At 57.6% G+C, this 85,737-nt stretch carries 74 protein-coding genes, 3 tRNA genes, 1 other RNA gene and 5 pseudogenes (1 of these 83 running past the window's edge); 45 read left to right on the plus strand and 38 right to left on the minus strand.

Going from position 1 to position 85,737, the window contains the following annotated elements:
* On the plus strand, positions 1-648 hold the end of the coding sequence (locus tag AK829_RS00860; RefSeq protein WP_083439693.1) for a glycosyltransferase family protein. The gene continues 1,251 nt to the left of window position 1, outside the view; 648 of the gene's 1,899 nt are visible here — the last part of the coding sequence; the start codon falls outside the window, past its left edge; the stop codon is at positions 646-648.
* Between the two features lie 5 nt (positions 649-653).
* On the opposite strand, the gene AK829_RS12065 is transcribed toward AK829_RS00860, so the two are convergent.
* Both AK829_RS12065 and AK829_RS00865 read right to left on the minus strand, forming a co-directional pair.
* Positions 654-1,460, minus strand: a complete 807-nt coding sequence (locus AK829_RS12065; RefSeq protein WP_083439694.1) for an ABC transporter ATP-binding protein — start codon at positions 1,458-1,460, stop codon at positions 654-656.
* A complete protein-coding gene (locus AK829_RS00865) occupies positions 1,450-2,313 on the minus strand; it encodes an ABC transporter permease (protein WP_198147775.1) in 864 nt (287 codons plus the stop codon). Before AK829_RS00865 ends, AK829_RS12065 begins: the two co-directional genes overlap by 11 nt.
* A gap of 150 nt (positions 2,314-2,463) precedes the next feature.
* On the opposite strand from AK829_RS00865, the gene AK829_RS00870 reads away from it, so the two are divergent.
* Entirely contained in the window at positions 2,464-3,204 is a 741-nt protein-coding gene (locus AK829_RS00870) for a DUF6270 domain-containing protein (RefSeq protein WP_269745054.1), read from the plus strand.
* Between the two features lie 320 nt (positions 3,205-3,524).
* Positions 3,525-4,772 (plus strand): hypothetical protein, encoded by a 1,248-nt coding sequence (locus AK829_RS12355; protein WP_157045264.1) that lies wholly within the window; start codon positions 3,525-3,527, stop codon positions 4,770-4,772.
* Positions 4,773-4,941: 169 nt separating this feature from the next.
* On the opposite strand, the pseudogene AK829_RS12735 reads toward AK829_RS12355, so the two are convergent.
* From AK829_RS12735 to AK829_RS00880, 3 pseudogenes are all read right to left on the minus strand, one after another.
* Positions 4,942-5,100: pseudogene (locus AK829_RS12735) on the minus strand (ATP-binding protein); the annotation flags it as partial.
* Between the two features lie 8 nt (positions 5,101-5,108).
* Positions 5,109-5,228 (minus strand): annotated as a pseudogene (locus tag AK829_RS12070) (IS30 family transposase); the annotation flags it as partial.
* 59 nt (positions 5,229-5,287) lie between these two features.
* Positions 5,288-5,751: pseudogene (locus tag AK829_RS00880) on the minus strand (ATP-binding protein); the annotation flags it as partial.
* A gap of 51 nt (positions 5,752-5,802) precedes the next feature.
* Here AK829_RS00880 and AK829_RS12365 point away from each other — a divergent pair.
* The 7 genes from AK829_RS12365 (at position 5,803) to AK829_RS00920 (ending at position 15,832) form a co-directional block, all read left to right on the plus strand.
* Positions 5,803-7,034 (plus strand): IS3 family transposase gene (locus tag AK829_RS12365; RefSeq protein ID WP_408606267.1). Its coding sequence is split into 2 segments (ribosomal slippage): positions 5,803-6,088 and positions 6,088-7,034, totalling 1,233 coding nucleotides; the frame shifts between segments, so codons are not numbered across the junction.
* A 363-nt stretch (positions 7,035-7,397) separates the two neighbouring features.
* The gene (locus tag AK829_RS00895) at positions 7,398-9,674 is read left to right on the plus strand and encodes a glycosyltransferase family 2 protein (protein WP_232305758.1); all 2,277 of its coding nucleotides are present in this window, start codon (positions 7,398-7,400) and stop codon (positions 9,672-9,674) included.
* 74 nt (positions 9,675-9,748) lie between these two features.
* Positions 9,749-10,576: a hypothetical protein gene (locus AK829_RS00900; protein WP_052203448.1), complete on the plus strand. Its 828-nt coding sequence runs from the start codon at positions 9,749-9,751 to the stop codon at positions 10,574-10,576.
* Complete coding sequence (locus tag AK829_RS00905; RefSeq protein WP_052203449.1) at positions 10,573-12,111, plus strand: CgeB family protein; 1,539 nt, start codon at positions 10,573-10,575, stop codon at positions 12,109-12,111. Before AK829_RS00900 ends, AK829_RS00905 begins: the two co-directional genes overlap by 4 nt.
* 11 nt (positions 12,112-12,122) lie before the next feature.
* Complete coding sequence (locus AK829_RS00910) at positions 12,123-14,552, plus strand: CgeB family protein (protein ID WP_052203450.1); 2,430 nt, start codon at positions 12,123-12,125, stop codon at positions 14,550-14,552.
* Positions 14,553-14,683: 131 nt separating this feature from the next.
* Positions 14,684-15,091 (plus strand): hypothetical protein, encoded by a 408-nt coding sequence (locus AK829_RS12370; protein ID WP_157045266.1) that lies wholly within the window; start codon positions 14,684-14,686, stop codon positions 15,089-15,091.
* 291 nt (positions 15,092-15,382) lie between these two features.
* Positions 15,383-15,832 (plus strand): DDE-type integrase/transposase/recombinase, encoded by a 450-nt coding sequence (locus AK829_RS00920; RefSeq protein ID WP_083439695.1) that lies wholly within the window; start codon positions 15,383-15,385, stop codon positions 15,830-15,832.
* 191 nt (positions 15,833-16,023) lie between these two features.
* On the opposite strand, the gene AK829_RS00925 is transcribed toward AK829_RS00920, so the two are convergent.
* The 3 genes from AK829_RS00925 to AK829_RS00935 form a co-directional block, all read right to left on the minus strand.
* A complete protein-coding gene (locus tag AK829_RS00925; protein WP_052203452.1) occupies positions 16,024-20,787 on the minus strand; it encodes a DEAD/DEAH box helicase in 4,764 nt (1,587 codons plus the stop codon).
* On the minus strand, positions 20,784-24,404 hold the full coding sequence (locus AK829_RS00930) for a hypothetical protein (RefSeq protein ID WP_052203453.1): 3,621 nt from the start codon (positions 24,402-24,404) through the stop codon (positions 20,784-20,786). The genes AK829_RS00925 and AK829_RS00930 overlap by 4 nt, the downstream gene beginning before the upstream one ends.
* A gap of 172 nt (positions 24,405-24,576) precedes the next feature.
* Positions 24,577-26,982 (minus strand): DUF262 domain-containing protein, encoded by a 2,406-nt coding sequence (locus AK829_RS00935; protein WP_052203454.1) that lies wholly within the window; start codon positions 26,980-26,982, stop codon positions 24,577-24,579.
* Positions 26,983-27,511: 529 nt separating this feature from the next.
* Between AK829_RS00935 and AK829_RS00940 the strand changes: the two genes are divergently transcribed.
* Together AK829_RS00940 and AK829_RS00945 are read left to right on the plus strand one after the other, a co-directional pair.
* The gene (locus tag AK829_RS00940) at positions 27,512-28,069 is read left to right on the plus strand and encodes a DUF501 domain-containing protein (RefSeq protein ID WP_052203455.1); all 558 of its coding nucleotides are present in this window, start codon (positions 27,512-27,514) and stop codon (positions 28,067-28,069) included.
* Positions 28,066-29,001: a Ppx/GppA phosphatase family protein gene (locus AK829_RS00945; RefSeq protein WP_052203457.1), complete on the plus strand. Its 936-nt coding sequence runs from the start codon at positions 28,066-28,068 to the stop codon at positions 28,999-29,001. The genes AK829_RS00940 and AK829_RS00945 overlap by 4 nt, the downstream gene beginning before the upstream one ends.
* Before the next feature lie 19 nt (positions 29,002-29,020).
* Here the strand turns inward: AK829_RS00945 and AK829_RS00950 are convergent, their stop codons facing one another.
* Positions 29,021-29,260 (minus strand): hypothetical protein, encoded by a 240-nt coding sequence (locus tag AK829_RS00950; RefSeq protein WP_052203459.1) that lies wholly within the window; start codon positions 29,258-29,260, stop codon positions 29,021-29,023.
* Between the two features lie 96 nt (positions 29,261-29,356).
* Between AK829_RS00950 and AK829_RS00955 the strand changes: the two genes are divergently transcribed.
* Positions 29,357-29,430 (plus strand) — tRNA-Ile (locus tag AK829_RS00955).
* Between the two features lie 110 nt (positions 29,431-29,540).
* On the opposite strand, the pseudogene AK829_RS12375 reads toward AK829_RS00955, so the two are convergent.
* Positions 29,541-29,672: pseudogene (locus AK829_RS12375) on the minus strand (IS256-like element ISCau1 family transposase); the annotation flags it as partial.
* 276 nt (positions 29,673-29,948) lie between these two features.
* Positions 29,949-32,264: a DEAD/DEAH box helicase gene (locus AK829_RS00960; RefSeq protein ID WP_052203463.1), complete on the minus strand. Its 2,316-nt coding sequence runs from the start codon at positions 32,262-32,264 to the stop codon at positions 29,949-29,951.
* Positions 32,265-32,399: 135 nt separating this feature from the next.
* Here AK829_RS00960 and AK829_RS00965 point away from each other — a divergent pair, with 135 nt between their 5' ends.
* The 3 genes from AK829_RS00965 (at position 32,400) to AK829_RS12740 (ending at position 34,543) form a co-directional block, all read left to right on the plus strand.
* Positions 32,400-32,885, plus strand: coding sequence for a hypothetical protein (locus AK829_RS00965; RefSeq protein ID WP_052203464.1), 486 nt, complete (start codon positions 32,400-32,402; stop codon positions 32,883-32,885).
* 223 nt (positions 32,886-33,108) lie between these two features.
* A complete protein-coding gene (locus AK829_RS00970; protein ID WP_052203466.1) occupies positions 33,109-33,540 on the plus strand; it encodes a hypothetical protein in 432 nt (143 codons plus the stop codon).
* 142 nt (positions 33,541-33,682) lie between these two features.
* Positions 33,683-34,543 carry an excalibur calcium-binding domain-containing protein gene (locus AK829_RS12740; protein WP_052203469.1) on the plus strand — a complete coding sequence of 287 codons (861 nt, stop codon included), beginning with the start codon at positions 33,683-33,685 and terminating at the stop codon, positions 34,541-34,543.
* Between the two features lie 86 nt (positions 34,544-34,629).
* Here AK829_RS12740 and AK829_RS12625 read toward each other — a convergent pair whose 3' ends face one another.
* Positions 34,630-35,130 carry an excalibur calcium-binding domain-containing protein gene (locus AK829_RS12625; protein ID WP_052203470.1) on the minus strand — a complete coding sequence of 167 codons (501 nt, stop codon included), beginning with the start codon at positions 35,128-35,130 and terminating at the stop codon, positions 34,630-34,632.
* A gap of 325 nt (positions 35,131-35,455) precedes the next feature.
* On the opposite strand from AK829_RS12625, the pseudogene AK829_RS00985 reads away from it, so the two are divergent.
* Positions 35,456-35,821 (plus strand): annotated as a pseudogene (locus AK829_RS00985) (ATP-binding protein); the annotation flags it as partial.
* A 133-nt stretch (positions 35,822-35,954) separates the two neighbouring features.
* On the opposite strand, the gene AK829_RS00990 reads toward AK829_RS00985, so the two are convergent.
* From AK829_RS00990 to AK829_RS01015, 6 genes are all read right to left on the minus strand, one after another.
* Positions 35,955-36,722 (minus strand): ATP-binding protein, encoded by a 768-nt coding sequence (locus AK829_RS00990; protein WP_052203473.1) that lies wholly within the window; start codon positions 36,720-36,722, stop codon positions 35,955-35,957.
* A 4-nt stretch (positions 36,723-36,726) separates the two neighbouring features.
* Positions 36,727-38,361, minus strand: a complete 1,635-nt coding sequence (gene istA, locus AK829_RS00995) for an IS21 family transposase (protein ID WP_052203475.1) — start codon at positions 38,359-38,361, stop codon at positions 36,727-36,729.
* Positions 38,362-38,678: 317 nt separating this feature from the next.
* Complete coding sequence (locus AK829_RS01000; protein WP_052203477.1) at positions 38,679-39,194, minus strand: hypothetical protein; 516 nt, start codon at positions 39,192-39,194, stop codon at positions 38,679-38,681.
* Positions 39,173-39,580, minus strand: a complete 408-nt coding sequence (locus AK829_RS01005) for a helix-turn-helix domain-containing protein (protein ID WP_052203478.1) — start codon at positions 39,578-39,580, stop codon at positions 39,173-39,175. The genes AK829_RS01000 and AK829_RS01005 overlap by 22 nt, the downstream gene beginning before the upstream one ends.
* Entirely contained in the window at positions 39,565-40,149 is a 585-nt protein-coding gene (locus AK829_RS01010; protein ID WP_052203479.1) for a hypothetical protein, read from the minus strand. The genes AK829_RS01005 and AK829_RS01010 overlap by 16 nt, the downstream gene beginning before the upstream one ends.
* A 261-nt stretch (positions 40,150-40,410) precedes the next feature.
* Entirely contained in the window at positions 40,411-41,025 is a 615-nt protein-coding gene (locus AK829_RS01015; protein WP_157045267.1) for a hypothetical protein, read from the minus strand.
* Positions 41,026-41,131: 106 nt separating this feature from the next.
* Between AK829_RS01015 and AK829_RS01020 the strand changes: the two genes are divergently transcribed.
* From AK829_RS01020 to AK829_RS01055, 8 genes are all read left to right on the plus strand, one after another.
* Positions 41,132-41,204 (plus strand) — tRNA-Asn (locus AK829_RS01020).
* Positions 41,205-41,376: 172 nt separating this feature from the next.
* A complete protein-coding gene (locus AK829_RS01025) occupies positions 41,377-42,771 on the plus strand; it encodes an AAA family ATPase (protein ID WP_083439697.1) in 1,395 nt (464 codons plus the stop codon).
* The gene (locus tag AK829_RS12090) at positions 42,761-43,456 is read left to right on the plus strand and encodes an RloB family protein (protein ID WP_083439698.1); all 696 of its coding nucleotides are present in this window, start codon (positions 42,761-42,763) and stop codon (positions 43,454-43,456) included. The genes AK829_RS01025 and AK829_RS12090 overlap by 11 nt, the downstream gene beginning before the upstream one ends.
* A 44-nt stretch (positions 43,457-43,500) precedes the next feature.
* A complete protein-coding gene (locus tag AK829_RS01035) occupies positions 43,501-43,710 on the plus strand; it encodes a hypothetical protein (RefSeq protein WP_371327067.1) in 210 nt (69 codons plus the stop codon).
* The gene (locus tag AK829_RS01040; RefSeq protein ID WP_052203484.1) at positions 43,700-44,500 is read left to right on the plus strand and encodes a serine hydrolase domain-containing protein; all 801 of its coding nucleotides are present in this window, start codon (positions 43,700-43,702) and stop codon (positions 44,498-44,500) included. Before AK829_RS01035 ends, AK829_RS01040 begins: the two co-directional genes overlap by 11 nt.
* A gap of 46 nt (positions 44,501-44,546) precedes the next feature.
* Complete coding sequence (locus AK829_RS12385; protein WP_157045268.1) at positions 44,547-45,413, plus strand: hypothetical protein; 867 nt, start codon at positions 44,547-44,549, stop codon at positions 45,411-45,413.
* Positions 45,410-45,595: a hypothetical protein gene (locus tag AK829_RS01050; protein WP_052203486.1), complete on the plus strand. Its 186-nt coding sequence runs from the start codon at positions 45,410-45,412 to the stop codon at positions 45,593-45,595. Before AK829_RS12385 ends, AK829_RS01050 begins: the two co-directional genes overlap by 4 nt.
* Positions 45,596-45,601: 6 nt before the next feature.
* On the plus strand, positions 45,602-46,537 hold the full coding sequence (locus tag AK829_RS01055) for a DMT family transporter (RefSeq protein WP_052203487.1): 936 nt from the start codon (positions 45,602-45,604) through the stop codon (positions 46,535-46,537).
* A 19-nt stretch (positions 46,538-46,556) separates the two neighbouring features.
* On the opposite strand, the gene AK829_RS01060 is transcribed toward AK829_RS01055, so the two are convergent.
* Positions 46,557-48,146 carry a hypothetical protein gene (locus tag AK829_RS01060; protein ID WP_232305759.1) on the minus strand — a complete coding sequence of 530 codons (1,590 nt, stop codon included), beginning with the start codon at positions 48,144-48,146 and terminating at the stop codon, positions 46,557-46,559.
* Between the two features lie 288 nt (positions 48,147-48,434).
* On the opposite strand from AK829_RS01060, the gene AK829_RS01065 reads away from it, so the two are divergent.
* Together AK829_RS01065 and AK829_RS01070 are read left to right on the plus strand one after the other, a co-directional pair.
* Positions 48,435-48,785, plus strand: coding sequence for a hypothetical protein (locus AK829_RS01065; RefSeq protein ID WP_052203490.1), 351 nt, complete (start codon positions 48,435-48,437; stop codon positions 48,783-48,785).
* The gene (locus tag AK829_RS01070) at positions 48,778-50,163 is read left to right on the plus strand and encodes an NAD-dependent succinate-semialdehyde dehydrogenase (protein ID WP_052203491.1); all 1,386 of its coding nucleotides are present in this window, start codon (positions 48,778-48,780) and stop codon (positions 50,161-50,163) included. The genes AK829_RS01065 and AK829_RS01070 overlap by 8 nt, the downstream gene beginning before the upstream one ends.
* Before the next feature lie 290 nt (positions 50,164-50,453).
* Here the strand turns inward: AK829_RS01070 and AK829_RS01075 are convergent, their stop codons facing one another.
* Positions 50,454-51,521 (minus strand): DUF3800 domain-containing protein, encoded by a 1,068-nt coding sequence (locus AK829_RS01075; protein ID WP_052203493.1) that lies wholly within the window; start codon positions 51,519-51,521, stop codon positions 50,454-50,456.
* Between the two features lie 107 nt (positions 51,522-51,628).
* Here AK829_RS01075 and AK829_RS01080 point away from each other — a divergent pair, with 107 nt between their 5' ends.
* Positions 51,629-52,468: an alpha/beta fold hydrolase gene (locus tag AK829_RS01080; protein ID WP_052203494.1), complete on the plus strand. Its 840-nt coding sequence runs from the start codon at positions 51,629-51,631 to the stop codon at positions 52,466-52,468.
* Here AK829_RS01080 and AK829_RS01085 read toward each other — a convergent pair.
* Positions 52,455-52,676, minus strand: coding sequence for an acyl carrier protein (locus AK829_RS01085; protein ID WP_052203495.1), 222 nt, complete (start codon positions 52,674-52,676; stop codon positions 52,455-52,457). The genes AK829_RS01080 and AK829_RS01085 overlap by 14 nt on opposite strands.
* A gap of 24 nt (positions 52,677-52,700) precedes the next feature.
* Between AK829_RS01085 and AK829_RS01090 the strand changes: the two genes are divergently transcribed.
* Positions 52,701-53,609 (plus strand): alpha/beta fold hydrolase, encoded by a 909-nt coding sequence (locus AK829_RS01090; RefSeq protein WP_083439882.1) that lies wholly within the window; start codon positions 52,701-52,703, stop codon positions 53,607-53,609.
* On the opposite strand, the gene aceE is transcribed toward AK829_RS01090, so the two are convergent.
* Positions 53,557-56,346: a pyruvate dehydrogenase (acetyl-transferring), homodimeric type gene (gene aceE / locus AK829_RS01095; protein ID WP_052206298.1), complete on the minus strand. Its 2,790-nt coding sequence runs from the start codon at positions 56,344-56,346 to the stop codon at positions 53,557-53,559. The two genes, AK829_RS01090 and aceE, sit on opposite strands and share 53 nt — an antisense overlap.
* Before the next feature lie 288 nt (positions 56,347-56,634).
* Between aceE and AK829_RS01100 the strand changes: the two genes are divergently transcribed.
* Together AK829_RS01100 and AK829_RS01105 are read left to right on the plus strand one after the other, a co-directional pair.
* A complete protein-coding gene (locus AK829_RS01100) occupies positions 56,635-57,045 on the plus strand; it encodes a DUF3052 domain-containing protein (RefSeq protein WP_083278874.1) in 411 nt (136 codons plus the stop codon).
* A gap of 323 nt (positions 57,046-57,368) precedes the next feature.
* On the plus strand, positions 57,369-58,595 hold the full coding sequence (locus AK829_RS01105) for an IS1249 family transposase (protein WP_083439700.1): 1,227 nt from the start codon (positions 57,369-57,371) through the stop codon (positions 58,593-58,595).
* A gap of 136 nt (positions 58,596-58,731) precedes the next feature.
* Here AK829_RS01105 and AK829_RS01110 read toward each other — a convergent pair.
* From AK829_RS01110 to AK829_RS01140, 7 genes are all read right to left on the minus strand, one after another.
* Positions 58,732-58,807, minus strand: a tRNA-Val gene (locus AK829_RS01110).
* A gap of 68 nt (positions 58,808-58,875) precedes the next feature.
* Positions 58,876-59,583 (minus strand): hypothetical protein, encoded by a 708-nt coding sequence (locus AK829_RS01115; RefSeq protein WP_219619653.1) that lies wholly within the window; start codon positions 59,581-59,583, stop codon positions 58,876-58,878.
* Positions 59,584-59,612: 29 nt separating this feature from the next.
* Entirely contained in the window at positions 59,613-60,350 is a 738-nt protein-coding gene (locus tag AK829_RS01120) for a hypothetical protein (protein WP_052203497.1), read from the minus strand.
* Positions 60,351-60,403: 53 nt separating this feature from the next.
* Positions 60,404-60,955 (minus strand): hypothetical protein, encoded by a 552-nt coding sequence (locus tag AK829_RS01125; protein WP_052203499.1) that lies wholly within the window; start codon positions 60,953-60,955, stop codon positions 60,404-60,406.
* Positions 60,956-60,974: 19 nt separating this feature from the next.
* Complete coding sequence (locus AK829_RS01130; RefSeq protein ID WP_052203500.1) at positions 60,975-61,883, minus strand: SURF1 family cytochrome oxidase biogenesis protein; 909 nt, start codon at positions 61,881-61,883, stop codon at positions 60,975-60,977.
* A gap of 5 nt (positions 61,884-61,888) precedes the next feature.
* Entirely contained in the window at positions 61,889-62,362 is a 474-nt protein-coding gene (locus AK829_RS01135; protein WP_052203501.1) for a low molecular weight protein-tyrosine-phosphatase, read from the minus strand.
* A complete protein-coding gene (locus AK829_RS01140) occupies positions 62,349-62,987 on the minus strand; it encodes an HAD hydrolase-like protein (RefSeq protein WP_052203506.1) in 639 nt (212 codons plus the stop codon). The genes AK829_RS01135 and AK829_RS01140 overlap by 14 nt, the downstream gene beginning before the upstream one ends.
* Positions 62,988-63,023: 36 nt before the next feature.
* On the opposite strand from AK829_RS01140, the gene AK829_RS01145 reads away from it, so the two are divergent.
* From AK829_RS01145 to AK829_RS01160, 5 genes are all read left to right on the plus strand, one after another.
* Positions 63,024-64,175: a Nif3-like dinuclear metal center hexameric protein gene (locus AK829_RS01145; RefSeq protein WP_052203508.1), complete on the plus strand. Its 1,152-nt coding sequence runs from the start codon at positions 63,024-63,026 to the stop codon at positions 64,173-64,175.
* A gap of 5 nt (positions 64,176-64,180) precedes the next feature.
* Positions 64,181-64,858, plus strand: coding sequence for a zinc ribbon domain-containing protein (locus AK829_RS01150; protein ID WP_052203510.1), 678 nt, complete (start codon positions 64,181-64,183; stop codon positions 64,856-64,858).
* A gap of 2 nt (positions 64,859-64,860) precedes the next feature.
* Positions 64,861-66,030 carry a bifunctional RNase H/acid phosphatase gene (locus AK829_RS01155; protein WP_052203512.1) on the plus strand — a complete coding sequence of 390 codons (1,170 nt, stop codon included), beginning with the start codon at positions 64,861-64,863 and terminating at the stop codon, positions 66,028-66,030.
* A gap of 135 nt (positions 66,031-66,165) precedes the next feature.
* Positions 66,166-66,568: RNase P RNA component class A (gene rnpB / locus AK829_RS12055), an RNA gene on the plus strand.
* A gap of 26 nt (positions 66,569-66,594) precedes the next feature.
* Positions 66,595-67,980 (plus strand): RNB domain-containing ribonuclease, encoded by a 1,386-nt coding sequence (locus tag AK829_RS01160; RefSeq protein WP_052203514.1) that lies wholly within the window; start codon positions 66,595-66,597, stop codon positions 67,978-67,980.
* Here the strand turns inward: AK829_RS01160 and AK829_RS01165 are convergent.
* Positions 67,977-69,197 carry a galactokinase family protein gene (locus AK829_RS01165; protein WP_052203516.1) on the minus strand — a complete coding sequence of 407 codons (1,221 nt, stop codon included), beginning with the start codon at positions 69,195-69,197 and terminating at the stop codon, positions 67,977-67,979. The genes AK829_RS01160 and AK829_RS01165 overlap by 4 nt on opposite strands.
* Positions 69,198-69,237: 40 nt before the next feature.
* On the opposite strand from AK829_RS01165, the gene AK829_RS01170 reads away from it, so the two are divergent.
* Entirely contained in the window at positions 69,238-69,444 is a 207-nt protein-coding gene (locus AK829_RS01170; protein WP_052203518.1) for a hypothetical protein, read from the plus strand.
* Positions 69,445-69,465: 21 nt separating this feature from the next.
* Here the strand turns inward: AK829_RS01170 and AK829_RS01175 are convergent, their stop codons facing one another.
* Together AK829_RS01175 and AK829_RS01180 are read right to left on the minus strand one after the other, a co-directional pair.
* Entirely contained in the window at positions 69,466-71,070 is a 1,605-nt protein-coding gene (locus tag AK829_RS01175) for a CYTH and CHAD domain-containing protein (protein ID WP_052203519.1), read from the minus strand.
* Between the two features lie 103 nt (positions 71,071-71,173).
* Positions 71,174-72,136 (minus strand): hypothetical protein, encoded by a 963-nt coding sequence (locus AK829_RS01180; RefSeq protein WP_052203520.1) that lies wholly within the window; start codon positions 72,134-72,136, stop codon positions 71,174-71,176.
* Between the two features lie 539 nt (positions 72,137-72,675).
* On the opposite strand from AK829_RS01180, the gene AK829_RS01185 reads away from it, so the two are divergent.
* From AK829_RS01185 to AK829_RS01205, 6 genes are all read left to right on the plus strand, one after another.
* Positions 72,676-74,004: a glutamine synthetase family protein gene (locus AK829_RS01185; RefSeq protein ID WP_052203522.1), complete on the plus strand. Its 1,329-nt coding sequence runs from the start codon at positions 72,676-72,678 to the stop codon at positions 74,002-74,004.
* Positions 74,001-76,934, plus strand: a complete 2,934-nt coding sequence (locus AK829_RS01190; protein ID WP_052203523.1) for a bifunctional [glutamine synthetase] adenylyltransferase/[glutamine synthetase]-adenylyl-L-tyrosine phosphorylase — start codon at positions 74,001-74,003, stop codon at positions 76,932-76,934. The genes AK829_RS01185 and AK829_RS01190 overlap by 4 nt, the downstream gene beginning before the upstream one ends.
* Positions 76,935-76,943: 9 nt before the next feature.
* Positions 76,944-77,219, plus strand: coding sequence for a hypothetical protein (locus AK829_RS01195; RefSeq protein WP_052203524.1), 276 nt, complete (start codon positions 76,944-76,946; stop codon positions 77,217-77,219).
* A gap of 21 nt (positions 77,220-77,240) precedes the next feature.
* The gene (thrC, locus tag AK829_RS01200) at positions 77,241-78,719 is read left to right on the plus strand and encodes a threonine synthase (RefSeq protein ID WP_052203525.1); all 1,479 of its coding nucleotides are present in this window, start codon (positions 77,241-77,243) and stop codon (positions 78,717-78,719) included.
* A gap of 2 nt (positions 78,720-78,721) precedes the next feature.
* Positions 78,722-78,886, plus strand: coding sequence for a hypothetical protein (locus AK829_RS12630; protein WP_168156384.1), 165 nt, complete (start codon positions 78,722-78,724; stop codon positions 78,884-78,886).
* A 200-nt stretch (positions 78,887-79,086) separates the two neighbouring features.
* Entirely contained in the window at positions 79,087-79,926 is an 840-nt protein-coding gene (locus tag AK829_RS01205) for a trypsin-like serine protease (protein ID WP_232305760.1), read from the plus strand.
* Here AK829_RS01205 and AK829_RS01210 read toward each other — a convergent pair.
* Positions 79,910-80,659 (minus strand): hypothetical protein, encoded by a 750-nt coding sequence (locus AK829_RS01210; protein WP_052203529.1) that lies wholly within the window; start codon positions 80,657-80,659, stop codon positions 79,910-79,912. The genes AK829_RS01205 and AK829_RS01210 overlap by 17 nt on opposite strands.
* 28 nt (positions 80,660-80,687) lie before the next feature.
* Here AK829_RS01210 and AK829_RS01215 point away from each other — a divergent pair, with 28 nt between their 5' ends.
* Positions 80,688-81,212 carry an NUDIX hydrolase gene (locus tag AK829_RS01215; protein ID WP_052206304.1) on the plus strand — a complete coding sequence of 175 codons (525 nt, stop codon included), beginning with the start codon at positions 80,688-80,690 and terminating at the stop codon, positions 81,210-81,212.
* A gap of 13 nt (positions 81,213-81,225) precedes the next feature.
* Here AK829_RS01215 and AK829_RS01220 read toward each other — a convergent pair whose 3' ends face one another.
* The 4 genes from AK829_RS01220 to AK829_RS01240 form a co-directional block, all read right to left on the minus strand.
* Positions 81,226-81,540, minus strand: a complete 315-nt coding sequence (locus tag AK829_RS01220; protein ID WP_157045271.1) for a hypothetical protein — start codon at positions 81,538-81,540, stop codon at positions 81,226-81,228.
* A gap of 26 nt (positions 81,541-81,566) precedes the next feature.
* Positions 81,567-82,319, minus strand: coding sequence for a hypothetical protein (locus AK829_RS01225; RefSeq protein WP_083439701.1), 753 nt, complete (start codon positions 82,317-82,319; stop codon positions 81,567-81,569).
* A gap of 66 nt (positions 82,320-82,385) precedes the next feature.
* Positions 82,386-82,970 (minus strand): VIT1/CCC1 transporter family protein, encoded by a 585-nt coding sequence (locus AK829_RS01235; RefSeq protein ID WP_070495952.1) that lies wholly within the window; start codon positions 82,968-82,970, stop codon positions 82,386-82,388.
* 136 nt (positions 82,971-83,106) lie between these two features.
* Entirely contained in the window at positions 83,107-83,532 is a 426-nt protein-coding gene (locus AK829_RS01240; protein WP_052203539.1) for a cytidine deaminase, read from the minus strand.
* Positions 83,533-83,598: 66 nt separating this feature from the next.
* Between AK829_RS01240 and AK829_RS01245 the strand changes: the two genes are divergently transcribed.
* The gene (locus tag AK829_RS01245) at positions 83,599-84,891 is read left to right on the plus strand and encodes a thymidine phosphorylase (RefSeq protein ID WP_052203541.1); all 1,293 of its coding nucleotides are present in this window, start codon (positions 83,599-83,601) and stop codon (positions 84,889-84,891) included.
* 22 nt (positions 84,892-84,913) lie between these two features.
* Here AK829_RS01245 and AK829_RS01250 read toward each other — a convergent pair.
* The coding region (locus AK829_RS01250; protein WP_083439702.1) for an Abi family protein at positions 84,914-85,737 on the minus strand (824 nt) is incomplete at its 5' end.

Genomic DNA, 85,737 nt, shown 5'->3' on the forward strand with positions numbered 1-85,737 from the left:
CCACAGCAGTTGAGTCACCTCTTTTCGCAGATTGCGAGACAACGAAGCATAGATGTTGAACTCTTGTTGATGCTTCATGGAATCGACGAACAGCCGGAAACAGTCAGGGCGCAGTATCCTCAAGGGATTTCAGGGCGAGTATTCAAGGCGCCGAAGTCGTGGTCCCTTGGAAAATGTATGAACCACCTAGCGTCCAATGCTACTGGCGAGTATATGGCCAAGTTTGATGACGACGACCTTTATTTTGAGAACTACTTACGGGATCAGATAAACGCACTCGAGTACTCCGGAGCAGACATCGTAGGTAAGCAGGCGTCATACATGTACCACGAGCAGTCCGACAGCTTCTTGCTCAGGAATCCGGAACACGAATTGTGTTTCACGGATTTCGTTGCAGGGCCAACACTAGTTTGGCACCGGCGGGTTACCGAGGGGTTGAGTTTCCCAGATCGCACCAAGGGCGAGGATACGGGGTTTCTCAACAGTGCGGTTAAGCGTGGATACACTATCTACTCTGCGGATCGCTTCAACTTCGTCCAAATGCGATCTTCGTCTGTTATCCACACTTGGGAAGTCGATGACGAGGTCATCTTCGCAAATTCCCGTGTGATTGCTATCGGGTCGGGTGTACTTAACGTCGAGTGCTAACGGGGCTATGTTTCGCTTGCTAGTCGGATAGTGGGGGGAGTGTACGACGCTGCCGTTTCTCGAATGATCTCAGCTGCCTCGTTGTCTCTTCCGGTCGCTGCTCGGTTGCTCCACACTCTGTAACGCTTTGTCAGTGACTCGGCGGGTCCGTCTGCGATGATTACACCTTCGTGAAGCCACAGCGCACGTGTGCAATTGTCCTGGATCGTCTTTGCACCATGTGATACTAGGAAAACGGTGCCCGATTCTTCCAAGAATGAATCCATTCGCTTCTTAGCTTTCGAAGTGAAGGTCGAATCTCCTGTGGACAGGGCTTCGTCCACTAGTAGGATTTCTGCGCGGACTGATGTTGCGATGGAAAACTTTAGACGAGCCGACATACCTGAAGAGTAAGTTCGGAGTGGGCGGTCGATCGAATCGGTCAAGTCCGCCCATTCGATTACGGAGTCTTCTAGTTGCGCAACTTCCTCAGGACGTAGCCCCATGGCAAGTAAGCCTAGCCGTACGTTTTCCCTTCCAGTTAAAGCACCTTGAAGTGCGGCTGACACTCCCAGGAGGCGTGGTTCAGCAGATACTCGAACGAGCCCAGAGGTAGGAGACTCGTTTCCGGCGATGATGCGAAGCAAGGTTGATTTGCCGGAGCCGTTCTTTCCTAAAATGCCAACGGATTCGCCTCGGTAGGAGACGAACGAAACGGACTTCAAGGCTTCGACAGAAGTGGTCTTCCTGCCGAGTCCACGGATCGATCCAGAGGACGTCAAACGGTAAGTTTTAGAGAGTTCTCTCACGACAACGGTTGGTTTACCGGACATGCGAATACCTTTCTTCGGCTTCCCAGAAGAAAATCAAGCCGATGATGAGCAAGCCCAGTGTCCAAACCACCAGATAAAGCCATCGGCCAAGGGGGGGAACGGTTTGGTAGATGGTTGCTTCTCGTACTGCTGTAAGGAACTGGTACGCAGGGTTTGCAAGCATGATCGATTGGATAGTCTCGTTCGAGTCGAAGCGGTGAATATCGAAGAACACGCCTGATACGAAAAATAAACCCTGCGTAAAGGTGGACACAAGTGCCTTTAGATCGGGAATGAAAGCGGTAACCCTTGCTACGATCAGCATCGCCCCCAAAGTGAACAAATGAATCATCAGGAAGATAATGGGCACTGCGAGGACGGCGAAGCTAGGAACTAATCCGTGATATAGGAAGGCAATGAGTAACCCGACGATCGCTGGTGCAACATTATCCAGTAGTTGCTTGACAGTGAGAGAGAGGGGGAGCGCTGCTTTCGGGAACGAGAATGAAGAGATCATTCCCTTTGAGCTTTGGATCAGTCCTGCACCAGAGTTGATACCTCTAGTGATAAAACCGAAGAAGATTACGCCGATAACCAGGTAACCAATAAAATAATCAATACTCTTCGAAATTTTGAGGACAACGCCGAACACAAGGATATATACAGCAGAGTCGAGAATCGGTTGGAGTACAACCCAGGCTCGGCCGAGGTACATATCTCTTCCTCGTGAGAACGCTTTATTCCTCGCTTCAGCCCAAATAAAGTGACGGCGCTGCCAGATTTGTGCGAGGTACTTTCTGAGGCCTGGTCGGGCGCTGAGTCTCCTCAAATTAGTGTCATCGACCTCAATGATGGTGGGTTGGAGTGTGCTCACGATTTCATCCTCAGCTAACAGTTTGCGTGGGTCTTGCATTCCTTGACCATAATCTAGAATTTCTTTTGCTAATCTCCTAAAAGAGGGAATCGGGGTGGTTGCCTAGTAGGATTATTAAAACCTTTTGAATCATTCAGATCGCACTAGGGCGTGAGAACACAATTGACATCATCTGAATTCAGTTTGCTCATTGTTGGCGGGTGCGTGAGCCGCGATACCGTGGATCCTCTGTTGGGGGAGAATTTCGAACTGAAAAGGTACGTGGCACGTCAGTCGCTCATTTCTGCTGGCACGGATGCAACTCAACTGGTTCCAAATGTCAACCTGAGTAGTCCATTTCAGCGACGGATGCTCGAAGCGGACATAGAAGGTTCACTGTTCCGCGATGTCGACGAGAATGCAGCTGTCGACCTGGTGTTGTGGGATTTAAATATTGAGAGATTGGGTGCTTGGCAGCTCGATGCTGATGCGTTTGTGACAGATAGCGGTGAGTTTCGTAGTACAGAGAACTACAACAACATCACCGCAGGTGTTCCGCACATCGACTTTGGTGAAGAAGACCACTTTCGCATTTGGAAGGAAAGATTCTTCCAGTTCAAGCAGGTACTCCAGGAGAATGGTCTAGTTGATAAAACGATACTTCTAGCGCCTGACTGGGCGTTGGTTGATGAAACCGGCGAAACGGTTGGCTTATTTGAGGCCGTAAAGGCTGGTGTGTATAACGCGATGTACCGTAGGTATTGGGACTTCGCGGAGACGCACGGCTTTGAGGTTGTTCGAATGCAGGATACGGTTGCTGACTCCCGACATAAGTGGGGGCCAGCGCCGTTTCACTACACTGAGAGTGTTTATGAAAAACTTCGCAAACCCATATTGGAGAAGTTAACATAATGCCTTTACGCAACCTGCTGAAACAGGTCATAATTCACTGGCCATTTGACCAGTTGTACCGCCGTATTAAGCCGATCCAAACCAAATCGATGGGACATTGGCTTGATGGTAAATCCTCTCGAGGTCCTGCTTTGATGGCATCGCGTGTAAGGCGCTCCCAGGATGTATCTCCGTTTGGGAGAGGATATCTCTTTGCTAAAGGGTGCAAACCCCATTTTGTGCCGAGTGGGTGGAGGCACGTTTCCTCCGCTGGTCTTGATCTTTGGCATGACGCACGTCTGCCAGTGGAAGTCTGCGTTGGAGACGATTCCGATAGAACCGTGATCCTCATCGGCACGGCAATTGATTCAGATCTGCAATCGAGCAATCAGGCAGAGATTGGCCGTTGTCTTATTGGTGCGGCGGACGGAGACTTAACTTTTCGGGCATTGGATGAGTATGTCTCGTGGCTCGGAGGCCGGTATGTGATTGTTGTCATCGATGGTGAGGCGCTACGAATCTATGTTGACGCAACAGCAAGTCGGTCATGTTTTTGGAGCGTAGGTGATCGAGGTTTTGTAGCTTCTTCGCATTCGACTTTGACCGCACGTGCCGTAAATGCTGTAGCTACTGACCGCTCGCGCTCGTTCTTAAACCATCCTGATTACAAAAGTCCTGCCGGGAAGTGGCTTCCGGGAGCGATGGCGCCGCACGACGCAGTTTCGATGGTCGTTGCGAATTGTGTCTTGACAGTGCATCGTAATGAGGTTAAGCACTCTCGATTCTTTCCTCCGAAGGGCTATGTGCCCAAAAGGCGTAGTGTCGTTGAAGCTGCTCGGATGGTTGAGGAAGAACTCAACCATCAGCTTGCCCTCGGAATGGACAAGGAAAGGCCTTTCTACTTCGGTTTAACTGCTGGTTGGGATTCGCGTGTGTTTCTTCAATCGACACTGGAGCGCTTGAAGGCGCTAAACGCGATTGCATTCACTTATCACTCCTTCGATAAAAATCCTTCCCATTCTAGGAATGATTTGATTGCGGCCAGTCGATTGGCAGTGAACTCTGACTTGCGGTTCTTGGTAATGGACTTGAAGCCGGCCGGTAAGTCTAGTCAATTCAGTAAAGCCTATGCGAAAACATTTACTGGATGGGCACGGTTCCCTGCATTGGCCGAAAGTTTCTACAAGGAGCTTGCTCCTGACGGTCAGGTAGCGATTCTGCTCGGTCCGGAAATCGGCACGGTTTTCTACCGCGAGAGAGATCCTTCACTCCTGAATGCGCGTGGTCTTGCTACGAAATTTACGCAGTCGTCGTTTTCGGAAAACACTGATCTGATTCGATATCTGGACTTATATATCGACTACACTCAGTTGGATATGGGCGAACAGGCAATCTTTCACCCATTTGACCTTTTCTATTGGGAAAGCCGCTTGAGTTCTTGGGCCGCAGGGGGATATGCAGAGTATGAAATGGCTGCAGATGTAATACTGCCTTTTAATACAAGGAGGATTCTCGTACCGATGCTGGAGCAATCGTTTGAGGCTCGTTTGAATAAGAGCGTCTACCGGACAATTCTTCACTTGCATTAGGTAGGAACGGAGCCAAGTTCCGGGTTGCTGAGTCCTCATTCTGTTTACAGCTCGGTATTGAGTGAATGATTAGACATTGATAAGTCTTAGGTTTCGTTTCTGCAGATCACCCGTCGAAACGTTGCGATTTCAACTTCAACAATATCGTCCCACCTAGGCGTGGTCGTGATTATTTGTTGGTTGTCAGTCTCATGTTTGGCCCTTCGAGTGTGATGATCTCAGCGCCGGCAACGAGTCGGTTGAGGATTGATTCGGCAATGACGGCGTCGGGAATGGATTTGTACCAGTCTTCTGGAGTGAATTGCGACTTCACGATCGTGGAGCCTCTGGGCGGGATCAAGCGGTTAATGCGCCACGTTTGAATAGTTGCTCGAGTGTCTCACGTGGTGTTGCGCCGCCGAGGACTTGTCGTGGTGTGTCGTTGAGCTCGTTTTGCACCCAGGCGACGTGCTCGGTGTCAGATGCGGGTTTTTGGTACCGGGACCGGGCCGACGGAGTCGGCCCGGCTGTTTGCTTTATTCGTCCGGTTCTATTGGCGCGGTGGCCTTGCGCATGTCGAAGTTGTGTCTGATCTGATGTAGGTGGTCCAGTTCGGCTTGGGAAGTAGTCCGTTTCGGCGGCCGTTGTTGAGGCGGCTAACAAGTGAATCGGCTCCGACTCTGTCGGGGAGCTCTTCGACCCAGTAGGCGGCGGCCGATCGGGAGGAGATTAGTGTTGGGAGCCGACCGTCGCGGTCGAATATGATCTTGCTTAGGTCTTCTTGCCCGCGCTGGTTGATGCTCATGGTCATAAAATCGTCGATGATAAAGACATCGACATTGATCAGTTTCCGCATCGTATCGAGGTAGTTTTGGTCAGCATCAGTCGGTGAGAAGACCGCCAACATGTCTACGAGTTGGTCTAGCCGGTAGTAGGCCACGGAGTATCCGGCTTGACATGCGGCGACGCCGATGGCGCAGACTATGTATGTTTTCCCTGTTTGAACTGTCCCAGGTTTTGTTCCGTTTGAGTAGATGGGAAAATCTGGGTTATGCCGAGGAAATTTGATCAGGCTGCTAAGGATCGAGTGGTGCGTCTTGTTGAAGACCGGATTCTGGCAGAAGGATTGTCCACGCAGGCTGCCTGCCAGGTGGTCGCTCCGAAGTTGGGGGTGTCGTGGCGCACTGCCAGGCAGTGGGTGCAGCAAGCACGCAAGCGGGGATTGCCGCAGCGTGCTGAGGAAGATGTCATTGCCGAAAATGCCAGGTTAAGGCGTGAAAATCAGGAGCTTCGTGATACCAATGAACTGCTGAAAGCAGCGTCGGCTTTTTTCGCGTCGGAACTCGACCCAAAACGTCAGAAGTGATCCAGTTCATCGACAATTACCGTGAGCATTTCTCAGTCGAGTTCATCTGCAAGACGTTAAACACCCACCGCAGCGGTGGGTTCCTGTCCTCACGTGGTTACCGAATGGCGAAAGCACGTGGGGTAAGTGCACGTGCACTGCGTGATGCTGTGCTTATCGAGCGGGTGAAGCAGATTCACCAGGATAATTACGGTGTTTACGGCATCCGCAAAATGTGGCATGCACTGCGACGTGACGGCATCGACATCGGACGTGAGCAAACCGCCAGGCTGATGCGCCTTGCTGGGGTGTCAGGCAAGGTGAAAGGGAAAACTTTGATCACTACCCGCAAAGCACAGCAGGTGGATACTCGTGATGACCTGGTGCAACGCAACTTCCGTGCTGATCGGCCGAATCGTTTGTGGGTGGCAGATATTACCTATGTTCATACTGTGGCCGGGTTCGTCTACGCCGCGTTTGTCATCGATGTGTTCTCCCGCAGAATTGTTGGGTGGGCGCTGTCAAACAGCATGCGTACCGAAGCGTTGCCGCTGCAGGCTTTAAATCAGGCGATTGCCCAGGCGAAAGACACTGCAGGCTGTGTCCATCATGCAGACCATGGCGGACAGTACGTCAGCATTGTGTACAACAACCGGCTTGCTGATGCAGGGATTGTGGCTTCGACTGGAACCGTGGGTGATTCCTACGACAATGCGCTGGCGGAAAACGTCAATGGCTCCTATAAAAACGAACTCATCCACACTCGCCGATGGAGCGATGTCGTTGACGTTGAAATTGCAACGTTTCAATGGGTGAACTGGTGGAACGAAACCCGGCTCCACGCCGCACTTGGGTATGCCACCCCAGCCGAAATCGAAACAGCGTTTTGGGCTGAACACCACACATCAGCAACAATAGAGAACAAGGCAAACGCCTAGGAACAAAACCCGGGGCAGTTCAGCAACACCCCATGAGGGGCACTAAAACTCAACCAGGGCAGTGCGGATCTCAGTAAGAGGAAATTTGTAGCCGGTCCTCGTCTTGCGGTGCTAAAACTTGTGGGCTGCCGTCTGTTGGGCGGACGTTGTTTGTCACAAGCTAAGATGGAAACCTGCTAGGTACTGTGACCGTCGTCTGGAGCGTGTTAGGGGTTTAATGTGAGTAGGCAGAGCACGGGAGAATCGTCTCTTGTTTCTGATTTGGGGTCCCCAAAGCAGCCGTCTTGGACGGCGCGAACAAGTCGGCGTATTGCTGTTATTGGATCTGAGGATTTTGCAGACGGCCTGTCAATGGTTGCGGACGTGATCTCCATAAATCCCGCAAATCTCGACTCGATACCCAATGGCATCGATGCTATCCTGGTGATACCTTCTGAGGTGCTTATGTGGGGCATAGAGCTCTCGGTGGGTGGAGGTCTGCTTGAATCGATGCGCGAGATCGCAGCGGCGCGGGGTGCACGGTTAGATCTCTATGACTTCAACGGTCTGATGCGTGGTGCTGACCTCGAGAAGGCAACTGTTCACTTTGATGCGGTAATTACAAATAATCCGGCTGAGTGTGGAAAGACGAAAGCTCCGATGGAGACCGCGTCACGGCTTCATCTGTTCCCGTACCCGATTTTGCCCCAGCATTTCAACCCGATAGAAATGGAGGCGAAACGGTGCCGGGAACTTATTTACTACAAGAATCCCAATCAGGCGATTCCAGTCTCTGCCAGGCGAGCACTGTCCGGTGCTTCGGTAGCGAAAATAGCAACCCATATCTATTCTGTGAACCGCGATCCAACTGGTGGGAGTTCAACCGAGTCGGGCGTTGATCTCGGTAATGACGTGATTCACCGAGTGGAGACACTCTCAGACCGGGAAAGCTACGGTTCGGCTAGCCGCTTCTCCGAGTTCGCAGTATGCGATGGGATAACGCCTGCCGACGATCCTGGAGGCGTAGGAATTCTTGGACATATCGCGCGAGGAACTATTGTTTTTGCGGATTACTCGCGTTTTGTTAATGGGGCGATACCCAGCGTGGCAATGGTTGAGTCTGGAGCCGATCTTCAGAGTTTTATCGACAATCTTCCGGCTGAATACGCAGCATTAGCGCGCTTGGATGGAATTCGTTACGTTTTTACAACCTCTACCTTTTGGGATTGGGTCGCATATTATGAAGATGTTACTTTCGGAGGGGAAATCAGCGAGCCGATAGTTGCGGTCATTGCGGAAAGCTATGAGGATTTCAAACACTTTACCTCCGTGCAAACGGTTAGTGGACGATTCGTTTACGCTTCCGATGATGAAGATGCGGAGGCTGTGATCGGTGATGGTACTGGACTAAAAATTTATTTAGATAGAATTCCCTTCAGGTCACCAAACCTCTACGCAGATTTCAAGAGTGCGTTACGGTACTCCAGTGTTACTCATTTCGAAGTATGTGCTGCAGATGACCCTAGGACTGCATACATTGAGCTCGATGGTGCCGCGGTAAGTGAAGTACATGCTGTCTGGGTAGATGCGGGGACGGAGTCAGCCTCTTCGATGTTAATCCGCACTGATGTACTTGAAAATGCGGGCAATTTAAATAAACCGAGTTTTGGAGTGTTAGAAGATAGAGATCTGACAATCGTCATCCCAGTGTTTAATAATGGGAGGCACCTGCTTTTTAAAGGGCTCCAATCGCTCTGGAGGGAGTCAATTCAAGATGCTGCAGTAGTGCAGATCGTCGATGATGGTTCTACCGATGCGGAAACCCTTCATATACTGGAACTCCTCGAATCGTCTAGCCGTTTCCCATCGATTCTGAGACTTGCTGAGGGTGGGTCTGGTAGCGCTGCCAAGCCGAGAAATGTTGCCCTTGATCAAGTTCGCACGCGGTATGTGACTTTTTTGGACCCTGATGATGAACAGATGGGGCGTGGATACCACCAATTGCTTAAAGAGGTCGTTGAAAGTCAAAGTGACATCACAATTGGTAATACAGTTGTGCGACGAGGGGGAAGGGTTTGGGTTGGAAACGTGCCCAACGTTGAAAAAGGCCTGAAACAACTAGGTTTGAACCCTGATTCAAGGGGGCGCTACTACCTGGGGAATGACAACAGGGAGCTATTGAAGGCAATAGACTTCCAACCATTCAGCATTCAAGCAACGATTGCAAAGACTGATTTCTTGAATCAGTTCGGACTTCGTCAAGCCGAGGGTGCCTTCGGTGAGGATTCATTGTTCTCGCTCAAGATGCTTTATGCGGCACAATCTGTCAGTTTCGTGAGAAGCTCGATTTTCGTCTACAACGCTGAAGTGCCAGGTTCTGCCGTTAACTCCATCAGCATTCGCTTTTTCGAGAAGTCATTGTTGGCGGAGAAAGAGCAGGTGGAATGGCTCGACTCTTTGGGGCTAAGGAGCGAGTATGCTAGTCGGCGTTTTATGAAAATGCTCAAAGTGTGGTACTTGCAAAAGGTTAACGAGCTTGCCGTCGAGCAGAGAAGGAAAGGATTGGAAATTATTCACTCCATAGCCGAGCTTTACGGTCGGGATGTCACTCAGAATGACGAGTATCGCGAGGCAATGAGGTCTGCTGGTTTAGACCTATAGAATCGATCTTCAAACGGCAAATGTTCCGAAGATTCGCTTATTGAGACCTCTATTCGGTTTAAGGTTGGAAAGTTATGAATAGCCTGAGGCATAAGCTGTTATCTCCTAATGCGAGAACTGTCGTCTTTATCATTGGCTGGGTTATCCTTGCGCTTTTTATGGTGCTATGCCTATGTGGAGCACAGCTCAAGTTTTTGGCTGGTACAGGGGTCATTGGACTAGCGTTTCTTGTGACGGCAAACTCACTAGCGGTTCGTGCTAGCCTTTGGAGAAGCCAAGCAAATTTGACCGCAACAAAAACTTCCCTGAGTGCGGCGAGCGACGAGGTCGTTGACCTCTTGGTACGCAATACCGAAAGCGTAGACAAGCTGATTGCAGGTCAAGGTAGGTCGCAACGCGATGTGGCATCGAGCCGTGATGTAGGCAGTTCGAATTTTGGAGCTTTTTCGACTTTTACTCCAGACGTAACGGATGCTCGAACGGTTTTTCCTGATGAACCCTACCTGGCAAACTATTTGAATGCGCTCAGCGGAGTATCGAAAGGGCCGATCTTGGTTGTTGGTGCCTTTGAGGCACAGAATAATGATTTGAAAAGGAAAAGGTTGCAATCCGTAGCTGCCGATCTGGGGATTGGGGTCGAAATCGTTTCATCCGTAGAAGAAAACTCTCCTGTCTGGGACGTTAGGAGCTATAAGCATATAGCGATACTTCCCCATGAAGACGAGCCCGCATCGTTGATCCCATTTAGCTGGGTTGAGTCCCGTGCTCAGATCCACGTTCTCGCGTGTCATGTGCGCGATGGGTACCTTAGGACGCTCAACTACGGAACGGAAGTGGAATTCGCGTATCTTCCAGGAAGTAAATTTGGTATTGAGGTTAAAGTTAGGAGAAATCTAGCATGAGTTTCCTGAATTCGGTTATCAAAAAGGTCAGTGACTCACATGTCACGCGTCGAAGGTCTGTGCTCGAGCCGCAGGTCGTCGCCGTGTTGGATGATTTTTCCACACTCTGCTTCGCAGACGATGCGAACATTTGGCAAATCGATCCCCAGCAGTTTAGCCTCGATCTTCAGAAGATCCGCCCTGATTTTCTCTTGGTTGAGTCAGCTTGGCATGGTAATGCCGGCCGTTGGCGCTATATGGTGAATTCCGGCAGCGGCCCGCAGTGGCCGTTAATTAAATTGGTCGAGCTATGCCGACAGCTGGGGATCCCAACCGTATTTTGGAACAAAGAAGATCCCCCTCACTTTGACGAGTATTTGCCGACAGCAAAACTGTTTGACTTTGTCTTTACTTCTGACGGCGATATGGTTCCAAAATATAAGAGCAAGACATCAGCCCGTGGGGTGGACCTCTTGCGGTTCGCTGCAAATCCGAAGATTCATAACCCCTCTAGGGTGGCGGATTATCGAAAAGGGGATATCGCTTTCGCAGGTCAGTATTTTGCCGACAAGTTTCCTGAACGACGACAGCAGATGGAAGCGCTTTTTTCTCCGGCACGAAAGTACGACTTCTCAATCTACTCCCGCGGATTGGGGGGGAAAGACATTTACCAGTTCCCATCTCCGTGGGATGACTACGTAGTAGGTAGTCTTCCATATGACGAAATGGTTAAGGCTTATCGGCGGCACAAAGTCTTCCTAAATGTGAACTCGGTCGTCTCTTCTTCAACCATGTGCGCACGTAGAGTGTTTGAGCTCTCTGCAGCTAAGACAGCCGTGGTGGGTATGCATAGTGACGCAGTTAGGTCTGTGTACAGCGAAGACCAGGTGCTGCTAGCCGATTCTCCAGGGGAAGTCGCGGACATTTACGATTTTCTTCTCGGGACGGAGACTGACTGGAGGACGACCGTTCAACGCGCCTGGCGCCATACATTAAGCCACCACACGTACCGCCATCGCCTTCTGCAAATTACTGAGGCAATTGGTTACCCGCGACCCGAAGACAATATAGAAGTCATTGTGTGTGTTGATGACTCGTCTGGATCACTCGCTACAGACTTAGAGAAGCAACAGTTCACATTATCAAGCAGTGTAAAAGTTGAGGTTCTTCATGTCCGGGAACTGGGTGTACATGGGCTTCGAAGTCGCCTTGAATCGGGGGGCGGGCGTCGCTACCTCGCGTATATGTCTAACCGGTGGCGGTATGGGCGCTTCTACTTGAATGACCTCATCTTATCAGCCGAGCAGCAGTCGGCAGCCTTCGTCACCAAGTGTTTGCCGGGTGACGACCCAATCTTGGACGAGACGTGGGGAAGTAAGCGGCTTCCTGCGCATGGTTGGCTAGCGCAGTTGAACAAGTGTGATGTCGGAGAACTACTTCGTACGGTCGAGACGGCAGGATTCATAACATCCGTCGAGGACGATGTTTACGTCAGCGACCCCTTGGGCATCGATACGGTTGGTAAACGGACTGCAAACGCGTTATTAAACGTCTAAGGAGTTATCTTATGCGAGTCTGCATTTTCGACGGAATTCTCGAAACCCATGTCGGTGCATCTTTGGAGAGATCGTTCAAGAAATTTGGTTACGAAACTTTTAATACAGGGAAGATCGGGTCGGGTTTTAAGTTTCCCAAGAGCTATGAAGATATCTCCCATTTGGAAGCTAGCGTGCAGATGGCGATTCGCTTCAATCCGGACGTCGTCTTCGTCATGCGACCTGCGTCGCTCCCGCACCACTTATTGAGGAAAATTAAGCGTTCAGGGGCATCAATTATCGCTTGGTTCTCTGATGACCCAGTTCTGTTCGATCTTAGCTATGGCCCTGTGCTTTCTGATTATGATCTGATTTTGCATTGCGGTAACGAAGCGGTTTTGCGTTTCTATGAAGACTATTTCGGATATCCAACCGGAGTCAATTTTCCTTTTTGGACAGATCATATGGCCTTCCCCGCTGTGTGGGGGGATCGTGAACCGGATACTGACCTCGTGTTCCTTGGCAACGTACATGACCCGGTACGCAGGGAAAGATACTTCGCCTTTGGCGAAACCGGGTTAAATATGCGAGTGCACGGCAATATTGGCGCTGACTACTATGGGCTCAGCGGTGGCTACCTTGTAACGGATGAAGAAGTAGTCAACTCTGCTTCGACAGCGAAGCTTGCACTTAACATTCCTCAGTTTTTCAAGGATCACCGCGGGCTGGAAACCTGGTTCCCCGGCCTAGATAAGCTTGGCTACTTCGAATACCCTAGTCGGGTCGTCCAGTATATGGCTATGGGAATTCCGACTATTTCCATCGTGCCTGGAGGGGGACAATTTCAGACTTATCCTGAAATGGGAATTGCGCAGAGTATGCAGGAAGCATACGAACTTGCTGAAAATTGGCTGTCGGATGGAAATCTTGCAAGTCGTAGTTCAGCTGTGCTTGATCGGTTTGACCGGCACTTTTCTTCTGACGCTAGAGTTATGGCTATTGAGAATCTGCTGGAAGATGATTCATGGCGCCGTCTAGATACGAGAGAACGATCGTCCTGGTTTGAACAGTTTGATGCCACAGAGCATCTGAATCATGAGCAGTCTCAAGTTGAGCCGGCTGGTGTCCCAGTCGTTGCTGGGGGAAAGACACTAAAGAAGGTGACTCTTCTAACGTTTGGTGCTCAAGAGGAGTATAGCGTCGCGCGGGCTGTTGCTGAAGTTTTTGAGGAGAACGATGACTTCGAGTCGGAGGTCGTCCAGCTCGAGATTAACCCGCGCTTAATCACCGACGACCCGCAGGGGATTGTTGATCATGCGTTGGTCGTCGGAAGTGACTTGTTGAATCGTATTGGGGAACCGGATTGGTTGCTGGTGGTTGGTGCAGGGATAGCCATTACTCAGGCTGGTGCTGATCGCCTTAGCGCCAGGGGGATCCGCACCGCGATCTACTGTGATCAATCGATCTCAAAATGGCGGAAGTTTAACAGGTTGTTAGAGGGGTATGACGGTGTCTTGACACCTAACTTCACGCTATTTGAGAGAGGTAAACGCCAAGGATTTAAAAATATAGGGTTTGTGCCATACTTCGTGCGCCCAGCATTTCTAAGAGCCCTGGAAGATGTCGAACGGCGCCCAGAAGTTATACGGATTCGGCAGAGTGCGAAGCACGAAGAAGTAATGTCGCCATCAATCTATAATGATGCGCAGTTCCTAGATCAGACTATCGTCGAGTATGCAGACCTAGAATCAATGGCACTCGAAGAGCTAGCAAAGTTGTTAAAAGTGGAACTCACTTTTATGACGTTTGCGGGTTCAAGATACGAACCAACGATACCTGCATTAAGCCCTTATGTTGCCGTCGCATCAAGCATGATGTTTAGCGGTAGACCGGCTGTGGCTAACGCTACTTACCCGTATGACGAACTGTGCTATTCAGCGCACGATCCTGGGGAACTGAAGGCGAAACTGAATCGTATCGTCCATTCTTCGTTGCCTTCTGTTCCTGGAAATTCAGCTGTTCTGAACAATATTAGGGATGGGAGACATTTTATTTCAGAGGCTGAGAGGCTGCTTGGTTCTGGTAACCAGGGTAGGGGTTCTGTTCGCAATCTAGCTTCTGGAACAGATATAGATGTTCCATTAACGCTAACGAGCAATGGCGAAGCAAAGTCCTTCGAAATTCGACTTTGGTTAGAAGGCTATGTTGGAGCTCTTGAGGATTGGCGAGTTAAACTTCGGATTAAGGATAAGATCGAGTATGAAAAAACGCCTACTGGGTTCGATGAGCTATTTGTGGATGAAGTCTCTGACATCCGAAAACTAAAACTTACATTAACCTATTTGGGGCGAGCTTTGGATATCCCGAAGACCTTGGCACTTAAAGCTAGAGCCGTCGCTATACCGCAAACAGACATAGTTGGAAGTCCATCTACAAGTCGCGTCTACGAAGTACGCGGTTAAGACAATAGTTTCCCAAGCGTCAGATGGTAATTGCCGTACCTCCTAAGGATGTTATGGACGTAGAGCGTTAGGACATAGATTTCGATGACTTGTTGGGCACTGGGGTGGCATGATTTAATCCTTCCAGATCGGTGGGTTTCACCGTCCACCAGAATCATGACACCCCAAACGCACCTGTAGTGGTCGGCGATGGCACCCAAGTTCAGTTTGCATCCCACGTCAATGGCAATGTCGAGCAACATCAAGTTAGAGAAGTTGCTTCGGGCTTTGAAAATGTGGCGAAACTCCTCGACAACCTGCTCCAAGCCCTTCCCGCTATCGGACTGCCGGACGAAGAGAATAGAAAAGTCGTTGAGGAAGCTGAGTCGGTTCTCGCAGAGGTGACGATGGCACAACCGAACAGGACCCTTCTTGCCAAAGGTATCGATCGACTCAAGGGGTTGCTATCGTCTGTAGCTCTCGGCTTGCATGATGCAGTACAAGAAGAGTCAAAAGCGGTGGCCATTGACTTCATTGAGCAACTCGGTGGCTTAACCTAACAGATATCCCTCATACCTGGCTAACACGGGACAGAGAACTAAGCCACGGACGCATACTCGCAGCGGCCGATTTGTTTAGACGGCTGAACTAATTTCCCTGTAATGGGTGTTGAGTAACGCCTGGGTGTTATAGCAAATACGTGGCCAGTGTCGAAATTTGGGACCGTCGAAAGCGATGGGACTTAGTCTTGGTGACGAGTCGGTTAAAGATTGTTTGGCGCAATGCGTTTATTGTAGGAATGCGCAGAGTCGGATCAAGTTTCGCTGAGCCCGCGACCGAGACAGCGTTCGATGCGTAGTGATCTGAGCACTCGGATGGTTGTCGGGTGGCAGATCGCAGACCGGATGAGTGCGCAACTTGTCGTCGACGCGCTGACCATGGCGCACGCGGCCGGTTTCGTCGCGGGCAACGCGGTGTTTCACTCCGACCGCGGCTCGCAGTACACCTCGAAGCAGTTCGCGCAAACAGCCAAGAAACTCGATGTGCGTTTAAGCACCGGCGCGGTCGGTGTGTGCTGGGACAACGCGGTTGCGGAGTCGATGTTTTCCACGTTGAAGCTGCATCTGCTGTACGAAAAGAAGCAGTTCGCGTCGAAGTTCGACGCCCGCTACGAAGTCGGACACTGGATCGAGGCGTACTACAACCGCCGCCGCATCCACTCCACCACCGGGCTGATCCCCGCCGAAGCAATGCGCCAATTCAAAACCCGCTGCGCCGACACACACGCCGCCGCAGCCTAACCCCCACAACCAAACACAACGGGTTTACCCGTCCACAAAATTTGACACAGCCCACTCACGTTGCCGTCGAGAGCAGCGGAGAGAATCGCGACCGTGATATTGAGGAGGCATTGTCCACTCAGGGGGACAGGACTGCTGACCGACGTCGGCTCCGTCCACGCCTTGATCCCTGATACAACTGCTGGTCGTAATCACGCTGCCTCTCCCTCAGTTGCACGGACCAGTTCACTGAGGAGCTTGATTGCGTCTTTGCGGCGTAGCTCTTCGTGGTATCGCTGGTTGGAGTAGGAGCGGAGGCACTGGTAGCAAGACGTGTCAATGCCGCAACTGCATTGCTGCACTCTCTTCAGTGCTGTTGCGGCTACTTCTGGCATGTGCTCGAAGATCTTCTGGCTGATTCCTGCACCACCGGGGACGGTGTCGTAGAGGACCATGGTTGGTCGGTCTTGCCATATCGCGATGGTGCCGTTGAGGTCGTCTCTGTTGATCTCGAGGAGCTCGGAGGATGCTTCGATGAGGGCGTAGAGTGCACTTCGCCATGGTTCGAAGTCGTGGTCGCGGCATGAGGGGATAGATATTGTTGCGATATCCGTCTGGAAGAAATGTCCGAGCGTTTTCACTTCTAGCCGTCCGGTGCAGTGGCGCCCGTTCCGCGGGTTGGTGTGTTGCTTGGGGTACTTGGCTTCGTTGGTGGCGTAGCCGCAGCGTTCGCAGATTTTGAAGCCGCGCTTTTGGGGTCCCTGCTCCATGATGCCCATCTCGGTGCGCTTCCATGATGCGGTTTCCGCATGGGCACCATGCGCTGCGGAGGGGTAGGTCCTGGTGGCGTTTACATCTCCGAAGTCTCGGACGAACTCGACGCGGTTCCACCGACTGGATGGTGGGACCATCCTGGCCCGGCGCGTTGCCCGTTGCGCGATGAACCCAAAAATGGGGTGCGTCATTTGGCGGTCGCTTCGAATCGGCAGTGGGGCGTCGCAACGTGAGCATACGGTGCCATCTGCGAGTGGGGTGGTTGAAGTTTCGATGTGTTCACAGTGCGGGCACTGCGCCCAGTGATAGCTGGGTACGGCTCGTTCCGGGATGGTTCGTAATCCTCCGGAGGTCCATTCGTAACCGCCGGCGATCACGCTTGAGCCAGGGGCGTAGTCGCTGATAGCCAGTTGCAGGTCGCGAGATAAATTGAGCTGTTGGCCACTGTTGCTGAATGTGGTTTGGAGCTCAACGGTGTCTACCGGGAACCCGTACTTTGGCAGGAGGTTGACGCGGGGAAGGTACGTGAGCAAGTTCTGCCTGATCAGTGTGTTGATGCTGTAGCGGACGGCTTCGGCACCTTTGAAGTTGTGCTCGGCGCTCATCGCATCGCGGGCTTGCACCAGGGTGCTGTGGTCGTGTTTGAAGCCGTCGTACTCTTTCTTCCACAAGTCGAGGTAGGGCTGGATCCAGCCTTTCGATTCGATGCGGAGGGCATCGTGTACGGCAGCCGGGAAGATTCTTCGATTAGCAGCGGTGATCTCGCTGGGGAGGTCTGCGAGGTAGTCCTCGAGGTGCGTGAGCCCTTCGGGCACTAGGTCGGTGCCGAGGAAGAAGTCGCCGATGGTGTTCCATTCGCGTCCGCGCTCAGCCTGGTCTCTGAGGAACGCCGCGAAGGCTACTGAGTACATGTGGCGCTCATCGATGCGAATGTTCTCGGTGGTGATGAACGGTGCTGGCATTTCTCCGTCGATCATGGTGAGTGGATCGGTGAAGATGGAGAAGTCGTGCGAGGCGCGCCGGGCGTATGTGAGCACGAACGCGGCGGAGCCAGCCCGGCGCCCTGCGCGTCCGGCGCGTTGGACGTAGTTAGCGGTGCGCGGTGGGACGTTTCGAAGGATCACGGCCTGCAGATCGCCGACGTCGACGCCGAGCTCGAAGGTGGTGGAACAGCTCAACACGTTGAGGGCGCCCTTGATGAAGTCTTGTTGGATTGCGGCGGCAACCTCCGAGGTCCACTGCGCAGTGTGTTCTTTTGCGCGAAGCGGGATGAGCGCCATGTTTTCCGCGAGGTCGCGGTAGTGGTGGCTCAGGAAGACGTCGCTACTGGTGTTGAGGGGGCGGAGCGTTCCGTCGCAGGAACCGTTGGTGCACAGGTTGAGTACGTTAAACGGGGTGACGGTACGGCAGGTATCGCATTCGTACCAGTCTGAGTCCTGGGCGTGCAGAATTTCTAGCTGTTGGGGAACAACGGCGTACCCGGCTGCCTTTACGCTCGGGCGGTCAATGATGCTGGCTGCCTGCAGGCCCTCGAATGCGAAGCGCAACAGGGTTTCGGCGCGCTCTCCGGTGCTATCTGACTCGCCGATTTTGGCAAGGAACTTCCGGACGTACTGCTCACGGCGGTTCGTCCGTCCGATTGCGGGGAGCCAGGAGTAGACACGGTTGGTTGGGTCGCCTCCACCTTCGAGGCGGAATGAGTACTGGCCGTGAGTTGGCGAGAGCCGGTCGTCATCAAGGTCGACTTTGTCGGAAGCGATAAGGGCGCCACGGTGTCGCATTTCGGTGACCAGGACGTTCAATAGTGCGGTTGCGCTGGCGTGTGCCTCATGAGCTGGGAGGTGTTCGCTGAGCAGCGTGGTTACCTGGTCAAGCAGCGGCATAGTTTGGAGCGTTTCATCCCTGACTTGGATTTTTGCAAGGGCGAGGCCTTCGAGCGAGAGACGTCGTGCGACGGAGGTTAGGTCGGCGAACAGCGCCGTGTGGATGGTTTGTTGCTGCCCGGTTGTGTTCAGCCCTTGTTCGAAAACAGAGTGCTCACGTGCGATTTGCCACGCCTTTGCCGTGATCTGTTCGAGTGAGGCAGGCGCACCGGCTGTAGCTCGCAGGGCTTCCACAAAGATGCGACGTTCGAGCAGACGCTCGTAAGTGTTCTCCAGGTACGGTGCGGCAAATGCCGCGGCTTGTCGGGAATCGGAGAACGTGAGCAGTTTGCGTCCTCCGCCGATCAGTGCACGGGTTTCGACATCTCGTGATTCCGGCAAAAGTTGGAACAGTGATGTGGTGAGCACTGCGGGCGCGGCGTTGTTGTCAGTGAGTAGGCGCCGGATCTGTCCCTCGCGGGAGCCTCCGCAGACAATACAGGTAAGGGAGCGATCGTTGGGAAGCAGACGGATCGGTGCGAGGTCACTACTGTGGCATGTAGTGTTTCTGCAGGCTGTAGCGTCGCTGTGGTTGATGGTTCCGCACGCCATGCATAGTCTGTGCAGTTTGCTTACTTCTGCGTGTGTGTCTGTTGCGTGTGAGGGTTGGAGTACTTGGTCGTCGTCGTCTGAAAGGGCGATGTCGCTGTCTGGGTTGAGTACCGCCCAATAGAGGGAGCGTGAGTCGTGGCTGGATGCAGTTGGTTGGAGGGTTCCGTCAACTTGTTCTGCTCGGATGTGTACTGCTCCGCATGTGATACAGCTGCCGATCTCGTAGACGGGCCGACCGTCCTTTGTCTGAAGGTGTCGCTGGATTTGGATCTGCGGAACCAGCCCAGGTGCATAGGAGAGAAACGCGCCTTCGGTTGCACGGATAAACATGTGGTAGCGCGCAGAGAGCACAGGGGTTCCCTGTGGCTGGGATTGCGTGATTGATCCTGCTAACAGCACAATGTTGTGCACGCGGTGCATTGCCTGACGCAGTTCGAGATCTGGCCAGAGCTCGCGGGCGAGGTCTTCGAGGGGTTGGCTTCCTTGGGTCAGCAGTTCTCGTAGTTTTACTACGTGCTGTTCTCGTTGCAGGGCTTCGTATTCGTTGGTGGCTGTCGCTTCGGCCTGGTTGTACACGGCGGTGCGGCATTCGCCGGTGTCGTAGGGGGCGTCGAGAAGCTCGGGGGTAAGTGACCAGGTGGCCTCGGTGGGGTGGGTGACTTTGGTGGCATAGATGACGTTTTCGGGTTTGAACGGCGCTCCGAAGAGTTCGGTGCCGAACTCGGTGACGCGCTCGTCTCCGCCTTCGAGCGATGCTGAGGTGGCGATGCACTGCAGCGGCTTGTCACGTGAGACGCGGTCGCGTACGCGGCGCAGTAGCATGGCAACTTCACTTCCTTGGGCGCCTGCGTAGACGTGTGCTTCGTCGATCACGATGAACTGCCAGTTGTTGGCGTGTGCGCCGTCGAAAAGGGCGGTATCGCGTGGTCGCAGGAGCAGGTACTCGAGCATGGCGTAGTTCGTCAACAGGATGTGCGGTGGGGTTTCCTGCATTTCTTCACGCGAGAGAAGCTCATTTGGGATGGGGTCGGCATCGTGGCCTTCGACGACTTTGTAGTAATCGAGCGCATCCTTTCGCGTCGTTTTGGTGTCACCTGTGTAGCGTCCGAACGTGATGTCTGGGGTATCTGTGAGAAGCGAGCGCAGCCTCTTGACCTGGTCATTCGCGAGTGCGTTCATGGGGTAGAGTAGCAGCGCACGCACGCCAGGACCGAGCTTGCCGGCATCTCTCTGGCGAAGGAGCTCGCTGATGATGGGCAGCAGGAAGCTCTCGGTTTTACCGGAGCCAGTACCGGTGGAGACGATGATGTTGTTGCCGGCTTGCGCTTTGCGCAGCGCGTGCTCTTGATGCTCGTACAGGGGACGCTCGAGGTCAAAGCTGCCTGAGAGGTTTCGGAATCCGGGTGCGAGGACACCTTCGTCGATGAGCTGGTTGGCCGTCTTGCCCGGGGCGTACGCCGGTGTTAGCTCGAGGATAGGGCCTTTCGCCAGGGAGGCGTCGTCGCGTAAGGTTTCAGCGAATGCCGCTGCGATGTCTGGTTGCCGCATGCGCAACAGGGTTCGCAGGTAGCGGTAGTAGTCATCTTTGATGGAGGAGGCTGCTTCCACTGGGTCGATGTTGTGCTGCGAGGTGGCGTTCGCCTCGTGCACCATTGCTTCTCGCCGCTCCCCTTCGGCGTCAACCGGCGTCGATGCGGGCGGGAAAACTTGGTCAAAGATGCTGCTCATAGTGATAGGTCCTTATTGGTGAGGGAGAGCGTGACTGCCTCCGCGTAGACGAGGTCGAAAATGAAGAGTTTTGGTGCGTGGAGCGCTAGTTCGGCAAGGGTGTCGAGATGTTCGGTGAGGAACGGGATAGGTCTGATCAGTTCGTGCGCGGTCATGCGGAGTAGCAACATGGACACTAACGACACATAAGGGACTTTTGACCACAAGTCGTTGCTTCGCGCACCGTTCGTGTTCAAAGTGGTGATTGCGGGGTAGAGCTCAGAGCTGGCTTTATTGCCGATGAGATATTCCACCCCCTGGAGCTCCTTGAAGAGTGTGGCAATGTCCGAGACTCTGTCCAGTGGCGCATGTGCACGGATGAGCTCGGCATGAGCAATCATGCGCGCAGCAACGTCCAGCACCGCGTGATCGAGCGCAACTACGTTGAGTAGCTCATCGAGGCGTGCTAACCGTTCCGCAGGAATGACTGGGAGTTGTTGTAGTTCCCGATTGGTGTCTTGGAAGATCTGGGAGGGGTTTCCTTGCCGGTAGAGCAAGTTGAAGGCGACTTTGCCGGTGTCTTTCAGGAAAGCCTGTGAGGCCTCTATTTCTTGTAGTGTTTCCGGGGTGGCGGTGCGTTCATGGAGGGTGCATAGGTCATTCATTTCCTGGAGCACCGCGATCCATGGAGCCGGGTGGAATGGGCCGCTGGTTTCTGGTGAGGCAAAACTGTCATATATCAGCCTGGTGGCGAGCAGCATTGCAACCTGTTCATTCTGAGACAGCGATGTCGCGTCGAGCACCTCCAGTGACGCGCGCGGGTTGTGGCGCAGGTGGAGCTGTGTGGCCTCATTGAAGTCCAACATCGAATCACTGTGTGTGTTGATGACGTGGTGGAATTTTCTCCGTGTTTCCCACACCTTCTTAAGCTCACCCGGGAGCAGGGCGTTTTTAGACATTGGCTGGTAGAGCCAGATGTCTGCGTTGTGAGGGCCGACAAAGCTGTTCACGGTCCCATCGTCCACAACGAACGCCTGCCGCGATGGGAACGGGGATGCCCATGTAGATAGGAAGGCCTTTTCTTTCGCGTCGAAGATGAGAGGGCCTTTCCCGAGCAGCGTTTCCGGAAGTTCAGCCGTGTTTCCCTGCACCTTGAGCTCCTGTGCGGGTGCTTCGGGTTCGAACAGGAGCCATGCGCGGAGATCGATTCCCCGTTCAGTCGTTCGTCCTGCTGTCAGTACCGCTTCGGCACCGTCTACTTTCACTTCTTTGAGAAGTTTTGCGCGTGACAGCCGCGCGATGGGAGCGAAGATGTTTGTTCGTTCAACTTCCCCAGGCCGGAATTTGCCACGACGATTCGAGTTCTGGCGAACGTACGCATCGTATTCGGTCTCCTTGTACCAGCTCACTGCGAGTACGTAGGTCCGGCCACTCTCCAAACCAGTGGTAAGGCTGGTCACGCTTGTCTGCCAGCGGTGTTTCTTATAGCTGGAGCTTAGGCTGATGCTACGGAGAACGCGGTGCGTGCCTGCCTTCATTTCAATAATGTGCGCACTGACCTCAAAAGCCGGTTCTGGGAAGCGGAGCTCGAATAATCCGGTGGTCTCCAAGTCGTCGATGTTGAACGTGAGTGGCTCGGAGCGCCATACATTTGCCCGGTCTACTGTGGGGATGCGGAATGCCATGGCTGGAGCGTTGACCTGAACGTCAAGGAAGTACGTGTCTGAGGCTGATGCGTTAGAGACCCGGAATGTCTTCGGTGCGCCGTTGTGTGTTGTGCGCTTGTTGGCTGAAGGAAGCCGGAGGCCGGAGTGGGTTGCGTCGTCAAACGTTACAAATGCTGGGCTGAGCGTGCCACCTGAAGAAAAGTTTTTCCCGGGCTTGGGGATGAGGATCCGGTATGGCAGGGCCTCTGCGGATTGGTACGTGAGGGAGGCCTTAAGCCCCTCGGCGATGTTGATGGTGTAGGTCTCGTTGAGGCTTCCATTCCGGAAAATGCTGTAGTCGAATACGCCGACCCAAGGGTCGTCGCAGGCGTCGAGTAGCGGAATTGGTGTGCCGTACTCTTCCACTTCGTACTCGTAGACTTCGTAGTCTTCAGAGCTAGGGGTGCCATTGACGCGGTGAGTACATTTGATTGACCAGGTTGCGCCGTCGTCGGGCAGGGTAATTGATGGGATGGTGTGCAGCACTGGGTGGTGATTCAGCCCAACAACATGCTCGAGTGCAACGGCCGCGAAGTCTGTTTGCGGAGTCCGAACGCGATTCACCGGGATAGTGTGTTGCTTCGACCCGATTAGGATCTTGAGAGGCTCATTTCGCAGACGAAGATGGCGAATGCGCCACCCGTGCCAGCCATCAACGGGTATGGAAGAGATTTCCGGGTGGTTGCTTGAAAGCTTCGCGCTGCCAGGCATCAGGATGTACGCGGAAGAACCGGTCAACTCTTTCTGATTTCTCCGCAGCTGTCCGCTTTGACGGAGAAACAGAAATGGCCGTTCGGGATCTAATACCTGAGCGATCTTTTTGATGCTGCCACCGCGGAGGCCATAAATGTTCCGAGTTTGCTCGCTGATCGGGACGCGGACTTCCTGGAACCCGAGCGTGGTGTAGTCGCGCGGTTGGGAGATTTCGATGCGTCGGGAGTCAAAAAGGAAGGCGTGCTTGATTTCATGGGCGTCGACATCTTCCATTGCCGGTACAGCGGGGATAACGAACTCAATCACCCCGTTTTCCAGATCAACGTGAACCGTTGGTACGGCACTCTGTTTAGCAGCCCTCGCAGCAATCGGCTCTTCTTGAGTTGCCAGTTCGCGGCCGACGAGCAGATCCACAACCGTGGTGAACGCAGGTTCAGGGAGGGAGGCGGTATAGCCCGGCTCGAAAGCGTCTTCCCAACCAGGGGCTGAACGCGAGAACTCTGCGAGTTCGTAGAAGCGCTCAAGAATGTTGATGGCGCGTTCGCCACTGTATTTCAGCAGGTTCTGGAGTGTGAACGGGAGGTCACGCCGAACTGCATCACCGTGCACATACTGCGCAAATTGGTGGGCATCCTCGAACCTCATCCCATCGCGATGGAGCTTTTGAATCAGCTCAACGACGGTCTGCGCATCCTTTGCTGAGATTCCAGCATGCAAATAAATCTTTGCGACGTAATCACGTCCCGGAAAAGAAACGTAATCAAACGGGTCGAGTCGTGCCCTTGTGAGCCAGGAACGCAGCCGATCACGTGTCAGCTGAGGCAGCCAGTGATCTTCACCCAAGTTAAACTTGTGTAGGAAACTGTCCCAGAACGATGCGTCGCCGCTTGTCAACGCGTGGTGGACCAGCGCAGCAAGCACCACCATCGAGTGTCTATCGATGAGCCCCTTCGCCTGTTCTTCAGACCCTTCCGTCGCTTCAATCAAATGTTTGAAAAACTGGTCGAGCACTTCAAACCCGCGCGTGCCGATATTAAGATCCGCCACAATAAACTGAGGCTCTTCGACTCGAGTGAGGTAGGGCGCCCTGAGGTCACTGATGGCGCGTGCGAGAATGTTTGAGGCGTTCCGCAGCTGGTCAACCACGGTATCAGTCGTGGGTACAGCGTTGAGAAGCTCGGCTAAGTCCTGTTTTCGGGCTATACGGTTTTCAGGCACATATAAATATTAGCTACCGCGCCGGACATTCTTGGGAGTCGCTGATCTAGCCCTTCCCTCCTGACCTATACCCGCAGGTATTCTCGGCATCGTTCGTGGTCAGCAAGTGTCTTCCTCGCATGCTCGGGGTGGTCTCCGTCGCGACTCGCCGGCCACTCCCGTGGCAGCCACCTCAGAACGCCTCCAGCCTCCGCACCCACTGGGTGAGGGCACCGTCGATAATCGCGTCGTGGATCACGGTAGGGCCAACGAACTGGGCTGCCTGAATGACCTTCTGGATCACCGAAATCGCCTGCAGCTCCGTGGCCGACTCAGGCGACACCTGCTCGGTGATCTGCAGCAGCGTCAGATTCGCGACACTCGCGTCTGGTGCCTCCGGCGTATATTTCGCAAACTCTTCCATGAACTGGGCCCGCAGCGCGTCCGTGTCCTCCAGTGGCGACTGCAACTCGGCGGCTTCATCAAGCTCGGCGACGAACTTCAGCAGTCCGTCGTACTTCGCCGCAGGCTGCTCCGGCTCGTCCGCATCATCTTGATCGGTAGCCCTGAACCGGAACTCGAGCTCGTCGGCGTCCAGGTCGAGTCGGCTGAAGATGAAGCGCAGTAGCCCCATTTTTACTGAGGTGCTGTTGCCGACGTCGACGGCGAGGGCGTCGTCAACAACTCGGCGGCCGCGCGGTAGACGCTCCGGGTCGAACTCGGTGTGTAGTAGCGCGGCATCGTTGGAGAGGGCGAGGAGCTCGGAGCGGTGGTCGCGAAGGAGGTGCTGCAGTAGAGCAACAACCATGTCTGCCCAGGTTGATACCGTTTTGGAGAAGTCTTGGTATTGGATCCCAACGATCCACCGTCCAGTGAACTCGCCTGAGTCGCCCATCGCTTCGGTGGGGAGCACGGTTTGAGGCGGGGTGAACGTCGTCGTTGGCATGCGCCAGTAGTCCAGAGCCGCGGTGACGATGTCTTCCGTGCGTTGCTGCATCTCGGCTTCGCCCCAGGTCGTGGTCTCTTTGAGTCTGTGGTTGAGGCGGTACGGGGACGAGTCGAATCCCTTGTCCGTGGACTTCTTCACGGAGAACGGCTTGTTCGAGTAGCTGGAGTTGTAGCCGGTCACGGTTAGGTTGCCGATGCGGTGCAACCATTCGCTATGTATGCGTTCAGCGTCAGGCCCAAGCGCCGTTTTCCATTCCTCGGTCAGCGTTTGCGGCATGATGTGCTCGATGGAAATGTCGCCGCTTTCGAGACTTTGGGCGATGTCGCGGGTATCACGCGAGTTGCCGTTTTCGAGGACGTCGTAAATGTAGTTCCTCCAGGAGGACTTGATGTTGTACATATTGCGCGTCTCCAGTGCGGCGCGTACCTCGCTGTCGGACGGGACGCGGCCGCTGCTGGTGCGGCGGCGGATGACCCATGCGAACACGTCAGCAAAAGTGTCGTTGTCTTTACGCAGCTTCGTAACTTCGGAGTAGACCGTCGCAAAGATCTTGTTCAGCGCATTCGTTGGCATCTCGATGATGAAGCGACGCGCGATGAACGACTCAATGATGCTGAGCACGTTACAAAAATCGTCTTCGGTGATGTACCCAGCGTGGACGTCGCGTAGCACGGGCATGAGGAACGGCAGTGTCACATCGCCGAGGATTGGCTGCATGCGCCGCAGAATCCGGTCGGCCTTCGCAAGCCCCGTGTTCAGCTCCTGAATCTCGTTGTAGTACCGCGAAAACTCGTAGAGCTCCTCCAACACCTGCTCAGTACCTTTGCCGGAGCGCTTCACATACTTCTTGAACTCCTCGTACACATCCTTCTCGCGCGGCGTGCGCGCGTACTTCGTCGTGAGGTACCTGCGAATAAACGCCGACGTGCGGAACTTCGCATTCGCCTCAATGGGGTTCCACAAGTTCTCGTAGAGCTTCTCCTGCACCTTCGGCGCATGCCCCATCAGAATGAAGTTACGCACCTTATCGGCCTCAGTCAGATCCAAGCCCGTCGAGTTCAACGACTCAAAGATCCGCTGAGGGTCATCATCCTTATCCAGTTCAAGCAGCATTACCTGCAGCTTTTCTATAGCTCCCCAAACTTCATCCGCCGTATATGCTGTCGCCCGCAACCTGTCCTGGAAGTACTTGAAGTTCGCCGTAATATTCGACGCCGCCACGTACCCCGACGGCTCCCCAAACAGTGCGTCATACGCCTTCTTGTCATCCTTGACTGGCTTGAGCTTGAACCGGACCTCCTGCCGTTGATCACCGATCATGAGGAAGGAATCCACAATTTTCACACCCAAGGATTCGTCATCAGCCCGGATGTCTCCGTTCTCGATCGCCTTCGCCAGCGCGAGCATCAAAATGCTGACGGTGGTGAGGCGCTGCTGACCGTCGATAACTAACCACTCAAAGGATGTTCCTCCGCCCACAATCGCACCAAAGAAGTGAGCCTCTCGGCCCTCGCGAATGATTGCCTCCAAATCATCGAAAAGCTGCTCGCACTGCTTCCGCTGCCAGTCATAATTTCGTTGGTAGACAGGAATGATGAGCTCGCGGTGCTGTCCATCAAACACTTGGATGATCGGGCGTGCGCCTTGCATGGAAACCACCTTGTTCGTTGTAGGTGCGGTCGGCATCAGTGTAGTTGGGGCGACCAGGCGCCATCATCGGTCTCAGCGGGAAACACCTTGGAAACGCTAGAACGAGCTGGCAACGTTGCTGGGGCGCAGCTGGATAAGCGGACTCGCGCCTGGCGAGCACCTGACGTACTGGCGATATCGAACGAGTTCGCCGAGGGGAGACGGCGGGCATAGCCAAACGGGGCTAGCCCCACCGTTTCCCTATCCACCCCGTAGCCGCAACTTCATCAGGGTGCAGCCCCGTTGCAAGCAAGTCCAGCTTGACGTCTTCTCTCCCAGTTAAAGCACTTAGATGGTGGACCCGTTGAAAACGATGGGATTTAGTCTTGATGAGGAGCCAGTTAAGGGTTGATTGGTGCTATGCGTTTGCTCTAGGAATGCGGAGAATCGGATCAAGTTGCGCTGATCTCGCGACCGGGACAGCGTTCAAGGCGTGGTGGCGCGAGACCAAAACTGCGCCCCGTAGGGCCTGCCCAGTAGCATCGATTGCATGTCTGTCACCCAGCAAGATATTGACACCATCACTACTCAGCTCGGCCGCACACCCCGTGGCGTCTTGGAAGTTTCCTACCGCACGCCTGACGGCCAGCCGGCAGTAGTGAAAACGGAGCCCAAGCTTGACGATGGCACTCCGTTTCCCACCCTTTACTACCTGACGGAGCCGCGTCTGACCGCTGAAGCATCACGCCTGGAGGTTGCTCAGGTGATGAAGTGGATGGAGGCTCGTCTCAACGCAGATACCGAAGAGGGTGAGGCGCTTCGCGCGGATTACAAGGCGGCCCATGAGCACTTCTTGGCTAAGCGCAATGCCCTGCATGACTTAGGTACGGACTTTTCTGGCGGCGGTATGCCGGATCGTGTGAAGTGCTTGCACGTGCTCATTGCTTACGCGCTTGCAGAAGGCCCTGATCACTTCCGCTTCGGTACCGAGGCGGTTGCTCTTGCCGCGGAGCATGGTGACCTGCGTGGTACTGCTATCCCAGCAGATTGGCCGACGCTTGCAGACCTCGGTATCACGCTTGAAGAGGCAGGGGAGGGGCTGGCATGAGTGCCACTGCCACTCGTGTCGCAGCGGTAGATTGCGGCACAAACTCGATTCGCCTGTTGATTCACGACACTGCTACTGGTGAAGTAACTCGTGAGAACACGATCGTTCGCTTGGGACAGGGTGTTGATGAATCGGGGCGGTTTCACCCGGATGCAATTGAGCGGACCCGTAAAGCACTCGCTGCGTACGTAGACACCATGGAGCGCGAGGGCGTATCCAAGGTTCGGATGGTTGCTACTTCTGCAACTCGTGACGCTTCCAACCGCGAGGATTTCTTAGCGATGACCTGTGATCTGCTTGGCCGTATCCAACCTGGTGCCCAAGCGGAGGTGATCACTGGGGAGGAGGAAGCTGCACTGTCGTTTGCCGGCGCAACCGCTGATATTGATCCGGCGCGTGGACCTTTCTGCGTGATTGACCTTGGCGGTGGTTCTACCGAGTTCGTCATGGACGGCCACGCAGTTTCCACTCGTATGGGTTGTGTGCGCGTGACTGAGCGTTTCATGTGTACGGATCCGCCGACGGAGGAAGAGACTTCAGCTGCCCGTGCCTACATTCGTGAGCGTATTGCTGAGGCGGCTGCCGAGGTGCCTTTTGCACAGGCCCAGACGTTTGTGGGGTGTGCGGGTACGTTTACAACGATTGCTGCGATTGCTCAGCACCTGCCTACTTACGATCCTGAGCGGATTCACATGTTAGAGATCTCGTTTGAGCGCATGCGTGAGGTCACTACTGACTTGCGTTTGAAGACTGCTGCTCAGCGTCTTGAGGATCCTGTGATGCACCCGGGTCGCGCCGATGTGATTGGTTCTGGCTCCACGGTTGTTGAGGAACTGATGGTTGCGTTTGCGGATGCCGCGGGTGCCTCTAGCTTCATCATCAGTGAGAAGGACATCCTGGACGGCATCGTCGCAAAGCTTGTGGCGCAGTAGGCCCAGTTGTAGTTGCGAACTAGTCGTGATCCGGTTCGAGGATCTGGTCTCCGCCGCGCTTGCGGCCGCGAACCTCTTTCATGCGCGGCTCCGGGTCAATCTTGTTTGCAATGGCCCTGCGGGCGGAGTTGGTCACCGACTTTGTAATTGGTGAGTTCATCACCGCCTGGCTTGCGTTAACAATCTGGTGATAGCGCTTACGCCCTGCTTTCGTCCCCAAAACGTAACCAGCTGCAGCTCCGACGATGAATTGATACATGGCGCTTACCTTACCGGCTCTGAGAAAACTTCAACCACCAATGAAAGAAAGGCAGGGGAAGCAAGCTATAGTTATCGCTGCGCAACTAGTGCTCAAGGGGCTATAGCTCAGTCGGTTAGAGCCGCGGACTCATAATCCGCTGGTCGCGGGTTCGAGCCCCGCTGGCCCCACGTGACCGCCGCTGGACAAAGGAAAGTTTCCGTCCAGCGGCGTTTTGTATTTTGGGGTTCAGGTGGGCGTCGGTAAGCAAAAGCCGGGTTAAGGGACATTTCGTGTGGATTTAGGGGCGTCCTGCCCAGCCTTTTCTGATGCCTAAGCTGGGGTTCCATTCGTTGTCGATGTGGGTGTCGTATGTGGCTGGTCGCCCGTCTGGGTGGCCGCGTCGTTTGAGTTGTTCTTTCGCCCAGGACGCTTCATTAGTTGTCCGGAAAAATCAATAACCTCGGCGATTTACTCCCACTTTCGTAGTGCAGGGATCGTTCCGAGGCTTTCGAGATAAAGACTAGCCACTCCACAATGAGTAATCCAAAATCGACCCCCGTACCGCTATCGCAATGGTTTCCATCCGCACGGATAGGCCGGTACGCCGATCATCCCACGCCAGAAGCGTTACACCTTTGGACTGCTCACCTCACCTAGAGTGGCGGTGGGTGGGGAGCTGGTGGGCGTCGATAAGCAAAAGCTCTGGTTATTCGGTGAAGCCTTGGGTTCGGATGACGGAGCGACGCTTGCGGAATGCGGCGGTGAGCGCGGGGACGTGGTGATCGTGGAAGTCGAAAACCGTGGCGGACGTTTCGGTGCCGCGAGTGACGCGGCCGATCTGTTGGATGACGTTGCCTTTGAACGCGACTGGGGCGGCGAGAACGAGCGCGTCGAGCGCTGGCAGATCCACGCCCTCGCCGGCGATCTGCGTCATCGCGATGAGTACGAAGCGGGGTGTGGTGTTGAGCTTTTTGCGGGTGGCGCTGCGGTCTTTCGCCTGCTGTGCGCCGTGGAGAGTGAAGACGGGGACTGGGAGATCCGGGTGATTGCGGGCGAGGAGCGTTTCGAGCGCAGTGATGTGCTCGCGTCGCTTGACCAAGACGAGGACGTTCAGGCCGCTGGTGGCGGCGCGGGCGATGGTCTTGGCGATTAGGGTGTTGCGGGTTTGGTCGGCGGCAAGTGCGTTGTCGAGGTCGGGCCAGTAGAGGTGGGGCTCATCAAAGGTGAACTCGGTGGTCTGTACGACGTAGTGCTTCGGGCCGGGGCGCTCGATCTCCATGGTGTGGCGGATGGGGCCGCAGATAAGCGGCAGGAGTTCGTCGAGACCGTCGGAGCGAAATGGGGTGGCGGTGAGCCCAGTGACGAAGCGGACGTTGAGGTCTGCGAGTACGCGGGTAAAGCCGGCGGCGCCGACGCGGTGGCATTCATCAATGATGATGTAGCCGTAGTCGGCAAGGAACTGCGTGCGGGAGTCGGCGCGGCTGATGGATTGGGCGGTGATGATGTCTATGTCGCCGCTGAGTTTCTTTGACTTGCCTCCGAGTTGGCCGATGGCGGGCGTGTCTTCGTGGCTTTTAAGGAAAGTGGAGAGCGCGTCGCGCCACTGGGCGGCGAGCTCTACGTTGGGGACAATGATGGCGGTAGGGACTTGGCGGTGTGCGATTAGTGCGCAGGCCATGACCGTTTTGCCGGCGCCGGGTGGGGCGACGAGAACGCCGGTGCGGTGTTTGCGCATTGCGTTGACGGCGGTGCGCTGCGCGGGGTAGAGCTCGCCGGTGAACTTGGCTGGCATAGTTCGCGGCTTTGGGGTTTTGCTCCGGCGAGTAACGGTGTAGCCGGCGGTTTTGAGGATGCTGATGGCGTCGTCTAAGGTGCCGCGGTCGAGTGTGAGGGTGTTGTCGTGTTCGTCGAAACGAATGATCAGGCGGGGAGTCTGGTACGTGGACAGGCGCTGGGCCTGGCGGATGTAGAACTGCGGATTGGGGATCGCGCCAAGGTGGCGAAGCGCGTTGGCGGTGGTGGCGTCGACGCCCTCGAGGTTGATGTGGACGCGGGAATCGTGCGTTACTTGGACCTTGCCGGTGCGTTTGAGGGCTTTGAGTTCTGCCTTGGTCGGTGGTTGGGGCAGCTGGGTTTCCGGGTCCGGTTGGAGTTCTGCTGCGATCTCCTTGAGCTTGCGCTTGGAGGCTTTGGTCGTGTTGGCAAGGGCGGCGAACTGGTCTTCGGCGGGCTCGAAGTCATGGTTGACGAAGACAGTGCGCTGCTCAGCGCGATGCTGACCGGCGAGCGGGAGCGCGATGAGATTGCCGAAGCCGCGGCGCTTGCCCGGCAGGGTGTCCTGGGAGGGGAAGAAGTGGTCAAAGCTGGCGAAGTACTGCTTCGGGCTGGCCTTGGCGAGGAGGCCGATACCTACGGTTCGGGCGAGGGAGGCGGGGACTGGCTCGTTGAAGAAAAGCCACACGTGGGCGCCGGTGCCGGAGCGCGAGATCTCGATGAGCGGGTCGAGGCCGAACTCGCGGCACGTGTCAGCGTAAGTGCGGGCGGCGGTGCGGAAGTCAGCGTCGTCGAAATCGCACGCCAGGAGGAAACAAGTATCGCCTTGGCACAGCGGGTACAGGCCGACGTGGAGGGTGTTGTCGCGGCGAAGGTGCTGCTCGAGGACCTGCGGGGTAAGCGGCTTAAGGTTCGGGTTGTCCCGGTTATAACGGCCGTAGGAGGCCGGCGACCAGCCTTTCTTCTCGCCGTTTTGCCAAGCGGTTACGTACACGTCCTCGCGGCCACGGAAGTAGTCGGCGAACAGGCGGAGCTTTGCGTCTGGGGAGGAGGCGTTGGAGACTGTGGCGGTTTCGGCGTGGGTGGTGCTGGGGTTGGGGTTGGTTGGTGTGGGCGCTGGTGTTGGTGTTGGTGGTGCTGCTGGCGCTGGTGGTGCGAGGAAGGCCTCGAGGTCGTCCGTGCCGAGCAGTTTCGCAAGCGCGCGCTCTAGACGCTGCACGCGGGCCTCAAGATCGTGCACATCTGACATGAGCGCTCCACGGGATCGGGGTGGGGGTTATACGAGGTCAGTGTAGTTGGGGTGGGCAGTTGTGGTGGTGGACGGTGGCGTCGATAAGCAAACTGGCTCTGAGGGTGAGTGGCTGTGGGGCTGTAGGTTGTGGTTATGGGATCAGAGTTGGCGACGGTGCTGAGGCTGGAAGTAGATGGGATAGATTTCAGCGATGAAGAGCGTATTAGCGCTATCGAAGAGCGAATGCCTGAAGCGTCATTTGTTCTTCAGAACGGTGTAGTTATGGCTGAGGTCGATTTGGGGGCTGCAGCCGGGCGTCAATACGAACAAGCAATACGTGTCATTCGCCGCTTGAAGGATCAATGTGCTTTGGAAATCAAACGGGTTGAACCGCTACCGGTGGATATTGCCGATATAGCGCGGTTGGTTGGCGTTGAGCTTAGAGAAGCAAAGAAATGGAGCGAGAACGCGCAGGTCTCACTGACGTGGAGTGTTGGTGGTGGGGAGAATCCCCAGAAACCTTGGAACCTGTACTCCGTCAACGAGTGGTTGTCCGAGGAAAAGAAAATCAAACTCGGTCTTGAGCTGTCGTCTCCACAGTTGGTTCAGGAAATTGATGCGTATCTTGCTGGCTTGTGAAAGCTAAACGGAAGAAATGAGCTGGGCTCTCAGTGAAAAATGCTGGTGTGCAGAGACTCGGTGAGTGGCTGTGGGGGGTGGGTTGAGATTTCCCGTACATGCGGTGTGAAGCTTCTGGGACTTGGTAGAGCACCCGGGTCTGGTGGGGCGTACCGTGGTTTACTGCACCCTAAGTACGGCAGGTGGGGCACTTCGGCCGAGACGCACGAGGAGGTAACTCAACGTGAGCACACCAGCAAATACAGAGGATTGGGCTGACGAGTATCTCAAGATCAGCCTGTGGGAAGGATTCTGGGCCACGGCGGCGGCGCTGTTTGGGTTCACGATCATTGTGCTGGACATCTTTGCAACCGATTACGCCCCACAGGCGTTTGTATGGCGGGTATTTGTAGGCATGCTGCTGTTTGGGCTGGCGTTCTTTCTGCCGGGGGTGTGGTGGTATTACGCGTCGTTTAAGGACAGAAAGACAGTTCGTGAATACCTGGAGACGTTGCACCGAAACGGGTATCACAATCCGTTGGTGGCGGCTGCAGATTACGAGGAGACCCAAGGAACGCGCGGTGTGGAACTGCCCAGTGTGATTAAGCCTTGGTGGATTTTTGTCCTCGCCGGTGCTTTCGCGGTGGGGATTATTTCCGGGTTGATCTTGCCTTAGTGGTTTGGGGTTTTGTGGGGTGTTGTGTGGGGTGCTTTGGGGTGTTGTGTGGGGTGCTTTGGGGTGTGATTCGTGGTTAACTGATTCCTAGTTAGAGCTGGCGGAACCGTCCCCGCCATGAGCGCCAGGAGGTAGCTGTAGCGTGACCGCTTTGCCTAACGTGGACGATCCGGTTGTCGGCGAGAAGCCGAAAACCTGGAAGAGAATTCTGGCGTGGGGCGGGTTCCTCTGGGGCTTCCTTAGCATCCTTGTTGGAGTTGTTGATGGGGGATCTTTCGCAGAGGCCGCGGGATTCATCCTGTTTGGCCTTGCATTCTTTGCCCCCAGTGCATGGTGGATGTACTGCACGGCGAAGGATGAAAAGGCTTTTCGCCAGTATCGGGAGACACTGCAGACCAACGAGAACCTCGCGCAGTTTCTCACTGATGCTGACCGGGTGGTGCTGCAGGGGATGAGTGGTGTGCAGCCGCCTCGGAAAGTGAATCGTCACTGGCCGGTGGTGACTATTGGCAGCATCGTCGCTCTCGTTGTTGGCACGGTGATCACGCCGCTGGAGGAAGACGGTGATTCGGGGTCGTCGAGTACTCCGCCGACGACTGTGTCTTCCTCTGTCTCGCCGGCCGCGAGTACGTCTGCGGTGTTCGTGACTACGTCAGCTGATGAGGGAGCTGCTGAGCGTGAGCGGGAGGCTGCTGAAGCTGAAGCGAGCCGGGCGGAGGAGGCGCGCTTGGCGGAGGAGCGGGAAGCTGCTGAGCGTGCGCGTGTGGCCGAGGAGCAGCGCCTGGAGCAGGAGCGGATTGAGCGGGAACGCGCTGAACAGGAAGTAGTCCCGCAGCAGTTCGTCGCACCTGCGCAGGCGCCGCAGCAACCTTCCGCGTATTACAGGAACTGCAGGGCGGTGTGGGACGCCATCGGCGGGCCAATCCACGCGGGACAACCGGGTTACGACAGCCACCTGGACCGTGATGGTGACGGGGTAGGTTGCGAGAAGGACCCGCGATAGATAGAAATCCAGCCCAGACTCTTGCGAGGCGGGCTGGATTTTCTTTCTGGTTAGGTTGTTAGCTCGGCTGCTTTCAGCTGCTGGCGCTAGCGTGGGCGGCGTTCGCAGCCCTTGCCATCGCCGTCGCGATCAAGGTGGCTGCCAAAGCCGGGGTCATTGCGGTAGATCGGGCGACCGAGATCGTTCCAGACAGCTCGGCAGTTCGGGTACATCTTGGTGCGCGGTGCCGGACGGGGAGCAGGCGCAGGAGCCGGCGCCGGGGCCGCCTCGACACGTGGAGCAGGTGGTGCAGGAACAGGTGCTGGCGCAGGTGCCGGTGCCGGAGCAGGGGCTGGCGCCGGGTGGCACGGAATGAACTGCGGTGCAGGATTCGCAATGATGCCTTGCTGCATTGCCCAGCAAGCGCCACCCGCGCCTGCGGCCAAAAGAACGAGGGTTCCGATGACGCCACTGACAATGGCCTCAGTCTTGTCTTCATCCTGCTGGTTGATTGGCGAGGCTGGGGCCGCATGAGCGGGCGTAATAGTGGCAACTGGGCTGACAGCTACTGCTACGGCAGTGGCAATGCAAATGACAGGTTTCTTCACGGGGATTACTATCTCACAGATTCCTTCCGAGAGTAGCCAATTAGGACTGTCTTGAGAGGCGTAGTACCCCAATGGTTCCGGGATGAACGGCAAGCATGGGAGAGCTCTCCCAGCCAGCGTTTCAGAGGGTTTAACCCATAAGAGGGTTTAACCCATAAGAGGGTTAAGTGGCAAAAGTCTAACTGGCCTGAACGCTTTAACCCTTTCAACTGGGAATGGGAAGAGGCGCTCAACCCGATAGTCGGGGAGCGCCTCTTGAAGAAGGAATGGAAGGACAGGCGGTTATTCACCGCGTGATTTCCATTTGCACGTCTAGGATAACAGATACTTCGTGGCCTACTACCGGCTAGGCCAACTCGTAGACATGTTGGCGGTCTTCTCACCGACTGACCAAAACTACCTCGATAAGATGCGGAAACTGATCAATGTCGATGTCCTTATCATCGACGACTTTATGACCATGAGCATCAACCAGCGCGGGCAAGAAGACCTAAGCAAGATCATATTCGACCGCGACGGACGCCTCCCAACACTTATCTCCTCCCAATCAGCTGCCGCCTACTGGATCGAAGCACTTCCCGACAGAATCGGAGCTGACTCCCTAGTTAGCCGCCTCAACAACGGGCATCGAATCCGCATAGGAGACTTCGACATGCGCAAAGCCACCGCCTCAATGGAGCCGGACGAATAAAGCAAACAGCCGGGCCGACTCCTTCGGCCCGGCCCGGTGTTCAGAAGATTGAAATGGTAGCGGTGTGGTGAGTATCTGGTAGCGCCTGAGTGAGTATCCGGTAGCGGTGTCCCCACTCAGGCGTTGTTGGTGGTTATGCGTTGGTGGTCAGGCGCATGTTTGGTCCTTCGAGTGTGATGATCTCCGCACCGGAGACGAGTCGGTTGAGGATTGACTCGGAGATCACGGCATCGGGGATGGATTTGTACCACTCCAGTGGGGTGAATTGTGAGGTCACAATCGTTGAGACTTTGCTTTCACGCGCGGCGAGGATGTTGAGAAGTTGGTGCGCGGTTGCGGCATCTACTGGTGTGGTCAGGAAGTCATCGAGGACTAAGACGTCGACGTCGTGGAGGTACTGGATGAACTTTAACCGTGCGGGGTCATCGGGTTGGAGGACTGCTAGTTCGGCGGCGAGCATGTCGGTGCGGTAGAAGCGTGCGGAGTAGTCCTTGCGGCATGCTGCTGTGATCAAGGCTTGGGCGAGGTAGGTTTTGCCGACTGAGGATTTGCCCAGGATGACAATGTTTTGGCCCAGGTGGCACCATTGTCCGTGAGCGAGTCTGCTGACTTGCTCGGGGTTGATGTTGCGGTCAGGCGTGCAGACCACGTTTTCAAGGCAAGCATCAAGGTTTGGCGATCGGGATGCTTTCAGTAGTTTGTTGATGCGTCGTTCGCGCCTGGCCGCGACTTCTTTATCGAGTGCGTAGAGCACCTTTTGGGAAAACGTCCATGCGTCGAATGCGGGATCGTTGGCAATCTCGATGACGCTTTGTCCAAAGGCAGTCATCCGCAGCGCGGTGAAGTCGGGCAGGACGGACTCGTCAAGGAAGCGATCTGTTGGTGGGGTTGGTGATGACATGGGCTTAGTGTCCTTTCTTGGTGAGGTTTTCGATGCTGAACTGGTCTGCACCGCCGAGAAACGCGCCGGTGGTATCCCGGTCGGTGACTGCAGGGGCGGTGGGCTGGTTGGTTGTGGTGCTGCGCGGGGCCTGGTCTAACCCGCGGGGCCGGGTGGCGTGTTCTTTGCGTATGGCGGCCATCATGTTTTTGACTGCGGTATATGACACTGCACGTCGGCTGCCGTCGTTGGCCATTAAGCGCTGGCATGCCTCTTCCAGGATTGGTTTGTTGCCGTGTTTGCCCATCGACAGCACGTTTCTACAGGACTGGTACGCCTGGGCCGGGATGGCTTTTGCCGCGATGAGTTCTTCGATGACCTTGCGTGTTGCCGGGCCGGTTTTGCTGGCTTCGCGATAAAAGTAGTCGCTTGTCCACAGCCCACGAGTGGAGTCCATTGTCGATGGAATGTGCTCATAGTCAGTGACATAGGCCCCACGCTTATGCGAAACCCGATGCGTTGCCACGGTCGTGCCTTGATCAAAGACGGTCAAGACTTGGCCTGTGATGCGTACATCGACAGTGCGGCCAACAAGCTGATGCGGAACGGAGTAGCGCACGGTTGCAACCGTGATATGGAAATCTGGGGCTACTTTCGCACGCTTCCACTCGGTGTGCTGCCACGGGGTTTGCGGCAGATCAGCAAGCAGATGCTGTTCGTGTTGTTCAAAGAGATCCCTGCGGCTTGACTGCTGGCTGCGAAACGGCACGGAGGTGTTGATCGCGTCGACTAAGTCCACAATCTTTTCGTTGAGCTCGTCTACGTCAACGCACTGGTGGCCTTCAAGGGTGTGGATGACTTTGTGGGTGACGATCTTTACCGCAGCTTCCACATTTGCTTTATCCTTCGGTCGGCGCGCGCGTGTGGGAAGTGCTGCTGTGTTGTAGTGCTCCAAGAACTGCTGGTAGGTGTCGTTGACCTTCCGATTCCTATCGGCAGTACTAATCGCGTTTGATGCTGTTGACGCGTTATCGGGGACAACAACCTGACAGACTCCACCGAAGTAGTCAAACGCTTGACGATGGGCATCAAGCCAGGACTGTTGACGCTGGTCAACACACGCACACGCAAACAACATCCCTGAATACGGCAGCGAAGCGACGAAAATATTGACTTTCGCACCCGGCGTGCCCGCAGGGTCGTACAGGCGCATCTTGGTTCCTGCCCAATCCACCTGCATCGTATGCCCTGGTGCATGGGTGATCCGCGCGCTAAGCCCGGCAGCATCGACATGGGAGGCAACTAGCTGGCGGAACCGGTCGTAGCTGTAGTGACGCTGACCCGGCTGGGCTGGGGTGGTGGTGTAGCGAGCCCACAATACTTGCAGTGTTTGCTTCGTACGCCCTGTGCGTGCTTTGACGACCGCGTCAAAGTCAATCGGGACGAATTCGCCTTGCCCGCTGGTGCGTTTGTCAACGAATATCTCGGCCAACTCGTCATCGGTCAACGCCGCGACCTGCTGGGCAGTGGTCAGGCCAAGGCTTCGCAGCGCTTGGTTCGCTCGGGAAATCGCGCGGTGCGAGCACCCGAGCTGGTCTTCAATCTGGCGGTAAGAACGCTTCCTAATCAGCAGCGTCATCACCGCACGGTAATCCGTCATCAGCGGACTCCTTCCAGTCACACGCCGCACCCGAGTGGTGCGGCTACCGGAAGTATCACCCCGAGCCCCCTGAGCTGCTACCAGATACTCACTGAAGTGCTACCAGATAGTCACGACACTGCTACCAAATAGCCGGTCGCAACACGCGATGGTGACGGGGTTGGTTGTGAGAAGGACCCGTGATAGGGATCAGGCGCGCTGCAATGAGGTGACTGTCTATCTAGTCTGACTCGGTACTGAACGGTGTGCAATGCGCAAAAGGATAGAAGCTTTTCGTTTGACCGAAGCACACTGAGTTCTTGGTGCGAGCATTGCTTTTATTGGTTTCCGTTGTCTACGTGATCGACTTTATCGTCGGTGGAGAAACTCAGCCCCAACTCCTTAAAACTCGGTAACACCACGACGCCACGAAAGACTCGTGCAGCCAAATCAGTGAAGGAAGCTCGCACATAGGCGGTCAGCTCCACGAGACCTTCTGCATTGAGGAACTCTAAAAACTCTTTTTCAGTAACTAGCTCTCCACTTTCCCCGGCGAAAGTATATTTTCCTTCTACTTCTGCGAAAAGCTCACCAAATGGGAAGTCTAAGCGAATTTTTAGTGCTGCTATGGCCAAGTCGGCTGGCAAGTCAGTATGAGGGCCAGGGATAAGTGTCTGAAGCTGTGCTTCCTGTTCCGCTGTCACCTCAACGGGGCTTGCGGAACTATCACTGGCACTTGTCAGGTCACTCTCTTCGGTATCTCCCTGGTCGACAGACTTTCGCTTCGCGTAGAGTTCGTTGACCTGAACATCATCAAGAGCAAATTTTGCGTTCATGTTGTCCTCGTTTGCCATTGCCTACTAGTTTCCGATTTCGTCACCAAGAGGACCTTGTCCTTGCGAAATTTTTTCCTGGAGACCGTTTTCGTTGAGTAAGACGTTTTGGCGTCTTGAGAGATGCCGCTTTTTGCATCCCTGTCTGAAACCGTGAAACTGATGTCTGCGCCGATAGCTAGCGCGTAGAGCCTCACCATCCGCAACGTGGGATCGGAATCGTAATGCTCAAATTCTTCAATCTGGGCCGTGCTGGCATGCATGATCTCAGCAATGTCAGAAGCCGAAAGCCCTTTCTCCCTCGCAAGTTCTTGGAGCGAGTCCATGAGGTCCGCGAACTTGGAGTAGAGATCGTCAGAGTGCGTTTTAAAGGACTTGTTGGGTGAAACCCTTACGCCATTTGCCATTTCAGACCTCCATTTTCTTGCTGATCATGTTGCAGTTCAGAAACGTTCCACCGCTGTTCAAAGTGATTTGAATGGTATTCGGCGGCTTTGGAAATTTCTTTGTTTTGCAGCCGTCTAGTCTCCTCATCATTGCCCGGGACGATCTCTTTTTCGTGGACCCAGAGCCCCACACCCCATAGATTAATGTGGCTGAGCGCGTTTTTGGATTGGTAATAGTAAAGACGAACGAACACCAATTCCTGCTCGTACAGGCCGGTTACGGGGTCTTTGTGAGAGACCGTGAGATTATCCCACTTAATCTCGAAAATTTTACCAGCACCCTGGCCCACGATTTTCCTTACCTCCAGGATGGGCCGCAGCTTCCCCCGTTCTGCTCGTTTAAGCCGTTGCTCAATTTCTGTTGTCAGGTTATCGATCAAAAACTGGTTCAAGTCGTATCTCTCGCCTAACCTGGCGATGATTTTTACCGCGGCGGATTCGATATGTTTGCCGTGTGTTTCCTCACGCCAAAAGAATGTTGCGGGTCGCCCAACCTCGTAGACGCTCTTACTCACAACTTCTTCTGTCATGGGAAATTCTAAGACTCACGTGCTGCTTTATTTTAGGTAAATCTTAGATCTTTAGGGCAGGTAAAGAAATCCAGCCCGCACTCTTGTGAGGCGGGCTGAACGGTTAGTGCTCAGATTACCGGAGCCGACGTGATTCACACAGTCGGGTAGATCTTGTAGTGTGAGCAATCGAAAAGGCTCTTTGAGTCGGAGATCGAAAGCGGGTCTGTTGGTTTTCACCTTCAGGCCCGCTTTCATTTGTGCTCAGGCCGTGGCGTCGAACTACCGGCAGCTGAGTACCTGGTCCGTAAATGCGCGCGGTGCGCCCTTGCGCTGCAGGTCTGCAACGTCGTAGCACTTGAAACCGTTGACGTCGCCGGCAGGCTCGATACGCGTCCATTGGCCATTGACCTTGTGGAAGGACTCGTTCCAGTCCGTCTGGTTGGCGCCGGCCTTGGCCCACTGGCCGTCGCAGTAGCTCACCGTCGTGCCGGTGAAGTTTGGCCAGCCGGGGACGATGGCGTCGAAAGTGGCAGGGGAGCAGTCGCCAGGCGTCGCGGAAGCTTGCGGACGAGGCGTAATACCCGGGACGTTAATCTTTGGCCACTTGGACATATCCAGGCCAGGGATGTTGATCAGGCCTGTTTGTAGCGCGAAGGCCACGCCTGCACTAACAAGAGCGAGGACGCCGATGGTAATGCCGGCGATCTCACCTGCGCTCAGGTCAGAGTCCGAGGAACCGCTAGAAGAGTTGTCGGTCTCGGTGCCGGTGCCGGTACCCGTACCGGCACCGTTTTCGGTATCCGCCGGCGGCGTATCGGCCACCGCCGGGGTGACGGTTACGGGTGTAAGCGTCAGTGCTGCGGCTGCGGTGAGTGCTAACAATGGTTTCTTCATGCTTCTATAATAACGCCAATTAGCGCCAATGACCTCGCGATTTTGCGTTTTGTAAATACGGCGCTACTCTTATGACTCGTTGCTTGAGAGCAACAAAACAAAATATTCCTCCATAGCTCAGTTGGCAGAGCATTCGACTGTTAATCGAAGGGTCACTGGTTCGAGCCCAGTTGGAGGAGCAAGCACCCCGGTCCCGCAAGGACCGGGGTTTTTCGTTTTGGGGTTGGCGGGGGTGCATCGCATCTGCGGGTGCTTGCGTTGCTCCGCAGCTCTGACCTTAAAGTGCGGGGGATTCGGAGTTTAAGTTGGGCTTATCGCGTAAATCGTTCAATATCCCATTATGGTTAAGGCGTGTCCGTTAACTTGCTAAGTTTCAGTGTCGGCAACTTCAAGAGTGTCCGGGAGATTCAGACACTCGAATTTGCCGATGGGCCCTTGGACTCCAAGCAGCCGAGGCCAGTGCCGGTCTCTGTCCTGCTCGGAGCCAACGCGTCTGGCAAAAGTAACCTCCTTGAAGCCATGGTGTTCGCGTTTCGGGCAATGAAGCTTTCGGCTACGGCTTGGCTGGATGTGGATCATTACGAATACGATTCCACTATCCCAACCCCGTTTTCCTTGGATCAGGATTCTCAAGGTGAGCCGAGCTTTTTTGAGTTCGACTTCGTTGCAAAAGGCAGGCGATACCTTTACGGCTTTACATTTGGCCGCTCAGGGGTTGTTGAAGAGTGGATGTCCTATGTCCCCTCGGTTCGCTGGACCTCTGTGTTTAACCGGATTGCGCAGCCGGAAGTTGAATGGGAGTGGAACTCTTCTGCAGTGTCTAGAACTCTCCAGCGTGAGATAGAGCGTGCAGACGTACGCGAACTTGCTGTTTCCCACGCGCTAAGGGGCAAACTCGGTCTGATTTATGAATCGGTATCGGCTCTCTTGGACGGAGTGAATTATCTTCCGCTCGGTGATAGTCAGAAAGATCAGCGCTTGAGCCAACTAGCGCGTGCGATGCGTAAAGGGCAAGTGAAGCTTTCTGAAGTCACGCAGATGATGCAGGCCGCTGACACAGGGATCGTTGATGTAAGCATTGATGAGGAGAATCTGTCGCCATCCTTGGCCGAGTTGGCAAAGATTCTTACTCAAAGACTGGAAGACGTGAGTAAGGATGAAAAGGGAAGCCTGAAAGGCTTCCACATGGCTCACGAGCCTGGCGCGTACATTGATATTTCTGACGCCGAGCTAAAGGCAATCGCTTACCAGCTCATGTTCACTCACCGGGGTGACAGCTCGAATCACACGCTGAAAATGGCAGCACAGTCAGATGGCACTTTGACCTGGTTATCGGTTGCCCCGATCATCGTTGATGCCCTGAGGAATGGCCACGTGGTCATTGCGGATGAACTTGATTCGAGCTTGCATGTCCAGCTGCTAGAGCTGGTGGTAACGGCCTTTACTGATGAAACTATCAACGTAAACGGTGCTCAGCTCATTTTCTCTTCCCACGACACGAACCTCCTGGAGCATATGCGTGCGTTGGGTTTGGATACGGACGCGTTTTGGTTTGTAGAGAAGCTGCAGAGCGGTGCATCCGAGGTGTTCCCGTTATCTGGTTTTGAAAATCGGAAGGACGCGAATTACGAGCGTCGTTATCTGGATGGCAGGTATGGTGCGCTTCCTCGGGTGTCACCCGCGCTGATTCGAGGGTTGGTACTTGAGGCTGTGGGCGAAGGGCCGGAGGCAGCTGATGGCTCCTAAGCGCAAATATCCGGCGCGTGGATATCGACCGAAGAAAAGCCGCACCCGAGTTGAACGGAAAACGAAATTCCTGATTGTTACTGAGGGTGTGCTGACGGAACCTCAATACTTTGAACGGCTGCGCCCCATCGTTGAGCAGCGTTATGGGGTGCAGCTGGTTTCAATGCCCAGAACCGACAAGGGAAACGCCCGCGGAGGTAACTGGAAGTCAGATCCGCTTCATGTGGTCAAAAAATGCGTGGAGAAGCGAGATGAGGAAGCAGCACGCTCACGTAAAAGCAAACGGGATGTACCAGAATTCACGCGATGCTTCGCTGTGGTTGATGTTGACGGCCGTGATGTTGGGAAATCACCGACTGTTTTGCAACAGGCGATTTCGCTCGCTGCTGATGAAGGCATCAGTTTGATCGTAAGTAACCATAAATTCGAAGTTTGGTTGATCTGGTATCATGACAAAGCATCACCGAGCAGCGCTGCGGAGAAGCTGACCCCTCAAGCCACGGAGCTTGGGTTCGTGGAAGGCAAGAACATCTCCACCGAGTTTCCAATTGAGAATTTTTTGAATGCATGTGAGCGAGCGAAGAAAGCGGCACTAGTTTCGCCTGGAAGTGTCGGCCCTAACCCATCGACTGCCATGCCGAGCTTGTTTGATGCGATTATGCAAGCGCAGAAAAACGCCAACTGATTGCTACTCAGGATCCAGTAGACCCCATCAGTACACTTACCTGCGTGAATCAACGTCGTGACCTCATGTGGCAAACACTGATCGGGTTCGTCGGGTTCTTCGCGCTGCTCGCGCTGATCCAGGCAGTGATCAACCTGTTTTCCCCGAACCCCGCGATCTGGCCCGGCCTGCTCGCGGGTGCGTTTGTGTTGGCTACGTGGTGGTTGGTGCGTCGTTGGCAGGATGCGAGGCGAGGAGGCAACAATGCTGAATAAACTTCTTGGAAACTGGCCGGTAGACAACGTTTCTGCAGCGCTTGTGCATGCTAACGGCCACGTGGAGACCCTCGGTGACCAAGACCGCACCTACCCACTGGCCAGCGTGACCAAACTTCTCGCGGCGTACGGATTCCTGATGGCCGTGGAGGAAGAGGCATTCCTCTTAGACAGCCCTTGTGGTCCGGAAGGCTCCACCGTCCGCCACCTGCTTGCGCATACTTCCGGGGTCGGCTTTGACACGCGTGAGCCGCAGAAGCCGGTTGGTGAGCGCCGCATTTACTCCTCCGCCGGCTTCGAGATCCTCGCAGACTACCTGGAGGAAACCACCGGCATCCCGTTTCCTGAGTATCTGCGCGAAGGGGTCTTTGCGCCGTTGGGGATGACGGATGCGGTGTTGGGGGGCAGTGCTGGGCATGGGGCGGTGGCGTCGGTAAGCAGCCTGGCCCTGTTCGCCCAAGAACTGCTGAACCCGCAACTACTCAGCCCGGAAACCCTGAGTGAGGCAACCACCAACCAGTTCGGTGACCTGCGCGGCGTGGTGCCGGGCTACGGCATGCAGAAGCCGTGCCCGTGGGGCCTCGGGTTTGAGCTGAAGGGGGAGAAGGCCCCGCACTGGACTGGCGACGGCATGCCGCCCACCACCTTCGGCCACTTCGGCATGAGCGGCACCTACCTGTGGGTGGCGGATGGCTACGCCATGGTGGCGCTGACGGATCGTGACTTTGGAAACTGGGCGAAACCCCTCTGGCAGGAAACCAACACCGCGATCTGGCGCGAACTGCAGTAGCTAGGATTCGGCTACGATAACGCTTAGTGAAAGGTAAGCTTGCTGCGTGACTAGACCATCTAAACCGTCTCGGCTGCTCGCTCTCTTTAGTAGCCCAGTCACCATTGCGCTGGTCAATACTAGTGGCGGTGTCTCACTTAGCTTTGCTTTAGCCCTCGCATTTGCTGTATCTCCGGCGTTTTCTGTGCTTCCGTCGTTGCCGTGGGGGATTCTTCTCGCGGTGATAGCGGTATTGTTGTTGGTTTTTGTAAATCGCCTTTCATCACGCGCGCGTCTTATTAAAGAAGCTGATGCAAAACAACAGCTGGACGTAGAGCTACAGGTTCGGGAGAACAGCCAGTTCATTTTGTCGAGTTTGGCTTCGGCTTTTGAAAATCAAGGTGAGGCGCAACCTTCTTCGAGAATTGGTGTGGCGTGGGACCCGATCATGGGACTATGCAGAATTCTGTTCCCGGTTCAGGTTCGAGCACAAGTGTTCGTGGTTGATCAAGACTCGGATGGGCGCTATTTCTTTACTGCGATGCCACACGGGATGGGGATTCATCGCCGCGAAGTATCGTCCCAAAGAATCTTTGATGAGAATTCAGAGACTTGGAAAAGACTACGTGACGGCGACATTATTTACTGCGCAGACACCGCAGGTGATGAGCCATATGGGTGCTACATGAGTCGCGGAATCATTTCAAAAACAGGCGAGCTCTATGGTTTCTTTGCAATTGACGCTGTGGATCCTGGGTCACTAGACCTTGAGCGTGATCGCAAAAGTCTTGCTTACTTGTCCACTTTGCTGCTCCTTGTAATGGTTGCGGATCCTTCCGTTACAAAAAGTGTGCCGTTGTTCGTCCCGAAGCGTGGCGGACAGCTAGAATCAGAGCCACCGACTGAAACTGAGGAAGGAGAGGATACAAAATGACCCCTGCAACCCCTATGTCATCTGTGACACCGGTTAATGAGTTCAACGAGAACGTTCGTTTGATGGAGCAGGATTTTGAGTCGTACGCTGACAAGTTCCTCAAAAAGCCTCGTCTGCAGGACTACCTGCCGCGGCATTCGTTCCTCGATGTATGGATGGATAAGATTTTTGGCGTAGCCTAGCGCCAAATGCTTTACCTGTTTCTCGCGCTGCTGGTCGGCGCGCTCATCCCCGTCCAGACTGCGGCGAACGCGCGGCTTCGCCTGGCCGTGAACAACCGGCCGATTGTCTCCGCGCTGATCTCGTTTACGGTGGCACTCACCCTCGCCGCACTGGCCACGCTGATCCTGCAGGGTCACGTTGTGCCCCATTTCTTATCGACGCCCCCACCGTGGGCCTACCTCTCCGGCCTCTTCGGGGCCACGTTTGTCATTGGCAACATTTTGCTGTTTCCCAAACTTGGCGCAGTCCAAACCGTGGTGCTGCCGATTTTGGGCCAGGTGATCATGGGCCTGGCCATCGACCACTTCGGGCTCTTCCGTGGCCGCCAGGTGGACGTGTCTGTGTGGCGGTTGGGTGGCGCGCTGGTTGTGCTGCTGGGCATTGCCGTGGTGTTGCGTGTGCTTCCGTTGCGACGCGGCACCGTGCCCGCCGCCATTAGCGAAGACCCGGATCTTGGCGCCAGCGTGTGGCTTTACCGACTTCTCGGCGTAGCCATCGGCGTGGGCAGCGCGATGCAGGCCGCCATCAACGGCTACGTAGGCACACTTGCGGGCTCGCCCCTGTTTGCCAGCGAGATCAACCTGCTGGTGGGCGCGGTCATCCTCCTGATTGCCGTGTTGTGTACCAGCCCGCGTCAACTTGTCACGCCACTGAAACCCGCGCCGTGGTGGATGTGGCTCGGTGGTGTTGTTGGCGCGATCTTTGTCATCGGCGGCGCTGGCCTGACTCCGATCCTGGGTACTGCGACCACGGTCATCGCTTTCAACGCGGGTACGATCGCCAGCGGTCAGTTGATGGAATCCGTCGGCGCCTTCGGCGCGCGCCGGGTGCCCATGGACGGCGTACGACTTGTCGGCCTTGCGATTATCTTCGCCGGCGTGCTGATGGTGCGGATGCTCTAGCTGTGCGTGCCTAGCATGCCTAGCCTGCTTTGTTTGCTTCGATGTCTTGTTTGAGATCTTCAAGATCTCTTTCGAGAGTCCGTTGCATTTTCTCGACTCTTTGCAGCGTATCCCGGAACAAAATGCGGCTTCCGAAGTCGAAGCCCCTAAAGAGAGACTTCAACTTCTCTTTGAAAGTTTTCTTCTTCGTTTGAGGCTCGGCGGAGGAAGGCTGCTCGTCATTCTGTGGTTTTTCCACTTCTGCTTCCTTCGCTGGTGTCGGTTTGTTCTTCTGGCTTATGAGTTTCAGGACGTACACAAGGATGAACAATCCGAGCCCGAGGAGTAGTTCCTTCAAAGAGAGGCGGCCCTTGTGTCGGGGTCCTTCCGAGGAAGCACCTTCAGGCTCTGGGGAAGCCTGTGCGGTATTTTTGGTTTCCTGCATTTCCGGTTCCTTTTTTATTGTCAGCTTCGCCTTCAAATCTTTGACTTGTAGATCGTGCACGAGAAGGCGAAGGTATATCGCATTGAATGCAACTGTCAGCGGGATCAGGCCCAAGAACGCTATTACTAGGAGAAATGCTAGAGCGTAGATGACGAGAAAGACGTAAACTATTCGATAATCCCCACTTTTTGGAGAGGATTCAAGAGAAACAATGCGACGCTTGCAATAAAACATCGCGGCCTCGCTGAAGCCAAAAAACGCAGCAAAGACGACCAAGAGGAGAACTGGCTTATTCTCAGAACCAGGCAGAAAAAGCCAATATCCGAAAAGGTAATTTGGGGTCTTGTTGCTAGCAAATTCCACCAAACGCAACACAATAGCCACTGTCAGGCAATAGGTGATGATCGTGGTGACAATTAGGCCGATCCACTCCAGCACTCTTGGGGGAAGTAGCCTGCATCGGGCATATCGGAAATGGTCCAGCGTCTCGGCAACCTCGGCCTGTTTGTACGTCGCGATGACCTCGCGTGTCCAGTCCAGTTGGGACGAGAGAAAAACAAGTTTGCGATCCCGTTGCCGTAGCGTGAATGCCAGGCTGCTTCGAGCGGCAGCGGCAAGACTTATGACAATAACTGTTACTAGGGTGAGCAGGATGATGTTTGGGGTGAGCAGCGTGGAAAACAGCAGTCGCAACTGCATTTCCTCTAGATTGGGGGAAATATCGGATTGAGCAGTTGAGTGGCTGCTGCATTCTGGTGAGAGTTTCGCCCCTAGGACTCTGAGGTACTCCCAAATAAGGTTAGTCAATCCGCCGATAAGAACGGCAAGCGTGGAAAGGAGCTGAATGAACTCTCCCTCGGCCTTTCTGAATCGTTCGAAACGATCAATCTCGATTGCGTAGTACAGCGCAACAACCGCAATCAGCCCCGTAAGCAGTGCCCCAAGGGAGATGGGATTATTGGTCCCGAGGTCATTACACAGAGCTCCAATACGATTTCGGTAAACAAAAAGGGTAAGCGATCCGCTTACTAAAAGGGTTGCGAATATGCACACAAAGGTCAGAAACGATACTCCTAGAAAATCGTTGCGTATTTGCTTCGCCGCCGAGTCATTTCTCTCAGTCGCTGTTTCCACCCTTGCCGACAAACTGGCCCTCCTATAGGTAATGAAAAGATAATAGAACAATAAACGTACTGTTGGGAATAAAGTTTAAAAAGTGCCTCTAAGAGGGAGATGCCCACGGTCTCTAGGTGAAGTTGAGGTTGAGTAAACGGGGGCGTCAAGTGGTGGTTGAGGGTTGCTGGCGGGACGTAAGTGACGCAATATTTCCAGCGAGAAGCAACACGCTTGTAGAGGCCGTTGGGGAAGACGAACCTCTCGTCTCGCGCTAAAAGCACGCACCGCAACCGGTGTGGAAATGCGTACCGGAAACTGGTTCGTTGGCGCGCATAGAAGTATGAAAGGTCCCCAGCCATGACAACCACTTTGTTTGCACCCTTCGAGACGGCCACTCGCGAAACTCGCTCATTGCGGCCGGAGACGGATAGTCCAGTACTGGAATACGTGTTTGAGGTGGAGGGGATGGGGAGGGGGGAGCGTTGGGGCGTCGAGAAGCAAATGCTCCTTTTGCCTGAAGGGGAACCTGGCGAGGTGTGGTTCACGCGCTGGCGGCGCGCGCCCGACGGGACCTACTCCTGCCGCGAGCGAATCGTGGGAACTGCCGAGGAAATCGAGGCCTTTGCGGCGGGCGTGGAGGCGTTGGCCGAGCGTGGGAACTTCGTAGCGAGAGTGACGCAGCGCACGTACGCTTGGGCGTATGTCTAAAGCATATCGAGTACAAAATCCCGCAAACAACAAGGTTGAGGAGACCTTCGGCTACATCACGGACGCCGAGTTAGAAGAAGTGGTGGACACTGCCGTTAGCGCTTTCAAGCAGTGGCGTGAGCTGTCCTACGAGGATCGGGCACCGCTGTTGAAGAAGGCGGCGTCGCTGTTTGATGAGCGCAGGGGTGAGCTGGCGAAGATCATCGCAACGGAGATGGGCAAGTCCGTCAAGGAAGGCGACGGCGAGATCAATGACGTTGTAGAGATCTTCAACTACTACGCCGACCACGGTGCCGAGTTCGGTGCGGACCAGGAGATTCCCACCGACAAGGGCGGCACCGCCGTCATGCGCAAGGTGCCGCTGGGCGTGATCCTGGGCATCATGCCGTGGAACTTCCCGTACTACCAGGTAGCGCGCTTTGCGGCACCGGCGATCATGGCCGGCAACGTGGTGATTGTGAAGCACGCCGAGATCTGCCCGCGCTCCGGCCAGATCATCCAGGACATCTTGGAAGAAGCCGGCCTGCCCAAGGGCGTGTTTACCAACGTGTACGCAAACCACGACCAGGTGGCGGACCTGATTGCAAGCAAGCACATCGCAGGCGTGTCGCTGACCGGTTCTGAGCGCGCCGGGCGCATCATCGGCGCGCAGGCTGGCGAGCACTTGAAGAAGTGCGTGTTGGAGCTCGGCGGCACGGACGCATACGTGGTGCTAGACGCAGCTGACCCGGCCGAGGCCGCGCTGACGGCGTGGAAGAAGCGCATCTCCAACGTTGGCCAGGCCTGCACCTCCAACAAGCGCATGATTGTCATGGACGACATCTACGACGACTTCGTGGCAGAGCTGGTGCGTTTGGCCGGCGAGTATGTCAAGGGTGACCCGCTGAACCCAGGTGCGGCGGGGAAGCGTGAGTGCTACCCGCTTTCGTCTCGCGACGCAGCCGAGACGCTAGTTGAGCAGGTGGGCAAGGCCGTCGACGCCGGCGCAAACCTGCACGTTGGCGGCACCATCGACGGCGAGGGCGCTTACTTCGCCCCAGCCGTGATCACGGATATCCCGGTGGGCTCAGACATCTACTACGAGGAGTTCTTCGGCCCCGTCGCTGCCGTGTACAAGGTGTCTTCTGAAGAGGAGGCCATCGAGGTGGCGAACGACTCCAACTACGGCCTGGGTGGCGCCGTGATGTCGCAGGATGAGGAGCGTGCGAAGAAGGTTGCCGCCAAGATTGATACCGGCATGATCCACGTGAACATCCCGCAGGCCCGCGGCGCTGAGCTGCCGTTTGGTGGCGTGAAGAACTCCGGCCTAGGCCGCGAGCTTGGCCCAGTGGGTATGGACGAGTTTGTGAACTACCAGCGCTTCTTCGTGGCTGACTAGCGGACGGGGGTAGGGTTGCCTTACCCCCTGTTGCTAGGCGGTCAGGTTAGGCTAAGCTAACTCATGGAAGCGGAGTTGGTAGCCCACTTCCAAGCGGAATCAGATTCTCCGTTTCAACTGATTCGGCGGTTAATAAAACAGCGGAAATCCCGCGGTCACCTCCTTCCCAGGTGGCCGCGGGATTTTTCGTTTGCGTGAGGCAGGAGCGGGTTCTGAGTCCCCTCGAGGTCTCATCGTCAACCGAACAACTGTAGACACCGAGAAGCTGGCTCGCATCCCTAGGCCTTAATTCACGTGGCTTCCGGCTGGTAAGGCGTTTGTTTTTCTGCTTCGCTCCGGATTTGCTCTAGTTTTGCATGCAATTCGGGTGTTCCTGCTGAAATGAGGCGCTGGAACATTCCCCTGTTTTTGAGGTCCCTGCGTTCGCGTTGGGACTCTCTGCGTTGTTCGATTTCCCAGAATCGAGTGGTGTTGATGAGTTGTTCAGGAAAACACTTAGAATCCTTAGAGGCAAGGTTTGACCAAATGATGGAGTTTAATGTGGGCTCGGATAGCCTGAACACATCACGTCCCAAGTCGACTGCCCAGGAGAATTCGGAACTCTCCGCAAAGTGGTAATCGGTAAGTCTCCCTAGAAGCGCGCATGTCCAGTCCGCCATTTGGACAGTGTTATATAGGTGGCTTTCAGTTTGGAGGGGGACTTCGATTACGCTGCGATTCTCTTTGTTATTCCGCGAATAGATCGTGGCTGCGAGTGTGGCTACGGCACGCTCCCGGTTGTCTGTGTCGGTGGCATCCATTATGACCATGAGACGCTCTCCTTTATCGGAGGCTAGTTTTCCAAGCCGATTAATAGCTTGGATGAGACAGTGGTTTTCACGATCTTGAGAGGTTTCTTTTGTCTCGCTTACCGGCCCAATGGGTTTCTGCTGACCGTAGAAGAATATTTGGCCATTGAGCTCTCCAAGTTTGCGGTAGATGCGACTGAGAGCTGGAAAAATCTCATCACTGTACTGACTGATGTTCGCAGTCGTCAGGAGAGCCGAACCTTTCTTTTCCCACCGATCGGCGGGAATGTCGGAGTGTTCAATTTCCCAGGCAAGCAGCTTTTCTTTTACGTATTTGAAGTATCCGCCCATACGTCTGACATCGTCTGCTGGCAAGAGGAAACCGGCATAGCCAAAACACGGGTGAGTGTTGTATTTGCGATGGTCGTGACGAATGTAGGGGCCTTGGTGTCCGAACTCATCGAGGTAGGCGATAAGCATGTACTTTCCTTTGAAAAGCTCAGCGGCCAAACCACAAGAAGTGATCCGGCCGCCGGAATTAGCGCGGTACGTGTGTTTCAACGCCGCCACTGTGGTCAAAAGTATAGGGGGAATGGGTAACTCCGGCAACTTTAGAAGTAGAGGATAAGAAGGAGGGAACCTGTATGCGCAGTCTCCAGTGTGGAAAGCTAGCGGGCATGAACGCAGGCATGAACGCAGGCATGAACGCTGGCATGGAAACGCATCGCACCCCACACGGGGACATCCGCTACTGGGTCTCGCGCACTGCAGGAGAAAGCGCCCCCTGGCTGGTGTTTCTGCCAGGCATGCTCACGGATCACCGGCTCTTCGGCGCGCAGCTTGCCCACTTCGCCGGTAAGGCGAACACGTTTGTGTGGGATGGGCCGGCGCATGGGATGTCGCGTCCGTACGAACTCAGCGCGATCAGCGTGGACCGCATCGCCCGCGAGCTGACCACGATCCTGTCCACCGAGAACATCACGCGCCCGGTACTGGTCGGCCAATCCTTCGGCGGCGTCGTCGCGCAGCGCCTCCTACAGCTCGAACCAGCGCTGGCCAGCGGCTTCATCGGCATCGGCACCATGCCACTCACCCGCGAATACTGGAACCCGCTACTCATCGCGGGCCTCAAGCACGTCGGCCCGCTCCTCCACCTTCGCACGTGGGACAAGATTCTTGACGACGCCCCACGCGAAACCTCCCACACCCCCAAAGCCCAAGAACTCACGCGCACGATGCTCAAGGAATACAACAAGAGCGAATACGTGGCGCTTGCGGATGTGACGTTTAAGGCGGTGGCGAGGGGCGTCGGTAAGCAAAAGCCCTGGGAGCTACCCTGTCCGGCTGCACTGGTGGTGGGGGAGTTTGATCGGACCGGCGGGATTGGGGAGATGGGCAAGCGCTGGGCGGCGGACGAGGGCCAGGCGCTGCACGTGATCCCGGAGGCTGCGCACAACACTAACGCCGACAACCCGGCGGCCGTCAACGCGGTGATCGAGCAGTTTATCCAGCGCTAGCGTGCTGCTCGATGTAGCCGGCTAGGTCTTCGAGCGTCTCGCACTGCGCGTAGGCCTCTTCGGTGATGCGAACGCCAAAGCGGTCCTCAATACGCACGGCCAGCTCGATCATGTCAAGGGAGGTCAGCTCCGAGTCGCGAAGCGCAGCGGCGGGGTCCGGGGTGATGTCGAAGTGGTCCTGAATAAGCAGCGAAAGCTCTGAAAGCATGCCTTACATAATAGGGTGGATGCCATGTTAAACCCCGACAGAACAGGTGTGGTTGGCCGCGTGCGCTACTACGACATCGGGCCTGATGCGGGTCCGACGATCCTGTACGTCCACGGGTTTAACATCGCCTCCGAATCGTTCGCGCTGGTAGTGGACCGCCTGCGGCCGCTGGGTGTGCGGCAGGTACTGGTAGACCTTCGCGGCCACGGCGCTTCCGGTCCGTGCCCGCCGGAGCTTTTGAACATTGACGACGCTGCCGATGACTTCATCAACGTCCTCACCCACCTGCAGGTGACGGGGCCGGTGATTGTGGTGGGGCATTCGTTGGGCGGGCCGGTGTCGTTGTCGCTGATGCGCAGGCATCCGGACGCCTTCCATTGGGCGGGTAGCGTGCAGATCTCCTCGGCGGTAGAGCCGTTTACCGTCCACGGCCTGCCGCAGATACTGGCTGGTCCTTTGGGGCGGCTTTTGGAAGACGTTGTGCGCTTTACCCCGCACTTTGCCGAAGGCATGCGCCGCGGAATTACGCGCACGATTGCGCCGGTGCTGGCGATGGGGTTCTACTTCAGGCCGGTGCCGCTAAGCGTGATTCGTCTGCACGCAGACATGATCCAAAACACCCCGCTGAGCACCTACCGCGGCTTCTTTGACGATCTGTTGACGCACTCCGAAGTCGGCGCGGCTGAGGTGCTGGACGGTATGCCGGGCTACATCCTGGTGGGAGATAGGGACCGCGTAACCCCCGTATCGCAGTCCTTCAGGTTGGCGGCAATGTGGCCATCTGCGTACCTGCAGGTACTGCCCGGCTCAGGCCACATGCCGCCGCTCGATGCGCCGGGCGCGGTGGCCGCGGCGATCGAGCGACTACTGGATGTGGTTGCTACTCAGCCGCGTTCTCCGGGCCGGTCTCCTCACCCTTCTGATCCGGCTTAGCCGCGGTCGGATCATCAATCTCGAAGTCCTTCGCAGCCTGCGCTGCCACGGACATGTCGATCTTGTCCTCATTAGCCAGACCCATCAGCGCCGCGACAACCATGGACTCAGCGTCAATGTTGAAGAAGCGACGTGCAGCCTCACGCGTATCGGAGAAGCCAAAGCCGTCCGCACCCAGCACAATGTACTGGCCCGGTACGTACGGGCGGATCTGCTCCTGCAGGTCCGTAGCAAAATCGCTCGTAGCAATGTACGGGCCCTCAGTCTGCTTGAGCTTCTCGGTGACAAACGGCGTACCAACGTCCTCACCCGGGTTAAGCAGCTGCTCCTTGGCCAGACGTGCACCGTCGCGAGCACACTCAACCCAGGAGGTCACCGAGTAGATCGCGGCACCGACGTCGAACTTGTCCTGCAGGATCTCCTGCGCCTTCAGCGCAGCCTGCATGCCAACACCGGACGCCAGCAAGGAGACGCGGTGCTCCTTGGAGGTATCGCCAGCGTCGTAAAGATAGATGCCCTTGTGCAGACCCTCAACATCCAGGTTCTCCGGACGAGCCGGCTGGTGAGTCGGCTGGTTGTACACGGTGATGTAGTACATGACATCCTCACCCGGGTTCGAGCCATACATGCGCTCAATACCCTTGGAGATGATGTACGGCATCTCATACGCAAACGCCGGGTCATAGACAACCATCGCCGGGTTCGTGGACGCCAGAATCGGGGAGTGGCCATCCATGTGCTGCAGACCCTCACCAAACAGCGTGGTGCGGCCAGCAGTTGCGCCAATGATGAAACCACGACCCATCTGGTCACCAGCAGCCCAGAAGTTATCGCCCGTGCGCTGGAAACCAAACATGGAGTAGAAGATGTACATCGGGATCATTGGCTCACCATGGGTGGCATACGACGTAGCCGCTGCGATAAACGACGCCGACGAGCCGTCCTCATTAATGCCCTCATGCAGAATCTGGCCATCCGTTGCCTCACGGTAGGACAGCTGCAGATCATGATCCACCGGCACGTAGTTCTGGCCGTTCGGGTTGTAGATCTTCTGGGTTGGGAACCAAGAGTCCAAACCGAAGGTACGCGCCTCATCCGGGATGATCGGCACCACGCGGCGACCAATCTCCTTATCACGCATCAACGCCTTAAACGTACGCACCAACGCCATAGTGGACGCAACCTGCTGCGAGCCAGAATCCTTGAACATGGCCTTAAAGGACTTCTCAAAGTCCGGCAGCTCAAGCGGAGTGAACTTCTCACGACGCTCCGGCAGGTACCCGCCCAGCTCCTTGCGGCGCTCCTGCAGGTACTTGATCTCATCCGCGTCCTGGCCCGGGTGGTAGTACGGCGGCAGGTACGGATCCTTCTCCAGCTCCTCATCAGAGATCGGAATGCCCTGCTTATCGCGGAACAGCTTCAGATCATCCAACGTCAGCTTCTTCATCTGGTGCGTAGCATTACGGCCCTCAAAGTTGTGACCCAGGCCGTAGCCCTTCACCGTGTGCGCAAGAATCACCGTCGGCTTGCCCTTGGTCTCCAGCGCCTTCTTGTAGGCGGCGTAGACCTTGCGGTAATCATGGCCACCGCGGCGCAGCGCCCAGATCTCCTCATCCGTGAGATCCTCAACCAGCTTCAGCGTGCGCGGGTCACGGCCGAAGAAGTGCTCACGCACATACGCGCCGTCATTGGCCTTAAACGTCTGGTAATCACCATCCGGGGTGGTGTTCATGATGTGAACAAGGGCACCCTCGGTGTCCTTCTCCAACAGCTCATCCCACTCGCGGCCCCACACAACCTTGATCACGTTCCAGCCAGCACCCACGAAGAAGCTCTCCAGCTCCTGGATGATCTGGCCGTTGCCACGCACCGGGCCATCAAGACGTTGCAGGTTGCAGTTGATCACAAAGGTCAAGTTGTCCAAGCCATACAGCGACGCCATCTGGAGGAGGCCGCGGGATTCTGGCTCGTCCATTTCACCGTCGCCAAGAAAAGCCCACACATGCTGCTTGTCCGTATCCTTGATGCCGCGATCCTGCAGGTACTTGTTAAAACGAGCCTGGTAAATCGCATTCATCGGGCCAAGACCCATGGACACCGTCGGGAACTCCCAGAAATCCGGCATGCCATGCGGGTGCGGATACGACGGCAAACCGCCCTGCTCACGCGAATGCTCCTGACGGAAACCGTCCAGATCATCCTCCGTCAGACGACCCTCCATAAACGCACGGGCATACACACCCGGCGACGCGTGACCCTGGAAGAAAATGTGGTCACCGCCCTGCTCCGCATCCTTGCCGCGGAAGAAGTGGTTGAAACCAACCTCATACAGCGCAGCCGCAGACGCGTAACTGGAAATGTGGCCACCCACCTGGATGCCGGGGCGCTGTGCACGGTGCACCATCACCGCAGCATTCCAACGGATCCAACGACGGTAACGCTTCTCAATCTCCTCATCACCCGGGAACTCCGGCTCCAACTTCGTCGGAATCGTGTTCACCAAGTCCGTCGACGACAACGCCGGCAACGGCACACGTCGTGCATTCGCGCGCTCAATCAAGCGCAACATGAGGTAACGGGCGCGCTCCGGATCAGAAGCCTCCAGAAGACCATCGAGGGAATCCATCCACTCCTGCGTCTCTTCCGGATCGGAATCATGGAGGTAGGACGCAACACCGTCCCGAAGCAGGGGGATATTAGTGTCATGCTGGTTGCCGTAAACGTCAGTGTTTTCCACCTTCTCGGCATTAGCAGCGTGATCAGCGTTCTCAGCCACGTGCACTCCTCTTCGTGTTGTAGGTAACGTTCTCCGGCCAAGTCTAGAGTGTTTCAGTCACATCCGACTACGCGTGGGGTGGCGTTAGGGCGGCTGCGTGCTGGATTGTTGGCGGTCGCGGGGGCGCGGCGGGGGCGTGACGGGGGCCTGGCGGGGGTGAAAAGTCATACCTTGTACCAAAGGCTAAAGGTGGAGGGCGGCGCTAAGCTGTATGGGAAGCAAACATTCAAAATAAGGAGGACGCCCACCTTGGTAGCCACCGGGGGAGACAATTACGCCGCACGCCTAGGAGTAACCAAAGGCCAGGTTGTGCAGGAGCTTGGCTGGGATGAAGACGCAGACTCTTCCATCTCCGAAGCGCTCGAAGACGCCATTGGTGAGGCACTGCTCGATGAAGACTCCATCGACCTTTGTGACATGATCTTGCTCTGGCACCGCGCCGAGGACGGGGATCTCGTAGACACCCTGGTAGACGCGATTCGCAATCTTGCCGACGGCGGGCGCATCTGGCTCATGACCCCCGGCGCAGGCAAGCCCGGCGTCATCCCAGCTGGCGAAATCTCCGAATCCGCCCAGCTCGCCGGATTGGCGCAGACCAAGGCGGATCGTTTTGGCCAGTGGCAGGGTTCCCTGTTGACCTCGCCGCACAGCCGCAAGTAAGCGGCGCCTTTTCCGCGTTTGCAGCTACCTACACCCGGCTACCAAGCGAAAAAATGGCAGGTAGCTGCATGTAGGTAGCTGCATTTGGTGTGGCGGGGCGGTCGGACCGTTTGCGGGCGGGGCCCGACCCCCCACGTCAGGGCGCGCAAAAGAAAACCCGGGTTAAGCGACAAAATGTGTGCTTTTTTGGATATGGATTCCCGGTCCTGCCTGGGCCTACGGCGGGAGAGTGCTCGTTGAATCGGGATTCCCGACCATAGACCGGAAGGTCCACCACTTCAGGCGTTGGATGTGCTACGACAGCAAGCTGTTAAACCAGCTGCATGCCAACTCAACACAGGAAGAGAAAACACAACAGGCCCCTATGCCCGGCATGCGAGCACACCGCCACGAAAATGGGCACCACCTCCAGCGGAAAACAGCGATGGCGCTGTACACACTGCGGGCACACCTTCACCAACCCGAACACGGCTAAGACCAGCGCATATCGGTTTGCCATCTTCATCGACTGGATCACCGGCCAGCGTCCCCTCGACGCTGTGGCTGCTGCACACAACGTCTCCAGGCGCACATTGATCCGCTGGTTCACCTACTTCTGGTTCATCATCGTCCCATGCAAACCAGACCCGTACCGCGTCTACGACCAGCTGTTTATTGACGGCACCTACTTCCACAAAAAATGCCTGCTTGTCGCTGCAACCAGCGAACACGTCGTTGCCTGGCACTGGTGCACACGAGAAACCGCCTACGACTACGCCAAACTCTTCGACCTGATCGCCGAACCCCTAGTCGTGACCACAGACGGCTCCGGTGGCGCAAACAAGGCCATCAAACAATGCTGGCCAAACGCCTCCATCCAACGCTGCCTCGTCCACGTACGCCGCGACACCATCAAAGACACCACACGCCAACCAACAATCACCGCGCACAAAGCACTCCTTCGCCTCGGCAACCAGCTAACCCACATCACCACCCGTGACCAGGCAATTACCTGGGTACTTCGCCTCAACCGCTTCCATGACCTCTACGGTGACTGGCTCAAAGACCGCACCTACCGCAACCAAGTCGCCCCAGAAGAGATCCCAAAACGCATCCGCGACAACCAGCAATGGTGGTACACCCACCCCAGAGCCCGCAGAGCCTACCGCCGGTTCGAGCGTCTCTACCAACAAGGCCACCTCTTCGTCTGGCTCAACCCACCAAAACACACCACAACCGAGCTAAAGACCACCACAAACAGCCTGGAAGGCGGCATAAACGCACAACTGAAACACCTTGCCCGAGCCCACCGCGGCACATTTGACGAACACCAACGAATCATCATGGACTGGTGGCTCTACCTGCACACCCAACACCACGATGACCCGCTGGCGCTAGCAATCGAGCAAGACTTCGGCCGCAAAGGCTACGCACACGCCCGCCAGGCACACATGCGTGAACGCGACCAAGCCAACTCACCCGACGGCCGGCCGAAAGTCTACGACACCGGCATCGACACCGACTTCAACCCCTCCTGGGCCATCCGACACGGCTGGGCAGGACGCTCATAACCCCAGCACAGCACCCCGGGCCCGGCCCATTCCAACCCCCGAAAAGCACACATTTTGTCACTTAAATCGACACGCCGAGAAAAGCACACATTTTGTCGCTTAACCCGAAAACCCCCGGCGTTGAAACCGGGGGAAGTGGTGCGCCATGACGGGCTCGAACCGCCGACCTACTGGGTGTAAACCAGTTGCTCTTCCAGCTGAGCTAACGGCGCGCGCTAGGAAAGACTAACAGACGGTATGCGAGAGAACCAAATAGAGGGGGCTTCCTGCAGTCTCTGGGCTAGCGCCGGGGTGACGTGTGGAAGCTGTTGAACATGGACTCGACCTGATGAACGGTCGCGTTTTTGAAATAGGGAACGGGGATTTTCACGCTGCTGCTTCGTGTTGTCCGGTACGGTTTGCCGCGCCAGTAGGAGGTTGTCTCGGTGTTGCCGTAGAGGCGTAGGAAGCAGGCGACGGGCATTGGGTCGTCGTGCTGCCAGAAATGTGTGGCGTCGATACGCAAAATGCGGTGCTCCTGGCGGTGGAATGGGAACCCCCGAGAGCTGTAGGTGAAGGCGTTGTCATGCATTTCAGCGGCCACATCCGTGGCTAGGAGCTTCACTACGAGATACAGCGCTAGGAAGATCAACAGCCCCCCGATGTACGGCATGATGGGACCGCGTCCGGTGTCGGAGCGAAACGCGGTTAAAGACACTATCCCTAAGCCCAGAAGTAGGGGGCCAGCGAACCATGCTCGGATCCATTCGTTGCGGGCTGTCACGGACCATTGATAACCACTGTCGGATACGTGGAGGACTGGCTGTACCGCCTTCAGCGTGTATTTCTTGCCGCTGGAGTTGATCGCGGGGCCGAAGAACGGCGCGATGATGACGTGGACCCCTAGGAAAATAGCGCCCGCTACGCCGAGAACGCCGATGTCCCTGCGCTCACTGATCGCTAGATATACCCCGATGACTGTTGGGACGAGCAGAGACAGCCAGATCAATACCAACTTTATCCAGTGTGATGTACGCATTAGATCTGGGGCGCATTGCAAGCGCGGGTGATGAGGTCTTGTACCTGATGCGGGGTGGCGTTGCGGAGGTAAGGCACAGGCACTTTGACCTCGCTGGCTTTCTCAACACGCGATGGCCTGCCGCGCCAAAACCGCGTTGTAGTTGTGGGGCCTTGTACCCAAAGCTGGCACCCAATTGGGACGGGGTCTGTCACCGCATACAAGCGTGCGTTGTTTATGCGGGATACGTGGTGTTCGAGGACTCGGAAGGGATATTTTCGTACGCGGTACATCAACTCGTCACCGCGGAGCTCCGCAGAGACCTGGTTGGTAATGGCCTTGACCGTAAACCAAGCGATGAACACCAACATCAAGACACCGAAAACCGGCATCACGGCTCCGTGGCCCCCGGTTGTGGGAGCAATGAAAATACTGTAAACGCCAAGGCCGACAAAAATTGGTGCCAGGACCACGGCGCGGAGGATGTCGTTTCGTGGTTTCACCTGCCATCGCATGCCGTGTTCTGAAATCTCCAACTCCGGCTGTAACGCCTTCAGCGTGTACCACTTGCCGCTGGAGTTAAGGGCGGCGATGAGTGGGAATGCAATCCACAGGCACAGTGCAATCACAACCATAGAGCCGATACCGAACCAGCCATACGCACTGCGTTCTTGGTAGGCAATCCAAACGAACACGCAGCTTAAGACAATGGCTAGCAGCCAGAAGAACCCCAGTTTTGCCTGTTGGGCCCACCCCATACGTAATTCCTTCCCCCTAAAGGTGTTCAAGTTAGGGAGAAGCTTAGCGGAAGTTAAGCCTTGGCGAACTCGGTTTCAATCGCGTCTATCAAGGCGTTCACACCTGCTGGGTCGGCGTCGGATGGAAGGAACACGGTGACGTCGCGCCCGTCGGGGGTGGGGAAGGTGGCGGCGGTGGCGTCCATAGGCAACACCGCGGAAATTAGGTCGAGTTCGAAAGCGCGGGTGGCGTCGTCGACGTTGTAGTTGATGTCGGCCACGTCCCAATCGCCGAAACGTACGCGCAAGGAACCGGTTGCGCCACGCGTGCCGGGATCCGGCATGACGGCGATGTCGGAAGCAGTGGTGCCTGCGGCGCGCGCAAGCTGGTGGATAGCGGGGGTGAAGTCCGCAGCACCGGAAAGACCAGCACTGATCACCGTGCCAGCGAGCAGGGGCTCGCCATCCGGGCACGTCAGGCCAGCAAGCGTGGTCAGCGGGAAGCTGCGGAAGCTAGCGGGCTCATCCAACACGGCATCTTCCACGTCATCCGGTTCAACACCAGGCGCAAGCGTCACGCCTGCCTGGGCATACAGGGCCAAAGCATTACGAAGAAGATCAGTCACGCCCCTCATCCTAGGCCCGCTAGCGCTCCTCGTCTCGGTCAGTTGCCCAAGGGTTGCGACGCCCACCGCCATAGCGACTCCGCGCCGGCGCAGGAGCTGGCGCAGAAGCAGCTGTGGGGGCGGGGGTTGGGGAGGGCGTTGTGGCGTCGCTAAGCAAAAGCTCCTCCTGCTCCTCGCGGAAGCGGCGGCGCTCACGCGTCTCGCTGACAATGAAGTAGATCAGGCCGGCCGGGGCGAGCAGGCCGAACGCAATCCACTGCAAGCCGTAGGACAGGTGGTTGCCGGTTTCAAGCTGGGGCAGCGGGATCGGGTTGATCACGCCAGGGGAGCCGCCGAGCAGCTGGATGTATGGGCTGATCGGGTCCGTGCCGGTGAGTTCGCCGATCTGGCCGGGGCTTACCGAATAGACCATCTGGTGGCCTTCGATGATGTTGGGTTCGGTGGGGTGCACGCCTTCGTCTGCAAGCAGCATGCCCGTGATCGTCACCTCGCCGGTCGGGGCGGGCTCGATGGGTGGCACGTGTGAGGCTTCCTTGGCGGGCACCCAGCCGCGGTTGACTAGAACCGTGCGGCCGTCGTTGAGTTCAAATGGCGTGAGCACCTGGAATGCGGCGACGCGATCAACAGAGCGCAGACGCAGCAACACCTCAGCACCCTGGGCGTAATGGCCCGTGGCAACAACGCGGGACCAATCGGCGCCATCGGGAAGCGAACCGTCCGGGTTGACGCGGGTATCAAGCGGCACCGGGTCCTGGTCAAAGGCCTCCACAATGTGCTCATTGCGCTGCTCAAGCCGCTCATTTTTGCCCAGCTGCCAGGGCGCGAGCGTGGTAAACGCGAAGTATGAAAACAGGATGATCAGCACGGCGGACAGTACCCAGCCAGGCGTTAAAAACGTCTTCCACCACGGTTTACCGGTTTGTTTCACAGTGACTACCTTAGTGCGGCGCGCACCCAAGCAATAATGCCGTCCGCCGCGGCCTCAATCTGCTCGCGAGTTACCGCAAATCCCTCCGGGCCGCCGTAGTACGGATCCGCCACGCCTAGGTCATCGGCCTTAGCAGCAGGGTCAAAGGAGCGCAGCAGGCGCACCTTGTCCTCCGGGACGCCGCGCGCCACCAGCTCAGAGACATGGTTGTGGTCCAGTGCAACGATCAGGTCAGCGTCGAACTGCTCGGCGCCGAACTGTTGGGCGCGGTGGGCTTCACCGTTGTATCCGTGGGCGGCAAGCTCTGCAAGCGCGCGGTGATCCGCCTGGTGGCCAACGTGCCAGTTGCCAATGCCGCTGGACGTCACTTGGACAGCGTCCTCGCCGAAACCGGCCTTGGCCAGCTTGTCGCGCACAATCACCTCCGCCATGGGGGAGCGGCAAATGTTGCCCGTGCAGACAAAATCAATGTGCAGCATGTGTCCTCACAATCGCGTCCAATTCTTCGGGCGTGCGCGCCACATGCGTGGCACGCGCCCACTCACCTTCATCACCGTAGCCCCACGTCACCGCAACTGATGACAAACCGAAGTGCGCCGCGCCATCGAAATCATGCATGCGGTCGCCCACCATCAGCGGGTGGACAGGCGAAGCATGCGCAAGGACGTACTCAATCACCTCGATCTTCGTAGCCCGGCCCACCTCATGATTAGCGGCGCCGAGGAAATCCACGTGCTGCATCAGTCCGGCATCCTCCAGCGCAAGGCGGGCAAAGCGCTCGCTCTTGCTCGTCGCCGTACAGATGTGCAGCCCCAGCGCCTTCCACCCCTTGAGCAGCTCGCCCACGCCGGGAAACACCGTGAACTCACGCCAGCCAACAGAAGACATGTAGTCCGAATATGCCTGCATGGCACGCTCAACCTCTGCCGCGCTCAGACCCGCGGCCGCAAAGGAATCACGCATCGGCGGACCCGGAATCTTGCGCAAGAAATCCTCACCCGGCACCTCCAACCCGAGGGCCTCCATGCCCCTGATAAATCCCGCGCGGATGCCGGGGTAAGAGTCGATGAGGGTGCCGTCTACGTCTACAAGAATGCTCGCCACACCAAACCACCATGCCGGATTTGTAGGCTGGGTGCCATGACTGTCACCGTTGCTGATTGCGTACGCGCCCTTGAAACCGCCTACCCGCCGCAGCTTGCAGAAAGCTGGGACAAGGTTGGCCTGATTTGCGGCGACCCCGAAGCCCCTGTGACCAAGGTGGCGTTTGCGCTGGATTGTACGTTGGAGGTGGCGCAACGGGCCGTCGAGAAGCAAGTGCAACTGCTGGTTGTGCACCATCCGCTGCTGCTGCGCGGCGTGCATTCGGTGGCGGCGAACACGCCGAAGGGCAAGGTGATCCACACGCTGCTTCAAGGCGGGGTGGCGCTGTTTGCGGCGCACACGAACGCGGATTCCGCGCGCCCGGGGGTCTCCGACAAGCTGGCTGAGCTGGTTGGTATTGAACCCGGCCGCCCGATTCGCCCCGTGCTGCTAGACGGCATTGACCACTGGGGCATCCACATTCCGTCGGCTGATGTAGACGCGGTGATGGGCCCGCTGTTTGACGCCGGCGCCGGCGAGATTGGGAACTACCGTAAGTGTGCGTTTTCCTTCGAGGGCCAGGGGCAGTTTTTGCCTATCGACGCCGCGTCACCCACTACCGGCACCCCCGGCGAGCTGCACCGCAGCACCGAGACCCGCGTGGAATTCGTCGCCCCGACCCGCCTGCGCCGCACGCTTGTAGACACGTTGCGTGAGGTCCACCCGTACGAGGAACCCGCCTTCGACGTGGTCCAAATGGCCGACACCACCGACCTCTCCCAGGCTACGGGGCTCGGGCGCATCGGCGAGCTGCCGAAGGCCATGACGCTACGAGAGTTCACCCAGCAAGTCGCCGACGCGCTCCCCACCACCGTCTGGGGCGTGCGCGCCGCCGGCGACCCAGACCAGATGGTCAAGCGCGTTGCGGTCTCCTCGGGCTCAGGGGACAGTTTTCTTGACGACGTCACACGCCTCGGCGCCGACGTCTACGTCACCTCAGACCTGCGCCACCACCCAGTCGACGAACACCTGCGCGCCGGCGGCCCCGCAGTCATTGACACCGCCCACTGGGCCAGCGAGTTTCCGTGGACCGAGCAGGCCGCGGGTATCGTGGCAGAGCTAGACGTGGAAACCGTCATCCTGCCGGTACGCACCGACCCGTGGACCGTTTCCGCACACCCCGCCGACAACCCAAACGTGGAGGACTAACACCCATGCACCTGTCGCAGGAACTACAACCCGTGCTGCTCAAGCTGGCCATTGCTGAAGCGGCCGCCACACGCCCGGTCACCCGACCGGAGGTTGCGGAGCTAGAGCGCGCCGGGAAGGACCGCGAGCGCATTGCCGCGGCGTCTTCTGCCGCGCAGATGGCGGTAGATGACATGGAGCTGGAGATCCGCCGTATTCAGGAGGATCAGCGCAAGCTTGAGCGCCGCAAGAACGACAACATTGCCCAGCTTGGTGCGGCAACGGACATTGAGGTGCGTCGTGATCTGCAGCATGACCTGTCCACTACGGAGGCGCGCCTGACGGATCTGCGTTATGAGCTCAAGGAGGCGCACAACGAGATCGCGGCGCTTCGCAACAACCGTGAGGTCCACGGTGCGCAGCTTGATGAGGCCACGCGCAAACTCGAACAAGCCCAACGCGCCGTAGACGCCCTGCCGGAGGAAACGCCGGTAGACACCGGCGCGCTGCGTGCTCAGCTGCCGGCAGACATTCTGGCTGTGTATGACAACGTCGGTGCGGCGTCCTTTAACAGCCGTACCTGCGGCGGCTGCTTCCTGCAGCTGCCGCCCACCGAACGCGCCGAGGTCATGGCCGTTGCTGATGATGAGCTGCCGACCTGCCCCAACTGTGGCACCCTCCTGGTGCGCGTGACGGAGCTCTAGCCATGCGTGTTTCGCTGTTTTGCGACGGCGGCTCCCGCGGCAACCCCGGCATCGCCGGCTCCGGATCCGTCCTCTATAACGAGGACGGCGACACTTTGGCGGAGATCGCCTACGTTGTGGGCGCCAAGTCCACCAACAACGTCGCCGAATACTACGGCCTGCTGCGCGGCCTTGAAGCCGCCCGCGACCTGGGTGCCACGCGCGTGGACGTGTCCATGGACTCCAAACTTGTCGTCGAACAAATGACGGGCCGCTGGAAAATCAAGCATCCCGACATGCAGAAACTGGCCCGCGACGCCCGCGACGTAGCCACATCCTTTGACAAGGTCACCTACACCTGGGTGCCGCGCGCCAAGAACAAGAAGGCCGACGAGCTTTCCAACGTTGCCATGGACGCCGCCGCGAAAGACGGCACGCCGCGCATCCTCGACAGCGGCGTGCCCGCCGCGAAACCCGCCGCCAAGGATTCCGGTTCCGGTTCCGGTTCTGCCGCTTCCGGTTCCGCGAAAGACTCGCGGAACCACGTTGTCGCAAGCCCCGCGCACTGGTCGGGCACGGACGCCCCGCGCACCCGCTTCGTCCTGTTAAGGCATGGGCAGACGGAGCATTCGGCGCAGCGTCGATACTCGGGCTCTTCCGACCCGGAGCTGACAGACATCGGCCGTGAACAGGCGAAACGCGCCGCCGACACGATCGCGGCGATGGGCAAGATCGACGTGATCGTTTCCTCCCCGCAGACCCGCGCCCGCCAGACTGCTGAGTACTGCGCGGACGCGCTCGGCCTGGACGTGGAGATTATGGACGGCTTCCGCGAACTCAACTTCGGCGCCTTCGAAGGCCTGACCCGCGCGGAAGCTATGGAGCGGTATGGGGAAGAGTTTGGGCAGTGGGAGGCGTCGTTTAGCACGAGCCCCCCGGAGGGTGAATCCACGACCGCGCTGCACCGACGCGTCACCCGCGCACGGCTGAAAGTGCAGGAGGCGCACGAGGGTAAGACGGTGCTGGTGGTCACGCACATGACGCCGATTAAGTCCGTGATCCGCCAGGCGCTCGGGGCGAGTGCGGAGACGTTTCGCCATATGTTCCTGGACCTGGCCAGCATTTCCGTGGTGGAGTTCTACGGCGACTTCGGCGTGGTGCGCACCTTCAACGACGTCGCCCACCACCGCTAACCGTCTCCCACGGCAAGTTTGTAGCTACCTACACCCGGCTACCAAGCGAAAAATCGTTGAGTAGCTGCATGTAGGTAGCTGCAAACACCGATTGGGCGCACGCGCAGCCCGCGCACTAGAATGAGCTACCGCGAATGAGTTGGCTGGGTGATCGCGGCGTTGTGAACCGCCCCAAACTTGGGGTAGGCGCAGGTCGAGGAAAGTCCGGACTCCACAGGGCACGGTGGTTGCTAACGGCAACCCGGAGCGATCCGCGGGAAAGTGCAACAGAGAGCAAACCGCCACTGCCGTAAGGCAGGGGTAAGGGTGAAAGGGTGCGGTAAGAGCGCACCGGCGTTTGTGGTGACACAGGCGGCCAGGTAAACCCCACCGGGAGCAAGGCAAGAGCCCCCGCCTTTAAGGCGGAGGTTGTCGGACGTGATGAGGCTGCCCGCCCAGTCCGAAGGTAGCTGCTTGAGGCCGCCCAGCAATGGGTGGTCCAGATGGATGATCGCCGCCCGAAAGGGTACAGAATCCGGCTCATAGGCTGACTCATTCGCCTTTTGTCTGGCATGCTGGCAAAGCATGAAGCTCTATGCCGCGCCGCTGAATTTCCGTGCACTTGCGCAAGAGTTCGATGTGCCCACGGATTTCCCGCAGGAGGTTACGGCAGAGGCGCAGCGCCTGAAGTTTTCGCCTGAGCACAAGCGTATCGACGCCCGCGGCATCCCCCTAGTCACCATCGACCCACCCGGCTCCAAAGATTTGGACCAGGCGCTGTGCATTGAAGCGCGCGGGGATGGCTACCGCGTGTACTACGCCATTGCGGATGTGGCGGCGTTTGTGGAGCCGTCTTCGCTGGTCAAGCAGGAGTCGCTGAGGCGCGGCCAGACGATTTACCTGCCGGATGAGCCGGCCCGCCTGCACCCAGCGCCGCTTTCAGAAGGCAGCGCATCCCTGCTTCCCAATGTTGATCGCCCGGCTGTCTTATGGACGTTTGATCTTGACGCCGTCGGCGAAGTCGAACGTGCCCACGTTGAGCGCGCACTGATTCACTCCGTGGCCAGGTTGGATTACGCGCAGGTGCAGCGCGCGTTTGATGGGGGAGACGTGATGGCGCAGATACGTCTCCTGCCCGAGGTGGGCAGGTTGAGGCAGCAGTCTTCTTTTAGGCGTCAAGCGGTCAACCTTCGACTGCCGGCGGTGCGCGTGGTGGAAAACCCGGACGGCACTTTTGAGCTGGTCATTGAACCCAGGTACGCCGCGATGGACTACAACTCTGAAATCTCCCTGCTCACCGGCATGGTGGCTGGGCGCATGATGGTGGACGCAGGCGTGGGGTTCCTGCGTACACTCAAGCCCGCGTCCAAGGAAGCAGAAGCGGAGTTTCGTTCGGAGGCGCACAACCTTGGCTTTCAGGTGGAGGGGGAGATCGGCGCGTTTTTGGCCAGCGTTGATGCAGACACCCCGCGCGGTGCGGCCGTGATGCGCGAGGCGCAGAAGCTGCTGCGTTCCTCGGGCTACGTGGACTTGTCCCAAGGTGAGCCCGAGGTACATGCGGGCATTGGCGGGTATTACTCGCATGTCACCGCACCCTTGCGCAGGCTGATAGACCGCTACGCAACCGAAGTGTGCCTGGCCATCTGCGGCGGCTACGAGATCCCGAGCTGGGTTACCGATGACGCCGAGGTGGTCCTGCAAACCATGTCGCGGACCTCCCAACTGGCCAACACCGTGGATAAGGCGGCGCTGAACCTGACGGAGGCGACCGTGCTCAAACCCTGGGTGGGGCACAATTTTGAGGGCGTGGTGCTGCAACACCGGCCGCAGCGTGCACGTATTTTTGTGACGCAGCCGCCGTTGCTTGCGCCTTCCATAGGCGGGCCGGCCGAAGGCACCCAAAGCGTGTTTTCCCTGATCCGCGCGGACCCTCAAGCACGCGAGGTGGAATTCGCTTGGCCTGCTGACTAGGCGTTATCCACCTGGTCTTCCAGCCGCGCTGCCTCGCCGGGGCGGATCTCCAACACGTGGAAGTCCTTGGCAAAGACCTTGGCAAACTCGTCAGCTTCCTGCACCGGCACGAACGCGATGACGGCCTGCGAGGTACCCGCCGCCGCTGGACGTGCCGCAGTCGCCCCGCGCTGCAGCGCAAGCTTTACCAGTGCGTCCGGTGTTTCCAAGTCGTGTGCCTCAGTGGGCGAGTTCAGCAGGGTAAACAACTCATTGCCACGCCGCGAGCGCAGCGCCTTGGCCGCCGCCAGGCTGCGCAGCGTCTCCGTCTCACAAAACTGCACCCAGCGCCGCGCGGTTTGCGGCTCCGGCGCCGTCTCATCGCCCGCGTCGCGCCGCGCCTCCACCCACTCAACCACCCGGTCTACGTTGTCGGGCAGTTCGCGTAACGACGCCACGCCAAAGTTACCCACCGCATCATCAATAAACCCACGCCACGTGGCAATGCGTTCCTTCTGCTCGCCGTACGGCTGGCCCCACGCTTTCGCGATAGAAAAGATGCGTACCCCCAACTTGCCCGGGTGCGGGGCGGGTGCGACCGAACCGTCGGCGTAATCCACCACCGTGACCTGCTCCGGCGTGCCGCGAAGCGCCACCGTGTGACGCGCGCGCAACACCGCAAGCGAGGAATACGTACCAACCGCGTGGGAACAGACCTCCGCCAGGCGCGTGCGCATCGGCGGATCGTTGACCTCCGCGTTGCCGCCGGCAAGCGCCAGCGCAATCGCCGCGTCCCCCGCATACAACGCGCCAAGACCAGCACCAACCGGGATCTCGGAGACCACCGTGATGTCCAACCCGGCCGTGTCGCGCGACAGCACTTGGCGGGTAATCATCGTCTGCACCAAACCAACCACACGCCGCATCAGCGGATCTTCAATCGCGTCTTCTGCAAGCTGCGCAAGCGTCGCCTCACCCGTCGCCACAGGCGAGTGGGGGCTTTCGGCGTGCAGCGTAATCAGGTCGTCCTCACGCGGGCTGACCGCAGCCGCCGCCCGCAGATCCCCCAAACCAACAACGGTCACGCCCCCGAAGTGATCCACGTTCTCACCGATCAACACCCAGGTTGCCGGTGCCGTAGCCACATGCGCAGGCTGGGCTCCCGTGCGCTGCGTGTGTAGTGCGCGAACTTTCTCTGCCGCCTTTGTCGCCTTTGCCGCCTCTGTCAGCTTTGCCATGCGGCCTACAGTACCAACTCACGCAGGTACACTTTCGGCCATGAGCGACGACAAGTTCTACTACAACCCCGAAACCGGCGAAGTCACCCAAGGCAAGGTTGCGTCCTGGGACAACCGCATGGGCCCGTACGACACCCGCGAGGCCGCCGAGCACGCCATCGCCATTGCGAAAGAGCGCACCCGGCTTGCCGACGCCGCCGACCAAGCCGACGACAACTGGGGCGAACCCGCCTCCTGGGAGAAGTAATCCCGCAGGGTTTGGGTGCGGCTACTTCGAGATCTTCTTGAAGGCCTTCTTCAGTTCTCGGATGGAGGCGTCGTAGGAGGACAACGCGGCGTCGCCAAGCATGAGCTCCCGCTGGTAGAGCAAACCGTAAGCGAAGGTGTCCTCGTCGCGCTCGCGGGCCTCATCGGCTAGGCGCAGGATGCGATCGCGCGAGGTCACCGCGTCCTGGAAATCACCCAACACGGTCTGCAGCGCCTTCGCCGCCTTGGCCAAGCGCCCCGTCTTAATGCCCGCAGCCTCCGCGGCCGCCGTGGCGTAACGCAACTTCTTCACGGCCTTGCGCACGTCATGCACGTAGTCCTCGCGCTTGTGCAGCGGCAAATCCGTGTCGTGGTAATGCTCCGCCACCTTCGCGTCGCGCTTGTGCACCTTCTTAAACGCCTTCTCAAGATGCTCCATGAGGATCTTTGTGTCCGTCTCACCCTCGTTGGCTTCCTCGTCTTCTTCTTCGGCGCGGGTGTGCACCGGCGGGGCGGCGAGCAGCTCATCGATGGCGTCCAGCATGTTCAGGAAACGCTCACCGTCCAGCATCGCGACGATCTCTGCGTGCGCGGCGGTGTAGTCCGCGCGCATGTCGCCCGCGATGTGGCTGCGGGTGGCCTCATCGATCATCCCGCTCTCATCGGTCTCCAACAGCTCGATGAAACGCTCCTCAACCACCTCAGCGTCGCGCGCAACGCCCAAGACCGCGGCGGTTTCCTTCAGCTCCGCCTCAAGATCTGCCAGCTGCTCGCCCTCGAGAATGCCCTCGAACGTCTCCAGCAGCGAGCGCATCTCACGCGTAGCCACGCGCAGCTGGTGCACCGAATCAAACTCATCGGCGCGCACCTTCGGGTCCCACGCCACAATCTCATCCCGCTGCGCGCGCACCGCCGCGATCACAGCCGCAGCCGGCGAGCCCTCCTCCAACTCCGGCTCCTGCAAATGCGGCGGCAGGGGAGCGGCGCGCACCGATTCACCCAGCGCCGTGGCCAGTTTCGACGGCGACGACGACTTCCTCGCACCACTATTAATAAGGAAAGACGTAGCCTGACGGATCATCGCGTGGCCCTCCTCAGTACCCGCAATCGACTCCGCCAGCTCAAGCTCCCACTCGCGCCACGACGTACGCTCACCACCGGGAAGCAGTGACCAGGCGGTGACGTGATCGTCGCAAAACTCTGCGATGACCTGGTCTTCCTCGTTGGCCAACTTGGACTCCACCCTGCGGTTATCCACCTGCGCCACCGGCTCTAGCGGCACATTGCGCACAATCGCACGCACCTGATCCAGCAGCTCACTTGGGATCGTGGCCGGATCATCCAACGGTGCGCGCAATTCTTGACGACCATCACCGTCCGCCGGCAACTTCAAGTGCCAGCCGTCATCGGCGCCTCCTTTACGACGCCGGAGCGTAACCTTCTGCCGCGTAAGCCTCAGATCAGGCGTGTCGTAATACACCGCGGACAAGTTGTGCTCCGTGGTGTCCTTCATCGCGCTCACCCCCGGCAGCTGCGTTAAATCCGGCACCGCCGTCGAATCATCCACGGCAAGCTTGATCTCCACCTCCAGGTGGCGCTCTGCCTGCTTGTTCTTCTTCTCGCCCATGGGGTGGCCTCCTTTGATTGGGTATTAGCTACAACGATAGTCGCGGGCGGTGTGAGTCGCCCGGGGTGTGGTGTGGCGGTGCGGGTGGCGGTTGGCGTTCCGGTTATCCGGTGGCCGGGTAGCGCCAGTGCTCGCCGATGTGTGGGCGTTCGCGTGTTGCTTTGGTTAGCGGTTCGCCGAGTAGCTCGGATCGCGCTTTGATTTCAAGGAAGCGGCGGACACACTCTGCTTCATTGCGGAGGAGTTCGGGCACTGTGATGCGAAGCACTTCATAGAGCTGGGAACGGATCCAGTTTTCACGCTGCAGTTGTTCGAGGGCCGCTCGTTTGGGGTCTTCGTCGAGTTTGACCGCGCCATCAATTTCGGCCACAGCTTGGCCCCATACAAAGTCTGGCCGGACGTGTTTGCCAATCCACATCTGCTCCTGGGCAACAATGCCGTGTTCTCGCAGCACGACGCGGAAGAGCGATTCGTACGGCGACTCCGAACAGGTCGAACTCCACTCCAACGCCTGCCTTGCCTTGTCAATGCCCTTCTTCCCGGTCATCCGCCGAATCGTGGCTTCGAGATCTTCACGTATCTTCTGTCGCTCCCACGGCTTCTGTGCTTTGTGGAACAACGAGTCTATAGCTATGACCCCGTGGCGTACCCCGTGGATGCGTGCAATATCTACTGCGGTTCGAACGGGGTTGGTGACGCGGAGTTTGTCCGTGGTTCCTGTGGGGGTGAATGCGATGGTGTCCATGTCCGGGATGTGCATACTGGAGTAAGTCACACCTTGGGGCCAGAATTTTGGACCCCTGGGTTTCGGATGTGCAAGATGGACAGGAGCATCGTTGTCGGGAAGCGTCCAAATGCTGTGAATAGCCGCAGCTGAACGACCGATCAAGACTGCGCTTCGCGTGGCCGCCCCCACGGCATAGCAGCGAAGAAACTCCTGCTCGTGGCGTTTTAGTGCCTGCCAATCCGACGTTGCGATGAACTTGGTTGCCGACAACTTCTCACACACCTGCTGGTCCGCCCGGCCAGGACGGATCAGACGATCAATGAGTGCGTAAATGTCCACAATTTCCCCCCGAAAATGTTGCTGCGTTGAGGGGAGTTTAACGCATGCAGGCGCGGTCGCACCACCGCATTCGCATGGAAATACTGTTTTCCGTCTTGCTGTGTCGATCCGAGCATCCGGATGCGTCTTTCTATGCGCCAGAACCCGTTCGGAGGACCCCGTTTAGACCGTAGAATCGCAGCGGAAACGGGGTCCACTAAACGGGGTTTAGGTGTGGCGGCGTCGGGAGCCACAACAGGGGTGGTTTCAGCGAGGGATTTGGGCAGGGTGGTTCATTTCCTGACTTCGATGTGTTAGCTCTGGCATTGCCGTAGAGGTCGAGTGGCCAAAACCCGTTCGGAGGACCCCGTTTAGACTGTAGAATCGCAGCGGAAACGGGGTCCACTAAACGGGGTTTAGGTGTGGCGGCGCCAAAAACGGCGCTGGGAACGGCGTCCGGGTCGGCCGGGGACGGTGTCGGGCCCAACCCACCAACCGCACACTCCAAACCCACACAAACCCACTCAACCCCACCCCCAACAAAAGCTAAACTTCCCACCATGAGCTCTCAAACGGACAACGTGCTGCGCTTGGTGGAGCAGCAGGACATCGCTTTCATTCGTCTGTGGTTTACGGATATTTCGGGGAGTTTGAAGACGGTGATGATGTCGCCGGCGGAGTTGGAGTCGGCGTTTGAGGAGGGGGTGGGCTTTGATGGGAGTTCGATTGAGGGGTTTAGTCGTGTGTCGGAGTCGGATACGTTGTTGAGGCCGGATCCGTCGACGTTCCAGATTTTGCCGTTTGATGAGGACGCGGGTTTGCAGACGGCGCGTATGTTCTGCGATATCACGATGCCGGATGGGGATCCGTTGTTTGCGGATCCTCGTCAAGTGCTGAGGCGTCAGATGAATGCGGCGCGTGAGATGGGGTTTGAGTTTTTCGCCAGCCCTGAGATTGAGTTTTATGTGGTCAAGCCGGGTGAGGACAAGATTACGCCGGCGGATAAGGGTGGGTATTTCGATCAGGCGAAGCGAAATGAGGCGCCGAAGTTGCGTCGCCAAGCCATTGCGGCGTTGGAGTACATGGGCATCACCACGGAGTTTTCTCACCATGAGGCGAGCCCGGGGCAGCAGGAGATTGATCTGCGGCATACGGATGCGTTGACTATGGCGGATAATGTGGTCACGTTTCGGTACATCGTGAAGACGGTCGCGGAGGCGACGGGTGTGCATGCGACGTTTATGCCGAAGCCGTTTCCGCATTTGGATGGGTCGGCGATGCATACGCATTTTTCGTTGTTTGAGGGTGAGACGAATGCGTTTCATGATCCGGATGATGAGATCAGTTTGTCGCGGGTGGGGCGTCAGTTCATCGCAGGCATTATTGAGCATGCGCCGGAGATTTCGGCGGTGACGAATCAGTGGGTGAATTCCTATAAGCGTTTGCAGTTTGGGTCTGAGGCGCCGACGGCGGCTACGTGGGGTATTTCGAATCGTTCGGCGATGGTGCGTGTGCCTACGTATCGGCTGCATAAGGCGGATTCGCGGCGTATTGAGGTCCGTTCGCTGGACTCGGCCTGCAACCCTTACCTAGCGTTTGCGGCGGTGTTGGCCGCGGGCTTGAAGGGTATTGAGGGCGAGTATGAGCTTGATGAGCCGGCGCGTGATGATGTGTTTGCGTTGACGCGTCGTGAACGTCGCGCGATGGGGTATCGGGATTTGCCGGGCTCGCTTGACCAGGCGCTTCGTCACCTTGAGCGTTCGGAATTTATGGCTGAGGTGTTGGGTGAGCAGGTGTTTGAGTTCTTCTTGCGCACGAAGTGGGATGAGTGGCATGAGTATCAGTCGCAGGTCACGCCGTGGGAGATTGAGACTGGGTTGGATCTATGATCAGCCCCGCGAAACTTGGTCTGACTAGCCGCCGCGCCGCCGAGGACCTCGAAGCCCTTGGCCTAAAAGATGAGGCCTCCTTGTGGACGCTCGCAGGCGCCGCCGATCCTGACCTTGCCTTGAACAATGCGCATCGCTTCGCCAACGGCAGGAGCCTTTTGCTTGACGACGCCCAACGCACCCCTTTCTTCGCCCTCATGGGCGGGTCCACCGCCTTGGCGGATCACTTGATTGCACATCCTGAGCTTTTGGAGACGCTGACGCTGCCGCTGCCAAGTGCGCAGGAAGCGGACGAGTTTATGGCGAAGGCCGCCACGGATGAAAAAGCGTTGAAGAACGCGCATCGGACGTTGGTGATGCGGGTGGCCGCTAGGGATTTGGCGGGTACGTTTTCCGCGGTGAAGGGCTTCGGCGAGGGTGAGCCGTTGGGCTATCGCGCGGTGACGGAGGCGTTGACCAACATCGCGGACGCTGCGCTGAAGGCTGCGCTACAACTTGCCACGCAGCGGGTGTATGGCGAGGAGGAGCCGGATGCGACGCTGGCGGTGATCGCCATGGGTAAGTGTGGCGCGCGGGAGCTCAATTACATCTCTGACGTGGACGTGATCTTTGTGGCCGATGAGGTGACAACGAAGATCACGCGGGTGGCATCCGAGTTCATCAAGATTGGTTCGGCGGCGTTTTTTGAGGTGGATGCGGGGTTGCGTCCTGAAGGAAAGGCGGGCGCGTTGGTGCGCACGCTGGATTCGCACGTGACCTATTACAAACGGTGGGCGCAGACGTGGGAGTTCCAGGCGCTGCTCAAAGCGCGTCCGATGGCGGGGGATATGGAGCTTGGCCAGCAGTATGTGGACGCGGTGGGGCCGATGGTGTGGGAGGCGTCCCAGCGCGACAGTTTTGTTGAGGACGTCCAGGCCATGCGCCGCCGCGTGCTAGACAACGTGCCGGAGGGCGTGCGTTCGCGCGAGCTGAAGCTGGGCTACGGGGGGCTGCGCGATGTGGAGTTTGCGGTCCAGTTGTTGCAGTTGGTGCACGGGCGTATCGACGCCACGTTGCGCACCCGCAACACCATCGACGCACTCGAAGCACTTTCTCAAGGCGGCTACGTGGGCCGCGAGGACGCCAAGGCGCTGATTGGTGCGTATGAGTTTTTGCGCCTGCTGGAGCACCGGCTGCAGTTGCAGCGGTTTAAGCGCACACACCAGTTGCCGGAGGCTGATGATGAGCGCCGGATGCGGTGGTTGGCAAGGTCGGCGGGGTTTGTGGCGTCGACAAGCAAAAGTGCCATAGGTGAGATGGAAGCTGAGCTGAAGCGTGTCCGCGACACCGTGTCCACCCTGCATGAGCGGCTGTTCTACCGGCCGCTGCTGGGTGCTGTGGTGGATCTGACGGTGGGCGAGGCGGCGCTGTCGGCGGACGATGTGAAGGCGCGTCTTGCGGCCCTTGGGTACCGCCACCCGGCGCGCGCTTACGACCACCTGGCGGCGTTGGTCAAGGGCACGTCGCGCAAGGCGAAGCTGCAGGCGATTTTGCTGCCAACGTTGATGACGTGGCTGGCCAGCACCGCGGATCCCGGCGCGGGCCTGTTGAACTATCGCAAGCTGTCTGAGGCGGCGGAGGATAAGCCGTGGTTCTTGCGGATGCTGCGTGATGAGGGCGTGGTGTCCATGCGTCTGATGAAGATCCTGGGCAATTCGCCGTACACCTCCGATCTGATCATTGCGGCGCCTGAAGTGGTCAAGTTGCTTGGAGACGGCTCCGCGGGCCCCCGCCTCATCGAACCCGCACCGGATCAGGTGAAGAAGGCGATCATTGCGGCCTCAAAGCGCTACCAGGATGATGCGGACAAGGCGGTGAGTGTGGCGCGTTCGTTGCGGCGCGCGGAGCTTGCGCGTATCGCCTCGGCCGACCTGTTGGGGCTGATGGAAGTGCGCCAGGTGTGCCTGGAGCTGACCATTATTTGGGACGCCGTGCTGCAAGCCGCCCTGTTGGCGGAGATCCGTACTGATCTTGCGGAGCGCGGCGTGAGTGCGGAGCCTGCGCGCATTGCCATTATCGGCATGGGCCGGCTTGGCGGTGGGGAGCTGGGCTACGGCTCGGATGCGGACGTGATGGCGGTGGCCGAACCTGTTGAAGGCGCGAATGAGGAAGAGGCGTTGGCGTGGGCGAGCCGCATGATTGAGCAGATGCGTGCGCGCCTGTCCAAGCCCTCGGGCGATCCGCCGCTTGAGGTGGACCTGGGGTTGCGGCCTGAGGGGCGCTCGGGACCTGTCGTGCGCACGATTGCTTCCTATGAGCGCTACTACACCGAATGGGGCGAGGTCTGGGAGTACCAGGCGCTGCTGCGCGCCACCGTGATCGCCGGTGATGAGGAGGTCGGCGAGCGCTTCCTGCACATGGCGGATGCGTTTAGGTACCCGGATGGCGGCACCCCGCCATCTGCCGTGCGCGAAATCCGGCGTATCAAGGCGCGTGTGGATGATGAACGGCTGCCTCGCAACGCCGACCGTTCCGTACACACCAAACTTGGACGCGGGGCGCTGGCGGACGTGGAGTGGACCGTGCAGCTTCTGACCATGATGCACGCACACAAGCACCCGCAGCTGCACACCACCTCCACGCTTGAGGCGCTGGACTACCTGGCGGAGCTGGACGACCCGGACGTGCTCCCCGCCGCCCAAGCCCGGACGCTGCGCACCGCATGGCTGACCGCCACGCGCGCCCGAAACGCGCTGGTCTTGGTGTCCGGAAAGCGCACGGACCAGCTGCCCGCGCCGGGCCCACACCTGGCGCAGGTTGCCGGATCGGCTGGTTATGACCCGGATGATCAGCAGCAGTTTTTGGAGGACTACCTGCGCATTACCCGCCGCGCGCACCGCGTGGTGGAGGAGGTGTTCTGGGGCGAGGCGCCCTCACTGGAGCACGAGTAGCCTTGTGCCATGGCTGTGAATATGACGATTGATCTGGCTGACGCCACCTACACGGACCTGGTGGCGTTGGTAGAGGCCGCCCGCGTTGCTGGCGTGGCCCCCGATGCAAAGCTTGCGCTTGAGGGCGAGACGCTCACGCTGCAGGTAGAGCCTGCGATCACGGCGCCGAAGGAGGAGCCGGAGGCGGAAGTTGCGGCGCATCGTCCGTTGCCGCCGCTTGGAGACGCCGCGATTCGCTCCGTGGTGGACATCCTCACCGGCCGTCAAGAGCCACCGCGCCACTAGCACCACGTAGACTGTTGCGTTGTGGATTACATCTCAACGCGCGACCCGCACTCGACTGCCCATTCGTTTACTGACATCCTGCTGCAGGGCCTAAGCCCAGACGGCGGGTTGTACATGCCCGCTGTTTACCCGCAGATCAGCGGCGACATGCTTGATCAGTGGCGCACGCTGCTGGCACAGAAGGGGTATGCAGCGCTCGCTGCCGAGGTGCTCAAGCTGTACGTGGACGATATTCCGCCGCAGGTGATTGAGCAGCTCACGGCGAAGGCGTACACCACCGAGGGCGGCAAGTTTGCCCACGAGGAGATCGTGCCGGTGACGTGCCTGGAGGATGACAAGCTCTACATCGCCCACCTGTCTGAGGGCCCGACCGCGGCGTTTAAGGACATGGCGATGCAGCTGCTCGGCGAGCTGTTCGAGTTTGAGTTGGGCCGCCGCGGCGAGGAGATCAACATCCTGGGCGCCACCTCCGGTGATACGGGCTCTTCTGCGGAGTACGCCATGCGTGGCCGTGACGGCATCCGCGTGTTCATGCTCACCCCGGCGGGGCGCATGACGCCGTTCCAACAGGCGCAAATGTTTGGTCTGGATGACCCGAACATTTTCAACATCGCGCTCGATGGCGTGTTTGATGACTGTCAGGATGTGGTCAAGGAAGTCAACGGGGATGCGGCGTTTAAGTCCAAGTACTCGATTGGTGCGGTCAACTCCATTAACTGGGCTCGTTTGCTCGCGCAGATTGTGTACTACATTTCCAGCTACCTGAAGGTGACGGAAAGCAACGAGCAGAAGGTCTCGTTCAGCGTGCCTACCGGCAATTTTGGTGATGTGTGCGCAGGCCACATTGCCAAGCAGATGGGGCTGCCGATTGACAAGCTGATCGTGGCCACCAACGAAAATGACGTGTTGGATGAGTTCTTTGTCACCGGCGAGTACCGCCCGCGCTCTGCGGAGGAGACGTTTGCAACGTCCTCGCCGTCGATGGACATCTCCAAGGCCTCGAACTTTGAGCGCATGATTTTTGATGCCACACTGCGCAACCCCACGCTTACCGCCGAGCTGTTTGGCACCAAGGTGAAAGACGGCGGCTTCAATGCTGATGACTTCGGTGCGGCAGGCGAGGAGGTCATGGCGCGGATTCGTGATGAGTTTGGGTTCCTCTCCGGCACCTCTACCCATGAGGACCGTTTGGAGATCATCCGCCAGCTGAAGGAAGACTTCTGGATTGTGGTGGACCCGCACACGGCTGATGGTGTGTCGGCTGCGCAGCAGCACAAGCTGGATACCCCGGTGATCGTGCTGGAGACCGCACTGCCGGTGAAGTTCAGCCGCACCATTTATGAAGCGATTGAGGAATACCCGAGGGTGCCGGAGCGCTTCAAGGGGATTATGGACGCTGAGCGCCACGTCACCGACCTGCCCAATGACACCGAGGCGGTCAAGCAGTTCATTGCCAACGCCATTGACAACACGGACAATACGGACAACACGGAGGTCTAACCATGGCACAGGAGCAGTTCGCAGGCCCGGAGCAGTACACGGAGTTTGATCCAGAGAAGTTCATCCGTGACCTGAAGATTCAGGCGGAAGAGGCCGCGAAGGAGAAGGCTGAAGCACAACAAGGGGCGCAACAAGAGGCGCAGAACGAGGACAAGGCGGGGCAGTAAGCACGAACCCGCAGGAACCGGGTCAGCGCGACGAGTTTGGTGCTGCCCGGAAGTATCAGACTGGCGCGGGCCCTGCGTGGGCGTTTCCTGAGCAGGGCCCGCCTCAGCCTGCCCAACAAACACACCGCCGGCCGGGCGCGGCGTGGTTGTTTGCCGTCGTCGCCGTATTAGCACTGGTTGCGGGCGTGGTGTGGTTGGGGGTGACCACATCCCAGGTGCCAAGCTCTACGGACGCAGAGCGCCAGGCGCTCGAAGAGGTCCGTACTCCGCCAGGCGAGGTGCCTCCGGAAGATGAGCCGCAGCAGCCGGCGAATCAGGTGTTGGTGCCGGAGTACGCGGTGTGGGCGCCGGGCACGAAGATTCAGACCACGGACCATTACCCGGCGCCGGGGGAGAGTTTTACCGCGCAGTCGTGCACGGTGGCGTTTTCCTTCAGTGATATCCACGGCCGCAACTACGCCGTGACCGCTGGGCATTGCGGGCACGAGGGGGATTTGGTGTGGCCGACGAACGCTACGTTTGCCTCCGATTATGAGCGCGAGGCCGGCCGGTTCATTTACTCCGGTCTGTTTAACCCGGGTGGGGAGCGCGTTGACATTGGCATCATTGAGATCACTGACCCGGAGCGCGCCATGGAGGTTGTGGGTGATCCCATCCCAACCGGTATTGCGCAGGACATTCCCGCCCCCGGCCATGTGTGCAAGACAGGCGGGACCACGGGTTATACGTGCGGTGAGTTCCTAGAGACCCAGCGCGTGCAGATTGTAGACACCATGGTGGAAGAACAGCTGCCCACCTTCGGCGACATTGCGGGCGTGTGCGTCTCCCCGGGGGACTCCGGCGGGCCGGTGTTTAGTGAAGTCAACGGCCGCGCCGTGATCATCGGCGTGGTGTCCGGCACCGAGGCGGGCCGCTCCGATGAGGAGTGCTTCGAGGGGATGGACAACCCGAAGCGCATGAGTTACTCCAACATTGAGCAGCTCATGGGCGTGATCCACGCGGTGGTGCCCGAGCCGGCGTGGGTTACTCAGTCGTGGTAAACAGCTCGCCGCGGCGAATCTCCATGTATGTGCCGCGCACGCGCTGCCCGGCAGCAACCTCCTCGTCGGTGTAAGCACTGGTTCGCAGTCGGTCCAAGCCAGGCTCCAGAGGGAGACGCTTCCAGGTCTGCTCCAGTTCGCTCAGCTTGCTTGCCGACGCCACGTCCAACCACCCCAACGCCACCTCAACCCCAGCGGCGCTGTTGTAGTTCACAAACGCTAGCGAGTCCGCGTCTTCGTCTGCAGCAAACGTTGTGTATTTCTCAATGCTTGCCGGTGGCAGCGTGGAGAAGCAGAATCCCAAAAAACTTATGCGCATGTTGTTTGGGGTGGTCAGCACAAGTGTGTCCAGGCAGTTTTGCTCCAGCAGGCGTGAGAGGTGCCCGGTGAACTCTGCCGTGGACGCCATCGCGGTTTCCGTGGCTTTTCCGCGAACGATGACCCCGGTTTCGCCGACGGCTGATTCCACATCCGTGATCAGGTAGGGGCGGATGCTGGCAAGGACATTCGCTTCGTCTCGAAGCGGCGGGTTCCACGCCTGGCGCGGATCCTGCTCAGTTGTGGTTGTGGTGCTTGCTGTACCGGTTGCGGCGCTGCCGTCTGCGGCGCTGGCATCCGCCTCTGCGTCCGCGCGGTAGCTCACTAGCATGGCCATGGCAACGATGAGGGTGAGCACGATTGCTCCGTAGCCGATGACAAAAATCGGGGTGGGGATGCGTTTGTTCGTGCTCATGATGACAGGAAGTCTACACTTGGCAACCATGCCAATCCCGGAGTTCATTGTTCAGACACGCGCCAAGATCGGCACCGACCTTATGTGGCTGCCCTCAGTGGCCGCGGTGGTGCTGCGAGATTCAACGGACAATTCCGTCTGGGCCGTCCCCGAGGTGCTGTTGGTCAAGCGTGCCGACAACGGTAAGTGGACCCCAATTACCGGCATTGCGGACCCGGGAGAGGAGCCACATGACGCGGCTGTTCGCGAAGTCCTGGAGGAGACCGGAGTGCGCGTGAGCGCCGCTGCACTGCTGGGCGTGGGGGCGGTTGGTCCCGTGACCCATGACAACGGCGATAAGGCCAGCTACATGTCGGTGCAGATTCGTTGCGAGGCCGACGATCCGAACCAAGTACCCGTGGTGGGTGATGACGAGTCCACTGAGGTCGGCTGGTTCCCGATCTCAAACATGCCGGTGACCGACCCGAAGTGGCGTTTGGTGATTGGAGACGCCGCCGCGCAGCGCAAGCACCCCACCTCATTTACCCCCCGCTTTGGGCTGAAGAAGCGCTAGCTCCTTCACCGGACTACTTCGCAACAAGGGTGAAGGTGTAGACCTCACCCGTATCCGGGTTGGTCAGCTGGGCGCTGGTGGTGCCAACGCCTACCGCGCGGAAGCTCGGGCCGGATTCAAAGGTTGCGATCGTCTCGTCTTCAACGCTGCCCTCAGTCCACGCATCCGGATCTAGGTTCTCGCCAACGGGGACGACGAGCGGCTGATGCTTGGTAATGGTCACCTTCGCGCCGTCGAGACTGTCCACAGTGACGTAGACCGGCGCCTCAAGGTCCACCCCGCCGTTGTTGGTGCAGGCGGTGGTGAGGGTTAACGTGAGCGTCGTCAAGAGTAAAGCCCCAAAGCGCTTCATCTTTACCAGCCCCGACCCTGCTGTGGCATTGGCTGCGGCTGCCCAAACGGTGACTGTGGTGCAGGCGCCGGACGCGTGCCCTTCACCAACATCCAAACGGCAATGCCCAGGCCAATCAGGGAGCACAGCAACCACAGGTACCAGCCGGCGGCCAGGGAACCGTACATGCCGTCAATCTGGAACGCGGTCACGATGGTGGTCAGCAACTGTGCGCCACCCGCGACAGCTGCGACAATCGCCGCAATCTTGTCACGGCCAAGAAAGCCAACAACCGTGGCGCCGACGTACAACAAGATCACGGCGATGGACCCGATCAGCATGCCAGCATCTGGACCGCCGAGCCCCTCTTCGAAGTACTCCTGGCCAATCGTGCCGAAACCGGTGCCCTCATAGGACATCGAGCCCCACCAGTTGAACGTCAGCGCTGCGCTGCCGAGACCTTCCCATGCAAGAGCGACCGCCGCCACCGGCAGGAAGCTGCCCAGAAGCGACGCAACGGTCAACGCCAAGTAAGACCAAGTTGGCCAGCCCGGACCGCGACGCTTCGGTGCTGGCTGGCCGAACGGTTGACCGGGAAACTGCTGGACTGGGCCGGGCCCGAACTGTGGCTGGCCACCAAACTGTGGCTGACCCCCAAACTGTGGCTGGCCACCGAATTGCGGCTGGCCAGGACCTTGAGCAGGTCCAGGACCCTGTCCGAACTGCGGCTGACCCCCAAACTGTGACTGCTGGTTCGGATTAAACGGCGAAGACATACGCACCCCTCACGTTCAAATAAGCTTGGTAAATGCCAAAAGCTTACAACGGGAGTACACAGGCCTCTACAGCTGGCTGCCGAACAGGGAGCCGACAAGGAAGGTAGCGCCAAGCGCCAACGTGCCTCCGAGTACCACACGCACAACGGAGCGCCCAACAGCCGCGCCACCGAGCTTGGCGGACAGTGCGCCGGTGAGCGACAAGGACACCAGCGTCAAAGCAAAGATCGCAACCACGCGGGCCGACACCGGGGTGAGCACGGCTGCAGCGAACGGCAGCGCTGCGCCCAACAGGAACGCAAGAAAGGAGGCGATTGCTGCGGACCACGGGTTGACTAAGTGATGATCGGCTAAACCTTGGACTCGCTCTGAGTCGCGTTGGGAGGACACGGAGACGTATTCACCCAGCGCCATCGAGATCGCGCCACCGACAACCGCGGCAAGACCCGCGGTGGCGATAGCGGAGAGGCTGTCGGTGGCACCCGCAACACCCACCACCACGGCGGCGGTGGACACGATGCCGTCGTTGGCGCCTAAGACACCTGCGCGCAGTCGGTTCATGCGCTCACCAAGGCCAGCCTCGTGCTGCGGTGGAGTGGCCGGCTCCTGCGCGACGTGAGAGCCGATGATGGGTTCAACTACAACGGTCATGGGGCTCATGATGCACGGGATAAAACCCCTGCACAAGCAAGCAAAGGCTGCCTTTGTGCAGGTCAGGGTAGCTTTCCATAGGGCAGGCTAAGCAGCGCTTCGCACATGTTTGCGCTGCTAGAGTGCGAAATGGAGTCTAGAGCGATTCCGGGCCAAACGAGTAGGGCAACAGTTCCTCGCTGAATTTAAATGAGCGCAAACCCTCCTCGTCTTCCACAATTACGCGCTTGCAGCCGAACTCTCGAAGTACCTGGCGGCACGCACCGCAGGGGAAGCACGGCTCGCCAGGTTTGCCCACAATGGCCACGGCTTCGATGGTGAACCCGGCGTCTGCAACCCCACGCGGTCCAGAGCCCACGATCGCGCCGGCGACGGCGTTGCGCTCGGCGCACATGCTCAAACCGTAGGAGGCGTTTTCAAGGTTGCAGCCGGGGACCACGTGGCCGTTATCAAGCAGCAGCACACTGCCAACCGGAAACTTGGAGTACGGCGCGTACGCACGGGCCTGCGCGTTGCGGGCCTGCTGGATGAGCTGGGCGTCAGTGACTGCGGAGGTGGCCATGGGAACACCTGGTTTTCTACTACCGTGATGGATTGACACCGAAATCATAACCAGAAGGAATTCACCATGGCCGAGCGCTTTGACGCCGTCGATGTCATCCGCACCAAACGCGACAACCAGCCCTTGAGCAAAGAGCAGGTCGACTGGGTGGTGGATGCGTACACTCGCGGCGTGGTTGCCGAGGAACAGATGTCTGCCCTGGCCATGGCCATCTTTCTCAACGGGATGAGCCGTGAAGAGATCGCACAGTGGACCCAGGCCATGATCAACTCGGGTGAGACGATGAGCTTTGCCTCACTTACGCGCGTTACCGCGGACAAGCACTCCACCGGCGGCGTGGGCGACAAGATCACCCTGCCGCTAGCGCCCCTGGTGGCCACCTTCGGCGTGGCGGTGCCGCAGCTTTCCGGACGCGGGTTGGGGCATACCGGCGGCACGCTGGACAAGCTGGAATCCATCCCCGGTTGGCAGGCCGCAATATCCAACGAGCGCATGATGGAGATCCTCGAAGACCCCGGCTGCGTTATCTGTGTCGCAGGTAGCGGTCTTGCCCCGGCTGATAAGAAGCTTTACGCGCTTCGTGACATTACTTCCACCGTGGACTGCATCCCTTTGATCGCAAGCTCCATCATGAGCAAGAAGATTGCCGAGGGTACCGCAAACCTGGTGTTAGACGTCAAGGTTGGATCTGGTGCGTTTATGAAAGACCTTGATACCGCCCGCGAGCTCGCCCAAACCATGGTTGACCTGGGAACTGATGCTGGCACGAACACGGTTGCCTTGATCACTGACATGTCCACCCCACTTGGCCGCAAGGTGGGCAACGCGCTTGAGGTGGAAGAAGCAGTCGAGGTCTTAGCAGGCGGCGGCCCCGATGATGTTGTGGAGCTAACACTTTCGCTTGCCGACGAAATGTTGAAGGCCGCCGGCGTCCCCGACGCCGATACCGCAGCGGCGTTGAAAGACGGCCGCGCCATGGACACGTGGAGGAAGATGATCCGCGCCCAGAGTGGCGACCCGGATGCCGCGCTGCCCACTGCCGCGCACACGCACACCGTGACCGCGGATGCGGACGGTTACCTCGCTGAGCTTGATGCGTTGTCCGTTGGCGTGGCGTCCTGGCGCCTCGGGGCGGGGCGTGCCCGCAGGCAAGATCCCGTGCAGTTCGGTGCCGGCATTGTGTTGCACGCCGTCAAGGGCGACAAGGTTCGCGCAGGCCAGCCGCTGTTTAGTCTGCATACCGACGACGAGTACCGCTTCGAGCGTTCCCTGGAAGTCTTGCGCGACGGCTTTACCATCAGTGCCGAAGCGCCCGCGCGCCGTGAATCCGTGGTGCTTGAGCGTGTCACCGCGCGGTAGGCAGGGGCTTACTGGTTTTGGGTTATGAAGCTCGCGGATGAGAAATACCCTGGCTAAATAACTCTGAAGTACTGGCTAACTGTAGATACTCGTTCAAGAAGCCTTCACGCAGCTTGGTGGTGAACAGGAAATAATCGAGTGCAACGATCACAGCAAACACTGAGTTTCCTGCGTACGAACCGTTCAACCTTTCTGCGCGCCGTTTTACCCCCTCCGGCACCCGAGGAGGATCGACAACGAAACAGTTCCAAAGACGGGAGGAGTGGGCACATTTGTTTCTTATGAACGTGAAAGAACGCAACTGCGGCGACAAGTATGGCTGCCCGACCCCGAGGGCCTTGCAGGTTCCTTGATAAACAGCATTCCCATCATTGCGGAAGCTGATCGCTTTAGACAGTGTCCCTAAAGACAAGGTTTCTACTGCAGCCCATACGGGGACGTCGTCGGTCCACAACTGGTTTACGTCTGTGCAGCCTTTCCGAAACTTTGCGATATATGGCTCACGTGAGCGGTGCAGCTCGCTGAGTATCAGCTCGTTGGTTGCCTTTATGGTTGGGTTAGGAGGGCGCTTGTAAGCATCAGTAGCTAAATACTCTTCGTAAGGGGAATGGATATTCGCTTCGCTGTATGCGAAAGCCGTTCTCGCTGATATTTCTGCGAGGTGAATGCCTTCAAACAACAGGGCACGGAGTTGAACATCGAGGTTGTAAATCTCCACTATGTCGCCCCAGTGAGTATTGGGTTCGAAGTCTTCATTGCCGTGTGAAGGAGCAACCTGGAAGTACCTCATGTAGGGGTTAAGCGACAAAATGTGTGCTTTTTTGGATATGGATTCCCGGTCCTGCC

Source organism: Corynebacterium riegelii (assembly GCF_001263755.1).
GTDB lineage: Bacteria > Actinomycetota > Actinomycetes > Mycobacteriales > Mycobacteriaceae > Corynebacterium > Corynebacterium riegelii.

Coding starts and splice junctions, on each gene's coding strand:
- AK829_RS12065 (WP_083439694.1), bottom strand. CDS start 1,460: ATGTCCGGTAAACCAACCGTTGTCGTGAGAGAACTCTCTAAAACTTAC.
- AK829_RS00900 (WP_052203448.1), top strand. CDS start 9,749: ATGAATAGCCTGAGGCATAAGCTGTTATCTCCTAATGCGAGAACTGTC.
- AK829_RS00905 (WP_052203449.1), top strand. CDS start 10,573: ATGAGTTTCCTGAATTCGGTTATCAAAAAGGTCAGTGACTCACATGTC.
- AK829_RS00910 (WP_052203450.1), top strand. CDS start 12,123: ATGCGAGTCTGCATTTTCGACGGAATTCTCGAAACCCATGTCGGTGCA.
- AK829_RS00920 (WP_083439695.1), top strand. CDS start 15,383: ATGCGTAGTGATCTGAGCACTCGGATGGTTGTCGGGTGGCAGATCGCA.
- AK829_RS00925 (WP_052203452.1), bottom strand. CDS start 20,787: ATGAGCAGCATCTTTGACCAAGTTTTCCCGCCCGCATCGACGCCGGTT.
- AK829_RS00935 (WP_052203454.1), bottom strand. CDS start 26,982: ATGCAAGGCGCACGCCCGATCATCCAAGTGTTTGATGGACAGCACCGC.
- AK829_RS00940 (WP_052203455.1), top strand. CDS start 27,512: ATGTCTGTCACCCAGCAAGATATTGACACCATCACTACTCAGCTCGGC.
- AK829_RS00945 (WP_052203457.1), top strand. CDS start 28,066: ATGAGTGCCACTGCCACTCGTGTCGCAGCGGTAGATTGCGGCACAAAC.
- AK829_RS00950 (WP_052203459.1), bottom strand. CDS start 29,260: ATGTATCAATTCATCGTCGGAGCTGCAGCTGGTTACGTTTTGGGGACG.
- AK829_RS00960 (WP_052203463.1), bottom strand. CDS start 32,264: ATGTCAGATGTGCACGATCTTGAGGCCCGCGTGCAGCGTCTAGAGCGC.
- AK829_RS00965 (WP_052203464.1), top strand. CDS start 32,400: ATGGGATCAGAGTTGGCGACGGTGCTGAGGCTGGAAGTAGATGGGATA.
- AK829_RS00990 (WP_052203473.1), bottom strand. CDS start 36,722: ATGTCATCACCAACCCCACCAACAGATCGCTTCCTTGACGAGTCCGTC.
- istA (WP_052203475.1), bottom strand. CDS start 38,361: ATGACGGATTACCGTGCGGTGATGACGCTGCTGATTAGGAAGCGTTCT.
- AK829_RS01000 (WP_052203477.1), bottom strand. CDS start 39,194: ATGGCAAACGAGGACAACATGAACGCAAAATTTGCTCTTGATGATGTT.
- AK829_RS01005 (WP_052203478.1), bottom strand. CDS start 39,580: ATGGCAAATGGCGTAAGGGTTTCACCCAACAAGTCCTTTAAAACGCAC.
- AK829_RS01010 (WP_052203479.1), bottom strand. CDS start 40,149: ATGACAGAAGAAGTTGTGAGTAAGAGCGTCTACGAGGTTGGGCGACCC.
- AK829_RS01015 (WP_157045267.1), bottom strand. CDS start 41,025: ATGAAGAAACCATTGTTAGCACTCACCGCAGCCGCAGCACTGACGCTT.
- AK829_RS12090 (WP_083439698.1), top strand. CDS start 42,761: ATGGCTCCTAAGCGCAAATATCCGGCGCGTGGATATCGACCGAAGAAA.
- AK829_RS01040 (WP_052203484.1), top strand. CDS start 43,700: ATGCTGAATAAACTTCTTGGAAACTGGCCGGTAGACAACGTTTCTGCA.
- AK829_RS01050 (WP_052203486.1), top strand. CDS start 45,410: ATGACCCCTGCAACCCCTATGTCATCTGTGACACCGGTTAATGAGTTC.
- AK829_RS01055 (WP_052203487.1), top strand. CDS start 45,602: ATGCTTTACCTGTTTCTCGCGCTGCTGGTCGGCGCGCTCATCCCCGTC.
- AK829_RS01065 (WP_052203490.1), top strand. CDS start 48,435: ATGACAACCACTTTGTTTGCACCCTTCGAGACGGCCACTCGCGAAACT.
- AK829_RS01070 (WP_052203491.1), top strand. CDS start 48,778: ATGTCTAAAGCATATCGAGTACAAAATCCCGCAAACAACAAGGTTGAG.
- AK829_RS01080 (WP_052203494.1), top strand. CDS start 51,629: ATGAACGCAGGCATGAACGCAGGCATGAACGCTGGCATGGAAACGCAT.
- AK829_RS01085 (WP_052203495.1), bottom strand. CDS start 52,676: ATGCTTTCAGAGCTTTCGCTGCTTATTCAGGACCACTTCGACATCACC.
- AK829_RS01090 (WP_083439882.1), top strand. CDS start 52,701: ATGTTAAACCCCGACAGAACAGGTGTGGTTGGCCGCGTGCGCTACTAC.
- AK829_RS01105 (WP_083439700.1), top strand. CDS start 57,369: ATGCCAACTCAACACAGGAAGAGAAAACACAACAGGCCCCTATGCCCG.
- AK829_RS01120 (WP_052203497.1), bottom strand. CDS start 60,350: ATGGGGTGGGCCCAACAGGCAAAACTGGGGTTCTTCTGGCTGCTAGCC.
- AK829_RS01135 (WP_052203501.1), bottom strand. CDS start 62,362: ATGCTGCACATTGATTTTGTCTGCACGGGCAACATTTGCCGCTCCCCC.
- AK829_RS01145 (WP_052203508.1), top strand. CDS start 63,024: ATGACTGTCACCGTTGCTGATTGCGTACGCGCCCTTGAAACCGCCTAC.
- AK829_RS01150 (WP_052203510.1), top strand. CDS start 64,181: ATGCACCTGTCGCAGGAACTACAACCCGTGCTGCTCAAGCTGGCCATT.
- AK829_RS01155 (WP_052203512.1), top strand. CDS start 64,861: ATGCGTGTTTCGCTGTTTTGCGACGGCGGCTCCCGCGGCAACCCCGGC.
- AK829_RS01160 (WP_052203514.1), top strand. CDS start 66,595: ATGAAGCTCTATGCCGCGCCGCTGAATTTCCGTGCACTTGCGCAAGAG.
- AK829_RS01165 (WP_052203516.1), bottom strand. CDS start 69,197: ATGGCAAAGCTGACAGAGGCGGCAAAGGCGACAAAGGCGGCAGAGAAA.
- AK829_RS01170 (WP_052203518.1), top strand. CDS start 69,238: ATGAGCGACGACAAGTTCTACTACAACCCCGAAACCGGCGAAGTCACC.
- AK829_RS01175 (WP_052203519.1), bottom strand. CDS start 71,070: ATGGGCGAGAAGAAGAACAAGCAGGCAGAGCGCCACCTGGAGGTGGAG.
- AK829_RS01185 (WP_052203522.1), top strand. CDS start 72,676: ATGAGCTCTCAAACGGACAACGTGCTGCGCTTGGTGGAGCAGCAGGAC.
- AK829_RS01190 (WP_052203523.1), top strand. CDS start 74,001: ATGATCAGCCCCGCGAAACTTGGTCTGACTAGCCGCCGCGCCGCCGAG.
- AK829_RS01195 (WP_052203524.1), top strand. CDS start 76,944: ATGGCTGTGAATATGACGATTGATCTGGCTGACGCCACCTACACGGAC.
- AK829_RS12630 (WP_168156384.1), top strand. CDS start 78,722: ATGGCACAGGAGCAGTTCGCAGGCCCGGAGCAGTACACGGAGTTTGAT.
- AK829_RS01210 (WP_052203529.1), bottom strand. CDS start 80,659: ATGAGCACGAACAAACGCATCCCCACCCCGATTTTTGTCATCGGCTAC.
- AK829_RS01215 (WP_052206304.1), top strand. CDS start 80,688: ATGCCAATCCCGGAGTTCATTGTTCAGACACGCGCCAAGATCGGCACC.
- AK829_RS01225 (WP_083439701.1), bottom strand. CDS start 82,319: ATGTCTTCGCCGTTTAATCCGAACCAGCAGTCACAGTTTGGGGGTCAG.
- AK829_RS01235 (WP_070495952.1), bottom strand. CDS start 82,970: ATGACCGTTGTAGTTGAACCCATCATCGGCTCTCACGTCGCGCAGGAG.
- AK829_RS01240 (WP_052203539.1), bottom strand. CDS start 83,532: ATGGCCACCTCCGCAGTCACTGACGCCCAGCTCATCCAGCAGGCCCGC.
- AK829_RS01245 (WP_052203541.1), top strand. CDS start 83,599: ATGGCCGAGCGCTTTGACGCCGTCGATGTCATCCGCACCAAACGCGAC.